Below are 114,208 nucleotides of genomic sequence, written 5' to 3'. Positions count from 1 at the left end.
CTGCCGAAGATCAGGTCCAAAAACCTAGATCGGCCCGCGCTCTCCGCCAGAGACGCGGACTTCAAATTCATCAGCGATGAGATGACCGGAAAGCCTGTGACAACCTACCTTGTCAGCGCCCTCGAGAACGCATAGGCGCACGGTCCTTGCCATGAATGGCAAGCAAATGGCGCCAAAGAGATCGGTGACAAGCTCCGGCGGGAGACTGTCACAGCAAAGATAAACAAGCGCTAGACTTACGAATCCGTAAGTCGCCGGTCCGGTCAAAGCCAGCTAACCATCACTGGGGCAGCGAACGGCGCTTTGCTGCCCGGTTGGCCTCCACCAACCGCTGCCAATGGCCCGCCATGGATTGACACGTGTGCATCACCAGCCAGCATCGCCTGTTGGCATCGGATTGACCGCTTCAGATAAGCTCCCGCGCTGGATGGGCCGCCAGCGCCAGGGAAATGGCGACGTGTCCAATGTGCTCCTCGCTCAAGAGGCTGGTCGCTAACCGATCGTGGTCGTTGGCGATCCGGCGGGCGGCGGTCTGACGTTGGCGCTGCTGTCGGTTCTCGCCTCTGACAAGACTAAGGGCACGGTGCGACCGGTCGGGGCTCCGGCGATGTCGCCTTGGACCGACCTCGCGCTCACCGGCGATAGCTTCGAGACCAGGGCAGAGGCGGGCCGATCTTCACGCGCGGCGGTGCTTCATCGCTTCACGGATATGTATCTTCAGGACAGGATGCCTCTCAGCCAAGGGCCTGGGTGTGGTTACAGGCTCAGTGCGTGCCGCATCGTCTCCAGACGTTCCATGGCGATGACGCCATCGGCAATGGTTGGTGCTGCAGTCTGCGCGCCGGCAAGGGCGGGGACGACGTCGGCGAGCAAGGAGTAATAACCTTTGGGGTCCTCGTTGGCGGCGGCCGTGAAGTTGGGTTTCCAGGTCAGCGTATCGACGTTGTCGGACAGCGTCGCGGCAGGATCGTCGATCTTAAAGGGCGGGTTGCGATGCCAGCGAACCTCGATGACATCCTCCACCTCGATGCGCTGATGGTCGCCCATCAGTTCGATACGCTCGACCGGGGTGCCCCGCGACTGGATGGTGCCCATGGCAATATTGCCGATGGCGCCGCATTCGAATTCGAAGCCGACATGAAAGAGAACGCGGCCCGGAGTCTTTTCCACCTTGCGCGCGGAAATCGAGCGCACCGGGGAGACGAGGAAGGAGACGAGGTCCATGTAGTGCACGCAATGATGCAGGAAGAAGCCGGTATAATCGACATTGCCGACAAAATAGCCGGGTGCCGTCATGTAATAGCCGGTCAGGCCGAGCACATCGCCGAAGCGGCCGGACCTGACGATGTTGGCGACGATTTTGTTGCCGACCGAGTAGCGCTTCATGAACCCTACGAGGAGCGGCTTTTGCGCCTTTTCGGAAGCAGCGAGAAGCTCGCGTGCGCCGGCGGCCGTGCCTGACGGAGGCTTCTCCATGAAGACCCCGAGGCCGCGTTCGAGCGCCGCCTTGCCAAACGCCAAATGTTGGTCGGGCCCGACCGCCATGCCGACCGCATCGATGCCGGGGGTGCGGAGCAGGGTTTCGGCATCACCGGTCAGGGTGCGGACGCCAAACTGGCGGCCCGCATCGGCAAGCCGCTTGCCGTCGATATCGCAGAGTGCGGCGATCTGGACGTCATGGCGAACGAGTTGGGGAAGCAGCATCTGGGTGGCGTGAATGCCGCACCCGATCCAACCAATTTTCAATGTCATCGGCGATATTCCGTCAGTGTGAGGTGGGACTTGATGAAGACGCTGGAGGCGCTGAGGCGATCGCTTTCGTCCTCATGCGGCGGGCGCCATTGCGCGAAGGGAACACCGAAACGATCGTCGCTACGGCGGAAGGGTTCGAGCGAAATGGGACCCTTGTAGCCGACCGCATGCAAGGCTCGGCAGACGGAGACCCAATCGGTAGCACCGGTTCCGGGAAAGCCGCGATGGTTCTCGTTGGCCTGGAAATGCACGATCCGGCTGCCGCCGAGAAGAATGGCCTCGGCAATCGAGCTTTCCTCCATGTGCATATGGAAGGTATCGAGCATAAGCTGGACTGCCGGATGGTCGACCGCATCCAGCAGTTCGATTGCCTGCTGCGTCGTGCACAGCACGTCGCTTTCGAAGCGGTTGAGCGGTTCGACGGCAAGCAGGATGCCGGCGGCTCTCGCATAGTCGCCGGCCTCGCGCAGGCCGGCCACGCAGCGCGCCTTGCGGGCAAGGCGCTCTTCTTCCGTTACGGGCTGGGGCGGACGGCCGGCAAAGACCAGCGGATTGCCGGTCAACGGGCCCCCGACGATCTGCGCGCCAAGCGCCCTGGCACAGTCGACCGTGTATTTCAGGTAGTCAATGCCGGCCCGGTGGGCGTCGTCGTCCGCCGAGGAAAGATTGCGCTGCAGGTTGACGCGGGCGGCCAGAACGACGCCGAGCCCGGCATCATCCAAGGCCTTGCGCGCCTGCTTTGTGTCGATCTCGCCGACTTCGGGAACCAGGAGCTCGACGAAATCGTAGCCATGCTCGCGCATGCGTGCAAAGAGCGGGTAATGCTCGGCCACGAAAGGCCTTGCATATTGCATGGAGATCAACCCGATCGGGTTCATGTGTCGGTCCTCTTTCACGGTCGGCCCGGCATCGTTGCCGACGCCAGCATTGCGGTCAGCCTTTTACGGCACCCTGGGTCAGCCCGCCGATCAGGCGGCGTTGCACGAGAAGGAACAGCAGCGTGGCGGGCAGGGCACCCACGACGGCGCCCGCGGCTAGCAGGCCCCATTCGATCTGATATTCACCGATCAGCGTCTGGATCGCGACGGTCACCGGGCGAACGTTTCGGCCGCCGAGGGTGAGCGCGTAGAGATATTCGTTCCAGGCCGTGATGAAGATGTAGATGCCGGTGGAAATGATGCCGGGCATCATCAGCGGCAGCACGATGCGGCGCAATGCCGTCAGCCGCGAGCAGCCGTCCGTCATTGCCGCCTCGTCGAGGCTCTTCGGGATCGCGCCGACATAGCTCGTCAGCATCCAGACAGCGAAGGGAATGGCCGCCGTCGCATTGGCCAGGATCAGCGCGAAATGCGTGTCGAGAATATTCAGCTTTCGAAACAGCACAAAGAGCGGCAAGATCAAAAGCACGATCGGGAACATGTTGATCAGCAGAAACTGCAGCATGATCGCCTTGCGTCCGGCAAACCGGAAGCGCGAGAAGGCATAGGCTGCGGTGACCGATACCAGCAGGCCGACGATGACGGTGCCCACCGCGATGATCAGGCTGTCCAGCATGTTCTTCAGAAACGACGTCTGCTCGACCAGGCGGACGTAGTTGTCGAAACTCCAGCCGGAGGGCGAAATCGAGACGCCGGTGGCACTGAGAACGGCCGTGGGCGTCAGCGATGTCAGGATCATCCAGGCAAAGGGGGCCATGGCGAAAAACACGATCAGGAGGACGGGCAGGTCCGTCGTCAGGATGCGGCGCAGGGTGCTGGGTTTGTTCATCGTTCAACCTCGCGCATGGTGCGGGCCAGATAGACGGCGACGAAGACGCCGAGGAAAAGGGTGAAGGTGACGGCGATGGTGGTGCCGTAGCCGAAATCGAGATTCTGTCGCGCCTTGATGAAGGCATAGAGGGGCAACGTATGGGTGGCATAGCCCGGCCCGCCGCCGGTCATGACGAAGATCACATCCATCGAATTGGCGACCCAGATCACGCGCAGCAGACCGGCAGTGGCCAGGACCGGGCCGATGCCGGGCAGGGTGATATGCACGAACTGCCGCCATGCCGACGCGCCATCGATGGACGCCGCCTCGTACTGGCTTTTCGGAATGCCCTGAAGGCCAGCAAGGATCATCACCGCAAAGAAGGGAAAGCCCTGCCAGGTGAGTGTCGCGATGATCGCGTAGAGCGCGACGCCCGGATCGGCAAGCCACGGAACGGCCGTCTGGAGCACATGGAGATAGAGAAGAATATCGTTGAGAACGCCGGTGTTCGGATCGTAGATCCAGCGCCACATCAGCGCGATGACGACGCTCGGCAGCGCCCAGGGAATGATAACCAGCGCCCGCGCAAGTCCGCGCCATGGGAACTCCCGGTTGAGAAGCAGTGCGGTGAGCAGCCCGAGCCCCATCTGCAGAGGGACCGTCAGGCCGATCCAGATCACCGTGTTCCACAACGCCGTCCAGAACACCGGATCGTTGAACAGCCTGATATAATTGCCGAAGCCGACGAAACGACTGGCGTTCGGCTTGAACAGGACGAGATCGTAGAAGCTGGTGAAGAAAGCCTGGATCATCGGCAGGAAAACGATCACGGCGGTGACCAAAACAGCCGGCGCCAGCAGCCAGTAAGGCATGAAATGCTGGCTTTGCCAGAAGGGCTTTGCCTTGTGGACGTCGGGCGTTGAAACGATCGTCGACATGCGGGCGTTCCTGATTTTCAGGCTGTTGCGACGGGACGGTTCCGCCGGGCAGGCCGCCGAAACCGCGAGAGCCTCATTGCGCAAAGAGCGTGTTGAGCTGTTCCATCATCTGCTGCGACGTGATCTGACCGGTCAGCGCCTGCTGCATGGCCGTCTGCCAGGCGGTATTGACGAACTCGGACGTGCCTGAACTTTGCGGCAGAACATGCGCGAACGGCAAGGACTGAACCGTGGCATCGACAAAGCGGCGTTCATGCAGCTTCCAGTTCGCTGCCCCGCTTTTCGTGACGGTCATCTGGCCGGTCGCCGTGTTGAAGGCGACGTTGTTTTCGCCCTCCGCCAGGAACGAGATCCATTTCCAGGCGGCATCCTTGACCGAGGACGACGAGAAGATCGCCAGCGATTCATCGCCATAGGAGGTCCACTGTTTGCCGCCGCATTTCGGTACCGGCACGGCGGAAACCTTGTCGCCGAGCCCGGCCACGAGATCCTTGGATGAGCCGATATGATGAATGGTCATCGCCGTCTTGCCGGTTTTGAAGGCGGCGATGATTTCCTGGAAACCGTCATTCGGCGCGGATGGCGGAATGACCTTGTCCTTCTGGAAGAGTTCGAGCAACCACTGGTTGGCGGCAATTGCTTGCGGTGTCGTCAGGCCGCCGGGCTTCAGTTCGGCACCCTTTGAGAATACGAAGGCGCCCCACTGGTCCCAGCCGCCCTTGCCGCCGCGCAGGCCGAAGCCGTAGGTGTCGGGCGCTTTGGTAAGCTTGATCGCCGCCTCGCGGAAATCCTCGCAGGTCGTCGGCGGCTTGAGGCCGGCCGCCTCGAACAGATCGGTGCGGTAATAGAGGTAGAGCACGACATACTGGATCGGCAGGTAATACTGCTGACCGTCCGCGCTCTTGTTCAGTTCAAGCAGGTTGTCGAGAAGGTCGGCCTTGCCCGGCCAGGCGTCGATCCGCTCGCCAAGCGGTTCCAGAGCGCCCATCTCCGCCAGGCGCGGCTGGGCGAACAGCTTGACCATGGCCGCGTCCGGCGCGTTGCCGCCGACGAGGGCGGTATAGAGATTGTCGTAGTAGCTGTTCCACGGAACGTTTTCAGCCTCGATCTTGATGTCGGGATTGGCCTTCTCGAACTTGGCCACCAGGTCCGACATCGGATTTGCCGGATTGTCGAAATGGTACCAGAAGCGGACTGTTTCGGCAGCCCGAGTCGGGCTGAACGCCAGCGACGCGGCTGTTGCCACTGCGAGTGCGAGTGCGAGTTTCCTGAAAAGTTTCATTGCCGTTGTCTCCTCCGTTTTTCAGCAATTCAGTCTCAAGTAGGGATTACATCCTTCTTGCTGCCGCGCCTGCGGATCGCAGCGCCTCCCGTGCGGCTTCGAGCTCGTTGGTGTTCTGCAGGAACCCGTGGGTCACGCCGGGGACGATCTCCATATCGTCCGCGCGCCCCAGGTCTTTCAGTCGAGCGTGCAACGTCACAGTGTCTGAAAACAGCGGATCGACTCCGGCCGCCATCAGGTATAGGGGCGGCAGCCGCAACAGCGCCTCGTCACTCGCCGCGAGCGGACAGGCGAGCGGATCGGCGCTGATCGCGCGACCACCGGCATACCAGTCCCAGTAGCGTTGCATTCTCGAGGTCGTCAGGCCGGGCCCGTTGGCGAAACGCGCATAGGAATGAGCGCTGAAATCGTCGGCATAGTTTCCGTAGAAGAGCAGGCCACCATCCGGGAGCGCTCGCTCCGCCGCCTGCTCGTGCAGCATCGCCGCCAGCGCGAGATTGGCGCCGGCCGAATCTCCTGACACGAAAAAGGGACGAGCGATCGTTCCGTCGACCCGGCCGTCCAGAAGCGCGCGCAGACAGGCGACGACATCAAGCAGTCCAGCGGGAAACGGGTTTTCCGGTGCAAGCCTGTAATCCGGCATGGCCACCGGCATGCGGGTTTCGTTTGCGAGCACCCGGCCACAGCGCTCATGTGTTTCAGGGCTGCAAAAGGCGAAACCTCCGCCGTGAACGAAAAAAACGATGCCGTTGTCGGCATTGTCCGGTGTCAAGATGCGTATTCGGCACCGCTCGGATCCGAGCGCCGGATCGGCAGGGATCCACACCTCCGTTTCTGCTGCCATTTCCGGCAGGTTGACATTCCAGCGCCGGCTATTGCGCGCCGACACAGACCGCCCTTCCGCGGCCGGCAAAAGGGTCGGATCTGGTTGAGGGCCGGTTTCCGCCGCCACCTTCTCCATCAGCGCTTGCATCTGCGGCGAGATGATGCCCGGATCTGGCTGATGCGCGCTCACCTGTTGCCATCCGGGAAAACCTCGGGACCGAAGTCGACGATGGTTGCGATATGGTGGCGCATGGCCGTGATGGCGTTGGCGACGTCGCCGCTTTCGATGGCTTCGATGAGGCTGCGATGACGCAAGGCCGTTGCCCGCAGATCGCGTGCCATTTTGCTTCGCGAAATCTTGAAGCGGTGATTGTGCACGAGACAGCGGTGCAGGATCGGGTCCAGGGCGGACAGGTTGGCGCTTTCGAGAATACGACGATGAAAATCCCGATCGATGGAGGCAAGTCGAAGTTCATCGTCGGAATCGGCCGCCGCAAGCATGTCGTCCAGCATGGCATTCAGTTCCGGGATCAATTTCCGGTCTGGCGAACTCATCGTGCGAGACAGGCCGCTGCATTCGATCTGGGTGCGCAGGCGAAACATCTCGATGGCTTCGTCCGCCGTGCATTCACACACCTGCGTTCCGCGATGGCCTTGGCGGCGAACGAGACCTTCCTCCTGCAATTGCAGGAGAGCCTCACGCACCGTCCCCTGGCTGCACTGGAAATGCGCCGCCAGTTCCAGCTCTGTCAGGCTAGTGCCGGCCGCCAGATTTCCCAACATGATATCTCGCTTCAAGGCGTTGAAGGCGGTTGCCGCCTTGGGTGGCCTGCTCACCGAGGGGCGCGCTGAAAAATAAGTCATCGATCCGGCCTGCTGCGGTTGCACTTTTGACACCTTATCATTATCGATATTGATATCGATAATGGCCGTCAAGGCCGAAACGCTTCGGGAGGAAAAATACCATGGCGGCGATTACGCTGAAGAAAATCCGTAAGTCCTATGGCGAGGTTCCGGTGATCCACGACATCGACCTCGAGATTGCCAGCGGCGAATTTCTTGTGCTGGTTGGCCCGTCCGGCTGCGGGAAGTCGACGCTTCTGCGCATGATCGCCGGGCTTGAGGACATATCGGGCGGTGATCTGGCGATTGCGGGCAGCAAGGTCAACACCCTGTCGCCGTCCGAGCGCAACATCGCGATGGTGTTTCAGGATTACGCGCTGTACCCGCATATGACTGTGGAGGATAATTTGTCCTTCGGGCTGAAGATGCGTGGCGCGTCTCAAGACGAAATCGGCAGGCGCGTGGGAGACGCCGCCAATGTTCTCAAGATCAAGGATTTTCTCAAGCGGCGGCCTGCGCAATTGTCCGGCGGCCAGCGCCAGCGGGTCGCCATGGGACGCGCGATCGTTCGCGAACCGGCGGCATTTCTCTTCGACGAACCTCTCTCCAATCTCGATGCCGCCCTGCGCGTCGAAATGCGCCTGGAGATCGCCAAGCTTCACAACCGCATGAAAGCGACGACGATCTACGTCACCCATGACCAGGTCGAAGCCATGACATTGGCCGACAGGATCGCAGTCATGAATGCGGGTGTGGTCGAGCAGATCGGCAAGCCGCTGGACCTCTACCACAGGCCCGCAAGCCTGTTCGTGGCACGCTTCATTGGCAGCCCGACGATGAACACCATCGATGCGTCGTTCGGTGATGGCAATACGATCACCGTTCTCGGGCGCTCGATCGATGCCATGGGACTTGCCGGCGAACGCCGCATTCCCTCCGCCGTGTTTGGCATTCGCCCGGAAGATCTCACCAGCTGTTTGCCCGAGCAGGCTTGGTTTTCGGGAGAGGTGGTCGTGGCGGAGCGCCTTGGGAGCCAAACATATGCGTATGTGGAGATCGGCGATACCCGCATGTTGACGGTGGAACTGCCCCGCGACGCCGAGATCACGGTCGGAGAAGAGATCCATCTGACTGGTCAGCCCCGGTCGATTCATCTTTTCGACAAATCGACCGGCCGACGGTTGAACTGAGGCGATGCTGGGAACGTCGATGGAACCGTTGTCCGGTTTCTGCCGTCAGTCGAAGGTGTTCGACGATCAGACGTGAGCCGTATGGGACTGTGTCCAATGGCGATTTCGAAATTTCTGTTGCCATAGAGGGTGCCCGGCACAAGATTCGGCTGCATCGTCTGCCGGCGCGTATCGTCAAGATATACCAGCCTATGAACCTACAGGTATTTCGTATTGGCCGACCGTCGCATCGTCATCGTCGATCCGGACACCTGAAGATCGTCCTTATCCTGACCTGACCTGACCTGACCTGACCTGACCTGATCTGACCTGACCTGAAGTGCGCGTCAGCGCCGTTGCGTTGGCACCGCCTCAAGTTGAAAATCCCCCCGATGGAGACAATCCGATTTCCCCAGCTCACGACACCAAGGCTCGTGCTTCGGGCGCCGATCGAACGGGATATCCCAGCATGGTTTGCGCGCGCGACAGATGTCGAAGCGGCCTCTGTTGCCGGCGATCCCGTTCCCGACGACATAAGCGCAGGGGAGCGATGGGTTGCCCGATCGCGTCAGCGGTTCGCTGACGGCAAGGCGATCCAGTGGTCCATCGACCAAGCAGGAGGATCAGACGCGATCGGGACGATCACCCTGACCTTCAGCGCAACTGACGACAAGGCGGCCGCCTTGGGATTTGTGCTGGCGCGGGCGCATTGGGGCTGCGGACTGGGCAGCGAGGCGGCGCGCGAAGTCCTGCGCTACGCCTTTGAAACTCTGGCGCTTGAACGGGTGACCGCCGAGGCGGCTGCGCGCAATGTGGCGTCGCGGCGGATATTGGCGAAGCTCGGCTTCAGACATTTAGAGAGCTTCATTGATGAGTCCGACGGCGAGCGCTGCGAGCGACTGGCGCTCGACGCGGACAACGGATCGTCACTGTCGCCGAGCTACGCGATGCCAGGCTGTTAGGTTTGGGCCATCCTCCAAAAGTGATTGCTCGTAGTATCTAGGTCCGCAATCAGGTGCCTGCGGAACGTCCGCTTCGCTGATGTCTTCCGCCTGACAACTGACCGTCAGCTCGGCCTTGATGATCACGGTCAGACTTTGGCGCTCGGCTGACCAATGATCCACTTAGCTCCTCTATGCTGCGCGAGTGTGTCCGCGAAGCGTCCAAAACAATCCATAAACCGTGGCGCTTCGCGCCTTCACGTTTAATCGGCTTAATAACAGCTACGCGCCGCTGCAAGCGCTTCGCCGCGGTGAGCTTTGTCCTGTGCGCCAATTCGTCGAACCAACGCATAAAACCGTGCATAGTCGCCTGAACACAAGTCGAACAGGTGGAGAAACGCGGGCACCCGATCACTATAGACGGAAGTCGCGGCGAGCTTTGCGTTGTTGATCGGGGAAGCGAACCAGGCATCGTAGCCCCGGTATCGACCCCAGCGGCTGTCGCGCATATGTCGGTAACGCAATCGTAGCCGTTCAAACGCGGCCATCTTGGCCGCCCGCTTCTGCTCCGAGGTGGCGGCGCTGTGATAGACTTGCGCCAGCTCCTTCCGGGTTTGCGAGACGAGCGAAAGAAATTCAGCTTTGCGCCTCAAGACAGCTTCGTAGCGGCGCAACTCGGCAGCATTGCCAGCCGCGCGCAGCCATTTTTTCACGCCCGTTGTTTCGACGGCGACAGCGAACGCCTCGTTGAATGCGGAATCGTCGTGCACATAGACGCGCTGGTGGGCCAGTTCATGGAAAACCAGCCCTGCAAGATACGTTTCATCCTGGCTGAGCATCGTGCTGAGCAGCGGGTCACTTGACCAGCCAAGCGTGGAATATGCGGTAATGCCGCTCACATAGACGTCCATGCCCTGGCCTTGAAGTTCGACAGCGGTTTCAGTCGCGGCCTTCCTGGAGAAATATCCGCGATAAGGGACGCAGCCGAAAACGGGAAAGCACCAGCTTCGAGGCGTCAGCGAAAATTCCGGCGCGGCAAAGACGGCCCATGTCACCGCGTCCCGGCCGACATCGACATAGCTGCGATAGCTTTTGTTGTCGGGAAGGGCCAGTTCATCTGTTGCAAACTGTCGTATGGCGCTCGCCGAGGCCAGTCGGGCGCGCAACGCCTTCGGCGTCGACGGATCCTCGATCAGTTTTTCGACATCCTTGCGCGCCGTCATGATCTGCAGATGCCCCTCCACGGATTGCGCGTAGTAGGGAATACTGATGCAGCCAGTCAGGCCGGACACCACCATCACAACGGCAACCAATCGAAAGAATGCGCGCATCATGATCTGCCCATAGCACTAATCATACCTTCCGATGGCGGCGATTGTCGCGTTTGCCCCAGGTCTCAATTTTGACAAGGAGGGGACCCGCAAACCGTCATCGCCGAGCTGCCGGAAGACGCCCGCCGAGCTGGTCGGCCACACGAGACAGCCGTCCCTCTGACCCTTTATAGGCGCCGGCTGCGCATAGGCCCCCCAATGACGATCCTACGGCTGCGCAAGCGGTGTGACATAACGTAGGCACGATGCACCACCTCAAAGTCAGTGTCCCCGATCTCCTGGAAATTGAGACGCGCCTTTGGCGGTTGAACTCGCCGCTTTGGAATCGGTTCGTGCGTTAGAGCATAAAGCTAGGTTCGACGGCCACCGCTCGCAGCTGATCGTCGCACCCGCGCAGGAGTAGGTTGCCGCACTTGCATTCAACTTTGACAAGGATGTTGTGTCGGCTCGGTGTATCGATTGGTTCGCGCACTATAAGAGGCGAGGAGGACGCGCCACGTCAGAACGGTGAGCAGGCCTTTTCGTCGAACAAAACCGAGCAGCCTCGCGCAAGCGCTACCGTTGAGAGGGCGTTTGCCATCAAATCGTCTGAAGATACGAAATCCCCGGTCAGTACCCGCAACTCTTCCACGCTTTCGGCCATCGACACGAAGCTCCCGACCACTCGATCGCGCTTGCAAGCCTCGACCACACAGAGCAAGTCAATCATTTCGAAGCTGCCCATATTCTGGCTCCAAAAAATCGTCCCTGGCAAGGTTACATTGCCGTCTGAGGCCAACCACAAGGGTCCGCCGCCCCATTCGCGAAGCGGCGGCACCTTGCCCCAGCCCTTAAGCGGCCTTTCGGCCAGCAGAGACGCGAGGATACGGTCATCGGCGGCAGTCCAGCCGATTCAATTGAGGGCTCGCGTGCCACCGTACGGCCCGCGAACCCTCATCCACACAGGAAGGGACGTAGCTGCGTGGATCTGCAGGATTGTCAGCCAAGAACTATTCCGATCATGAGAAACGTAACGGCTGTCGCAAATAGCGGTGCGAGCAACCAGCGCGCTTGGCTGACACTTCTATCCATGTGAACTCTCCGAACTTCCTGAGAACAACAATCTTGGGATTAAGCTGTTCCACCTGACCTGATGGGGCAGACCTTTGCGTTTTTACGATCAGACGAAAGTCCTACGTCTGGCCACCGACCCACAGCCAGGAACCTTTAAGGCTTTTCCCGAGATCGGATTCTAGGCCGGCTTGAGCAGTCGGCCGCAAAGCAAAAGGTCATGAGTACGCATTTACGGGCGCCGTTGCGGCGCTGCTGCTCTTCGCTGGCGTCGGCCCGGTCGCGGCACAGCATTTCATGGTCGCGCCTCAGCAGGAAACGGTCATTCGCGAATATAGGAAAAAGCAGCCTTTGACGTCGGTCAAGGTTCCAGGCGTAGAACTCAATATGGGCACTCACGCCCGGCGTCCATAAAGTGGCGAGCTCGCCAATGGAAAGCGCGGAAGCAAGTCCCATCGCCGGCAGGAGGCGCTTAGCGCGGGCAGCGGGTGCGGCGCCTGGCCCGGGATTGCAATCCACCTCTCCCAAGGTCGTCGGCTTGGAAAGTCTGAAGTGTCCGGCGTTGCCGTGTCTCGCCCGTGAAGGCTCGGGTTTGCCTTCCCCGGGTCAGGGTAGCCGCATCTTTTCCCCTGCCGCGCGCGGTTTGTGAACCAATTTCGAGGCCTCGGTAGTACGGGAATCGCCTTGCCGAAATGATGACCCGGTCTCATCTCGCAGCCGGTCTCATTTCAAGCACTGAACGGCTAATGTTTCGACGACCGCCATTGCCGATACGTCCAGCCAGGTTCGCCAAACAAGGGTCCTTGCCGCTGTCTGCGGCGGCACCAAATGCCCTCGGAATTGAGGATTCTACGAGCGGAACCATTCTTGGTGTTTCACGTTCTTCCGCTTGCGGCGGGATGCACCTTTCGCCGCATGGGGCGATGGACTTATCGGGCAGATCTTACTTCACAAACCGCTAGCTGGGGGAGTGGCACTGTGAGCGTGCAGGCATCAAGAACGCAACTCGACCGCCGACAAATTCTCAATTCTCTCAAAGCTTTTAGGCGAGGCGACTTCTCGGTCCGCATCGACAACGTCTACGAGGGCACAGACTCCGACATTGCCGACACCTTCAATCAAATAGTCGAACTGAACGATCAGGTGACACGTGAATTCGAACGGCTGAGCAGGGTCGTCGGCAAGGATGGCAGGATTGGCGAGCGGGGCCATGTCCGCAACGCCACGGGCAGCTGGGAATCGAGCGTCAGATCGGTCAACGATCTCATTGAAGACATGGTTCAGCCCACGGCGGAAGTGGCGCGCGTCATCGGCGCTGTTGCCAAGGGGGACCTGTCGCAGACGATGATGGTTGAAATCGACGGCCGACCGCTGCGTGGCGAGTTCCTGCGCATCGGCAAGATCGTCAACACCATGGTCGGGCAACTGGCCTCGTTTGCCTCTGAGGTGACGCGTGTCGCCCGCGAGGTCGGTACGGAAGGAAAGCTGGGTGGGCAGGCGCGCGTGAAAGGCGTGGCTGGTACCTGGAAAGATCTGACCGACAACGTCAATGCCATGGCCACCAATCTAACCGGCCAGGTGCGAAACATCGCGGAAGTGACCACCGCGGTCGCTTCCGGCGACTTGTCGAAAAAAATCACGGTCGATGTGAAAGGCGAAATTCTCGAACTCAAGAACACCATCAACACGATGGTCGATCAGCTCAATTCCTTCGCCTCGGAAGTGACGCGTGTGGCGCGCGAGGTCGGCACCGAAGGCAAGCTCGGTGGGCAAGCCCGTGTCGAAGGCGTTGGAGGCACGTGGAAGGACCTGACCGACAATGTGAACTCCATGGCGGAGAACCTGACGGGTCAGGTGCGCAACATCGCAGAGGTGACGACAGCCGTGGCACTGGGCGACCTGTCCAAGAAAATCACGGTCGATGTGAAAGGCGAAATCCTGGAGTTGAAGAACACCATCAACACGATGGTCGATCAGCTCAATTCCTTCGCTTCGGAAGTGACGCGCGTGGCGCGCGAAGTCGGCACCGAGGGCAAGCTCGGCGGACAGGCGCAGGTGCGTGGCGTCGCGGGCACTTGGAAGGACCTCACCGACAACGTCAATTCCATGGCTGAAAACCTGACCGGCCAGGTGCGCAACATCGCCGAAGTCACCACCGCCGTCGCCTCCGGCGACTTGTCGAAAAAGATCACGGTTGCTGTCCAGGGAGAGATTCTGGAGCTGAAGGACACCATCAACACGATGGTGGATCAGCTCAATTCTTTCGCCTCCGAGGTGACGCGCGTGGCGCGTGAAGTGGGAACGGAAGGCAAGCTGGGCGGCCAGGCGGAAGTGAGGGGTGTCGGCGGTACCTGGAAGGATCTGACCGACAACGTCAACCTGATGGCTGCAAACCTGACCGGCCAGGTCCGCAACATCGCCGAGGTGACCACGGCCGTCGCCCGCGGTGATCTGTCGAAAAAGATCACCGTGGATGTCAAAGGCGAAATCCTGGAGCTCAAGGATACCGTCAACACGATGGTCGACCAGCTCAACTCTTTTGCATCCGAGGTCACGCGGGTGGCGCGCGAGGTCGGCTCGGAAGGCAAGCTCGGCGGCCAGGCGCATGTGGAAGGCGTCGGCGGCACATGGAAAGATCTGACCGACAACGTCAACGCCATGGCGGGCAACCTGACGGTGCAGCTGCGCGACGTCTCCAAGGTCGCAACGGCCATCGCGACAGGGGACCTTACACAGAAGATCACCGTCGACGCATTGGGCGAGATCCTGCAGATCAAGGATGTCATCAACACGATGGTGGATCAGTTGAACTCCTTTGCCTCGGAAGTGACGCGCGTTGCGCGTGAGGTTGGCTCGGACGGCAAGCTCGGCGGCCAGGCACAGGTGCGAGGCGTGGCCGGCACCTGGAAAGACCTGACTGACAATGTGAATGCCATGGCCGCCAACCTGACTGGTCAGGTGCGCAACATCGCCGAAGTGACGACCGCGGTGGCGCTCGGCGACCTCTCCAAGAAGATTACAGTTGACGTGAAGGGGGAGATTCTTGAGCTCAAATCCACCATCAACACGATGGTCGACCAGCTGAATTCATTTGCGGGCGAGGTGACGCGTGTCGCACGCGAAGTCGGCACCGAAGGAAAACTGGGCGGGCAGGCGCAGGTGCGCGGTGTCGCCGGGACCTGGAAGGACCTGACGGACAATGTGAATTCCATGGCGGAGAATCTCACCGGACAGGTTCGCAACATCGCCGAAGTGACGACCGCGGTGGCGCGCGGCGATCTCTCGAAGAAGATCACCGTGGACGTAAAAGGCGAAATCCTCGAACTGAAGTCGACCATAAACACCATGGTCGACCAGTTGAATTCCTTCGCCGGCGAGGTGACGCGTGTGGCGCGCGAAGTGGGCACCGAAGGCAAGCTCGGCGGGCAGGCGCAAGTGCGAGGCGTCGCCGGCACCTGGAAAGATCTCACCGACAACGTCAATCTGATGGCAACCAACCTGACCAATCAGGTGCGCGGCATTGCCGAAGTCGTCACGGCGGTTGCACAAGGCAACCTCAAGCGGAAACTGACGGTGGATGCGAAAGGCGAGATCGCGTCGCTGGCTGACACGATCAACGGCATGATCGAGACGCTGGCGACCTTCGCCGACCAGGTGACCAATGTGGCACGGGAGGTTGGCATCGAGGGCAAACTCGGTGGTCAGGCACGCGTGCCCGGCGCCGCGGGCCTGTGGCGAGATCTCACTGACAACGTCAACCAGCTGGCAGCCAATCTGACCACCCAGGTGCGCGCCATTGCGGAGGTTTCGACCGCTGTCACCAAGGGCGATCTCACCCGCTCGATCAGTGTCGAGGCCTCCGGCGAAGTCGCAGCGCTGAAGGACAACATCAACGAGATGATCCGCAACCTCAAGGATCAGACGCTGAAGAACGCGGAGCAGGACTGGCTGAAAACCAACCTCGCTCGTTTCTCACGCATGCTGCAGGGCGAGCGCGATCTTGCGACCGTGTCGCGCCTGATCATGTCCGAGCTCGCTCCTTTGGTGAACGCGCAGTACGGCGTTTTCTACGTGACCAATCGCGACGAGGAGGAATCCTATCTTGAACTCGCGGCCTCCTACGGGGCCGAGAGCAAGGCGGCCATCAAGCAACGCCTCGACCTGCGCGAAGGGCTTGTCGGCCAAAGCGCGGCCGACAAGCGGGCCATCATGCTTGACAACGTGCCGCCGGACTTCCTGCGCGTCACCTCAGGTCTTGGCGGCGCATCGCCGGCGAACATCATCATTCTTCCGGCTTTGTTCGAAGATGAGGTGAAGGCCGTCATCGAGCTCGCCTCGTTCAGCGAGTTTCGCGACACGCATCAGTCGTTTCTCAATCAGCTGATGGAGTCGGTCGGCATCGTTCTCAACACCATCGCGGCGACGATGCGCACCGAAGGTCTGCTCAAGCAATCCCAGTTGCTGACCTCCGAGCTGCAGGCGCGCCAGACGGAGCTGACCAAGAAGCAGGAGGAGTTGCACGCCACGAATGAAGAGCTGCAGGAAAAGGCTCAGCTTCTGGAGAATGAGAAGAAGCAGGTCGAAAACAAGAATCTCGAAATCGAGATGGCACGCCGGGCGCTCGAGGAAAAGGCCGAGCAGCTGGCGCTTACCTCCAAATACAAGTCCGAATTTCTTGCAAACATGAGCCATGAGCTGCGGACGCCCCTCAATTCGCTGCTCATCCTTTCGAACCTGCTTGCCACCAACCAGCATGGCAATCTCAACGAGAAACAGGTCGAATTTGCGCGCACGATCAATTCGGCCGGAACGGATCTGCTCAGTCTCATCAATGACATTCTCGATCTGTCCAAGATCGAGTCCGGAACGGTTTCGGTCGACATTAACGATATGCCCGTGGCGCATCTCAGGCAGCATATGGAGCGGACATTCCGTCAGCTTGCAGCCGACAAAGGACTTGGCTTCACGATCCATGTCGATCCCGCGCTTCCCGAGGCGGTTCGCACCGACGAGAAGCGCTTGCAGCAGATCGTTCTCAATCTGCTTTCGAATGCATTCAAGTTTACCTCCGAGGGTGAGGTAAGCCTGAGTTTTCGTCTCGAACGGTCCGGCCGTCGCACCACCGACAAACACCCCGCCAAAGCACTGGCCATTGCGGTCGCCGACACCGGCATCGGCATCCCGCAAGACAAGCAGAAGCTGATCTTCGAGGCCTTCCAGCAGGCTGACGGCACCACCAGCCGCAAGTACGGAGGCACCGGCCTTGGCCTCTCGATCAGCCGCGAGATCGCCCGTCTGCTTGGCGGTGAACTGAGGGTGGAAAGCACGCCGGGCAAGGGATCGACATTTACCCTGGTCATTCCCTTGGACGGCCCTCGCGGCGCCATGACCGCTCAACCGGAATTGCATGCGCCAATCGAGGCGGTCGGCGCCGCACTGCCCGCCAGCGCGCCCTCAGAGCTGATCGACGACCGCGATGCCATATCCCCCGAGGATCGCATCGTGCTGATCGTCGAGGACGATCCGACCTTTGGCGGCTTGCTGCTTGGCATGGCGCGATCGGCCGGACTGAAAGGCGTGTTGTCGACCGCCGGCTCAGGCACATTGGCGCTGGCGCGAAAGCTGGTTCCCGACGCGATCACCCTGGATTTGGGCCTTTCGGACATTGACGGCTGGGTGCTCTTTGATCTGCTCCGCCACGATCCAAAGACGAGAGGCATTCCGGTTCATGTGATTTCAGGCGCGGACGATACCGAAGATCTTGCGCGCAAGGGTGTATCGAGCATCTCCACCAAGCCCGTGTCGTCCGATGAGTTGTTAAAGGTGTTTCAGGACATCCATTCGAGGAAGCTGCGCATTCAGCGCCGGGTCCTGGTGGCCGATCCAGATCCGGAACGCCGGTTGTCGCTGGTTGAAGCAATACGCGACGGTGTCACGTCGGTGACGGCAATCGCCAGGGTTGTCGCCAACGCCGATGATATCGATATCGCGTCATATGATGCGGTTGTGCTCGGCCTCGGACGGTCGGGCAAGGAGAACGCGCAGCTGCTCGACGACCTTGCCAGCCAATTCGCTGGTGCCTTGCCGCCGCTTTTGTTCTTCGCCCCGCACTCGGACGCGGTCGAACAGGTGCTGGCCTTGAACCCGGCCTGGAAGGATGTTCCGCGGGCCGAGAATTTGGCTCAACTGGCCCTGCATATTTCCGCAACGCTGCCGGGCGGGGCGCGCGATGACGGTGAGATGCAAGCCGCCCAGGCCGGCAACAGGTCCAGTCTTGCCGGCGCGAAGGTTCTCATCGTCGATGATGATATTCGCAACATCTATTCGCTCACCAGCGTTCTTGAGACCTATGACATTGTCGTCATGCATGCCGAACGTGGCCGCGACGGCATCGCGCTCCTGCAGCAATCGCCGGACGTCGATGCCGCCTTGATCGACATCATGATGCCGGAGATGGATGGCTATGAGACAATGCGGCGGATACGCAGCACGCCTGAAATAGCCCACATCCCGCTGATTTCGGTAACCGCCAAGGCCATGAAAGGCGATCGGCAGAAGTGCCTCGACGCGGGCGCGTCCGACTACATCGCCAAGCCTGTCGATCTCGACCTCTTGCTGGCATTGCTTCGGGTCTGGATCGGCCGCTCACGCGCACGGGTCGAGAATCCGGAGAAAATCCTCCAGGCAGTTAGCTGACGGGTGTTCGATGCAAAAGCTCCCGCGAACCCGGTCGAAGAAGTTCGAGATCGTCCCGCTTGTTGATCGCCCGGCCAAGGCACGCATCCTTGCCGTCGATGATGACGAACGCAATCTCTTGGCGATCCAGGAAGTCCTGTCCCCAATCGGGGAGGTGGTCGCCGTGCAATCTGGCGAAGAGGCGCTTCGCAGCCTGCTGAAAGAAGAGTTTGCCGTCATTCTGCTTGATGTGCTGATGCCGGGCCTCGACGGTTATCAGACCGCCGCGCTGATCCGCCAGCGCGAACAATCCAAACGCACGCCCTTGATCTTCCTGACGGCCATCAACAAGGAGGATGCTCATATGCTGCGTGGCTACGATGCAGGGGCGGTGGATTATGTCTTCAAGCCCTTTGATCCGGTGATGCTGCGCTCCAAGGTGGCGGTGTTCGTCGAACTTCATGAAAAGACTCTTGAAGTCCAGCGCAAGGCGGTCGCCGAGCAGGTGTTGCTGGCCAAGGCCCTGCATGCCGAGCAGGCGAAACTGGAGGCCGAGCGCTCGTTGCGCGGCGTGGAGGAGCGCCAAGAAGCAATTCTTGGCTCGTTGCCGGTTTGCTTCCACGCAAGAGCGGCAGAACCGCCCTTCGCCACCCGGTTTGTCACCGGAGGAATCGAGCGCCTGACAGGGTTTGCACCGGAAAAGCTGACGTCCGATCCATGCTTCGGGCTGAGTCGGGTTCATGCTGATGATCTGCCAAGGGTGAGGCAGGCGCTGCTCGGCGCGAAGGTGACGGGCTCCTACACATGCGAGTTCCGCTGGCAGTGCGCAGATGGTCAATACCGGATCTTTCTGGATCAGGGTATTCTTTCGAAGGGCGCCGATGGGCGTCCGCCCGAGATCCTGGGCACCTTGCTTGACGTGACGGAGCGGCGCGCGCTGGAGGATCAGCTTGTTCAAGCGCAACGCCTCGATGCAATCGGCAAGCTCACGGGTGGGTTGGCGCACGACTTCAACAATCTGCTCGCCGCAGTTCTGGGCGGGCTCGGTTTGCTCGAGCGGCGTACAACGCTGGACGAGCAGACGAAGCAAATCCTCGATCTGACCCGGCGTTCGGCAAAACAAGGCGTCGAACTCATTACCCGCATGCTCGCCTTTTCGCGGCGCCAAAATCTGAAGCCTGCAGCCGTTCGTCTCGCCACGCTTGGCGACACGATGAACGGGTTGGTCGCCCCGGTTCTAGGTGGCCTGATCCGCTTCGAGTGGATGGTTGACGACAGCGTTTGGCCCGCGCATGTCGATGCCAGCCAACTCGAACTGGCCCTGATGAACCTGGTCTTCAATGCCCGTGACGCCATGCCATCAGGAGGAACAATTCGCGTGCAGGCGCAGAATCGAACGACCAAGAAGGCATCAGAAGACCTGAAGCCGGGCGACTATGTGGTTATCACGGTCCTGGATACCGGCGCGGGCATCGCGCCGGATATCCTGGTCAAGGTTATCGAACCATTCTTCACCACCAAGCCTGTCGGAAAGGGCACGGGCCTGGGTCTGAGCACGGTGTATGGGTTCATGAAGCAGTCTGGCGGTGCGCTGCGCATAGACAGCGTCCTTGGCCGCGGAACTGCAATGGAACTCTGGCTGCCACGTTCCATCGAACAGCCCACAGGCGATCATGCTGCCGAGCCTGGCGTCGAGCAAATCCTGAACGACGCGGGCAAGGCGCGCCCGTCCATTCTCCTGGTCGATGACAGCGGTGCGTTGCGGCAACTCACCGCAGAGTCACTGCGGTTGCGGGGTTTTGCAGTGACTTGCGCATCAGGGGGCACCGAGGCGCTGGCCATGATCGAAAAGGCGCCACGTGATTTTGACGTCATTGTCACGGATTTCGCCATGCCCCTTGTGTCCGGCGTAGACGTAATCCGGTTTGCGCGCAATCTGCGCCCGGATTGGCCGGCGGTGATCATATCTGGCTATGCTGACGCGGACGCGATTGCTGATCGACCGCCCAATGTTCCCCTGCTTGGCAAGCCGTTCAGTGAGAAGGATCTCATCGAAAGCATCCTCCAGACGATCAATCACGCTCGCCTCGTGCACTGACCATTGAGCGGCTCGTCTTGGCTTTTCTGCCGCGACGAGTGAGACGGAGGTCTCCGCCTTGCGCCGAGCCCAGATGACTTCGCCAAGGCGGAGCGGGGGGCCGCGTAGTTCGTGCCACCATGTATTGACGTCGCTTCCGACCCTGAGGAAACCAGGTTCACGGTCGTGCTGCCGATTGCCTAGCTGCGGGCACGGGGTCCGGACGAATATCCCCCGCGGTTTATTCGTCAGCGGCAGGAACCGCATGATGATGGCGAAGTTCCATTCCTAGCAACAGGAGTGAAATATCGTGAACACGCCAACAACAGATGACTTTACGGGCTCAGGCATCGCCAACGAGAATGGCTGGCGGGGCAACGCTGACAGCGACCGTGCCGAGACCAGCAAGGAAGCTCTCGGCAAGTTGAAGACGAGTGCGGCGGAGACCGCGTCGCATCTCAAAAATGCAGCGGCCTCCGTGTCGAGCGACGCGAAGGAGTATGCCGGGTCTGTCGCCTCCGATGCCGCCGGCGCCTTCAAGGACGCGGTCGAGTCCAACAAAACCGCGGGCGCCGACGCCATTGCCAACATTGCCCATTCCGTGAAGGACGCGGCCGACGGCATCGAAAAGCAATCGCCGCAGGTCGCAAGCATGGTCCGCAGTGCTGCCGAAGGGGTCGAGCGCATCTCCACCGATATCAGGGACCGCAACGTCGGCGAGTTGCTCGATTCCGTAACGAAATTCGCGCAGCGCCAGCCAGCCGCCTTTTTCGGCGTCGGCATCCTCGCCGGCGTGGTCCTGACGCGGATCATGCGAAGCTCCGATCGGTCCTGAGAAAGATCATTCGCATGGATGACGGGATGGATCGCCGGCCCTTCGGGAGCGTGCTCGGCGAAGCAGTAAGCCAATTTGCTTCGCTGATGCGTCTCGATCTGCGTCTGCTCAAGGCGGAAATGCGAGCCAAGTCCACGACGCTCGTGTCGGTTGGCGCATGTGGCGTGGCAGCGGTCGGGTTCTTTGTCCTAGCAGCGTTCGCGCTGGTTCAGTTCCTCATCCTGGCGCTGATCTTCTTCGGGGCTGGCTCGATGCTCGCCTGTTTGATTGTCGGCCTTGTGTTGATGGCGGCAGGCTTGATGTCCCTCTATCTGGCCAAGCGGGCGCTGATCGGATGGACCATCACGCCCGTTGAGACCGTCAATCAGGTGCGGACAGACTTCGCAACGTTGAAGCAGGGGATACGCTATGGCTCAACCCAACAATGAGATCCGGGATATCCTGGTGCAGAGCCGCGCAGAACGGCAGGCGCTGTTTGCCCCGGTGAGCGAGTTGAGCCGCCGGCTACAACCCCGGCACCTGGTGGAGGTTTCCACGCATTATGCCAAACAGAAAGTCGCCGGGGTGCTGGGTGGTGTCTCCGATGCCGTCAAGGAGAATGGTGGCACGGCGGCCGCCGTGGCCTTGGGCGCCGTTGCTGTGTTCGATGCGGGAAGAAGGAGTGCTGAGGGCAATGTGCCTGCGCGGGGAACCGAGGCGAATATTGCAGCGTCGACCAGCGACGGGCATGCAGACGCAGGCGCAAGTCGTTATCAAGGCGCTAAGCATCGGGCCGTTACAAATTTCGATCGGGCCAAGATGATCGCTGGATCCGCGGGAGGGTTGTTGCTCGGCCATGTCATCGGCCAGGCATTCCGGCCAACTGCCAGGGAGCGCGCGCTGTTCGGTAAGGCTGCCGACGAGGCTCGGGACGTGGCGGCCCATTTTGTCAGGGAGCACAAGCGCGGGGCCAAGATTGCCGCGGCGGAGGCCTTCGGGTTCGCGCGATATGGCGCCGCCTTCCTGGCGGTCCTCGCGGCGGCGAGTGACTATTTCGTCTGCAATGAAGAGACCCGCAATACGCCCCAGAAGTGACCGTCAGCCAGTTTCAGGCGCACTTCTTGCGTTCCACCACTTCGACGCCAAGCCGGAACGCCTGGCCATCGGCATAGGACCGTGCGTGACTTTGGGCCTCGAATGGGACAGTTTGCGTATTGCCGTAGGCGGTAACGCGGACAGTCCATTTCTTGTCGCGAATGATTTCGACGACGTGCTCGGGCGATCCCATGTGTTCCTCCGCGATCAGGGCGAGAGGGCACAACATACCGGCGGTAAAAGTCGTTTGAATGCGAACAATTCCACACAGCCGTGCCGCAGTGTTTTGAATCCCTTCTCAGGGCCGTTGCAAAGGCACGGTTGTCTTGGCGGGCATGGTTCGAGACCTACCTGGAGGAGGGTCGGGTTGACCTCTACATTCACTAACCGTCGGCTTCAGTCGTCGCGGCTGCTCAGCGTGTTGATCTCGGCCCACCATAGAACGCCCGCCAAAGACGGCCGACCCCAAGCAGGATTACGAGAAGCGGGGCCAGAGGCCACCGCAGGTTGAAGATTTCCCAGATGCCTGCGATAAGAAATACAGCACCGCCAATGAGCCGAAGGCCGTCGTTCTTTTCGCTTGCTATCCGCAAGGCCGCCTGAGCTACAAGAACGATGATGCCAAGGCCGGCGAGAAACCATCCCCATCCGACATTGGCCAGGATCGAGGCTCCGAACCAGATTAGGAATGCTGCCCACGCCGCAGTATCGATCCGGCGGCCTCGTTCAGTTCTCGGCGAGACGTCACGTCCTTCGCTCCGATAAGAGGTATCGCTGCCCAGGACTTCCTCCTTCCAACTGTTCTTGCCCGAGAGAGGCGGTTCCGAGCCGTAACCATGGACAAAGATGTGGAATGGGACCCTGATGCTCGTCAAATGCGTGGCCAGGGCGCTCGCGCTCGCCATTGAAGCAGCGTGGGCAGCAGCGGAGTGGATGACCGCTCAAACAGCATCAGGCAACTTCCGACTCTGAGCTTGCCACCCGTTCCCAGGGCCCCCTCCGATGGGCGACCCGCGAGCCGGTGCCTCGCTTCCCTAAGACGAAGCCTTCCTTGCTTGCGTGACGATCGCAGCACGGAGTCTCTCTGGGCAATTTGTTTCGTGGTCTCCGGGCGGGGGACTATCCGCTGTAGACGCTCGCCAGCTATCCGTGAGACGCAGGAGCGACGGTTCTTTCCGTCCATCAACCGTAAAGCCGCTGGAACCAAAATGCTTCCCGGCAGTTGACCCGGGCTGGTACAAATGTTCCGCGGTACATTTCCACCCGATGGCGTGCTCGACACACGAAGTCAAAGCAAGAAGCCGCCTGTGGGGACCTACTATGAAATCGATCCGGATCGCAGCGCCTTTGGCGTTGTTCTGCGCGCTTGGTGTTGGACCAGCGTTCGCTGTCTGCAACATCTCCGATGCAAAACTCGAGGAGGCCGTGCTCAAGAGCCCGGAGTTGCGCAAGCCAGAAAACCGATACCTCGTTCGTGACCTGAGAACCCTCAGGGATGCCGCGTTCGTTTTGTGGACATATGGCTTGCACGACGATTGCGAGCGCGTGCTCGCCAACGTCCGTCAAGTGATCGCGGCGCCATCCATGGCGAAGCTGGGGGGTAACGATGAGGACCTGGCCGATGAACAGTTGGCCGCCGGCGAACCACAGCAGCATGAGGGCGGTGAAGTCCAGGGCAACCGAGATGCCCCAGACGCACGGCCTCTCATCAATCTCGACGATCTTGGACCCGGCCTGCGTGTGGACGAGATTGTCGGCTCCGAGGTGCGCAGTTCGGACGACAAGATCGTCGGTGAAGTCCGAAATGTTGTGATCGGTACCAAGGACCGATGGGATTACGCAGTCGTTGCCGCCGGCGGGTTTTTCATCGCGGGCAAGGACAGCATCGTTGTCCCGCTGCGCTATCTGCAGGTCAATCAGGAGCGGACCAGCTTCTACCTGCGCATCTCCAGCGCCGACGTCAAAGCCGTTCCGTTGATGCCGGACCAGAAATATCTGTGGCTTGCGGATGAAGCATGGCGAGCGAAGAACGATGCGATCTTCCAGAAGCTGATTCCAGACCCGGCCCGCTACGGCTCTCCGACGGCTCCGCACGTGAAGACCGACGACAACTGACCGATCGAGCCAAGGCCCGCGGTTTTGTTTTTCGAGAGCACGTGTTCGCCGATGACCATCCAAGATGAGAACGCCATCGCCTGGTTCATGCGCAAGTCTCGAAGCTTCAGGACGGCAGAGCAACAGGCATTCTCGCAAAGAACGTCATTTGCGTCCCGGCAGACCGCCGGCAACGCCGCCGCCGGTCGTATCTATCGGCATCGCTTCCCTAACCTGGCTGCAAGAGGGTCAAAGCCGTGAGCGCCGACGCACGCTAGGGCACCGGTGGCAGCTCCGACCAGGGCACGAAGCCCAAGGACCTTCCGGAGATTTCCATTTCGTCATTGTACGGTCCGATGACCGCAATCTGAACGCGAACCGCTCCGGCGCTACCAGATGGCCGCGACAATGGCTGCTTGCGTCCGGGAGTCAAAAAGTCTGCAGATTGTAGGCATGGTCGGCTCAAGGCGTCTGCCGGTACGACAGAGCATCCTTGACGAACGACGTCGCAATCAGGTCGTCGCCATCAATGTGGCCCTGACCGTCCTCCATAATGGCCGCGATCTTCTGGAAGATCCTCATTTCGCCCTCGGTAATGCAGGCTCTCTGCAATTTGGTCTTGAGCTCGTCAACGCGCGCCTCCAAGACGTGGGATTTTAGGACCTCGGGCTCGGACATCGTAACGCTCATCCATTTCATTGCCAGCCCGTCGCCCTCAGGGCGACGGGCTCTTCAGGCTGAAGGTAGTCAGTCGTAGACCTTGACGATTTTGTGGGTGCCCGGGTCCACAAGAACCGTGCGGTTGTCGATCACGACGTAGCGGTACTTGACATTCGGAACTTCATGAAGCTCGACAGTGTCGGGCAGGGGTGAGCCGACATTGAGCTCCACACCGGGAAGCTTTATCGAGGCTAGCGGCTGCTTCTTCACATATTCACGGATGACCGTATCCTGTTCGGGCTGGATAATGACGTCTTCGGCGGCGGCGGCGCCGATACCTGCAAGGAGCAGGAACCCGGCGGCAGCTCCGCTAAGATGCATTTTCATGACTTCCTCCTGTTCTAGACCTGGCACCGACAGGATCGTCAGGCGCCCGGTCAAACGAACCTAAGAAACTTGAAAATGTTCCAGGCGTGGGCTTTTGTCTGAGGTCATGTCAGACCAAAGGCTGATGGCTAAAACGCAGTGGTGCTACCCAAAGCGCTGCGCGGATGAGGGAGCTTTGCATCGTTGTTCGCGGATAGCGGGGGGCAGCTGATAGGCCGGGGTGTTGGTCAAGCGCGCTGGTTGCTTGCTTCGATGCTAGCGGTGGCGATCAAGTTCTATCGCACTTGTTTTACGGTGCAAGATATGACCGGCAGCTGCTCACCACATCGGCGCAGCCACCTCCCTTCCTGCGCCGATAGGGCTTGTTCACCGCTCCCTTGCGGCAAGCAAACCCTCTCCTTTCGACCAGGGGCGACAGGTGAAAAAGGTCCAGCGACAAAGAAGCTCGGTGCTGTCTCATCTTCAAATCTAGGGCTTCAATCGTACGATCATGGCGGCGTCGCTGAGGCCCTACCCGAATCTCGAGGTATGGAAGCTGGATGGTTGCTGGGCCACTTTCGGGCTTGGTCACGGCCGTCACGAGCAGCATCTGCTCAAACGCTTCGCAGGCCAAGGTGTTCGGAGGGTGATGCCTACTCGCAGAGCCGTTTTCAAGGAAGGGCGAGGCGCCAGGCACGCACTGCATCGGCACCCTGATGGCATTGGCTGCTTCTGGTATTCGCCGATTGCTGCGACGCGTTGTTCGCGCACGTCGAATATGCTCGCCAACCAACCCACCCTGGGGGCCGGCGATCGCCAGATACCAGACAAACACTGCCGCATGAGCCGTCGGAATCCCTGATGCGCCGCCGGGACTCGCTTTGACGCCATCACGGGGCGAGGCGGGGAATTCGCCACGAACCCAGTCCGGGTCGTGGTGGTGGTACCCGATCAGTTCAGTTTGAAGGTCCTTCGGAGCAAGCGCGGTTTATATGCCCGTGGCGGTCAACGAGACGCAACCTCAGGTCAATACCGGGTGGGCTCCTTGCTGGTTGATCAGCCTACACTGGCCGGGGCGCTCAGCCCTAAACGAGGCCCAACGGCAACAGCGATGCCGCGATCACTTTGCGTCGAATGGTGCCATGTTTGAACATGGCGCTGTAAGACAAAAAAACGAAACTCTGCCTGAATCCCCCATCAACGCCCGAGAAACCATGATTCACTTCGTGAGAAAGAACGCCGCCGTTCCGCCGCAATGCAACCGCACTTGGCTGGGTATCGGCCCGCGTGGCCTCAAAAGGAGGTTCTTCAGATGATCATCAAGAAAGCGATTTTGGCCGTCCTCATGACCGCGGCCCTTGCAGGCTGCGAGACGCAGACCGAAGGCCAGCAGCGTGCCACCACTGGCGCGCTGATCGGCGGCGCCGGCGGCGCCCTCGTCGGCCAGGCGATCGGCGGCAACACCAAGAGCACGGTCATCGGCGCGGCCAGCGGCGCCCTGCTCGGCGCCGTCGTCGGCTCAGCCACCACCCCGCAGCGCCGCGGCCAACAGATGTGCCGCTACCAGGACCGCTACGGCCGCATCTACACCGCGCCTTGCGACGACCGCTACTACAACGGCAACTATTAGGCAGAGGCGGTACATCGTCCCTTTCTCCCGTCGCTGGAGGAGGGGACGTAGCCGGATGGCGTCGCCTGTCGCGGCATCGTCGCACTGACGCAGGCGCCGACGCAAAGCATCGCAACGATGTCATCTTTTGCGCATCTCTCAACGCTACAAAGATGACGCGGTGGGCCTCGCAGGAGGTCGATGTTATGATGACACGCCTTGCCGGCACCCTGAGAAACCGCGGCAAACAGGTGGCCAAGCGCCTGCTTGGCTACGATTCCCGCAACTGGCTGCGCATTCGCCAGATCGAGGCGTTCACGCTCTTTCTCGAAGCGGCGAACCGCAAAGGCTCCGATGTGATCGAAATCTCTCCCGGCTGGAACCGCTCTTGGCGGGCGCTGTGCCCCAATTACAGATCGGTCGACTTCCCCGATTTCGACATCTGCAAGGACCGCACCGAAGAGCAATATTCCATCGTCATCGCCGACCAGGTATTGGAACATGTGCAGCGGCCGATCGCGGCGGCACAGAATATTCATGCAATGACCAGGCCCGGAGGCTGGGCGATGGTGGCGACGCCCTTCCTGTTTCGGGTGCATGCCAGGCCGCACGACTACAACAGATGGACGCCCGCCGGCCTCAAACAGCTGATGGTCGAGGGCGGCTTTCCCGAAGCCAAAGTCAAGGTCCATGGCTGGGGCAACAAGGCCTGCGCCAGGGCCCATATCGGCGGACCCGTGCGTGCCTACGGCCTGTGGCGCGACTTGAGCAATGACGAAGAATACCCGCTCATGGTCTGGGCGTTCGCCCGTAAGACGGAATGATGGCTGCCCGGCAGCAATCACGTTTTCGAGCAGCCGCTGTCGGAACGCGGGTTGCGACCGACACCGCGCCGACGGTTATGTCGAAGCGAAGGAATGAATCGAACGACGGCGCGAAAGGCCGAACCGCTTCTCACATCGGTGCAACTCGGACGCCGCAGCGTTGGTCCGATCTGAAGGGTCGCGGACAAGGGCGACTCGGTCACTGTCGAGCCCACCGAACCCCATGGGATGTGGCATCGGCGTGAGGCGCCAAATCGCACGCTGACACGCCCAAGGCATCGCTCAATTGGTCTTCAAAAACCGTCTTATCCGTGACGCCGCGGCTTGGGAGAACGGCAACAGCGTTCTCGACTCAAGACTCGGCGGCGTCTTTGTACCGATCCGCCAAATGGGCAACAACTGCGGTTGAAAGCCAGAAGCCGGCTGCCCGATGCAGTGCCAACTGCTAACCGAGAACTGGTGCCCCCTCCCCGGGCTGAGCCATTAAAGGAACTGGTCGCCGATAACAGCGTTAGGCCTCCAGCCAGTTGGAGGAATGTCATGGACGATGATCTGCGCCAAAAATTGAGGGAACTCAGCGTCAGCATGCAAACCAGGGCTGCCGAGCTCGCGCTGCCCGGCGGCAATACCGATATTTCCGCGCTGATGTCGGGTATCGCGGTAACGCTTGAGGCATTGCTGGTGATGGCTGAAGAGAGCAAGACGCCACGATCCGGACCGTCGGTCGAGTCTGTCACGTCCCTCTCTTGATTGAAGCTTGGTTTGCGAGAGCATGGAGCGCGCAATTGCGCGCAGGGTGGCTCCTTGTTCCAGCGACGTATGAAGTCCTCAACCAATCGCACGATCCATCCTGACGGCGGCGATCATAGAGACTATGCAAGCGTCAGGATTCTAGGAAGCGGGATTGTGCTCAACGATCGAGCCCGGTGATCGCATCGGCCTTGCTTGCTAAAAGCAAAAGGAAGGCCGCGCCACGATTGCGGAGCATCAGACGAGAGGCGCCAGACAGAGATCACGCCGAAGGCCAAGCGCTGATGGGAGCGTTTTTCGGAACGGCCCAGCGGCTTGGGTCGTGTAGGGGACTAGCAGCGATGGCCGCTGGGCCTGACCAGCATGGCTCGGGGGACGCGCGCTGTGCTGGCTGACCCGAAGCATGCGCTCACCCTGAAGCAAGAGCCACAGCGCATCCGCATGAAGGACCATCGCCGAAAGGTGTAGGGTCGATTGCAAGCGCGCTTGATGAATTTCCGCGCCACTGCCGGCGAATCCACTCCGGCGCCTAATTGCTGCAATCGGCGACATGGCGTCGTGAGTTCCCATATCATGAAGACGCTGACGCCGACTTGAGACACACAGGTTGTTGTTACGCCGTAAAGGCGCCAATTTCATCACCGTCCGATCGCCAAAGCAGGGGCGAAGCGAATGAAAATGGCTGTGTGATTTACTCGAAATGCCCCTGGGCCACTCGATGCCCGGAACAAGGCAATGGGTTCGAGCAGAGTTTTCCGACGCTGGTATCAAGGGTCAGCGCCTACACCGCTCTTTTTGCCGGCTCGGCTTAAAGCAGGCCTAACTTTCGGCGTCTGTCTCGTGATGGATTTCGCTGGCAAAAGCCGATGGCTGTTTGTCCAGAAACTCACCTTCTCATCCAGGCTGTCGGCTGCAAAACACCTTGTCTTTCCCATACCACGGTGAAATGGTTCGGCTTGGCGTGGAAACATGTCGGCGTGCGCCTCCTGGATTTCTGCCGTTGGACGACAACAGAATTGTCAAATTACGCGCCATATCTTTGGCCCGGTGCTGGCAGTGGTTCCATATTCCACCAGAAGGAGGCGTCGCAGATCGCCAGTCCCGAGGACCATGGTGCTACATATTCGGTCGTGATCGCAAGAAGGGCTAAATTGCGTGCAGGGCGGATCTCCTCAACGGCGCGTCGACCGTTTCGGCGACGCACATGGGCAGGTACAAGCAGTCCGATATTGATCGTTCGATGGGGAAACTCGGGCTTGACGAAGCCCTGGAGGTGAGATCGGTCTACGGTTTCGAGGAAGAGGCGGCCTCTATACCCAAGGTCGAATACAGGGCGAGGTGATGCGAAGATACGCGATTGCCGCCATCGCAGCCGATGGCATTGGGCCGGAAGTCATCGATGTAGGGCTCGAGGTTCTCATTGCGTTGAGCCAGCGGGCAGGCGACTTTCGCCTCGACGTTACACGCTATGAGTGGGGGTCGGACCATTACAAGGCCCACGGGGAGATGATGCCCGACGACGGGCTTGAACAGCTCAAAGCCTATGATGCGATTTATTTCGGCGCCGTCGGCGCACCGGATGTTCCTGACCATATCACTCTTTGGGGCCTTCGCCTGGCGATCTGCCAGGGTTTTGACCAGTACGCGAATGTTCGCCCGACGCGAATTCTACCCGGCATCTCCGCTCCATTGTCGGGGAAGGGGCCTGGAGATCTCGACTGGGTGATCGTCCGCGAGAATTCCGAGGGTGAATATTCGGGCCATGGCGGACGCGTCCACCGGGGTATGCCGGAGGAGGTGGCAACCGAGGTCGCCATCTTCACCCGCGTGGGCGTTACGCGCATTATGCGCCACGCATTCCGACTGGCGCAATCTCGTTACCGCAAACTGCTCACTGTCGTAACCAAGTCGAATGCCCAGCGGTACGGCATGGTGATGTGGGACGAGATCGCGGCAGAGGTCGCCCTGGAGTTTCCGGATGTGGCCTGGGACAAGATGCTGGTCGACGCCATGACCGTCCGCATGACGCTGCATCCCGAAAGTCTGGATACCATCGTAGCGACAAACCTGCATGCGGACATACTCTCCGATTTGGCCGGAGCCCTCGCAGGCAGCATTGGCATTGCCCCGACCGCGAACATCAACCCGGAACGCCGGTTTCCCTCCATGTTCGAACCAATCCATGGCTCCGCCTTTGATATCGCAGGGAAGGGGATCGCCAATCCGATCGCCACGTTCTGGTCAGCCTGCCTCATGCTGGAGCATCTCGGCGAAATGGACGCTGCCTCTCTGCTGATGAGAGCCATCGAGGACGTTTGTGCGGCAGGATTGGCCACGCCAGACGCTGGCGGGAAAGCGACGACCCGTGACGTCACCGACGCAGTGATCGCGGCGATCCGTGGGTCCAACATTTCACCAATCGACAACGAAGCAGGTCACCGGCTATGAAAATCGGCGTAATTGGGCTCGGCTCGATGGGGTACGGCATTGCCATGTCACTGCTTCGCTCGGGCCACGATGTTTATGGGGCCGATGTCAATACTGACGCGGTGAAGCGTCTGCGTGCCGAAGGCGGGTCGAATATGGACGTCCTGTCCGCCGCGCCTGAACTGAATGCGGTCGTCGTCGTGGTTTTGAACGCAGCACAAACCGAGACGGTGCTGTTCGGCGACCAGGGACTGGCTCCTCGGCTCGTCCCAGGCGCAGTCGTGATCATGTGCGTGACGGTTGCACCAGATTATGCGCGCAGTGCTGCCGACCGGTGCGCGGCACGCGGGGTGTTATTCCTCGACGCTCCCATTTCGGGTGGATCGGTCAAGGCGGCCGAGGGCAAGCTCTCTGTTATGGGCTCTGGCGCACCGGAAGCTTTCGCGGCGGCTCGCCCGGCACTGGACGCCATGGCCGAAAAGGTTTTCGAACTTGGGAACAATGCTGGTGCCGGATCGGCGATGAAAGCGGTCAACCAGATGCTGGCTGGCATCCACATCGCGGCGATGGCGGAAGCGATCACCTTCGGCATGACCCAGGGGATCACCCCGGACACCTTTCTCGAAGTGATCCCCATTTGCGCGGGAACCAGCTGGATGCTGGAAAACCGGGCACCGCATGTAGTTGATGGCGATTATACCCCACGCTCCGCCATCGATATCTGGCCCAAGGATCTTGGCATCGTGCTCGACGTCGCGCGGAATTCAAAGTTCGCCGCGCCTATAACCGCGGCTGCCTTGCAGCAGTTCGTCGCCGCATCAGGCATGGGCCTGGGACGCGAAGACGATGCTGCCGTTGCCAAAGTCTACGCCCGCAACGCGGGTCTGAAGCTGCCAGACGCACACTGAACTAATCAGCCTCAGGCTGGAACGACGGACGACGGCATGACCACATTCTTTGGCGCAATAGCAGACGATTTCACTGGCGCGACCGATTTGGCAGGCCTCCTCGCGCGCTCCGGCGCGCCCGTCTCTTTGCGCATGGGCGTGCCGGCAGATCAGCCTGCCGACACCGCGGCGATCGAGATCATTGCTCTCAAAAGCAGGACCGCTCCCGTCAACGAAGCCGTGGCTGACAGCCTTGCCGCGCTGGCCTGGCTTCGTCGGGCTGGGGCCAAGCGGTTTTTCTGGAAGTACTGCTCCACATTCGATTCCACGAGGCAAGGCAATATCGGCCCCGTTGCCGAAGCGCTCATGAAGGCGCTAGGCGTAAGCCAGACCATCTATTGCCCTGCCTTCCCCGAAAACGGCCGCTCGATTTTCATGGGCAATCTGTTCGTCGGCGAACAACCTCTCGCCGAAAGTCCGATGAAGGATCATCCGCTGACGCCGATGAATGATTCAAACCTCATGCGTCTGCTGCAGCCGCAGGTCACCGCGGCCGTCGGGCTGGTGAATCGGCTTATCGTCGCGAAAGGGCCGCAAGCGATACGCGAGAAGCTTGCCCAGCTCGATTCCGATGGCATCGCCCACGTGGTTGTCGACGCGGTAGCCAATGACGATCTTCACGCTATCGACCTAGCCTGTCACGACATGACGCTCCTGACTGGCGGCAGCGCGGTGGCAATGTTCCTGCCCCAGATTTGGCTGAACGAGGGTCTCCTGCCGCGGGACCATGCGGGCGAAAAACTGAGAGCCGACAAGGGCGCTGCGATCGTGCTGTCGGGTAGCTGTTCGGCTATGACCAACCGCCAAGTGTCGGCCTACGTGGCAAGCGGACAGCCCAGCCTTCGACTGGATCCTCTCGATCTTGATGAACATGGCCCCGACAAGCTGCTCGACTGGCTGTCAAGACAGGCGCCGGCTGCGAGCCCCATCATCTATGCAACGGCCGCGCCGGACGTTGTCCGGACGGCGCAGGAAAGGCTTGGCGTTGAACGCGCCAGCATGCTGGTCGAGCAGGCGCTTGCCGCCTGTGCTGTGAAGGCTCGCGACCTCGGGACGCGTCGCTTTGTCGTCGCTGGCGGCGAGACATCCGGGGCAATTACCAAGGCGCTTGGCATAGCCAAGCTCGATATCGGCAAGGAGATCGCCCCTGGCGTACCGTGGTGCTTTGCGCGATCGGGTGGACATCCGGTTGCCATCACGCTGAAGTCGGGAAATTTCGGCGGCGAAACCTTTTTTAGCCATGCGCTGGAGACCCTGGAATCATGACCGAGGAAGCCCGCCTTCGGGAACAGATGTGCGCGTTGGCGAAGTCGATGTTCGATCGTGGGCTAACCCACGGCTCGACAGGAAACATCTCCGCCCGTACGACCGAAGGTAGATTGTTGGTATCCCCCACCGGCACCAGTTTCGGCCGGCTCGATCCGGCCCGTCTGAGCTGTTTTGACGCGGCAGGTCGACATATCGACGGGGACCCGCCCACCAAGGAAATGCCGCTCCACAGCGCCTTCTACGATACCCGGACCCAAACGCGCGCGGTCGTTCATTTGCACAGCTGTCACGCGGTCGCTTTGTCGATGATCTCGAACCCCGATGAGGACGATTTCTTGCCACCGCTCACGCCGTATGCCGTGATGCAGCTCGGCCGCGTCAAGCTCCTCCCGTTCTTCCGCCCCGGCGACCCGGCCATGGGAGCCGCGGTGCGCGGGCTCGCCGGCAAGCGTTCGGCCGTCATGCTTGCCAGCCACGGGCCAGTCGTGGCGGGAAAAGACGTCGAGGCGGCCTGTAATGCGATTGAGGAACTGGAAGCTACAGCCCGCCTGGCGATGCTGACACGCGGTCTTTATCCGCGTCTGCTCACGACAGCGCAACTTCGCGATGTCGTGAGCACGTTCAACGTCGAGTGGGATGCATGAGGTTCTCGGCCAACCTGGGCTTCCTGTGGGCCGACCGTCCGCTTCCAGATGCCATTCGGGCTGCCAAGGCGGCCGGGTTCGACGCCGTCGAATGCCATTGGCCCTTCGACGTGCCCGCCGCCGTCACGAAAGCGGCTCTGGAGGAGACTGGCCTCTCGATGCTCGGGCTCAACACGCGGCGTGGTGACGTCGCCCGCGGAGAGAATGGCTTGGCGGCCCTGCCGGGTCGGCAGACGGCGGCACGCAGCGCCATTGACGAAGCACTTGCCTATGCGTCCGACATTTCGGCGTCGGCCGTCCATGTCATGGCCGGGAACTCGAGCGGGCCGCGCGCCCGTGCCGCGTTCTGCGAAAACCTTGTCTATGCCTGTGAAGCGGCAGGTGATGCCGTCACGGTCCTGATCGAGCCACTGAACCACTACAATGCACCGGGTTATTTCCTGAGCACGACGGCGCAGGCCCTGGACGTCATCCGTGAAGTCGACAAGCCGAACTTGAGGCTGATGTTCGATTGCTATCACGTCCAGATCATGGAGGGCGACGTGACGCGGCGCCTCGAGGCTTTGCTGCCGCTTATAGGCCATATCCAGATCGCATCGGTACCTGATCGCAGTACGCCGGATCATGGCGAACTCGACTACGACTATGTCCTGGCGCGCATTGCAGAACTGGGCTGGGCACGCCCGATAGGGGCTGAATATTTGCCCGGGAACGGTGCGAACCCCGACCTAGCCTGGTTAGCCCGACGTCAGTGACGCGGGCGGGACCATACGGTCGGAGTCGAGCCCCAGAGGGCGACAGGCAATGAATGCGTCCCGGGAGATACATGAGGTAGAGGCAGCCTTGTGACCCGGACGAGTATGCTCCCCGAAGCGGGCGAACCCAATCCTCAGCGTGAGGAGGAATGTCCAAAATGGCTCCTGTGGATCGCGCCGATCAGCTCGACCTTCGAAGATAACTATTTTTTGCAGCTTGGCATTTTCTTCATCGCGTCATTCGCCTCCGCCTCGGTTTTGTAAGTGATTTTCGAAAGGTCGATGACCAGGGTTCCGTCGGGCTTCTTCGTGACGACCTCGCACTGCTTGGAGACCGCGTCTTTCGCCACCCAATATTCCGTGGCGGCAAACGCCGAGGTGGGCAACTGACTGAACAGGGCTATAGCAATAGCGCATTTTCGCATCATTTCGTTGCTCCGTTGTTCAATCGAAAACGCACAATTTTCTCCATTGTTCCGTTGATCCGCCGAGGCGCGAGCCACGCCAAACAGGATTTCGCGCTGCAAGAACGCTGAAGCATTGGAAATGAACGACGCGAGGCTGCCGGTGATGGTTTGCCCCCGTCGGTCACTCTGGCGATCTCGGGAGCGCCATTGCCACAGCTAGCGCCCTGCGAATGAGAGCAATCTCGCATTGGCCTTGGTTCAGAGCGTACAGTCCGGACGTCGATTGGCCCGACCGAACGCCTCCACCGGCCGAGTCGTCACGCCCGGAGCAAGCCGAGTTGTCTCGCAAGAGAGTAGCCGCGCCAGGCCTTTGGGTGAGGCTGCTTCGGTCGTTGGCATGAGTGGTCTTCGTTTTTGATTGCCTCGAATGAGGACCCAAAGAACTTCGATCAAGACACAAGATAACGGTCTTGCTGCGCTGACAGTGCCGCAATCACCTTCATTCGGATCGCTAGCACCCCAGGTGCGACGAGCAGCGGCTTGAATGAGCGAGGGGGCACGGCTTAGAGTGACCAAATCGGCGGCTGAAAGCGGCCGCGCTTCTTAGGCCATTACGATCGCCATCGGCTACTCAGGCAAACCGGGCGAGTCTACAGTCCACGCGAAAGCGTGCGGTAGGGGCCTTCCGCCCCTTCATCGATTTCAGCCAGCGCAACCTGCCGCTAGCGGTTCGGATTGTATCTCAATACCAAATTGAAAAAGACGAGGCACACGAGCAGCGGGACAATCCCTGCAACAAAATCTTCGACTGAAAAGCCGAAAAAATAGACCAGTGCGAATCCTACTGATGACATTTTGGCTCACCTCGGGAGGAGAGAAGCTGCCGCGCGAAAGTAAGCTCCAAGCGACCACAATGTTCCAACCGCTCTTAACCGTACGCGGCATGCGTCCGGCGCTGCTTGGGAGACCCCTTTAGGAATGCAGGGCGGCGCATCTGGGTTATACTTTTCAGTCGGCTTCACCTGCGCGGCGATCCGCAAACTCGCTGGTCACTGCTGAAATCACGAGGCGGCCAGGAAGCCTGCAGCGTCCTACTTAGCTCCATCGTCAAGTGCCTCCTCGGTTTCGTCCTTGAAAATGACCTTTGTGCCTTTTTGCACCTCGGAGGCGAGATCTTCGGCATCCCAATTGGTCAGTCTGATACATCCATGGGAGAAGCTCTTTCCAATCTTGCCTGGGTCAGCAGTCCCGTGAATGCCGTAACCGTTGATGGACAAATCGATCCAGACCGATCCCACCGGATTGTTCGGTCCGGCAGCGATTGTGAAGGGCCGGTTTGTTCTAACCCCTTTGAAGTGGAAATCTGGATTGTAATGATAGGTCGGGTTGTGGACCACCCGATTCACCACAGCCTGCCCGCTCGGCGCCGGCTTTTCCTGGCTCCCGATCGACGCGGGATATGCCGCAAGCACTTTGCCGTCCGAGTTAAGCACACGAACCAGACGAGCGCTCTTGTCAACCTCGACGTTCGCAATACCTCCGGGCGGATCGCCTCGGCCGACGTCAGGCACCAGCAATTTCTGGCCGGCCTTCCTGAAGCCGATGCCGGGATTGAGCCTTTCAAGCAGTTGCTCGCTGGTATGGAAGCGCTCCGCCATCTTTTCCACTGCATTTTGATAACCGAGCCTATGCAGTTGGGCCATCCGTTCCATGCGCGCCGGAATTCGCTTGGCAAACGGCCCCTGCACATCCTCGCGAGTCAGGTCGTAGGGAACCAGGGCGGGGCGCGAGGAGGTTGCTACTAGCTTGTCCCAAGTCTCTCGGGTCAGCGTGCCATCGGCACTGAGTCCGTTAGCAGCCTGAAATGCACGGAGCGCCTTGTTAAAATTCTCTCCTCCGCGCCCATCGATCAAGCCCGGCGAGAAACGTGAGCGATCCAAAAGGATCTGCGCTTTTACCACCGTGGCGTCGATGCCTTTCGGCTCGCGTTCGCCAAATTGAGCATTATTGATGGCGACCATGTCCAGTCTCGCCGTCTCGGCGCCGCCCATGATAATGAACAAAGCGGCTAGGCCAAGAACGATCCTGATCATCGATGTTACTCCGGCATCACAGACGGGAAGCTGCTTCTATGACGTTGCGCGGCAGATCTGGTTCCATTTGCCAAGACGACGATGCCTTCGTTTTGGACGAAGCTTCGGCTTTGGCCCCAAGGTGGGATAGTCGCGGGCCGGGCGCAGACTGGCGTTCGACATGATCGCTGGCCATCAAGGATGGTGGTGTCACTCCAGTGGCGCTCCGGCCGGCCTCGAGCAATACGACGCTTGACAAGCGCATAGGCTGCCATCGCAAACGGGGACGAGCGCGCCAGTCTGGCCAGTCCAGGTTACCCAAATGGACCTGAGCCTGCTTCGTTTTCAGGCGCATCGGCAAGCAAGTGCCCCCTTCCAGGGGAAGGGAGGTCAGTTCGCTCCGCGAAGCCGCCTGTCTGAAAGACTGCCAAGCGGGCGTCGATCTGGCAACCTGCCAAGGGGCGTTGCCGTGTCGTGGCCGCCGATTGCGGTGGTGCCTATGATGGGAACGAGGGGCAGCTCAGGCTTCGTTGCTGAACGCCGAGATTTGAGTTCTCCAATTTCGTCATCGCGACGCGCGATGCGGCTCTCGAGATTAGCGATGCGCTCGGTCAAGAAGTAGCGCCCTACGATGAAACCGCCGCTCCCGAAAAGGACCGCGATCGTCGCGAAGGCGACCGGATTGGCCAGCACCAGCGCCGAGTTCGCTTGGAAGAAATCGATGAGATCCTGCATTCCTAGAACTCCACTCAATTGCGGGGCAGCTTGTGAATTTCCAGCCTGACGGGGCCGCCCCTGTCACAACTCGTGCAGAACATCACGCGCTCGACCGAACTGAACAGAGCGTCTTTTCCGTAGCGCTTGATGAGCACGGCAGGCCTTACCGGTGCATGGTGCGAGCAGGATCTGCACCAGGCCCGCAGACCATGCCACTCGCGAAGATCTCCGAGCGCCACATCCAGGCTGGCGTGAACACTGCCGTCAACGATCGTCTGCGGCGGGATCTTCACCTCGCCTGGTGTCAGGATTTTCTCCATCACATGCCGACTGTTGTAGTGGATCAGCAACATGCCTGGCCGGCGCCGAATGGCAGCCTGCCAGGCTGCCTGGCTCACTGTGGAATCGGGGGACCGCGAGATGGTTTCGCACAGGGCCTGCTCGTCGCGATCCCAGACCTCGATCCGAAAATTGTCTTCCGCCGTTATTGCCATAGCTTCGCCGGCCAGCGCGATCGACGCCGAGCCATGGTCCCTTGCTGCTCCAGATCACGTGAAATAAGGAACATATTCCTCTCTCGTCAAGGGGTGCGCTTGACTCTTTGTTCCTATTTTGTTCCCATAAGAGGATCAATCAGGAGGCGAATGATGGAACTTCGCTTGAACATTGGGAACGCAACACCCCAAGAGCTCGCACGCGGCATCGCGGCGGCCGAGGCGGTGTTTGCACGCTCCGGCATAACGGCCTTGCAAGGCGCGGAAGGCCTGTTTGCGTTGGAAGGCTGGGATATCAAGGGCTTTCCCGACGACGACAAGCCTACCGAGGACGAGAACCAAGCTGCGGCCGTCTGGATCGAAGCCGACAAGGCTGCGGCGGCAGCCTGTTGTGCGGGCTGGCCGGAGGCCAAGATTCCGCGCCATCAAATCATGGAACTGATCAACGTCGACCGAACGAAGTTGCAGGCCGAGGCAATTCCAGACACCTGGCCGCAGCGGAGGCAGCTCTATCCTGACGTCGTCAGGCGGCTGGAGATCACGACCGGCCCGGACCGCCAGATCGATTTCGATATTGCCTTCGTTCTGGGTTGGGTTCCCGAGCGGCCGACGCTGGATCGGGTCGAGCCGCTTTCGGAAGATGGAGACCGTATCCCCTTCTTCACCAGCGACCTCGCCCAGGTCGAAGAGATGGCCCGCAAGGCACTCAAGGACTGGACGATCGAGATTGACCGAAATCCTTGTGATGCCCGCGTTTTCGACCCGGCGGCCAGCGATGACGATGATGCATTGCGCATGGCGGCGTGGCGTGATTTCGACGGTTCGTTGCACATGGAGAAGCCGCCGGCAAATCCCGCAATCGCGCTGACGCTGGCCATGATGCGCGGCCAGTCGGTGCATTTCGAATAGTGGTCAAACGCAGTCGAGCCTCACCAACGCCATCAGTCATCGACCGCGACTGGCCACATCAGGTTGCGCTGCCCGACGACCTGTGCACCGCCCGGAACTTCACCACAATCGCGACCTTCTGCCAGGAAAGAGGGCTCAAGCACCAGACGCGGCATGTGCAGGCGATATGGCCCAACGGCAAATACGAATCCTATCGGCTCCATTGCTTCAGCGATGCCGCATCGGCGGACGCGTTCCGTGATCACTTTGAGGGGCTGACGTTCGATCCAAGGCGGGATCGGGAGAATGGAAAGGTGCGGGGCGCTTGGCGCCGAACGGGCGAATACACGCCAGTTCTCGACCTCGGGCCGCTAAGCGTGCCAGAGATCCTGCGCAGCTAGGTCATGAGCTTTCGGGGCGAACTGTCTCGACCGAGAGCGACCCGGCCGGAAGTGGCCGCAACAGCTCGGCCTCAGGCTTTGTTAAATTAATCCAGGCCTCCCAGTCCACCGGCTGAAGGACCACTACCTGCCGATTGTGATACGGCGCGACATCTGGTCCCGGATCGGTCGTCAGCATGGTGAAGGTGGGGGGCGTGTTGCCGACAGCCTCACGCCAAAGTCCTGCGATGGCCATGAACGGCGAGCCGTTGAGCGTGAAGCGATGCTTCGCCTTCGGGTATTTCGTGCCGGTGAATTCGAAGAACGCGGACGCCGGGACGAGGCAGCGTTTGCTGTTTCCGAATTGCCGGCCTTCGGAGCGGAAGTTGAACACCGGCCCGCCCTTTGGTCCGGCAGGCGGAAATCCGAACGTCATCGAGGCCAGTTCGATTGCATACCCGGCGGAGCGCATTATTGGCGCGGCGTCCTTGATGCGAATGTCGTCCGCCTGGGGCAGATCCAATTCGGTTTGATGGGTGGGGATTTTGAGCGCCAGGGACGCCATGATCCGGCAATATTCGGCCCAAGCGACATGCTGCTCGTAGTCGTTACACATGGATGTCTCCTTACCAAAGGGATCCATTCACACTATCGTATGGTTGAGACATGATGGAAATCCCGCGGCACTTAGCAAGGGATCAGCACATTATCCGCTGGCCTTCGCACCGGCATTGGCAGGTGGCCGGCTCGTTACCATTCTGCCGACGCTAGAATCAGGTAGGCTAGCGCACCCGCCGATCTCGCGCCGAATCGAGCGCGGCGCTTACAGGGCCGAGCCGCGCCATCGGCCGATAAAACCCTATCGGGGCACTTGCCTTCCCCTAAACCTCGTTGGCGTAAATCGCCCCGGTCGTTTACGGATGGCCGGTGTTCCGGCGTCAGATTTGGCCGAGGTCGCAGCCAATACGCCAACTCTCATCGCGCGCCCTCCCGCAACCTGATCCAGGTTGGACCCGACGCGTAAACCTACTCGACAGGAATTTTTAGCGCCGCATTCTTGACGGGAGAAATGTCCATCCCCAAATCGTCGGCCGTCGAGGCCTGAATGGCTCGACAGGCGGCGCCGCAAAGGCGGCGCACCTTGTATCCATGTTGCTTCAAGGAGGATGTGGCTATGAGAACCTTTGACTCCCTTTACCGCTCGACGGTCGGTTTTGACCGCCTCTTCGACATGCTTGACAGTGGCAACCGCCCTGACTGGCCTCCCTACAACATTGAGAAAAGGGGCGACAATGATTATCGCATCGTCATGGCGATCGCGGGCTTCAGCACTGATGAAGTTGAGCTGAGCCAAAACGGTCACGAACTTGTTGTGACCGGCCAGAAAGCCGCCGAACCCCAGAGCCACCAGTTGCTTCATCAGGGTCTGGCACTGGGCAACTTCCGACAGGCATTCAAGCTGGCAGACCACATGAAGGTAACCGGGGCAACCCTGGACGGCGGCTTGCTTCTGATCGACATCGTGCGCGAAATCCCCGAGGAGCTGAAGCCGCGGCGGATCCAGATCGCCACGACAACAGGCCCTGCCGCTCCCAGCAGATCGCCCAGGACGTCGAGCCGGAACGCAAGGTCGCCTGATACCCTGAACGCCAACCTGCGGTCCCTCCCGGCCATTTGGCCGGGAGGCCTTGGATTGCGGAGAAACGGAGATGCTTCAACAAGACATTGCACTGAACAGCGCCCCAAAGGGCGCTTCTTGTTCTTCTCTGGACCCCATCGTGGGAATCCTGACCGACCCCCACCTCGATCGAGACGCCAAACGGGCCAAACTCGCGGCTTGGGCGTCTGATGCCTTCACGGTCCCCGACCGACCGACGTTGCGACGGCTGGAAAATGGCACGGTCGTAATGCTCCGAGACGTCCTGCGAGCCTTGCAGTCGCTGGACGACGTGCCGCAGCAACCTCCGAAGGCACAGCAACGCGTGTTGATGTGGCGGGCCATGGATCGCCGGCGGAAAAGGGAGCGGGGGCGCTGGCGTTGGCCGCGCCGCTTTCCGGACCATGATGATGACGATCCACCGCCTTGCCCCGCAACTATCAAGCCACGCCCGGTCGACCGCGGCGGACCTGCTTTCGCGGCTACAGCCGAGCTGGCGTGCGCTTGAATTGTTGTGGCCGCACAGACCGAGAATAGCGGATCGCCGCCAGAAACCAGCGCCTGGTGGCAAATAACCAACCGTCCCGAGCCCGCCGCTGCCTCTGGCGTCGCGGCGGGCGCCTGACCGGCAATGGAGGAACAAATGGATGCCGACAACATCGCGTGCCGCCGCCTGAAAATGTTGATCGAGCAATATGTCGAGGTGAGAAAGAAACGTCATGACATCGTGTACGTCCAGCAAGCGGGCAAGGCGATCAGGACGGTGCTGCGGGAGTGCCCGGTTACAGGAAGGGCACTCGATGACATGATCGCGGCAAGTGCAGTAGCCCACGGGCTGGGTGTCGCATTCGACGGCCAGTCTGCCTAAGAATGCCTGGCCCACCGCCGGCGGATAGGCGGGGACGCGTGCTGGGGGACCGCGCTCAAGCGCCCGCAGTCATCGAAGAACTTGATGCTGCCGACGCCGGAAACGCCTCGCGCCGCATATCGGGATTTTGGCGCACCACTTGGCCGCGGAACATTCCCCGGTGTTGGAGGTTGGCCCGCATGGTTTGTGTTTCGGGTACAGGCGTGGTTGATGTCGCCATCGTCGGCGGGGGGCCGGCGGGCCTTGCAGCCGCCGTCTATCTTGCCAGATTTCTACGGTAAGTGATGGTTTTCGATGCTGACGACGGGAGGGCCAAACTGATCCCGCGTACCCGAAACTGCCCTGGTTTTCCGGAGGGCCTGCAGGGGGAGGCCTTGCTTTCGCGCTTGAGAATCCAAGCTGTGGCGCACGGCGCTCCACTGGTCAAAGCCGCCGTTGAAAAGGTCGTAACAACCGACGGCGCTTTCTTGCTCGAGACTGACGTTGGCCATTTTTCGGCAATATGCGTCATTCTCGCAACCGGGATCGTGGACAGGGCACCGGCCATCCCCCGACTGCGCCAGGCAATTGACAGCGGATCGATCCGCCTATGTCCCGTTTGCGATGCTTACGAGGCGAGGGGACAGCGGATCGGGGTTGTTGGCGCCGATCAATCGGCATTACGGGAAGCGCTTTTCTTGAAGGACTACAGTCCTCACGTCACAATGCTTTTTAATCATCCGCAAGATGTGTCAAAGGCCACCCGAGAGATGGCGGCACAGGCCCATATAGAAATTTGGGATTCGGTCGATGACTTAGTCCCCCGTGGCGAGGGTTTCACGGTTGCCATGGCCAACGGCGCCTCCAACGCCGAGATCGACGTCATTTATCCGTCCATGGGTTGCGACGTACGCGCGGAACTGGCGATTCAACTTGGCGCCCACTGCGATGACGAGGGTTATATCGTCGTCAACGAGGCCTTGGAAACCTCGGTTCCGGGCCTCTACGCCATCGGCGACGTCGCCAAGGGTCTCAACCAGATCGCGGTAGCATTTGGGCAAGCAGCCACGGCTGCGTCACATATCCACAATGTGCTTCGAACCATGTGACCACGGCATCTAGCAGGTATTTTCGTCAGTGCACGTGACGGAGGACGGCTGTGCTTGGCGACGGTGCGCCCTACCCGGATCCTCGCGGAACGGCCCTGGCCGGCAAATCTGACGATGGGGACGAAGCTCGGTCCATTGCCCGCCCAAGAGCGGCATGACTCAACGCCATCTGTCCAATCACGATGCCTTGCGCAGCGCAGGTGCCGGGCGCCATGCCCGGCACGGTGCTATTTCTTCGCCGTTCTATCGATTGGCTCGCGTCCCAGTGACGCGAGCCACCAGGCAGCTAATGCTTAGGGGTTAACGATGACGCGCTGCTTGTCACGATTCTGCGCATAAGTGCCCTTGTCGTAGGCGATCTGCGCCTCGAGCTGCGCTTTCGTTAGGTTGGTGTAAAGGTAGCGGTTGCCGTTGTTGTCGGTCATGAACTTAAGCTTTTCCATTCCGACTGCGACGGACTTTTCGCCGATTCCAAGAAAGCCGCCGACGTCGACAACGATGGCATCTACCTTTTTATCGGTGGTTAAGACGACGTCGCTAATCTCTCCAACCTTGGCATCATCGGCGCCATATACAGTGGTTCCGATTAGATTCTGCGCACTGATCTTGTCGACCGGCAGTTCTGACAGAGTGGACTTGTCGATGGCGGCGGTGGCTGTCTTGTCAGTGGCAGCTGCTGCCGGGACACCGGGCGCGGCGGCGACCCTATCATAAGCCTTTGTATCGAAGTTAGGCTGGGCCTTGAGATCTTCCTTGGTCGTCTTGGCGACCAGCCAGCGGCTGCCGTTCTTTTCGGCCCATTCAGCCTTGCTGAAGTCATAAGCGACATTCTTTTCACCAATGCCCAGGAAGCCCCCCACGCCTATGATGATGAACTGGGCCTTGCCGTCCTTTGTCAGGACAATGTCTTTTACGTCGCCGATCTTCTCAGCGTCATCTGCGGCACTGTTGTAGACCGCAGCGCCCATGATCTTGCTCACCAAGTTGCCGTCAGGGACTGCCACCGGCGCGGTTGTCGCTGTCTTGGTTGCGTTAGCCGGCTTGGTCGCATCTTCAGAATGAGCGCCGGATACCAGCAGGCCAGATGACAGCAGCGTGACCACGGCGCAGGTAGTCAAAAGTTTGCGGATCATGATATGTTTTCCTTGTGCGTTTCGTTGATGCACGCCGCGCTCGGCTTGACCCGTTGCAAGGGGCCGGGCGCGGCACCCGTTACAACCTCACAACGAGCCTCCTCTGGACAAGTTCCGCCTTGGTCCGTTCCGGTTCGCAAGTGTTGCGCGTTGTTATCTGCGGCCGCGATGCGAAGGGCGGCGGACACGGCCGCCGGTATTAGCCAAGCCAGGTCGTCGTCGCTTAAGCGACAGACTGGCCAGACCGGATGTGCTGACTTCTACCTGCAATTGCCGCAGCTGTTTTGGTGGGTTTTGGCTAGATGGCGTTCAGGGAGTTGAAGCTTCATTTAGGGCCAGGGCAGGCTCCTACGTCGACGTCCCCGAGGACGTCAATGCGAGGCTTGGCATGGCCTCAATTCAACGTCTGACCATAACCGAGTTCCTTCAGTTGGCCAGCGGCCAAGGCCATCAGGGCGAGGCCGACCTCGCAAGGCTCCCAGCCAGCTTCTAGGGCAACGCGTGTAATCTCTTCGATATGAGGAGAAAGGGCATTTTTGCAATCAATGCCCCGGCGCGAGGTCTCGGCTGGTCGCAACCATCTCAATACTTCCTTGTCGATCTCCAATGAGTTTCATCGTTCTGCTCTCAAGCTGTGCATACCTCCGAAAATCTTCTCGTGGCATGGAGGTTCCAGCGGCAATGGCGAGGTTATCGCGCGTTAAATTCTTTGGCCCGAATGTTTGTAGCCACCATCGCCGCACTACGTTAGTCAAGAGCGATCGGTCATCGCGGTTACCCGCTTGCACGAGGTCATGGGCGCTGGCGTCGTCCGCACACCCGGCCAAGCCGGGGTCCGGACAAGACAGGTCCGCCTCGGCCGGTCTGCCGCCAAGGAGAGCAAAAACATCGGCCTTGGTGCACCCCGTCGCGTGCCCTCCAAGGCGGGGTCCGCCATGGAAGGAACCAATGCGATCGGCGGCGGTTTATCTTTTGAAGGGACCGTAACATCCAAGGACGGACCATGATTGAGATCCATAGCTTCGAAGCGGCCAACGCCAGATTGCGCGTAAAGCGCGCTGAGACCTCCTTAAAGCGCGCGAATGACTTGCTGGATGAGGAAGGTGGCGTCGCACTTAATCTGGCACTGTGCGGACGGATCCGGGCCGAGCAAAGGCGCTTGGTCGCAGCCAAAGAACGCTTGATGACGATAGATCCGACCAAGGGCCATTAATCTCCTTCCAAATCACTAGCAGTACCGGCCAGCTGCTTATGCCTGCGGCGCTTTATCTGCGACTGAGCCTATAGTTCCGTTTAAGGCGGAACATCAAACGGGCGGGTCGACCTTGGATCGTCAGACGTTCCTGATCACCTTGAGTAACCGTCATGGATCTGCCGTGTACGCCACGCAGTTGCGAATGCTCCTGAGCCGCCGGTGTCTGGGGTACGGAATAACCGCCCATAAAGTGTTCCCTGAAGGCGGATTCGTACCAGGCACATTGGCATGTCTTTTTTAAATGACGACAAGCGGGGCCCGGTGTCATGTTTGACGCTCATTTCGTTCAACCCTGTTGCCCGCGTGGAGGACAAGATGATTGACCGCCTAAACATTGACCCAGCCCTCTATCCGACCGACTTGAACTCCTTGAAGGCCGTTTTCATTCAGCTGTGCGAAGAAGGCCATTTGCACCCAGGATCGCCAGAAGCTGGGAAGGTAGCAGCAGACCTGGTGCGGCTTTTCCAGAGTGGTATGACCGACGAGACGATGTTGCTCATCGCCATGCGGGCACGCCACCAGGGCCTCAAGCAGGCCAGTTGACCCTCCACTGCTCGATCCATCAACTGAGCAAAGGGCCCGTCGCTGCTTGCTCCAGCGGGCGGGGGTTGGCATGATCAAGTCGTTGGTTCGTCCTTACGATCAAAACGAACAGTAAGCCCGTGCTCAACCGCGCATCTTGCGACCATGTTATCGAGAGTTACTTGCCCGACCGGGGGGGGTAATAATCTGGCGGATCGCTTTGCAGGCAAGTTCTGTAGATACGAAATCGTGGTTCTTTTTTCGGGCTTCGACGTACTGCTCGATAAGGATTTTCAGTCGCCGTTGCGTTATATCGCCTGCGTACATAGCGGGTCCTTTCGAAGTGCGTAGCCAATCAAGTTCACTTTTGGCGTTCCGTTCCATGAAAATGTCCAACGTCCTGCGGCCCCCGGTGGGCGCCGTGCAACGACCGGCGAGTCCTCGATGGCAGCGGCTGATTCGTTGAAGTTCCCTAAGAAACAAAAGGCCCGCTCTTCGATCTGTGGTCGCGCGGCCGAGATCAGGCGGATAGTCGCCGACGCGAAGGGGCGCGTAGGCCAGTTTGAAATTGGGGTACGTGGTTTTCCCCGCGATGACGGCCGCCGCAGAGGCAGGCGGCGAACGGTTGGTTGCCTACCCATGGTACCGCCCTCGGTCTAAGAACAACCACGGTTGCCTCGAGCGACTGATCGGACATTTGCGTACCTAAAGCAGCTCTGATTGCGGACCCGCTCTCAAGCGTTCGTTTCGCCAGCAACGCGTCGAAGCACTGTAAGCGCTCATTTCCATGCGCGTTGACGCGGCCCGTTTGACGGGGTCGCTGTCAGACGGCTGCATCGGATCATGCAGCGGCGGTTTTGGCGAAGTTGAAGGGCAGCAGGTCGGTGATGTCGGCGTCTGTGGCGCGCTGCGGCAATTCGCTGAGGACGTGGCGCAAGTAGGCCAAGGGCTCGACGCCACAGGCGCGGCAGGTCAGCATCAGGCTGTATATGACGGCGCTGGCCCTGGCTCCATCCACGGTATCGCTGAACAGCCAGGATTTTCTGCCGGTGGCAAAGATTCTGATATCGCGTTCGAGGAGGTTGTTGTCGATCGGCATCCTGCCGTCTTCTGTGTATCGCGTCAGGTACTCCCACTGGTTCAGAGTGTAGGACACGGCGTCGCCGATCTTGCTATCGGGCAAGACCTTCGGCGCGATGTCGTCGAGCCATATCTTGAGAGCATTGAGGATGGGAACGCTGTGTTGCTGGCGAAAGCGGCGAATGCAATCGGCTTGTGTTTCGCCCTTGTCCGGCTTTTCGTTCCGCGCTTGGCCTTCAACCCGGTAGAGCTGCTCGAAGAACTTGAGCGCCTGCTCCGGCGGACCGCCCCCCTTCTTTCTTGCCTTGAGGGCATCGACGAAGCGACGTCTGGAATGGGCCATGCATCCCACATGGGTGGCCCCTGCCAGCGTGCGCCATGCGGTATAGCCATCGCTCATCAGTATGCCGCGGTAATCGCCGAGGAAGGCCTGCGGATAAATCTGGCCGCGACCCGGTTGATAATCGAGCAGCACGATCGGCTCGTTACTCTCTTCGCCGCTCCGGTATGCCCACATAAATGATGTGCTGGTGGCCTCCCTGTCCTTTTCCTTCAGGACCTGGACGGTGGTCTCGTCGCCATGGATGAGTGCTTGAGACCTGAGCCGCAGCTTCAGTGCGTCATAGATGCGGGAGAGATGCTTCTCGCTCGATCCGATCACCCAATGCCCCAGAGCGCCGCGGCTGACGGGCACGCCGACTCGCTCGAATGCCTGGCTCAAGCGGTAGAGCGGCGTGCCGTCGACGTACTTGTGAACAAGAGCAAATGCCAGTGTCGAGGCCGTGGCGATGCTGCCCGGCAAGGGCTGCGCGGGCATCGGCGCGATCACGACCGGCGTATTGATGCCGGTGCGGTCGCAATGGCGGCAGGCATACTTGAAGCGCACATTCTGCAGGACCTTCGCCTTCACCTCGATATGAAGCTGCTCGGTAATGGCCTCGCCCATGTGGTGCATCCGGTGACGACAGCAAGGACAGGCCTTCTGATCTTCGGGAAGGTCATACTCGACGCGCTCGCGCGGCAGGTGTTCCGGCAGGGCCTTGCGGCCACGCTTCTTTGCCTCCGGCTTTTCGGTGGACGGAAAGCCGGTGTCCGGCAGGTCGATGACATTGCCATCTTCGCTGCCCGCGTCGTCTTCATCGGCAACCTGTTCGGCTTCATTGAAGAGGCGATCAACGTGCTTTTCGCTCTTGGGCGCAAAACGATGTGAGCGCGCCAGCGCCAACTCTTCCTCGAGCTTAACCACGCGTTCTGCGAGCTGACGGTTCTCCGCCTGCAGCACAGCAATGCGCGCCATCAACTCCTCAACAGTCGGTTCGCCAGGTCGATTCATCGTAGTTTTGAATCTGAACCGCACCGACGCGTCAACCGCACAATTCGGGAGCCGTCAGCCCGCAACCTGATATTGCCGCACCGGATGGCGCACCATTGCATCGATGTCGATGCCGTCGAGAATCCAATGGAGCTGCTCGGTCGTCAGCGTAACCACCGCCGTCTCCCGGCGTGGCCATCGGAACCTGTCTTCGGTCAGCCGCTTCAGAACCAGCACGAAGCCGGACCGGTCGAAGAACAAGAGTTTCATCCGGTCGCGGCGGCGATTGCAAAATGCAAAGACCGCAGGCGCAAATGGGTCAAGCTCCATCACCTCCTGAACCAGGACCGCAAGGCTGTTGATGCCGGCCCTAAAATCGATCGGCTCGCGGTGCAGGTAGACGTTGAGATCAGCGCCCAGTCTGAACATGGCCCAGAGCTCCAATGATCGCCGTCAACGCGTCTACATCACCGCATTCCAGCACCAGCTTCACGCCGTTCGGCAAAGACGCGCTCACCTTGGCTGGGAGTGGCGATGAGCCCATGCTTTCCGACTTCGACAGCCGCTCTTCACCACGCGCAGCAGGCCTGTCCACCGAATTGCTCTGCATAGGCAGGCTGTGGTCCGCAGCGGTGACTTGAACTGGAATGAACGCAGACGGTGCAGGTGGCGGCAAAGCACCGGCGTCTTTGGTCGTCTTTATCCATTTCCGAAGAAGGTTGGCATTGATCCCATGTTCAAGCGCAAGTCGCGATACCGACACGCCAGGCTCAAGGCAGGCCGCAACTAGCCGCTCTTTCGACGCCGGGTCGTACCGCCGGCGGCCGTTGCGCAAAATCCGCCTCACCAGCAGTTTCTGTTCATCGTCCTCAATCACTTGGTGTCCACCTCCGTTAAGTGGACACTTCATGCCAAAACACGCTCAATGGAAAAAGGTGCGGAGAAATTCGCGCTTACGAAGCACTTGCCAGACTCGTTGGCCCATGTCGTGCAGCGGAGCCGCGCCGTTCCGAGGAACTTTGCATGTTGTCCTAAGTTGTGGCCTAACATCGCAGCTTGGATTCATTGGCGTCATGACGAGTGGCCAAAGTCGTTTGGTACCCATGCCAGGAACGGTCGAGTTTGGGGATTTCGCCCAGATTGAGCCATTCAGCCGGGCATTTGGCGGCGATCGCGGCACGCCGCTTGACCGCTACTACATTGAGAGCTTCCTGGGCCGTCATGCCAGGGATGTCAGGGGGCGTGTCGCAGAGATCGGGGACCGTGAGTACACACACCGATTCGGCGGCGAACGGGTGGTGCGCTCTGACATCATCGATGCCCCTGAATCCGCCAATCCAAACGCGACCGTACGGGTCGATCTCCAAAATGATGAGGCTATCGAGGCTTGCTGCTTCGATTGCATGATCGTTACCCAGACACTGCACATGATCTACAATCTTCGCGGGGCCCTTGCGACGATCCATCGTGCGCTGGCCCCGGGAGGAGTAGTGCTGGCGACGGTGCCAGGCATCACGTCCATCGACGCTCATGACGGACCGGAAAAATGGTTCTGGGCGATGACCCAGAGCGCTGCGCGACGCCTGTTCTCGGAAAGGTTCGGCCCTTCCTGCGTCGAGGTTCAGCAATATGGCAATGTGCTGGCTGCCACGGCGTTCCTGCATGGACTCGCCTTCGAGGAGGTAGACCGGGCCAGCCTCGACGTGGTTGACCCTCTCTACCCTGTCATCACAGGCATCCGGGCCACGAAATCTTGGGGGCCTTCATCTCCTGCGTAGTCGATTTGCAACTCGCGCCGGTGCTGTGCTCAGGGCACCGAGTGCAAACGGGCCTTGTCCTGACGCGACCGGAGGAGCTGACGGAAAATCTGACTGGTCAGGACGGCCGACTGACGGATGTCAAAGCAAGCCTGCGCCCGCTTGACGCTCGCGACGGCCATCGCCTTCAGCCGCTCTGGCTGGGCGAGGACGGCGAGCGCCGCCTCTGCCACGCCTTCCCAGCCTCCCGGGTACTCCGAGACGATACCTGGCCATTCGGCTGTACCGATCAGGATGCCGGTCTCCCCCGTAGCGACGATCTCGGGAATACCGCCAACGCCGATCGCCACCACCGGAACGCCAGACGCCATCGCCTCGAGGATCGTGAGCGGCATCGCATCCGCGCGTGACGTGTGCAACAGCAGGTTCAGCGCCGGATAGATCCGGTGCGGCTCGCGGGCGAGGCCGACCATGTGGATGTGCGACTCAAGCCCGCCACGCCGCACGGCTGCGGCAAGGTCCTTTTCCATGGATCCGGTGCCGACCATTGCGAAATGCACGTCAGGGCGCCTTTCCAAGATGAACTCGGCCGCCTTCAGAAACTTGTCCGGGCCTTTTTCCCACGCCAGCCTGCCAACGAAGCCGATCAGCATATCGGAGGGGCCTACATGAATGGTTTGTCGAAACTCGGCCGGATCGGCCGACAGGGGATGGTAGACTGTGAGGTCGACGCCGTTTGGAACAAGGCTCACGAGATCGGACGGCAATCCGACTGCGAGCGCCTGTGACCAGGCTTGCCGACAGACGACGATGGTATGGCTCCCGGTCGTGCGTGCCACGCTGATTTCCTGTGACTGCAAGCTCATGCCATGCAGCGTGGCTACAGTCGGTATCCCACTCAACCTGCCGGCGATGGCGGCGACGGTGTGGGCGTTCATCAGGTGGGCGTGCAGCAGGTCGACGCCGATCTCACGGACCAATGTGCAGATCAGTTCAACCGACCTCCAGGGCGGATCGTCGTGCAGCGGTGCGATGTACACCTCGTATCCTGCGGCGCGTAACGCTTCCGTCATGGCACTCTCGAAAGGACACAGCAGCGAGATCTTGAATTCCGCCGCTGGAAGGTTGGCGGTAAGGTTGCGCACATAGTTTTCCATTCCGCCGACGATCGCGTTCCCCAGGACTTCAAGGATATGTGTGCGCTCGTCAGCCTGGCCGCCGGGAAGCAATCGGGGTGTGCGTGCCATCAGTGGGCTTCCTGTGATGGATTGAGCCTGAGCCAGTCTGATGCGGTACTCCACATGATGGCCTGCCGTCCGGCTGCCGCGACGTCGAGCTGGTCAAGAATGGCGGTCACTTCATCGATTGCGGCGCGGATATGAGCGCCGCTGCAAGGCAGAAACCGGTCGCTGCCGAATTGCAACGAACGGGGACCGATGACGTCAATGGCCTTGCGGAACACCTCTTCGCGATAAATGGGCGGTGGCCCGAACGAAAGATCGAACCGGAACTGGCTTTCGGCCGGATCGATGCCGTTGATCCGGTCGATCACGCCTACGGCGTTGGCTTCATCACACCATGGCCATCCCAGGTGCGCCAGCGTCACACGCAGGCCGGGATGATCCCGCACCGCCTCGTAGAAAGAAGGTCGGCAGAAGCGGCCAGAGCGTCCATCAATGAAGATACCGCTGTGAAACAGGATCGGTAGGTCGAGTCTCGCCGCCACCGCATACACGCGATGCGCACAGTCATCATAGGGATACCAGCCGGTCGGCACCATTTTCAGAGCGCGGATGCCCGGGAGTGCAGCCGCTTCCTCGAGATCCTCGGCCGCTTCCGGATGCTGCGGATTCACAACGGCGAATCCCACGAGACGATCCGGGTGCCTCCTGACCAAGTCGGAAAGGTAGCGATTGCCGGCACGCAGAGAGGCCCTGTCATCGAGACAATACGGCGCTGTAAGAAACGGAGCCAAAAGGAATGCGATGTCGACCCCGGCATCGTCGAGGGACCTAAGCACGTCCGCCGTCGTTTCCTGGCCAGAAGTATGAAGGTGTGCATCGATGATCATTGCCGCGCTCCGCTCGCCACAACTTGCGTCTGCGCCCGTCGTTCCACAGCAAGGCCGAAATCGCGCACATCTGTCTTCCACCGACCAAGGGCTGGTGGCACCCCGCATACCGGCACGAGGAAGCTGTGCCTTTGGCCGGCTGGCTGTCCATAGCGGGCGGCGCGTTGCCGCATTGATCACCAAGGTCAGAAACGCGGCCAACCAAGGGTGACGCAAGCCGGGTTGCGAACCGCACGTGAACTCGATGCTTCATTGCGCATTGGGCTCCTTCAACGCCGCAATCGATACAAACCGCCATCGTCGCTGGCTTCATTGCCGGCTGCAGTGCGTCGACTGTTGGAACAGTTAAGCGCTTCGTAGGTTTCGGGAGTCTCATCCACCAGGAAATCAGGAAATCGAGTTATGGACCACACCAACCATGTTCGGCTCGCGAGCAATGAATTGACCCCCGAAATTGTTGACGGCGCGATCCTGTACGGTGCCGGTGGCGAGAAGGTCGGCAAAGTCTCACATCTCCACGGAAGCCAGGTTGTGATTTATGTCGGCGGCTTCCTCGGCATCGGCGCCAAGCCTGTCGCTGTACCAGCCAATCAGGTGGACTTCATGCGCGACGAGGACGGTGACATTCACGCTGTCGCTAGCTGGACGAAGAACCAACTTGAGAACATGCCAGAGCATCAGGACTGAGAAGTCCCGAGGCTCAGCCTAGGTCGGGGCCGAATACGATGAGACGGAAAGGAGCCGGCTAATGCAGATCGTTCGTACCGAAGTTGTGACTGCCACCGCGCCAAACGGCCAAGCGATCCTTCGGGTCATGTTTCGCGGTGAGGGGAGCGAATGTGTGACCGTGGATATGGCCAGGGTCGATGGTGATGGCGGAGCGGCATTGGCCCGCGCGCTAACTATCCTGATCCAGACCGCGGCTAATTTCGGTTTCGCTGTCAAGGACGACGGCGCTACCAGCAAGGGCGATCTTGATAAAGTTGCAGTTCCGTCGGCACGCGACACGGCTGGCGAGGTTTATGTCTTTGAATATCGCGACGGCGAAACCGCCCGAAGGATACCGCCATCCCGCATGCCGAGCTTTGACGCCGCCCGCGCGGAAGCCATTCGCTGTGCTGTTGATCTCTTGGTCGACTTGCGACCGGGCGCGGACGCGCTATCCGGATGGTTGGTTCGGGTCTCCGATGAAAACGGCAAACGGCTTTATACAGTTGATGTCGCTGAGGCCGAGGCTGCGAGATGGGCAAACAAGTAGGACCCACACAGGATCTGGCATGTAAGCTGTCCCGCCGTCCTCGAAGTCCCGTGCCAACCAAATGCAACCGGCACAAGATCATGAAGGTGATGCTCAGCGTCACTGGCGGGACTCGACAAGGCTCGCGACCAGCAGGATTCAACGCACTTTTCAGGTGCTAGTAGATGCCAATTCTTGCAGAACTGGGGACACCTGACACGCTCACAGATTGGCGATGGGTAGCCGCATTTTCACTCGGTTTTAACGTAGCCGCTCCGCCTAAGCTTTGAGAGCACGTAGCCCACACGCACCGGCCGCAGACAGCGGTCAACCAGACCGCATCACTCCCGGCTCCTCTGTCGTGGAGCCGACCGAGGATGGTTCGCAGCGCTCACGAAGCACGTCTGAAAAATTGACCGTCGCGACAAGATATCCAGCTTCATCGTAGACCCTCGTGCTCGAGCCAGAGTGGTCGACGCCGGCGGGCCGGCCCGCAGTGAGCGCGGCGTGGGCCATCTCTAATGCTCTGGGACTGGCGAGTTCGGCACTTGCCAGTTCCTCCTCGCATGTCGTGGTGCGTCCGAATTCAATGGTCTCAAATCGAAATTTGGGCATGGACACCTCCTGTCTTCAGCAATGAACCTGGCGACGTTGCGTTCCAACCAATGCACCGGAGCGTCGGTAGTCTTGGAGGAAGAAAATTCAAGGCGGCGAGGAACCACTGCGAAACGCCACCGAGACCGCGTGGAAGCACTTTGCCCCGCTTCACCGACTTGTCCTTTAGCCGTCCTGCGATGGACGCACGCCCGATCCTCCCGCGTTCACACGCCAGCTACTACGAACTCCACCCGATCGCCGAGTCCGTCTTGGGTTTTCCTAGGTGGCGGGGAAGGCTGATTGTTGGCGTGGCGCTCGGAACGATCCTGCTGAGGGCCAGCAAGCTTGGCGGGCTCGGGTGGAGGCGGCCGCAACCAACACGTCCACCGCTCGTTGAACTTAGCTGGGTCGATCCCTAGCACTCCAGACCCTGCCCGCCCGTGCTCCCATACGGGCGGGCCTTTTTGCATATGAGCGGAACCTCACATTTGCCGGCTGGTTTGTGTGATGGCAGCCCCTCGCTGCTGGCCAAGGGCGCTTTGCCGGGCCCGCTTCTCCCGCTATCGAGGCGGGTGACCCCCGCTGCCGATAACTGGTCTTGGCGCAGGGTCAATCAGATCTGCCGTGTTGCCTCCGGTTACTACCCGGACGGCGGAATGGCTCCGCGAGAGCGCAGCTCGTGACAGCACAGGCTCGACTGCGGCTGGATGGCAAGGTTCGGGTCAACTGCTCGTTCGGCCAGCCCAACGCAAAGAATTCGGGGAGGGGGTTGTCCTTGCGCCCACTTCTTGCCTTAGGCGCTGTAGCTTGATCGCCGATAGGCTAGTCATTTCGAGAAATCACGTGTCTCCTCAGCATCGGCAATGCTGAATTCGTGGACGACGGCTGCCTCTTCATCGACGACGCGGAACCAGTGTTCCTGCCGCGCTCTTGGTGAGACCGGGCAGCCCGCAACCCGTTCCACCGCCTTCATGGGATTGCCCTCCACGACGGTTTCGGAGGCGACGACTGTATCGCCGGACAGTTCTTCTACCTGGTAAGTTGGCATTGCTCGTCACCGGTCCTTAAGCGCTGTTGCTACCCGTTCCAACGTCGCTCAGTCGTTGCCGTGCTTTTGGATCAATTCCTTCGCCTGCTGTGTTGTGATTCCTGCCTTTCGGGCGAAATATTCCACTTCATAGGCTTCATCAGCCGACACCCGGTCGCGATCGCGAAAGTCGCGTTTGCTTTTATCGTCTGCCATGGCTCTTCCTCCTATGCACAGAACAACTGGGCACAGAACAACGCAGGCCAGCCGAGGTTCCACGCATTTCACCGTTCGCGCACGGTGACCCACCATTTCGCTGACCTGTCGGGCAGCGTTCCCGGGCAGGCCGGTAGGCGCCCACTCGCCAATAGATTTCCGTACGGCCCGCTCCTTCGTCAGCGGGCCTTTTTTGGCGGCGGACTGGAGGCAAGGGACGGCGCCAAGTCGTATCCGCCGAGGAGGACAAATATCATCCGTGGGAGCTGGGCGAGGCCGGGATAGAGAGAACGCGAGTGGCCAGTCAAAACTCCGTTGAGGTGCTTGGTCAAAGGGTCGTCCGCGTGCTTGAAAACGGCAATGTCCAGTGTCGATCGTTCCATATCGAACGCTGTGCGAACGAGTTCGCCGAAACACAGCGGAAGCGCTTTAACTCGACAGGTCGCGGCGCGAGCGCTCAACGTAAGCGCTGCGCGCCTCTTGACGCGCCTGAACAAGCCAAATCAGCTATGGTGTGGTCGCGAGCCTCGCAGCTTCGGACTGGTTGGCGCGGCAGCTGCCGCGAAGGGATAAGGGCCTGGGGAAGCGATGACGCAGATTCGGGATCTCGGGCCAAAGATTGTAGGCAAGCGCCACGGCAGCGACCTCGCCGACGAACGCAGGTATTTCTACAAGTGCCCGACTTGCGGCAAACCGGTCGACATGCGTGACCCCCACCAAGTTACGCTGCACGAGACGCCCGGGCACGGGCAGTGGCGCCGGCGACGGGCGCGCAGCCCAGCGTCGGGACCCTAGCAGAATGCGCGAGGCAGCCTTTAGCCGACCCGCTCTTTGGGTTGCTGAGGAACAAAGCTGGCGGAAGTGAGTTACTGAGGCCTTGCCGAGGACAAATCACAATGCTCCTTGCCATGGAGAACGCGACCTCGATGACTGTCTTGGCTGGCAGGAACGGGAACGCTGAAATTCTCGGCGTGGTAGACCTGACCAACAAATCCGAAGCCCATATCGGCGCGATCAGCCTGGGCAGGGCCATCCACTTCGTGGCCAATGCATCAGTGCTCGGTTACGATGTTCGCTCCGCGATGGTCTTCTATGGCGAACCGGGCACGGCAAGTCTCAGGGCGTGGGACTGCGAGCGATTGTGGGCGCAATTCGGTGGCGCGCTTCTTCGACCGTAGGCCGTACCAGCCTCGCGGTCGAGGCGCCCCTTTTGTTCACTTGTGCGCAAGCGCGTCCAGAAACAAGCCTGGCGGCCGCAGAAAAACGCATTGGGTCAAATCCGGCGCAGATCATGTCTATGAATCTTTTATGAGCCGGTAGCGGAAACGTTCTCGGATGTAATCATTGAAGAAGCGGCCTTTCGCGAAGGCCTGGCGAAACGCCGCGTAGGTCGCTGGCGGCACCGCCTCGTAATCGTAACGCTTGCCACTGGCAACGAACCAGACGGAGAGGACCCCGGTTTCCGGATTGTATTCGGTCTTACGGATCGACGTCGAAGGCATGGTCGGCCTAGATCAGTGCCACGGTATATAACGAATGATCACCCTATTCTGCCTGAAACGTCGTTCAACGCGGCGCCTCGCCTGCAAATAGGCTGGAGCCGAACGGCGTTCTCAGCGCGGGGGGCATAGGATCTGGACGAAACGCATTGCGACGACTCGCTCAAAAGCATTCAACGATCACCAGAACCACAACGTTCCCACTCGAATTCGGCCGCTGATTGACGCCGACATTCCGTTTTGGGCGGTAGCGGCATCGGCCTCGCCTGTAGCGGCATCTGCAACGGCATCATGGTTGCACCCTGCCTTGGCATTCTCTGCCTCGAGGTCCAGGCTCTCAAGGCCTTAAAGAGGGTCGAGTGACCTCAACATTCACCGTTCACGATGCCAGCGGCTATGAGAAGCTCACGGGCAGATGGAGCCATACTTGCCCCCTGTTCATAGACTTCGCCCTGTCCGCTCTCCCAGCGGCCGTTACGGATCACATATTGCGCAGGCGCGTATATCAGCGCGATTGAGTTGAGCGGCTTTTGCGAATGCAGCGTCTCGGTCAAACGGGCCGTGCCAGCGACCGTTCCTATCCCCCCCGTTGACCTGCGTGCCTTGGCCATCATTGCAGAAGCCACAATCGGATCGATGGATCCTTCCCCGATCACGGGTCCAACTCTCATAAACGTAAAAATCCATCCCACCCTCAAAATGTCACGCGAGCCACGATCTTCGCCGGCTTTGCCGGCGGAACCGCAAGCAAGATCGATTCTGGAACCCGGAAGGTTCTCAGGTTCTGCGCCTTGGTGGTCGATCCCGGAATGGCAGCCTCCGCGGCAGCGATATCCCTTGCGCTGACCTGCAGGGACTTACATGCTCCTTTCTCATCCCACAGGTTCTTGGCTACAGCGCTCCCAACGGCCGATGTTATGGCCCCTGGCGCCACATCGTTTGAAGCCACTTGGCGCGCCTTGATCAAGGTTTTGATCGCTTCCCCAAGGATCGCGGCCGAATCGTCAAACCCGATTCCGCGAACTTGGTCGAACCGGCTCTCGGCACTGCCGTCCACTATGCAGTGATGGGCAACAAAGACCCAATCGTGGATCATGTAGGCCGGCGCGTACCCCCAAGGCGACAGCCCCTTGAAGACTTGCGCGATCTTCGGGATCGAACCGCCGTCCGTGTACATGAGACCCGGCTGGATCTTGCCCCCCGGAGAAGACGGATCTGCTCGATGAAAGATCAACGGATCGCGTGGATCGGGCACGAATAGGAAATTTCCATCGCCAGAAGTGTTGCCCTCGGAAACCCACATGACAAAAAGGCTTCCAGACAGATGGCCTGCGGCCAGCTTGTGATAGTCGATCGAACTGCACCCAGCCGTCATAGCGGCGACCAGTCCCAGGAGGCACCGGGCCATCTTTTTCCGAACACGAGCTCTGTCGATCCTCACGAGGTCCCCCTAGCACAGGCTTTCACATGGAACCCCGTCCTTGTCGCGGTCGAGCTTGCCTCCCCAGGGGCAGTTGTCCAGATACCAGTTTGCCTCATCGCAGGAACTGATCTGCGAACAGGTTCGCCGCGGCTGGCATGCGTAGCTCTGCGCAACCAGCCGTCGGTCCATGATGCCGAGCGATTGGCTGATAGAAGGTCCTTGCGAGTGCTTTGCCCGCCAATCCCACGGCGCCCGGAACGTCCCGACCCAAAGACCTGCCCTGGCGGCCTCAGCCTTCGCCTGCTGCTCGGCGTAGGCGCCATGGCTGTAGCGGGGCCAGTCAAGCGCCTGGCCATGCTCCACCATCCACGCGGAGACGCTGGCGCCATCGGCGCGCAGGCAGTTCCCGACAAAGCGATGGTAGTGGTCCCAACCGACGAAAGTGCAGCGGACTGGCCATGATGCGGCCAGGAACCCGTCGAGTGCTGCCGCGGCCTTCGCGCCGCACCGGTAGCGTATGCCGTTGGCATCGTCGCATAGCTGGGCGGACTCGGGCGCATCGATGCCGTTGAATCGGATTCGCATGCCGTGGATTTCGATCGTGTCGCCGTCAATGATCGAGGCGGCGCCGGCAATCGGCGCCGGCGTAGGTCCAATCCTATGGGTGACGTCCAAACCGGCGCCTTCACTGTGCTGCACGACGAACTGCGTCCCAAAGGCCGCGACCGCGGCTAACGTCACGAAGACGAGTGGCGTTGGAACGCTTGCCAGCAGACGCGCAGGCTGAGCGCCTCTCCGTTTGCGCCTGTGAACCGAGCGCTTGTCGTATCGGTAATTGTCCACGCCCTCACTCCCCGAACGCAGGATGCGATTGTTTCTGCTTGGTGTCCACAGATACGAGGCAGACCGGGCGAGCGGGAACATCTTGGTGCGGCGAAGTTCTGACTTCGCCTTGGTTTTAACTCCCCGTGGCCAAGGCCTCGGAAGCTGCCTCTACAGTTTCCACAGCCCGTCTCGGGTGGGGCAGACAGTCCGAGACGGGCTTCTCGTCTACGGGCTTCTCGTCAGCAACTCTCGCAATTCGTCCAAATTCTCGCCGGCAAGCCTCCCGCGGACGACGGCTGGATTCACGAAGTCAAATTCGACCGCTACCGCTCGCCGCTCAAATGGACGAAGACGAAACCCGGATCTACACCGGCAACGGCCGTGACTGGACAGCTAAGTATCGCGATCTAACCTTGAAAAGAGGCGAGGCCCCTGGCTAGGCATATCAAAGCAGTCGCTTTCGTACCAATCGATTCCGGCAGGAACGTCCTGTTGATGGTCCGCATTAAGGCTGCCATCGATAGTGGGTTTCACATCCCAGAGTGGCCAAAGACAACGACCGAATTGAACGTTCGACGCGTGAAGCTTTGTCAACCATCGCTTTGGAACCCGCTACCCGTGACTAACCGCCAACGGGAGCAGAGGCTTTCACTTCAAACTTTGGAGCCATCGCCGGCAGCTTCCCTGAAAAGCGCACGCAGCTTGAAATGACGACGCGCGCAGCGAACCTCCTGCGCCAAAGGCTGAGAGTCGTGTTCCAGGATCAATGCAACAGGGCATGAGCTGCCCCACACGAAGCCGCCCCCCAACTTGGCGTGGGCCAGTGAGGCGGCTATCCGGCCCTGACGATCCGGAATCCTCCAATCTCGGCGATGACCGGCAGGCCATTCCATCGCTCTATGTCATGGAGGACGATTAATCGCCCAAGATCGCCGCCGATCTCGGTGTTAATGCGGTCGATGGTTTTCAGCTGCTCCCAGACGCTGCCAACAGCATTGTTCAGCGGCGCGTACACGCCGTCGTGCCTGTGTCCGGTGATCTGGCGGGTGGAATAGACACAGTCGCCGGAGATCACCAATCTGCCCCGCGCGGACTGGACGATGACGAATTGTTGTCCGATCGTGTGGCCGCTGCCCAGTCGCACATGGATGCCTGGCAGTACGTCGTCCTTGTCGCCGTCGATCAAGGAGACGCGGTGCTCCACCGACGCATCAAGAGCGGCGCGCAAGGTGTCGGGATCAATGATGGCGGTCAGGTAGCCGAAACGGCGTGGCAAGGCGATGGCCTCGTACCAGGACAGCAGCTCGCTTTTCTGGATATGGAGGACTGCATTGGGAAACTCGGCGATCGACCCCATGTGATCGAAATGCGCATGGGTCACGAAGATGTCGGTGATCGCGTCGGGGCCAACGCCAAGCTCGGCCAGCATGCGAACCGGCGAGATCCAGTAGGGAATGCCAAATTTCAGCGAGAAAGCCGTGGTCGATTCCTGAATGAAGCCGGTGTCGACTAGGACGTTGCGGTCGCCACGCTTCAGCAGGACAAAGGAAAAGGGCAGATCAACCTTGCCGTCGTCATACATGCCGGCGACGAGATCCACCCAAGGCTGCTGCTTGGATCGGGCGAATTCGACGACGTAGACCTCCCAAGACATGGTTTCGCTTGTCATCGCTCTCTCCTTCAGCGTTCCGCCAGTGAGCGGCCCAGGCTCGCCATGCCCACCGCGATGATCAGAATGGCGCCCTGCAGGACATATTGCGAGAATGTCGGGGCGCCGAAAATGTTGAGCCCATTGAAGCCGAAGGCGATGATGAGCGCCCCGACCAGCGTGCCGAGCACGTGGAATTCACCGTCACGCAGCGTTGCCGAGCCAAGGAACACCGCCGCGAATGCGGTGAGGAGATAGGAATCGGCGGCACTTGCCGTTCCGCTGCCAAGGCGGGAGGCGAGCAGGATCCCGGTTAACGCAGCGCACATTCCTGAAATGACAAAACCGAGAATCTTGATGCGGTCGACATTCACCCCGGCAAGGCGGGCGGCCACGGCGTTGCCGCCGACGGCCTGAATCTCCTGGCCAAGGGGTGTCCGCTCGACCAGAACCCAAAGCCCGCCGAGAACGACGATCATGACGATGATGTTGTTCGGGATACCGAACAGCCAACGGCCAAGGGAAAGCTGGAGAAAAGCCTCCGGCACGCCTGCCACGATGGGGACGCCGGCGGAATAGGCGAAGGCCAGGCCGGTAAGGATGGTCCCCACTCCCAGCGTGGCAATAACGGAATTGACCCTGACCTTGGTGACGATGAAGCCATTGACGAGACCGATCACCGCGCCCAATGCGATGACGATAAGCACCGCAAGCGGGATGGGCAGCTTGTCGTGGACGACAAGGCCGGTGATCAGAATGCCGTGCAGGCTGGCGGCGAAGCCGATCGACAGGTCGAGTTCGCCAACAACCACGGCAAGCGTCAGTCCGCCGGCAATGATCATGGCCAACGAGGCCTGGTTCAGCACATTGGTAAAGTTGCCCACGGTGGGAAAGGCCCTGGGCGACAGGATCGAAAATGTGACGATCATCGCCAGAAGTCCGATGATTGTGCCGTAGCGGGCAAATATACCAAGCGCCGCCTTGGTCGCAGGCGAAAGACGCCGGGCGGTTATCGCAACATCGCTCATGCCAGGTGACCCTCCATCAGTGCTTCCGGCTCGACATAGCTTGCCTCGACGATCGACCGTCGCGACACCGCCGGCCCCCTGAGCTCACGAACAATGCGGCCTTCCGCCATCACCAGAACCCGGTCGCACAGTTCGGGCAGTTCGTCCGGCTCCGACGAGATCACCAGCACCGCCATTCCGGATTCAGCTTGCTGCCGGATCAGTCGGTGAATCTCCGCGCGCGCTCCGATATCGACGCCTCGCGTCGGCTCATCCAGGATCAGCACCTTCGGGATGCGCTGGAGCCAGCGGCCGATCGCAACTTTCTGCTGATTGCCGCCACTGAGACTGCCAACGGGCGTGCTTGCGCTGCGCGCTTTTATCGATAGCGACCGCATCACCTCGCCGGCCAGGGACGTCCGAGCGCGGCGGTTCATCAGCGGCAGGTATCGGCCGACAACAACTTTGTCGAGATTGGCGATGCCTAAATTGAAGGCGATGCTCTTGGAGAGAAAGAGCGCTTCCGCACGTCGCTCCTCAGGGACAAGTCCAAGCCCGGCCCGGACTGCCGCCGCGGGGGAGGCGGGGGCGTAGGGCCGGCCGGCAAGTGTCATCTCGCCACTGTCGGGCCGATCCGCCCCGAACAGCAGTCGGGCGAGTTCGGTTCGCCCGGCGCCGACAAGGCCGCCGATTCCCAGCACTTCGCCGGCGTGGAGTTGCAGACTGACACCGCGGACTTTCGGCGCCCGCGTCAGCTTCTTGGCTTCCATCACGATATCGCCGCGCGGCCCTACGGGGGCTATCCGTTGAGCGTCCCGAATGGCACCGCCAACAATTGCCTCGACCAGCGCGGGGCGGCGCAGCGCGTCCCCGGTGAGTTCGGTCACGGAGCGGCCGTCGCGAAAGACCGAGACGCGGGTGCACAGGCTCAGGATCTCGTCCAGCCGATGCGAAATGTAGAGAACCGCCACGCCCGACGCAGAAAGATCGCGCACGATCGCGAACAGCCGTTCTGCCTCACTTGCAGCAAGTGATGCCGTCGGCTCATCCATGACGATCAGCCGCGCCTTGCGCACCAGCGCGCGGCAAATGTTGATTAGCCATATCTCGGCCGTCGAAAGGCCCTTCACGCTCGCGTTGAGCGGCGCGGATATGCCCACACGCCTGGCGATCGGCGCAACGTCGCGCGTGATCGCCCGCCAATCAGTCAGCCCAAAGCGCGTTTTCTTCGGAACGCCCAGCATTATGTTTTGCAGCACGTTCATGCCTGGCACAAATGCAAGCTCCTGATGGATGAAGCTCATGCCGAGCTCGGTTGCCCGCTGCGGCGTGCCAATCTCCTGGCTGTGACCGTCGAGTTCGATACAACCGGCATCGGGATGGTTCAGTCCGGCCAGGATACGGATGAAGGTCGATTTGCCCGCGCCATTGGCACCGACAAGGCCATGGATTTCACCCGGCGCAATGTCGAGCGATACGCCCTTCAGCGCCTGCGTGCCGCCAAAGGCCTTTGCGATGTCGCGTGCAACCAGGAATGGACTTGTCATTTTCAGCGCCGCCTGGCTGCGGCGCACCCTTCATGTACGCCGCCTCCAAACCAGATTCTACTTTATGGCTTCCGGATGGTCCTTGAGAAAGGCATCGACAGTTTCCTTGGTCACCAGCACGGCTGGAACTTCAGCCGCCTTGGCTTGCCACGCGCCGCCGGCGTCCTTGATGTCCTTCAGCATTTTGACCATGTTGTAGCCTTCGGTGAAGCTGTCCTGCCAGGCCGTTGCCGTCATGAAGCCGTTCTTTATGTTTTCCAGCGCCTGGGCATTGCCATTGATTCCATAAACGAGGACGTCGTCACGCCCCTGGGCACGCAATGAGCCGATGGCGCCGATCGCCGGGTCGTCCCAGCAACCCCAGATCGCCAGCTTTTCCTTGCCGGCCGGATGCGAGGCCAACCAAGCATTGGCGTATTGGGCTCCGTCCTCGAAGTAGCCGGGAATGCGCACCTCGTTTTTGGTGACGGTGATCTCTGGATGTTTGGCGACGATCTCGTCCATGACGACTTCGCGGTTTCGGCAAACTTCCCCGGTCCTGTAGGTGAGGGCCAGGATCGAGCCCTTGCCGTCCATTTTCTTGACCATGAGATCCACCACCGGAATCGCCATCGGGCCACCCGAGCCGTTTGTTGCAGCAACGGTAGAGCCAAGCCCACCGCCCCAGGTAACGACGGGTATTCCAGCGTCGCCTGCAGCGGCCAGACCCGCGCCGATCGACGAATAGGGAAACACCATGTCGATGATCGCATGCGCCTTGAGCTGCGCAAAATTCTGGATGGCAGCGTTCGCCTGATCGGCACTGCCGGCGGCATCGACGACGTTGGTCGCCCAGCCAAGTTCATCGGCGGCTTTCGTGGCGCCCTGGATGTAGCGGACATTGTTGGCTTCCGTGGCGCTGATGGACACGATGCCAAGAAGCGGCTTGTCCTGCGCCGCGGCACCGGCCGCCATGAGCGAGAGCGTCCCAGCGGCGATCATGCAAGCTAGATTCTTCATATACTCCTCCCTTCGCCTCATTTGCCGTCCAATGCCTCCTGACAGCAAACCGTTTCGCTAAAGTCCCGCAAATTGCGGTCCAATGCAAGTATGAATCCGCTAGACAGCGCCACAAATCTAAACGAAACTTCAGCGAAACGATTAGCTATCAGGGCACAATGGCCACCATCAAGGACGTTGCCAGAAGGGCTGGCGTATCGACCGCAACGGTTTCCGCCGTCATGAACGATACCGCGTTTGTCAGCCCCGAGCTGAGGGCTCGCGTCGTCACCGCCATTCGCGAGTTGCGCTATGAACCCTCGCTGGCTGCCCGCAACCTGCGCCGCAACCGCAGCCAGTTGATCGCCCTGGCGGTGGCCGATCTCTCCAACCCGTTCTACGCGCGCATTGTCTGGTCGGCGGAGGCCGCCGTGGCCGCGTGGGGCTATTCACTCGTCCTCTTCAACAGCGATGAAAAGCCTGACACCGAGCGGCGCATCCTGTCACGAATTCGTACTCTTGGGTGCGACGGAATGGTTCTGGTTCCGGTAGGCGCGGCCAATCAATACCAACCGCATGAGTTCGATGGGATGGCGACCGTTCTTCTGGGGCGATCGATCGAAGGCAACGGCGCCGATACGGTGACGATAGACAATCGTGCGGCGGGACGTCAGGCCGTCGATTACCTGCTCGACCTTGGTCATCGGCGTATCGGCTCGATCACCGGTCCGATGCAACTGTCGACGAGCAGGGGCAGGCTCGACGGCATGATCGAGGCGATGGCGGCACGCGGGCTTGCACCGCAGCCCGGCCACGTCCGGTCCGGCGAATTTCGCGAAGAAGCCGCTTATTCGGTCGCGCGGGACATGATGGGTTCGCCAAACCGCCCAAGTGCGATCTACGTTGCCAATGGCGTCATGGCAATCGGCGTGATGCGCGCCATTGCCGATCTTGGCTTGCGCTGTCCACAGGACGTCTCGATTGTCTCGACGGATACTGTCGCAGGCGCCGGTGGCTTGAAGCCACGGCTGACGAGAACCGAGCACCCCATTGCCGACATGACCAACGAAGCGCTGCGCCTGCTTGTGGATCGGATCGAGGAAAGGGGATCCGAGCCCACGCGCAACATCGTCTTTCAGCCGGCATTGATCGTCGGGGAAAGCTGCACACCGCTGCGCGGGGACCTCGATTGACAGAGTTCCTGCTGCGGACCGCAGCAACGTTTGCCAGGCGGAAGCCGCGCGCTCGTGATGTTTCCCGGGCCATCTGTTTCGCGTCTCGGGGATTTTGACGTGTTGCAACAGGTGCGCCGCGCTGGTTTCTGCCGCGCACATGGCGATGCCTAACGTCCCGGACTTCGATTGCGGCTGCGGACGTGGCGACCAAAATCGAGCACGCAGGCGAAAGCGTTCTGGGGTTCCTGAATAACAAGCCGTCCTGCGTCGATACCGTCTCGCTCAGATGGTCTCCGACATGGCCCTTGCGGCCGCCACGGTCAGCTCGTTGGTGCGGATCCCCGCCTGAAGCCCCTTAATCAGGTTCACACATCGGCTTCACATCAGGCAGATGAGCGGCCAGCGGCGTGCGGCGCTTAGGCAAGGCCACGGCATCAGAAAAGTGATCGAGTAGTCGGCGCATGCGGACCTTGTCGGGCCCCTGAAGCGCCATAATTCCCCTCGCGAAGGGATGAAGAGCTCACCTGTTGAGTAAGAGGCGGCTATGAAGCACCAAACACTTGACCAACTCTCTATCGTTGCCGACGTTCACGCCGAACCAACGGACCTCATTGCCACTCGGAGCCAGCGTCTCGAACGTTGGGCGAAACTCCTGGAGCAAAATCCCGGTCGGCGTCTCGAGGCGCTTACTGGCACCGAACACGAGCCCCCGGAACTACGCAAAAAAATGCGTCACGACAACTCGCCGCTGACCGTTGCCTTCGAGGATGCGATTCTTCGCGCGCAAGGCTTGCGAGACGACACTTACGGTGAAGCCAAGCGCTTCTTCGAATTGACCGATCCGCAGTTGCACGAAATCGTCTGCCATTGCCATCTAGGGGCAACGATACGAGCGAGATGGGCGGCCTCTCGCGTGCATGCGGCAATATCGGCGAGGCTCGGTTTCTTCGCTTGGCTGCGCGCAACATTCGCGCCTTGAGGCTGCACGGTTTGGCCTCGGCCACCGCCCAGCCGGGCCGTGGCTCACACATTCAAAATGGTGGCCATGACCTCGGTGGTTCGCTGGCGCGGAGTTCGGCTTGGCTTGTTCGGAAGACGAGGCGGTGAAGCGATTTTGCCGCCCCCATGACCAAGGTCTACCGCCCCACATGCGGTATGAATGCTGGACTTTAATTGACGCAAGGTCCAAACCACGATGCCGATTTCGGAGCAAGCAGGCGCCCCCCGATCTGGCAATCCAGCGTCCACGAATCGAACACCTGCGCTTTTTGCAGCGAACCCAGCCAACCTTTTCCTTAGACGCACGTTGTCCTCAGCAACCCAGGAGACAGCGATGCCGAGCGATAGGAAAACCGCGACCTCGACGACCGTGCAAAAGCAGCAGCGCATACAGCGCAAGGTCGATGCCGACGATCGAGCAAAACCGAAATCAAAACCCATCGGGGCGATGCAGGCGGGTGCGCGAAAATACCCGGTGCCGCCATTTCCAAAGCAGCATCATCTCAAACCCGGCCATGAAGCAGAGATCAAACCAGCTCCGCTCTACGATGCTCCATTTTGGCGCGGCTCTGGCAAGCTCGAGGGCAAGGTGGCGCTAGTCACCGGAGGGGATTCCGGCATTGGGCGGGCCGTCGCCGTTCTTTTTGCACGCGAAGGCGCCGATGTGGCGATTCTGTATCTGTCCGAGGATGCCGACGCCGAGGTGACCAAGCAGGCGGTGGAAAGCGAAGGCCGCCGCTGCATGATTCTGCGCGGAGATGTGGCGGACCGAACCTTCTGCCGCAAGGCCGTGGCGAATACGGTCAAGCAATTGGGAAGGCTCGACGTGCTCGTCAACAACGCAGCATTCCAGGTGCATTCGACCGATTTCGCCGACCTGACCGAGGATCATTTCGACGCCACCTTGAAGACCAACCTCTATGGATATTTTCATATGGCGCAGGAGGCTGTCGCGCATATGCAGCCCGGCTCGGCAATCGTCAACACCGGGTCGATAACGGGCATAGATGGGTCAAAGGAACTGATCGATTACTCGATGACCAAGGGTGGTATCCACGCTTTCACAAGGGCGCTATCGGGCAACCTCATCGACAAGGGAATTCGCGTGAATGCAGTCGCGCCCGGTCCGGTGTGGACACCGCTGAACCCTTCTGAAAAGCGGGCAGGCGACGTTTCGAAATTCGGCGCGAAAACACCGATGAAACGCCCGGCACAACCGGAAGAGATTGCACCCGCTTATGTGTTTTTGGCATCACCGCAATGTTCCAGCTACATCACCGGCGAGATCCTGCCAGTAATTGGTGGCTATTGATCGTCGCGGCCTCAAGCGCGTTAATCCGCAATCTTGCCTAACGTGTCAGCGACCACGGCCCCGCGCTCTCCCATCGGCCGCGCCGGGCCCGTGGTGGAGTCGACGGCCGTCTGCTGCTCCATTTCCGCGTTGATGGCGGCGGCGGCGATCAGGACGATGACTGAAATCCACGTCCACATCATCAAACCGACGACCGCGCCAAGCGATCCGTATGTCGCATTGTAGTTGGCAAAATGCTGCAGATAGAAGGAGAAGAGCCATGAAGCTGAGATCCACACCGCTGTCGCGATGAGAGCGCCCCAGCTCAGCCATCGCCACTGAAGGCTCAAGGCGAAGGCCTGCTTCCCTGGCGGCCAGGACAAAGGCGTCGAGTGGGTCTTCCGCGATTCGATTGCCGCCCAGCGCGTCGTCCGCGACTTCGCAAGCGTCACGATGAAGCCGCGTCCGGTCTCCAGGCCGATCCGCACTTTCAAGTAGAATGAATGCTTCCTGCACGGTACCAATCCACCGGTCTTGGCGCCTTCACGCAGGCCCACCTTGGCCGATGTTTGAACGCCAGGTCTTTCATCGCCCGCCTCCTAAAATTCATCGAACCTGGTTCGAGTCGCGCCCAACAACGTGGGCGCGCGCTCCCTGTTCCTTCACTGCCGAAGCGCATATGCGGCTTCGATTATTATCGCCAGGCACGTGCATCTTTTTGGGGGCGGATGGGCGTTTGGAGATAAATCCCAAACGGTGAGTTCCATGAAGGCGTTGACCAAAGATGACGTGGAAGGTGAGGCCGAACTGTCCGAAGATGCCGATCTCATTGTCAATCGAACGGCCCATTTTGTCGCAGACTGGATTGACGAGCATGTGGTCGAGAAGCCAACCCTCGTCGCGGACCGCGTCGACGTTGTTTCAGAACTCGCCAGCCAGTGCATCGCGGATGCCCGAGAGGAAGGCATTGCGGCCGAGGACATCCAGGACGAGGTTGGTGACCTGAAGGAGTACATTGCTGAGGCGATTATCGAGGAAGGCGGATCGTCGGATCGCAAGGGTAGCAAACGGGACCAAGGGTAGTGCTGCGCTTCGAGGTACATGCCCGCGACGGCGAGGTTGTGTTTCAACCTTCTTGTGGCTGCCGACTAACCCTCCGCCTTGAAAATTCTTTGCCTTGTCCGTAGCCTTTTTTAGTCGCCGCCGGTACTCGCGCAACAAATACTTCGCCTGCTTCGGCGATACGTCGGGTTACTCGGCCAGATGGATCGCCTCACGCTCCTCGTCGTGCGATCTTGTTTTGTCCTGAGCCATAATGGCGCCTCCTATCCAGGTTGTAACCTCGGGCCTGAAGCGCACGAGGCACGGCTGCCTAGAGCGGCCGTTGAGCGCTTGGCGAGACCCTCATTGCCATCTGTTGTCAGTTCTGGGTTTTTCTTTCCTTGCTGCCTGTGGATTTTGACCGGGGGCCCATGCGCTTCGCATCTGTGGAGTGAGCCGCCAGCGCTGGCCCAGCGCCGGTGTCCTTGCGCATATCGCCTGAGTGTTTCCTCCCGGGCGATTGCCTGCTCGCAACATTTGAAAATAGTTTGCTGAAGAAGCCCATCTCATTGTCCTTGATTCAAGCGCGCGCGTGGATGTTTTCCCATCCGGCACAGTCGCGGCGATACCCCAGTCAAAACCGGTCGGCGGGCAACAGGGCAATCATCAACGGGCCTTGCCGTGCGGGAACCATTGAAAATCCACGGCGTTACGCAATCCCTAGGGGTGTCAAAACGTGAACAGCGACGATGCATCACCGGTGGCTTCGGGCGTAACAGGTCTCGACTATGTGCTGAGAGGGGGCTACGCGAAATATCGCTCCCATCTCATCGAAGGCAGGCCTGGTTCCGGCAAGACGACGGTCGGTCTTCAGTTCTTGATCGAGGGCGCCCGCAATCAAGAGCGGTGTCTCTACATCACGCTCTCAGAGAGCAAGCGGGAATTGATTTCGGCAGCCAACCGGCATGGCTGGGGTCTTGAGGGGATAAAAATCCTGGAGTTGGTTCCCCCGGAATTGAGCCTCGATCCGTCGCAACTGCAGACCCTCGTCCATTCCTCCGATCTCGAGCTTGGCGAAACGGTCCAGGCAGCACTGGCCGAGATTGAACGAATGAAACCTGACAGGGTTGTCTTCGACTCCCTCTCGGAAATTCGGCTGTTGTCACAGGGCTCTCTTCGCTATCGCCGCCAGGTCCTGGCGCTGAAGAGCTTCTTTCTTCTCAACAACGCCACCGTGCTGCTGCTGGACGACCTGACAGCCGAACATGATGACCTCAATCTGCATTCCATAAGTCATGGCGTTATCCGCATGGAACAACTATCGCCCATTTACGGTGGCGAGCGACGCCGCCTGCGTGTCATCAAGATGCGGGGCGTGGAGATCCGCGGCGGGTTCCACGATTTCGTCATCCGGCAGGGCGGCGTCACTGTGTTCCCCCGGCTCGTGGCGGGCGAGCATGAAGAAGCCAAGCACGGAACGCCGGCACTCAGTGAAAGCTCCGTTGACACGCTTGTCGGAGGGGGCCTTGACCGCGGCACGAGCACGCTGCTGATGGGACCGTCAGGAGTGGGCAAGTCGACGATCGCCTGCACCTATTGTCACGCCGCGTTGCTTCGGGGCGAACGCGTGCAAGTGTTTCTGTTCGACGAGACCGAGCGTATCTTTCTGACCCGAGCGGCTGGTCTTGGCATGGATTTCAAGAGGTTCGTCAACGACGGCACCCTCCTGCTCGAACAGATCGATCCAGCGGCGATTTCGCCGGGTGAGCTGTCAGCGCGCGTCCAGTCCGGCGTGGATGAATCCAACGTCCGGATTGTCGTCATCGACAGCCTCACCGGCTATCTCAATGCGATGTCGGAAGAGCAGCATCTCGTGCTGCAGATGCATGAGATCCTGACCTATTTGAACCAGAAGGGCGTGGTCACCATCCTGTTGCTGGCAAACCATGGGCTGATCGGCCAGATGGCAACACCGGTGGACATGACCTACCTGTGCGATGCCGTGATGCTATTGCGCTTCTTCGAGAGCGGTGGACGTCTTCGAAGGGCAATATCGGTGGTTAAAAAGCGTGTTGGTTCGCATGAGGATACGATCCGGGAATTCAGGATCAGCAGCCAGGGCCTTTCTGTCGGCGAGCCACTTGATCAGTTCAGAGGCATTCTGACCGGAGTTCCCTTCTTCGAAGGCAAACAATCCGATCTGCTGAGTGACAAGGCATCATGATGCCGATGAAAGCTGAAGTTCTGATCCTGGCTCCATTGGGGCGGGATGCCCAGATCGCCGCATCGATCCTGGCGACCAGCCAGATTTGCACACGCATTTGTGCGTCGCTTGAAGAGACCGTGCCGTTGCTGGCGGAAGCGCAGTGCCTGGTCGTTGCCGAGGAAGCCTTGATCAGTTCTGATCGTGCCGCATTCGCATCATGGCTGGACAACCAACCGGCATGGTCCGATTTTCCGATCGTGCTCCTCGTGATGCGCGGAACCGAATTCGACAAGCGGCTGGCGTTTCTCGATCGCTACCTGATCGTGCTTGAGCGGCCCTTCCTGGCTTCCAGCCTTGCCAACTCGGTGCGGTCGGCGCTGCGCGCCAGGGCACGTCAATTGGAGGTCAGATCCTACATCGAGCAGAGGCAAGAGGTTGCCGATCGGCAGAAGCTGTTGATCCGGGAGTTGCATCACCGCGTCAAGAATACGCTGGCCAATGTGAGGGCGATGATGGGCGCGACGGTACGGTCTAGCGGCAGCATCGAGGATTTCGTGCGCGACTTTTCGGCCAGGATCGTGTCGCTCGCCGATACCCACTCAATGCTGACTGACGATTACTGGCAGACCGCTTCGCTGAAGAAGTTGCTAGAGGGCGAGCTTAGGCACTACGAGACGCGCGACAGGCCGCGTATCCTGCTCGAAGGCCCTGACGTGGCGTTGGTCGCCGACATTGCGATACCGGTTGGCATGGCGTTCCATGAACTTGCCTCCAACTCGTCCAAGTTCGGCGCGCTCTCGCGCCCGCACGGACGGCTCGACGTGCGTTGGTCGGTGGGCAGCGTCAGCAACGTTCAGATCGTCAATCTCGACTGGCGCGAGCACGATGGCCCGAAGGTGGAGCCGCCCAAGCGGCGAGGGTTCGGCACGACGTTGCTGGAGAAGGTGGTGGCAGTCCAGTGTGATGCCAAGGTCGAGCTGAACTACGACCGTGATGGCCTGCATTTCACTATGGCGTTGCCGCTTCGCGATACTCGACTCGTGCCAGCCTACTCCTGAGAGGCCTATTGCGATCTCCGCTTCGAGCTTTGGCATGCGGGGTGCTGGTATCGCCGATACTGGTAGCTACCGAATAGAACGCAGGCCTTCGGCTGGCGGCGCTGGTCGACGTTTCTGGCCATGCGAGACCGAGGATACCCGATCGAGGAACGCGTGCGTGAGAAGGATACGCTGCTGCGCGAACTGCAGCACCGGGAGAAAAACAATCTGCAAAGGATCGCCAGAGGATCACCGCGCTGATCCGCCTGGAGACGCTTAACGAAACCGAGCTGACGCCCTAGTTGCCCAACAGCGAGGCTTCTCCAGCATTGGAGTTAGACAATCGCCGTATCACCGTGACTCCTCCGACACTGGGCGCAAGATGTCTAATTTACAGGCGTCGAGCAGCGCCGTGCGGACGGCCGAGACCTCCGCTTCCAGGCCCGCCAGTGGCTTTTTTTATTCTTGGAAACCATATCGACGCCCGCAAATTGGAATTGTGATGGAGGTAACGGACGAGGACCAGAATGTATCGGCAAAGCGTAGAGGATTTGTGTGATTGGGCGAGTGCTCGGGGCATCACAATCTATCAACGTTCAAAGACAGTGTGGATCGCTGCAGGAAACTATCGAGGCCGCAAGTGTGAAGTGAAGGGGCGTTCCGCAGCAATTGCTCTCGCATTGTGGATGGAAGGCGCACGATACGAAGGGCCACGGCCGGGTTAAGGCAAGTGCCTGTCTTTATGGGCGATGCCAGCGCAGGTCTGCAAGAACGGCAAGGAGCAGCCATGCATGCCTCAACGGCCTCGATGGCGAGCCGCTTGCCTGCGGCAAGAACAAGCCCGTCGGCTGCGACAAACCTAATGGCGACCGGCAGATTAAGGCGACGGGAGCGCGCGCGGAGCAAGTTCCTCATCAATGATGGCGAACAACGGCTCTGAGAAGATGAAGGCGGACATTGCCGAGAAATACCGCCACGCTGTCCACCGGGACTGGCTTTCAAGCCGCGACGTCCCCGCCCATAAACGCGGGAGGTTGATGTGGCCTAAGCTCATTGGCTCAATTCAATCGTGTTCTGCCTTCGACTTCCTGGTGCCGCCGCGGCCCTCGGCGTCTAGCGAGTTTGCCCGCTGCCAGGCGCGGTGATCAGCGGCGCGCTCATCAACAGCTGGCACCGCTAAGACAACGGTCACCCTTGATGATGCTACCGTTCGACCTAAGGTTCGCCATCGAATTTCTGCTTGGTTCTCGGGAACAAAATCTTTGATCGTGGATTTAGGGCGCGTCCAAAGTTGGGGAGCAAATTATGCGATTTGTCGTGGTGCAGAAGCCGTTTGAGACTTGGGCGGTTTTTGATCAGATTTTCGATCTGCCGGCCGAATTTGCGGGCCAGGCCCTGGTCGGGTTGACGCGCGATGAAGCCGATAGCTTCGCAGCAATGGCCAACAACGAAACATTGAGATGGAGACCGACATCGCGATCAACTTCGACGGATGTGAGTTCATAACGTTATGTCGGACGGACAAACCGCGGGCGGCAAGCGAGGGCGGGGTATCCGAGCACAGGTGCCTGATGGAGCTCTGCCCAAGCATGAATTGGCATTCATTATGAAACTTGGACTTCTCGACCGCGAACAGGCCCTTGCCCTGGTCAAGAAGCATCAGGGTGATCGAGAGAAAATCTTTGCCGATCTAGCGGCTCGCAGGAAGTAGAGATTGATCGTCTGGACGAAAATGCAAGGCCTACTCGCCTCGCACGGATCGCCCTTGGAGCCGCAGAGGCACTGCGGCTCGATCCCACGCATCACCACAGCAGGCCTTGTTTGGCTCGGCCGCGCTGCGGGATTGTCCGGTCGGCTCCAGAAATTGCAGCATAGGCCAATGACTTCTCAGCATCCACGCCTACAGCGGGATGCCCTTCCTAAAGAGCAAGTGGCAGGCCGTGCGCATGTTTGACCTGGCCCAAGGCAAAACTCGACTCAATGGATGCGACGCCGTCCAACCTTGTCAGCTTCTGCTTTAAGAACATTTCGTACGCATCAAGGTCCTTGACCACGACACGCAACAAAAAATCCATCCTGCCGGTCATCAAATAGCACTCCACCACTTCCGGCCAGCGCAGAACGGCACTTGAAAACCGGTCCAGTTCCTCTTCTCTTTGTCGTTCCAGCTTGACGGAAGCAAATGCGCTAACTGGCAGACCAACTTTCACCTGGTCCACGATCGCCACATAGGCCTTGATCACTCCCGATTTCTCAAGCCCCCGAACCCGGCGTGCGCAGGGGGAGGGGGAGAGGGCCACTATTTCACTGAGGTTCTCCATCGTCGCGTGCGCATCAGCCTGAAGCGCTGCGAGCAGCTTACGGTCAACTTCGTCGATCTCATGATTTGGCACAAATTCGCGCTTTCGTCGTTCCAGCTGGCTGAGATTGGCTAATTCATCCCTACAAGATAGCAATTTTAGCCGCAATCCTTGGCTGCGGGCGTTATCCTCATGCTGTCGTATGTGGGAGCCGAGAAATGAACAAACACGAACTGGCGTGCCTGGAAGATCTTGAGCGAAAAATACTGTGGCTATCGACCTGGATGATCCACCACGCCAATCACCTTAGATCGAGTGATGACGGGCTCAAGGTGGGTGGCCATCAGGCCTCATCGGCCTCGCTTGCGACCATCATGACCGCACTTTACTTCCGTGTGTTGCATCCAGAAGACCGGGTCGCGGTCAAACCGCACGCCAGCCCCATCTTTCATGCCATACAATATCTCTTCGGCAATCAGACGCGCGACAAGTTGGAAGCGTTTCGCGCCTATGGGGGGGCGCAGTCCTATCCTTCACGAACCAAGGACACGGACGATGTCGACTTCTCGACTGGCTCGGTCGGCCTCGGTGTCGCCCAGACGCTATTTTGTTCGCTTGTGCAGGACTATCTCCGAGCAAAAGGCATGGCCGCGGATCATTCGGAGGGCCACATGGTTGCCCTTGTTGGCGATGCCGAGATGGATGAGGGCAACATTTTCGAAGCCTTGCTCGAAGGCTGGAAGCACGGCCTGCGCAATACCTGGTGGATCGTAGACTACAACCGCCAGAGCCTGGATGCCGTCGTAAGGGAAGGGCTGTGGGAGCGCTTTGTTTCGTTGTTCCAGAATTTCGGTTGGGACGTCGTCATCCTCAAATACGGAACTCTTCTGGACGAAGCCTTCGCCGAACCAGGCGGGAAGGCCTTGCGCGAATGGATCGAGCATTGTCCCAACCAGCTCTATTCAGCGCTGACCTTTCAGGGCGGGGCGGCATGGCGCAAGCGACTGCTGGATGACCTTGGGGACCAGGGCCCGGTTTCAAAGCTCATCGAGAGCCGTTCTGACCAAGATTTGGCCCGGCTGATGATGAACCTCGGGGGGCATGACATGCCTTCGTTGCTGGGGGCATTTGAACACGCTCGCACTCATGACCGGCCGGTTTGTTTCCTCGCCTATACAATCAAAGGATTTGGCCTGCCGCTGGCCGGGCACAAGGACAATCACGCCGGCTTGATGACCTCGACCCAAATCGAAGACATGCGAGCCAGGTCCGGCGTGCGGTCCGGACGCGAGTGGGAGCCATTCGAAGGTCTTTCGCATCCCGAAGGGCAGCTGAGGGAATTCATCGATGCGGCGCCTTTCAATCGCAAGGGACGGCGCCGCTTCGAGGCTTCCAGAATTGCAGTGCCTGCGGCCCTCACTGTTTCCGCGCAATCCTCCATGTCGACCCAGCAAGGTTTCGGGGTTCTCATGCACGAGATCGCGAAGCAGGACACCGATCTGGCGAGAAGGATCGTCACAGCTTCGCCCGATGTCACCGTCTCGACCAATCTCGGCGCATGGGTCAACCGCCGCGGGCTCTTCGCCCGCAAGGAGTTGGTCGACGTTTTCAAGCGAGAGCGCATTCCATCGACTTTCAACTGGGAATTCTCTCCGAACGGTCAGCACATCGAACTAGGCATTGCCGAGATGAACCTGTTCCTCCTGCTTTCGGCCTTGGGATTGTCCCATTCGATTTTCGGCGAACGCCTGTTGCCAATTGGGACACTGTACGACCCGTTCATCGAACGCGGCCTCGATGCGTTGAACTATGCCTGCTATCAGGACGCTCGCTTCATAGTTGTCGCAACACCCTCGGGGGTGACGCTTGCGCCTGAGGGTGGCGCTCACCAATCGATTGCGACGCCGCTGATAGGAATGGCACAGGATGGGCTTGCCAGTTTCGAACCGGCTTTCGTCGACGAGCTCGCAACAATCCTGCGATTTTCGTTCGACTACCTGCAGCGCTCCGGCGATACCCAACCCGATCCCGTGACGTGGCTCAGGGACGCCGTCGGCGGCTCGGTCTATCTCAGGCTTTCGACCCGTTCGATCGAGCAACCGAAACGCGTGCTTGATGACACGCTTGCCGACGACATTCTCAATGGCGGCTATTGGATGCGCAAACCAGGACCCAACGCCCAGGTCGTGGTCGCCTACAGTGGCGCGGTTGCCCCGGAGGCAATCGAAGCGACCGGATTAATCGGCGAGGATCGGCGTGACGTCGGGCTTCTGGCCGTCACGTCTGCGGATCGGCTCAATGCCGGCTGGACCGCCGCGCAGCGATCCAGAGAGCGCGGCTTGGTTCACGCCCGCAGCCACGTCGAGCGATTGCTTGGGGACGTTCCATCCACCTGTGGGTTGATCACGGTCATCGACGGCCACCCTGCTACGCTGGCGTGGCTTGGCTCCGTCAAAGGCCATCGAACGCGTTCGTTAGGCGTCGAGCATTTCGGCCAGGCCGGCACCATCGCTGATCTTTATCGGCACCATGGACTTGACGCCCAGAGCATCGCCCAGGCCGCGCAAGGTATTGCGCCGGGAAAGCCAATACGGCACTTGAGGACGGTCTTTTAAGCGGGCACCAAATTGGAGGCGCTGCGGTCCCGGTCCGTTGAAGGAGCTGTTTCCCTGTCGTTGTGTCGCTGAGGGTCGCCTTTTTCTCCGGCAGGATGAGCCACCCGCGATTGCCTAGGGCGACCGGTCTGGCGGCTCAAGAGCCCTCATCAGGCGTTATTCAGCGCTGACCGAACCAAAACCCCTCCACGGCGTTGAATCGCGCGTTGCGTCAACAGCTGGGACATTACCGTGAAAAAGGGCGAGCTTTCCACCTATCGAGCCAAACGGGATTTCACGAAGACGAAAGAACCGAGTGGCGAGAGCTCGATTGCGAGTTCGAACCGACTGAGGTTTGTCGTTCAAAAACATGCGGCCACGCGGCTACACTATGATCTTCGCCTTGAGCTTGGTGGCGTCTTCAAGTCATGGGCCGTTACCAAGGGGCCGTCCCTGGATCCACACGACAAACGCCTCGCAGTAGAGGTGGAAGACCATCCGCTAGACTACGGCGACTTCGAGGGCACCATCCCCAAGGGTCAATATGGCGGTGGTACGGTGCTGCTGTGGGATCGTGGATATTGGGAGCCGGAAGGCTCCATGTCTCCGGAAGAAGCTTTGGAGAAAGGCGATCTGAAGTTCACGCTCGAAGGCAAGCGGCTGCACGGAAGCTTTGTCCTGGTGCGCATGAAGCGCAACCGCGATGGCGGGAAACGAACCAATTGGTTGTTGATCAAACACCGCGACAAATACGCAACGGACGGCAACGGCGACGCGGTTCTGAAGCAGGCCCGGTCCGTCGCCTCCGGGCGCAGTATGGAAGCGATTGCCGCGGGAAAGGGAGCCGGACCCAAGCCGTTCATTATGCAAGGTGAATCGGCGGCCGACGCCGTGTGGGACAGCAATCGCGGTCGTGATGGTAACGAGCGCGTCGCCACCACTGCAAAGTCATCTCCGCACGCCAGAAAGATCGCTCGCTCTTCCGGGGCAAAAATGCCCGACTTCATCGCACCACAGCTCTGCGCAACGCTTTCTCGTCCGCCGGCAGGCACCGACTGGGTCCACGAAATCAAGTTCGATGGCTATCGCGTCCAGTTGCGCGTCGAACAGAGCGTCGCCACGTTGAAGACCCGGAAAGGCCTGGACTGGACGGAGAAGTTTGGCGCCATCGCAAAGGAGGCCGTCCATCTTCCCGATGTCGTCATCGATGGCGAGATCGTTGCACTTGGCGAAAATGGGGCTCCCGACTTTGCCGCCCTGCAAGCCGCGTTGTCGGAGCGCAGAACGAAAAACCTAATCTTCTTCGCCTTTGATCTCTTGTTTGCCGACGGCATCGATCTGCGAAAGCTGGCTCTTTGTGAACGTAAGGAACGGCTGAGCGAGATCCTTGGCGAGGTCGAACGCGGCGAGGCCAATCTTATCCGCTACGTCGAGCACTTCACCAATGGCGGCGATGCCGTGCTGCGCTCCGCCTGTCGTCTTTCACTTGAGGGAATCGTCTCGAAAAAGGCTGATGCAGCCTATGTGTCGGGCAGAACCGATACCTGGGCAAAATCCAAATGTCGCGCCGGACATGAGGTCGTGATCGGCGGCTGGTCGACAACCAACGGCAAGTTCCGGTCGCTGCTGGTCGGTGTGAACCGCGGCGACCATTTCGCCTATATAGGCCGTGTCGGGACAGGATACAGCGAGGCGAAGGTCAGACAGCTGCTCCCAAGGCTAAAGCAGAAGAAGGTGGCCACATCCCCGTTTACAGGCGATGGCGCGCCGAAAAAGGATTCTACTGTCTTTTGGACGAAGCCGGAATTGGTTGCGGAGATCGAATTCGCCGGCTGGACTGCCGGTGGCAATGTGCGGCAAGCCGCTTTCAAGGGCTTGCGCGAGGACAAGCCGGCGAAGGATGTCGAGGCCGAGCGACCCGCCGATCCTCAAGAGACCCAGATAGTCGAACCCGCCAAGTTAACCGCCCGGACGGGGAAAAGCCCGATCGTAATGGGCGTCATCATTTCCAAGCCTGACAAGCCGCTCTGGCCAGATGCCGGCGATGGTGGCCAGCCGGTCACCAAACTCGACCTGGCGGAGTATTTTGAGGCCGTTGGCCCCTGGATGATCAAACATCTCAAGGGCCGCCCCTGTTCGCTTGTGCGAGCCCCGGATGGCTACGCCGGCGAGCAGTTCTTCCAGCGCCACGCAATGCCAGGTACGTCCAATCTGCTGGAACTGGTGAAAGTCTTCGGCGACCACAAGCCATACTTGCAGATTGACCGTGTGGAAGGCTTGGCGGCGATTGCCCAAATCGGTGGCTTGGAGCTGCACCCTTGGAATTGCCAGCCTGGTCATCCTGAAATTCCCGGCCGACTGGTGTTCGATCTCGATCCTGGACCTGAGGTTACATTTGCGGAGGTGGTGATAGCGGCCAAGGAAATGCGCGAGCGCCTCGACGATCTGGGCTTGGTGAGCTTTTGCAAGACCACGGGGGGCAAGGGTCTTCACGTGGTTACACCCCTGGCCGGACAGCGCAGCAACACAACTTGGCCGGAGGCAAAGGCCTTCGCCAAAGCGCTGTGCGCGCAAATGGCGGCAGACCGTCCGGAACGCTACCTCATCAACATGGCCAAGAAGCTGCGGACATCGCGAATCTTTCTCGACTACCTTCGAAACGATCGCATGGCGACGGCGGTCGCCCCCTTATCACCGCGCGCCAGGGAGGGTGCCACTGTATCCATGCCGCTGACCTGGGGGCAGGTAAGAGCCGACCTCGACCCGAAGAAATACACCGTTCGAACAGTGCCGAGCCTCATGAAAAAGACCGCCGCGTGGGCCGATTACCACGATGGCGAGCGATCGATCAGCATTGCCATCAAACGGATGGGTTCAGCGAAGCTCGCCGCATGACATCGAACACAACGATACCGTCTTTTCCCCTTCCACTGGACACCGCGCCGATGGAAGCAAAGGCCGCCGACGCGTTGCCGAGCGGCACCGACCAATGGCAATACGAACCCAAATGGGACGGCTTTCGCTGCCTGGCCTTCAAAACTGGCGACGCCGTGGACCTGAGAGCAAAATCGGGAAAGCCGCTTGGCCGATATTTCCCGGAAGTCGTAGCGCTGCTGCGTGGACTGGAAGCGACGGAATTCGTCGTCGATGGCGAGATCGTCATCGAAATTGATGGCTCGCTTTCTTTCGATGCCCTTCAGATGCGGCTGCACCCGGCTGAAAGCAGAATTCAGAAGTTGTCCGTTGCAACGCCGGCCAAGTTTATTCTGTTCGATATGTTGGCAGGCTCGGAGGGTGACCTGAGGCAGCGGCCTCTTACGGCGCGACGCGCGGAGCTGGAACGGTTTGTAAAGTCGGCGGGACGCATCGATCTCGAGCTATCGCGCTGTACACGGGATGTGGCGATCGCAAGTCTGTGGCTTCGCGAATCCGGCCACGGTTCGACCGACGGAGTCGTTGCGAAGCTACTTGAGGATGAGTATCGGCCCGGCGAGCGCGCCATGGTAAAAGTCAAACGGCTACGCACGGCGGATTGCGTCGTCGGAGGCTTCCGCTACCTTGCCAAATCACACGAGGTCGGCTCGCTATTGCTCGGCCTCTACAACGATCAGGGGCAACTTGACCATGTGGGGTTTACATCGACAATCGCGCAGGAACACCGCGCAAACCTCACGCGTCAACTTGAGGCTTTACGGTCGCCTCCCGGCTTTACCGGCAAAGCGCCGGGAGGCCCCAGCCGGTGGAGCACGGAAAGAAGCGGCCAGTGGGAGCCATTGCGGCCGGAACTGGTGGCGGAAGTTCGCTTCGATCACATCACCGGCGATCGCTTCCGGCATGGCACCAAATTTTTGCGATGGCGCCCCGACAAAAGTCCCCGACAGTGCACGTTCGAGCAGATTGTGAATCAGTGAGCGAACCTGTCGGGGGTTGGATGTTCTCGGGGGCAAAACTTCAGGAGTTGATAAGCCACACGCAAAGCCGCACTTCAGGACAGAATGCGCCTTCTTGCAACTAAAAGTTGCATAACAAACATTATGGAACAAACGATATTTGTTTTAAAAACAAATAGTTAGCACATAGCTTTTTGTGATCGACTGGCCAGGACATGCACTGGCCAGTCGATATGAGTGCCTTATTCGGCTGCCTGCATATTGATCTTGCTTTCCGCCATTTCGGTAAGCTTGCGATCGGTTGCCTGCTCTTCCTTCAAGTTCTTGGCCAGCACATTTGCGCAGTCGCTGCGGCCAAGCTGTTTGGCCCAGGCAATGAGAGTGCCATAGCGGGTCATCTCGTAATGTTCGACGGCTTGAGCCGAGGCTATCAACGCCGCATCGAGGACCTCCTTGTCGTCGACATCGGCGCTGACATCGTCGGCCTCCTCAAGAATGCCGTCAATTGCCGGGCAGTTGACCTGCTTTGCCTTGACGCCATGCAATTCAAACACCTGTTCCACACGGGCGATGTGGCCCTTGGTCTGCTCCAGGTGCTTTTCAAACCCTGCTTTCAATTGCGCATCGGTCGCCTTGTCGATCATCTTCGGCAGCGCCTTTTCGATCTGCTTTTCGGCGTAGTAGATGTCGCGCAGCGTGTGCACGAAAAGATCGTCGAGTGTTTTGATGTCCTTCGAGAAGAAACCCATGATCTTGCCTTTCCCAGTTCTGATGATGAAACCGGCGGCGCGTTGGCTACCACCGTATGACGCCGAGGAAGGGGCTCGGCCTGCTTGATCAACGTGCCGACGGCGGCGCGGTTCCTAATTTTTCACTGGTGGGGGTGGTTGATACGGAAGGGAGAAATCCATTCGCCGGACGCTAGCTGGCCGCTCTGCCCTACCGCCCATATCCGTCGCGAGAATGGTCGCCAATCTCTCAAACCGAGCGGGCCATCGCAAGTAGAACCCGGCCTGGAGCCTTTGCCTCAATAAGCGTTCTGCCCAGATGCCAGGCGAAAAATGGTCACTGGGAAGGTGGGCCGAATATACTTCATTGCATTGGCAACGGAGAGGGACCTTGACCCACGACGGAGACGCTTGCCGCGCTTGAACGGCTCCGCCACCCAAGGTTCGTCCATGGCCCAAGCAACGCGGCAGGCCATCCGCTGGCCAGGTCAGTGATCCCGCGCCAAGCTCTGCTCGCCTATATCGATGCGCGGTCGCATCGACGCTGCTCTCCCCCTCGCCCTCCTGCTGCGCTCTTCCCAGCCCGCGAACCTCAGGAAGCAGTTCCTGGCGTCGGCGGGAACTCACCTGCCGGCTTGACGTTCAAAACCAATCCAACATCCAACAGGAGATATGGTTATGCCACGAGGCGACAAATCGAAATACACCGACAAGCAGGAGCGCAAAGCCGACCACATTGCCGAAGGCTATGAAAAACGTGGGGTTTCTGACAAAGAGGCCGAACGCCGCGCCTGGGCGACCGTCAACAAGGATGATGGTGGTGGCAAGAAGGAAGGCGGCTCCGGGCGCGGCAAGCGCACCGGTCACCCGGCGGCGCACAAGGGCGGTGAAAGCGGCGGCAAGGCATCGGCTTCGCGCTCCGCGGCAAGCCGCTCGGAATCGGCAAAGAAAGCCGCCGCAACCCGCAAGCGAAATGCCGAGCACCGTGCTCGTTGAGTTCGTGATTACGGCCACCCTGATGAGATCGAGGGCATGAAATCACGGGTCATCCGCGAGGTCGGCAGCTTTCAACGCACCTTCGTCGTGATCCTTGATCCCGGCGAAGAAGCGTTCGCTTCGCTGACGGCTTTCACGGTCGACGACAGGATCGGCAATGCGTCCTTGACCGCGATCGGAGGTTCGAAAGAGCGACCGTAGGCTGGTTTGATTCGAATGCGAAAATGTGGCGCTGGGCGACGACGGCACAGCCTCCACGTCCATTCAGCATTAGGATTGAGGGACGGCACGACCAGGGGCGGGCATCTGCTTGAGGGCCCCGTGCGGCCGACGCCCGAAGTGACCTTGGCGCCTGGTCACCTGCGCCGCAGCAAATGCCCGGAATTTGTGACCTCCGAGCCGCGGCGGCGCAGTCAACTCGATCCCGCCACGCCCTTCTTGCTCTGCTCCGGGGCGGAGCTGTCAGGCGCCTGTTCCCAACCGAAGACACTGCGGCCGCCGAGCAGATGCGATTGGTCGAATTCTCCAGCGACGATCTCCTTCAGGCTGGGGCCGGTGGCGTATCGCTCGACTTGGCGTGACTGCTCGTCAAGGCGCTTCAACGCGCCAATTTCCTCTTCGCGCCCAAGCTTGGCCTTCCGAACGGCCGACTTCAATACGCTTATTGTCTCGTCATAGACCTTGAGCGGAACCGGGAACGGGTGCCTGTCCTTGCCGCCATGCGCCAGCGAGAAACGGCCAGGGTCTGAAAATCGGCACGGCGCGCCATGCACCACTTCGGCGACGAGGGCCAGCGCCCGCACCGTGCGCTGGCCCACTCCCGGGACCAGGAGAAGCTCGGAAAAATCCGCAGGGCCACGTTCGGCGGCCGCCGCCATATTTCCATGAAGTCGGCGCATCACGACGTCGCTTTCGCGCACATCATGGTGAGCCGGCATGACAAGATGCGGCAGCAGCGGCTGCGCCGGCGTCGACGCCGTGGCCGGGCTCAAGGCAGCGAATTCCCGCAGGATGCGGTCGGGCCCTAGGCTTTGAAGCAGGTCCAGCTGGCCCTGGCGCGAGGCCTCGGCACGGTGATCGGTCAGGTTAACGATCTTGCCCTGATTGGCGCCCTCGATGGCGGCGTGCGGCTGATCGACGAAACTCTTCAAACCTTCGGACAGCCAATGGTAGCGGCGCGCAACCTTGCTGTCGCCGTTCATGCCTTGCTGTACCACCACCCAGTCGCCGTCATTGGTGACGATGAAGCTGTGCAGATAGAGGTCGAACCCATCCTGAACGGCAGCGCTGTCCACCTTCGCGACAAGCCGGCTGGCGGTTGCCAGGCGAGTGCCGTCGAAGCCAATACGCTCACCAATGGCGGCCAGTTCATGCGGGGTTTTGCGCGAATGCGCGCCCCGGCCGCCGCAGACATGAATGCCGAGTTCGTCCGACAAGGGCGTGAGACCGCGCTTCAATGCGCCGACGACGCTGGTTGTGATCCCGGACGAGTGCCAGTCCATACCCATTACGGCGCCGAATGACTGGAACCAGAACGGATGCGCCAGACGCCGCAGCAATTCTTTACGGCCATAGTGATGAACGATCGCCTCGCACATGACGGCGCCAAGGCGCGTCATGCGGTCGCCTAGCCATTTTGGCACGCGTCCGCCGTGAAGTGGAAGATCAGCACTGCCCGATCGTTGCGCCACGCCTGTTTGCCTGTTGCGATGTCTGTCCTGTGTTGACAGATAGGTATCCGAGCCGCCGCGAAGAAGCCTCTTTTGTTTTTGCTCCCTCGGCGCCGAACGATATCAAGTCTAGTCCCGATTGCCTTGTGCCAGTCCGTTCGTGCAGCAGTCAATCTGGCTGGCCATAGTCCTTGCTGCTATCGGCGCGAACCTCTTCCTTGGTCGGCTAGGCATCAAATCAAAAGCATCTATCGAGCATTGACCGTCATACACCCGGGAAGTTGTCGGCTTTCAACAGACCAGCGAGGTGCGCGGCATTTGCAGCAGCCATTTCAATAGCTTCGCCCACCCCTTGCGGCGTCGTTGGCAAGTCGACGTAGTTGACATTGCCCATGGCCTCGCCGACCCAGTAGATTCCGCCATTGGCGGGTATCGTGAAGCCAACATCGTTCAATGCCTGAAAGCATTCGGCGTGGCAGTGATGGGCACCGTCCTCGTTTCCGACGATCGCCACCAAGGCAACCTTTCCTGCCGCCGGCATCCGCCCATGGGTATCGGTCTCGTCCAGAAACGCATCCATCCTCTCCAAAACCCGCTTAGCGACGCTCGAGGGCTGGCCGAGCCAGATTGGCAGTCCCAGCACGAAGATGTCGGCTGCCAGTATTTGCTTCCTAGGCTTCGGCCAATCGTCCCCCTTGCCCATATCTGAAAGTACGCCCGGCTTGATGTCGTGGTCGAGCGCCCGTACGATTTTGCCTTTCACATCGTAGGGCGCCAATGCCGCAAGAACATCGGCGAGCAAACGGTCGGTGGACGATCTTTCCTTGTCGCCCGAGGCTTTAAGTGAGCAGTTGAGGGCGAAGGCTGTAAGCTGCATTTGGCCATCCAGTGCGTTCGCGAAGGCCCATCAGCGGTAGCTTCTTTCGCGGGGCTTCGCATGGCGCCAACGTCGTCTCGAGAGAGTTGTTCCCCGGTGATCGCGGTGAGGAACGCCGTCGGCCTCGATAGCTTGGAATGCCTTTCTCATAGTGCTCTCGCCATGCCTAAAAGAAACCCGTAGCTGCATGCGTCTTTGAATAGCCGGCGGACCGGCAGGATGAACCCGGCTACTTTGAAGCGACGTTTGCGAAGGGTCGTCCAGAGCTGCGAAATACAATACGCAAGGGAACTCCCGCCTTCTCACCAAGTTTGGAAACACCCGCAACGGGTCATTTCCAAACAAGGAGGATACAGTGATGGCAAGCACAAACCAGTCGACCGCCAAGGCCAAGGGCCTTGAGGATTTGCTCCTCGACGGTCTCAGGGATATCTACTACGCGGAGAAGAAAATTCTGAAGGCCTTGCCGAAGATGGCCAAGGGCGCAGATGACGAGCAGGTCACCGCAGCCTTCGAAAAGCATCGTGCCGAAACCGAAGGCCAGGTCGAACGGCTCGAGGAGGTCTTCGAACTTCTCGGCGCGACCGCGCGTGGCAAAACCTGCCCCGCCATCGACGGCATTCTCGAGGAAGGATCCGAAATTCTCGATGAGTATAACGGATCGACGTCGCTGGACGCCGGGCTCGTAGGCGCCGCGCAGGCTGTCGAGCACTACGAGATCGCGCGCTACGGCACTCTGATTGCCTGGGCCACTTCCCTAGGCAAGGGTGATGTCGTTGAGCTTCTCAACGCGACCCTGGAAGAGGAAAAAGCCACCGACGAGGCTCTAACGTCACTGGGCGAGGGTGGCGTGAACGACCGGGCGGCCGAGCGGCAAGCAGCCTGAGCTGAAGCCGGTTTTTCAATGGTCCCGGCGGCAGCGCCGGGGCCATTCTATTCCACCGGTGAGAGCCCTTCCTCCAATAGCGCAACACCGGCGGCGATCTATTGACGGATGAAATGCATGGCATTGCTGATGATCCTCACGCGGAACCATTGTAGGGTGTCGACGTTTCTCAAGGCTGTCGGGAACCCAGATTACGGAAAGCGCAGGTATGACGGAATGCATGTCCGGGCCGGGGCTTCCATCAATTGACTATGAGGACTTTTTCGAAAACGGCGGCATTGGTTTGCATATCGTCGACGGTGCTGGCCGTGTGCTCCATGCCAACAAGGCCGAGTTGAACCTTTTGGGCTATGAAGCCCCTGATTACATCGGTCGCGACATCGCCAGCTTTCACGTCGATGAGCACGCCATCAACGATATCCTCGCCCGTCTCACGCGAGGAGAGGCAGTCGAACGATATCCTGCCAGGCTGCGGGCACGCGATGGTTCCATCAAGCACGTGGAGATCAGTTCCAGCGGCCAGTTGGAAAACGGTCAACTCGTGCATTCGCGCTGTTTCACCGTCGACGTGACCAAGCTCAAGTCCGCCGAATTGGAAATAGATCGGAAGGATGCCCGCTTTCACCAAATCCTGGATGCATTGCCGGTCGCGGTCTACACGACCGATGCCCGAGGTGTCCTTACCTACTGTAACCAGGCGGCGGCGGACCTTGCCGGCCGGGAGCCGAAAATCGGCGAGGATCAGTGGTGCGTCACCTTTCGCCTGTTCACGGTCGACGGCCAGGAATTGCCGCACGACGAATGCCCCATGGCAATCACGCTCAAGCAAAACCGCCCGGTTCGTAATGTCGAAGCCATCGCTCAGCGGCCCGATGGCAGCTTTTTTCCGTTCCTGCCATTTCCCACCCCGCTCAGGGACGAGCACGGAAATCTGATTGGCGCTGTCAATATGCTGTTGGATCTGACGGAACGCAAAAGAGGTGAGGACGCCGCCCTGCACCTATCCGCGATTGTCGAATCGTCCTTCGATGCGATTGTGAGCAAGGATCTGGACGGGTTCATCAAGAGCTGGAACAAAGGCGCCGAGCGACTTTTTGGCTATACCTCCTCCGAAGCCGTCGGGCAGCATGTAACCATGTTGATCCCGTCTGACCGCCATGATGAAGAGCCGCGAATCCTTGATCGTCTCCGGCGTGGCGAGCGGGTCGAGAGCTACGAGACGATACGCCAGCGCAAAAACGGGGAACAGGTGCCGGTCTCACTCACCATTTCGCCGATTCGCAATGCCGCCGGCCGCATTGTCGGCGCTTCGAAGATTGCGCGCGACATAACCGCGACCAAGGAGAACGAACACCGTATTCGCATGCTGATGCGCGAAGTCAATCACCGCGTGAAGAACCAGTACTCGGTCATTCTTTCGATGATCCGGGAAACAAAAAAGAATTCCCAGAACTCCGACGAATTTCAAGAACAGGTGCGGGAGCGTATTATGGCGCTGTCGAGGTCGCACGACCTACTGGTGTCGGCCGACTGGAAAGGCGCCTCCATTTCTGATCTGCTCTCGGCCCAAGCAAAACCGTTCGGCGGGGAAGACGCGATCACCATTGCCGGTCCTCCTGTCACTCTCACTTCCAATGCGGTGCAGTACCTTGGAATTGCCTTCCATGAATTATGCACAAATTCCGCCAAGTACGGGGTGTTGTCCGGTCATCAGGGCACCATCGCTGTCACCTGGAGCATTGCCGGCAAACACTGCAATCGAACGCTCAAGCTGAAATGGGTGGAGAAGGACGGACCCGATATCAAGTCGATCGGGAAAAAGGGCTTTGGCAGCATCGTGCTGAAGCGCGTTACGCCCCAGGCGTTGAGCGGGACCGGAGACCTACAGTACGGCGCCAATGATGTGGTCTGGACCCTCGAGGCGCCGCTATCGTTCGTCGAGGCTTCGTTGCGCGAAGAGCGCGACACCGAAAATCGCTAAACCCAATCCGCTGCAGGTGAATGGCGTCAATCGCCGTCGCGCTGCCTTACAGCTCGCGAGGCGTTTGGCTAGGATGTGAAAGCTTCATCGCGCATAAGGAAATGGCCCGCGTCCCCAACACGAACGCGGGCCGGCCAAGCGGCCAGCATGGCCAGCAGCGCTACCCCAGGGAGGAAAACGCCGCCAAGCTGACAACTTCAGCCCTCCATTGAGGTTCCGGCGGGTACCTCAAAACGGGAGGCGTAGTGCTTACCCCCGCCGCTACCCTCCCGTGGTCGACTCGGCTGTGGGGTTTTTTTCGACTTTGGGGTTCTGATCGACCGGCTCGCCGTTTATGTTGTCCGTTTTGGAGTTCACGGGGTCCCCTGCCGGCGACTGCGGCGGCGAGGAGCTCTGCGATCCCCCCTGCTCCGTCGCTGGTGTCTTTGCCTGCTCGCCGTACAGCTCCGCGGCGCCCCAGGCTATTGCGGTCAGAAGCAGTGCTGCGATCAAGATTATCAGCCCGTGGCGACCCCACCCGCCTTGACGCGCCTTCTTTTCCAGAACGATCTTTGTCATGTCCAGACCCTGTCATATAGCCGCGACGACCAAGCGCCTCGGCCTGCCCAACTGCAATTGAAGAACGCTACCGTGGCTTAACCTCGCGCGAGTATCGAGGTTCCGAATGAGTTGAAAAAGCCCTCGCACTGCTGCGGCGATACGGGCAACTGGCTTCTGGCCCTGCTATCACTGCAATTCTTGGAAAAAGTTTCGGCTGATGCTGGGCCGACTCCAAAAAAGGACTCAGACAGCTGAATTTCGGGGGACGTCACGCCACTTGAACCGGAATCCCCCGATCCAGGTCGCATCTCGCCACTCCAAAACGCCACCGGTGGTTCGTCGCTGCGCGGCGGCATTGATAGAACAACAAAAGCTGGCGACCTTGTATCACCACTGTCGAGTGCCCGTTTTCGCCCGGCTCTCCGGGATCGAGTACTGGCCCAAAGGTCGCGTATGGACCCTCGACCCTATCTGCGATGGCGAAGAAGACGCGCTGCCGGCTCCCGCGGGGCTGATCGGGAAGAAAGCACGTCGCGTTGAGGAGAATCCGGCCGTCCGGAAGCTCTACCAACTGCGCTCCCTCGATGCCCCATTCATAGTCCGGGTGATGCCGCGAATTGTGGTGAGGCAAGTCACCATGGTCCAGTATCTTGCCCACTCGCTTCCAGGGCCCAAACCATGAGTCCGATTGGCTGCGTGCCAGATAGATGTCCGGCTGCGGCACCGTCGTGAATTTGGGCATGCCCGAATAGACGATGTAGCGCTTCTCGCCGATTATGGCGGGGTGCGGATCGTAAATCCCGTCTTCGTCTGTATCCGGCAGAGCGAGGAGCGCGGAATTCAAAACAACCCACCGGAACCCGTCGTTCGAAACGACGTGCTCGCAACGGCCGCCTGATTTCATGTATTCCGTCTGGATAAACATGTGAAAGACGCCTGCATCATAAATCACGCCAGGCGCCGCCACTCCCGATCCCCCAACCGGCAGGGCAATTGGGTCATGTTCTGTCCAAGGCCCGAAATGGTTGGGGGCCGTGGCATGGAGGAGGCTCCAGGTTTCGCTAGTGACTGTGCCGCTCGATCCGAACATATGCCAGAGCTGTCCGTCGAACACCGGACATGGATCCTTCACGTCATCTACGGTCGTGGGATCAAACAGCGGGAAGACGTTCGTTTCAAACTTGATCGCCATTGATTCGTCCAATCAAGGTCCGGCACAAATTCGCGGGCCAACCCTGCGTGGCGCCGAATCGTATCACCGATCGTTAACTTTGTCGTATTGCGAATTAACGCAGCATTAACGATCGGCGGCCGGCGCTCCGAAGGCCGCGCCGCTGAAATGCATACGCTCCTTGTCTCGTCCGTTGACCGGCAAAGCCAATTCCGCGTTGGCGAATGAAATCTCTTTTCTTCGAGGAACGAGTCCGACCGAGGCAAGTTAGATTCACAGAAAATAATCACGTCTCAATGCCTCGATTAACATTTGTTGTACGCGCGCATCCGGGATTGAACTAAAGGATCTCCTCATGGAAAACGTAACTGGAAAGTCAATCCTGCGATACCAGGCAGAAGAAACCTCTATGCTACTATGCTTTTCCCATCTTCGTTGGAATTTTGTGTACCAACGCCCCCAGCATATCCTTACGTTGGCCTCGAAGACAAAGCAGGTAATCTATTTCGAGGAGCCTCTTTTCGAAGAGGTACCGCAAGCGTTCATGCGCTCCAGCGATGTCTCAGCGTCGATCAAGGTGATCACGCCGATCCTTCCGGTTGAAACCAGCCCTGCCGACGCGGACGCAGCTCAACGTCGGTTTCTGGACCTGTTGGTCGCTTCAACACCCCAGCACCTGCTGACCACCTGGTACTACACGCCGATGGCTTTGCGGTTCAGCGACCACATTCTTTGTGATGTCTGCGTTTACGATTGCATGGACGAGCTTTCAGCGTTCAAGAACGCGCCAGCCGAACTCGTCGAGATGGAGAGACGGTTACTGGAACGGGCGGACGTCGTGTTCACAGGCGGGCAGAGCCTGTACGAGGCCAAACGGGGTATGCATGGCTCCATCTTTCCGTTCCCCAGCAGCATCGACTTTACGCACTTCCATCAAGCCAGGGGACCCGGAAAGGACCCGGTCGATCAGGAGCAGATACCACACCCCAGAGTGGGCTATTTCGGCGTCATCGACGAAAGGCTGGACGTGGGTCTGGTGGCGCGTACCGCACGAGACATGCCAGACGTTCAATTCGTCATGATCGGACCAGTTGTGAAGATCGACCCCAAGGACCTCCCCCAGGCAGACAATCTTCATTGGCTGGGTGGAAAGGACTACGCGGAGCTTCCATCCTATCTCAGGCACTGGAATGCCGGATGGATGCCATTCGCCCTCAATGCGGCTACCCGCTATATCAGCCCCACAAAGACACCAGAATTCCTTGCGGCCGGCGTCCCTCTCGTTTCCACGGCAATTGTGGACGTCGTCCGCACCTATGGGGCGGAGGGTCTAGTCGACATCGTCGATGCCGAGGATGTCGAAGCCAAGCTTCGATCCCTTCTGGCGCGGCCTCGCGACTCCGCGCTGGCACAAGTCGACGCCTTTCTCATTGACATGTCTTGGGAAAATACCTGGATCGCCATGGCGGGTCATATCCAGCGCGCCCGTGCCGCCAAGAATGTTCTGCCGTTCCGGCGGAGTGCTTAGACATGTTCGATTGGCTGATTGTCGGGGCCGGCTTTGCCGGTAGCGTGCTTGCGGAACGCATCGCCTCGCAACGCAACGAGAGCGTCTTGCTCATTGACAGGCGCGGTCATATCGGCGGCAACGCCTATGACTGCTACAACGAGGCTGGCATACTGATCCACAAGTATGGCCCTCACATCTTCCATACGAATGCCCAGTCGATCGTGGACTACCTTTCCCAGTTCACGGCGTGGCGCCCTTACGAGCATCGAGTGCTCTCCAAGGTCGACGGCCAGCTGCTGCCGATCCCCATCAATCTCGACACGATCAACAGGCTTTACGATCTCGATTTGACATCAGATCAGTTGGAGGAGTTTTTCATTTCTCGTCGCGAAGCGGTGGAAGAAATCCGGACGGCCGAGGATGTGGTGGTAAGCACGGTCGGTCGTGAGCTGTATGAAAAATTCTTTCGCGGTTACACGCGCAAGCAGTGGGGCGTCGATCCGTCCCAGTTGAACAAATCGGTGACGGCGCGGGTCCCGACCCGCACGGACCGCGACGATCGGTATTTCGGCGATACGTTTCAGAAGATGCCGGCTGGCGGCTACACAGCGATGTTCCAGCGCATGCTCGACAGTCCTAAAATCAAGATCATGCTGCAAACAGACTACCGGGCCATCCAAGGCAAGATTCCGTACCGCCGAATGATCTACACAGGGCCGGTCGACGAATACTTCGACTGGTCGCTGGGCCGCCTCCCCTACCGATCTTTGAGATTCGAGCATGTGACGCTTGATTGCGAGCAGTTCCAGCCGGTGGCTGTCGTCAACTACCCACAGACGGAAGAATACACCCGCATCACAGAGTACAAACATCTCACTGGCCAGCAGAGCCCTCGAACCAGCCTTACCTACGAGTATCCTACTGATGTCGGCGACCCGTACTATCCCGTGCCGCGGGCCGACAACGAGGCGCTGTACAAACGATACGAAGCGCTGGTGGCGAACCTTTCGAATGTCTGGTTTGTCGGCAGGCTGGCAACATATCGCTACTACAACATGGATCAGGTCGTGGGGCAGGCGCTCGCGACGTTTGCTCGAATTCAAAAAAGCCTGCCAGCCTCGATTTCGACGCGTGTCGAGGCTGCCGAATGAACGATGCGCTCGAGATGTGGGGAGGCGTGGAATGTAGCCATGTCCGCGTTCGGATGACGGTGCGTGACCAATTGGAGGAAACCGGTCACCTGCACCGCATCGACGATCTCGATCGGATAGCCGGTCTCGGCATCCGTACCCTTCGCTATCCTGTGCTGTGGGAGAGCATCGAAGGTGAGCCAGGCTGTTATGATTGGCGTTGGCCCGACGCGCGATTGCGACGAATTCGCGATCTGGACATGCAACCGGTTGCCGGCCTGATGCATCACGGCAGCGGGCCGCCATGGGCAAACGTTCTCGCCCCCGACTTCCCGGAAGTGTTTGCCCGCTATGCGGCGTTGGTCGCGCAGCGCTATCCATGGATAGAGTTGTACACGCCCATCAACGAGCCACTCACGACTGCTCGCATCAACGGGCTCTATGGGCTCTGGCATCCGCATGGGACCAGCGAGGCGATGTGTCTGCGCATTGCAATGGCTCAATGCCGAGCGACAGCGCAGGCGATGAAAGCGATACGCGCGCATGTCCCGTCGGCTCGACTGGTGCAGACCGAGGATGTCGGACGCGTCTTTGCTACTGAGCGGCTCGCCTACCAGGCGGATCATGAAAACGAACGCCGCTGGCTGGCACTGGATCTCCTGGCGGGGCGCGTCACCATTCAACACCCCTTCTACGATCGGCTGTTGGATGCCGGAATTGCAGAAGAGCAGCTCTCAGCTTTGGCAGCGGAACCCTGCCCGCCAGATATCGTTGGGATCGACTACTACTTGACCAGCGACCGAATGCTCGACGAACACATCGATCGGTATCCTGGCCAACAAGTCGGGGGAAATGGCATCCACACTTATGTCGATAGCGCGGCCGTTCGGTCTGCTGGTCATCGGGATTCAGGTCTAGGTCACAGAATCGACGAGGTCTGGAACCGCTATCAACTGCCGATCGTCGTGACGGAGCTGCACAATGGGTCGACCCGCGACGAACAGGTACGCTGGCTGGTCGAAGGTTGGCAGGCCGCGCAAGCAGCGAAGGACAACGGCACTGATATCCGCGCTGTCACAGCTTGGTCTCTGTTCGGCGCCGTCGACTGGAATTCGATGCTCCGCGCGCAGGATGGGTTTTACGAAAGCGGTGCATTTGACATACGCGCCGCAAGACCCCGGCCAACAGCACTCGCCGGCGTCATTCGGGATCTTGCCACGCATGGGTGTGCCGACCATCCCGTATTGGACCGGCCCGGGTGGTGGCGAGAAGATCGCGCTTCCGAGACAACGGTCCGGCGGCATCTCCTTTTGCTTGGATTTGGGGGGATGATCGCGGTCATTCAGGAATGCTGTGCCGCCCGTAGGCTGGCGGTATGTACTGCGAGGCCAACCGCACATCGCATAGCTGAACAAGATCATGCTTGGGCTGAAATTCACGTCGACGAACGCAGCCCAATTCGCCTTGTTCCACCTGCCATGCCGAGCAGAATTTTCTGCCGGTTTCCGGACGGAAGTGATCTGCAGCTACAATACGCTGCCGGAAATGCGACCGTGCAAGTAGCCAATGCAATTCTCGATCTGGTCATTGACGGCCAGCGGGGCGCGTTCGAGCTGCTCGACCTACGGCCCGGCAATCAATACGAACTGGCTCCGTTAACCGCAGCGGCCCGTTCCGATGAGCGCTATGGTCTCGAACTGACCAATGTTGCCCAGCGACTTTTCGCATCTGGTTGAGGGCACTCTGACCGGCTCGTTGGTTTCCCGGTCGTAAGCCCGTTTGCGGCGGACAGCCGAGGAACAATTCGAACGGAATTTCGTTTGCCTTGACGGGAATTACAGGATTGCCAAAAATGGTCGCTCCACGCGCTGTCTGGAAGGGCTTTTTGAAGATTGGCTCGGTCGCCTGCGGCGTCAAGATTGTCGGGGCCACCAGCGAGGCCTCAAAGATTCATTTCAAGATATTGAACCGCAAGGACGGTCTCCCGGTCAAAAGTGTTTATGCTGACGAAAAGACCGGAGAGCCGGTCGGCGCCGAAGACCAGGTCAAGGGTTTCGAAATTGCAAAGGACGAGTTCGTTCAGATCGAGCCCGAGGCCATCAAGGCGCTCAAGCTCACCTCGGAGCACACGCTTGAAGTCGGTGAGTTCGTGTCGCTTGACGACATCGACACACGTTATCTTGACAAGCCCTATTACCTCGTTCCAGCTGATGGCGCCGCCGTCGAGGCTTACGCCGTGATCCGCGATGCCATGAAAAACAGGCGCGTGGCCGCCCGCTCCTGTGTGGTTCTCTATCAGCGTGGCCGAGAGGTTCTGATCCAGCCCTATGACAAAGGTATGGTGATGACTGAGTTGCGGACCCACAACGAAATGATCTCGCAGGACAGCATCTTCGACAGCCTGAAGAAACAGAAATACGACCCGGAGCTGCTCGAAATCGCCGGCATGCTCATCGACAAGAAGGTAACAACCTTCGATCCTTCGAAATTCGAGGACACTTATGAGGATGCGTTGATCGCCATGATCGACGCGAAACGCAAGGGCAAGCAGCCGCCAAAGCCGGCGCCCAAGCCGAAAGAAAACGTCATCAATCTGGCCGAGGTCCTGAAAAAGAGCCTCAAGCAGGAAGGCTTGGCGACGCCAACGAAGGTCGGCTCCTCGAAACGCAAGACAGCCTAGCTTAGCCGATCAGCCGAGGAGACATCAAACACCTCAGCCAAGGAGAAATTTGTGATCCTACTGACTCCCGAGCTGTGCCGTGCGGCAAGAGGTCTATTGAATTGGCCACAAGCCAGACTTGGGGCGAAGTCAGGTGTGAGCGAGGCGACGGTTCGCGATTTTGAAAAGGGGAAGCGTGTTCCCGCCGCCAACAAGCTCATGGCGATACAATTGGCATTGCAGCAGGCCGGCGTCGCTTTTCTGGGCGATGGGGCAACTGCCCAGGGCGGACCTGGAGTTCGTCTCAGGGCGCCCCTGGCACCGCGCACGCTGGTTCGAGACGGCGAAGCTGGCATTGTCGAGAACAGCGAAATGTAGGTCACCGCTGCAGGGACCGTCATCCCATCTGATCGTGGTGAGCCTCTTTCGTTTGTCCAACCATTTTCGCCAGTTCCGAAAATGACGGGATGTCCGCTTCGCCTTGTGCCTTGTTTTCGATCTGTAAGAGCCGTATCGGGAAGCAGATCGCGTCGCGATTGGCTGGCGACATATCTTCATAGGTCCGCTCGTCGCCCCTGACGGAGGCCTGCGCCTTTTGCAGGGCGGCGTCGATATCGTCGATCGAAAGCAGGCCTTTGTGGACCAGCAAATTGTTGATCGAGGCGAGTGCCATCATGGCCGAGCACTTTTTCCGCTGCTCGAGGTTCCCCGACTCGCTGAATCTTGCCCATCTGACTGATGCGTCTTGTCGTTCACTTCATCGGCGGGCCGCGTCAGTCCAATCCCGCTCCTGGGCTTCTTGTTGCCAGCCGCATCCTGGGAGAATGCATCCGACGGGTCGGCACCGGTCTTGGCCGGATATTTCGTTGCTCCAGTTTCGCGACGGTTTTCATTGCCAGACATTTTCGGTTCTCCAGTGTGATGACCGATAACAGCCCCGCGTGCTGCGAGTTCCCGTCCATGGAACATTCCTGGCTGCCGGTCGTTGGCCAGCAAAGACACCCGGAGGTTGAAATGCTGCCCAAACCAGTGCCCGGCGAAGCACCTCCCGGTGGGATGCGGATTGGCGAGGGGTATCTTGCGCTTGGCCACTCCATCTTCCCCCCGACCTCAAGCTCCCATCGGCCATTGGGATGACCCGCGATCAGGTCCGGAAAGCCTTCACACGCATAGGCACGATGACATCGCGCCCTGAGGCGTTCCTGATTCTGGTCGCCTATGCCGCGCTATGGTTGGTTTTCGATAGGCGAAGTTTCGATTGGCATGGCGTTGCCACTTTGGCGACTTGGGCCATGACGCTGTTTATCCAGCGCGCCGAACACCGAGATACGCAAGCGATGCATGCCAAGTTGGACGAACTGGTTCGCGCAGCTGGCAAGGCCGATAATGACGTGGTCACGATCGACGATGAAGAACCGGAAGAGATCGAAGACCATCGCGAGCGAGAGCAGAACGTCGGCCGAGACATCAGGTGAGCCGGTTAAACGGTATCGCCGCCCTACTCCCGCTTCTGCGGATGCGGATGGTACGTTCCTGCCTTGGGAAGCAGATGTGAGTCTACCGCACTGGGGCTGCCATGCGGTGCAACGGACAATTCGCCCTCCCTGGTGCGCGAACCGCCTCTTCCAGAAAGAACCGTACCAGAATCTCAGCCTGACGATCGGGAAACCTTGCGGCCAGCAACCCAATCGACGCTTTGGCGTTAATTAAGCAATCTTGAATTTAGCCCCTAGGTGGCAAGGATGAGCTCCGACACTGAACCGCGCCATCCTCGTGACAGCGATCTCCTGTGAGGATGTGAGCCCTATGTGATTGAGTGTTTTGCGCGGCAAAACGGCATTACCCCCGCTCTGGTGCATGAACTTATGAGGCGCTATGGAAGCCGCCGCAAGGTGCTCGAAGCCGTGGTTAAGGAATTGGACCGCCCAAAACCGTAAGCACGAGCTAACCGGACGGAATGCCGCGAATGGTGGTTTTTAAAAAATCTCCTGACGGGAGCCATGATCGGACCCCTGTGGTGGCGAATTTAAAGCCGTCCTTGGCAGCTCATAGGCAACAGGCTCATCGCTGTTAGGCGACAGCCAGGAGGGAGCAGACGACAAGGTCAAGCTGATGCTTCGGATCCTGAAGATGCCGGCTCCGACCACGCAGCCTCTCCTGCGGCTTATCGAGGGCCTTTCTCCGACCGATGAAGACAAGATGGCGCAACGCTGAAGGTTTTGCCGCCAGTGGTCCCATAACCGGCGTGAATCGATGACAACTCATTGATTCAAAACATGCGTTGGACGGCGTGGCTGATGGCCCGGATAATCCGGGACATGCCCAATGGTCCCGTCCCCAAATTTCTGCGCCGAGTGGATCCGACCCGCAACATGGCGCGCTATTACACTCTGTCGCTTCAGCCGACGCTTTTCGGCGAGGTGTCGCTGGTGCGCCAATGGGGGCGCATCGGCACACGCGGAAGACAGAAAATCGAGTCCTTCACGAGAGATGGCGAAGCGGCTTTGGCGTTGTTGAAGCTTGCCGCGAAAAAAATAGGACGCGGATATACCGGCGACGATCGTTCGTCGCCGGCATCGCGGTCGTCACACGGTGATTGAGCCCGCCGCATTCGCGAGATCGGCATATTCGGAGATCGGGCGCTCGGCCCTGAAAAAACTGTCCCGCTCGACGGACAGACCGAGGGGGCCACGCAGTGCCGCGAGCTCCGACAGCCTGACCGTGCCGAGCTCCGGAGAGCCGACGCCGAGGTCGCACAGCCCGAAGAGAATGTCGCTCATCCGGGTCGGCTTCGCTGATAAGCCACGTCGCGTCCGCGTCGGGGGTGAACAGTTTCAAAACCGGATAGGGATCGTGGTTCGGGTTGGCTGCCACACGCCTGCCGTTTTCCAGCAGCGGTCCCATGTCTTCCTCTGTGATGATGCGCATGATCTGATGTCCTTGTTCGCAGAGGCCGACCCGGAAGTCGGCGGCGGGTCTGGGAGAAGCCGGCCCCGCATCGCGCAGGGCCGGCGCCTTTGGCTCAGGCCGCGCGTTCCAGAGGATCACCTTCTTGGCGGGATCGTTGCCAGGGGCGGGAGCGACGTTGCCGTAGATGACGCCGATCTCGGGAGCCGACAGCTTGACCGAAGTGTACTCCTCACCCGTCTGCCGCGAGACCCTGTTCCAAGCCGCACCGAGCTCGAAGCCGTTGCGTCGCGCGATGATGCGGAAGTCCGGGGCATCCTCACTCGCCTTGGACGCGTTGGGGACGATGGCGACCGGGACGTTGACGTTGTGGGTGGCAAGCGTGCCTTCCAGGGTGCCATCCTGCTTGGCGGTGAGGTTTGCAATTGTGGTGGCCATGGTATGTCTCCTTCGGTTGATCGGGACCATTCCCGATGGCGCCACAGGAGAGGACCGGTCGCCGGCGTCACCGAGCGAAGCGAGGGAAACCCCTTGCGGGGTTGGCGGCATGAGGCGGGCGGTCTTCTACAAAGGCGACACAGATCGGGGACGGTCCTCGAGGCGACCGATCGGGGGAGGCACTCCACGGCCCCCCTTGCAAGCCGCATCCCCAAGCGGGAGCAAAACACGCGCCGTTGCTGATCTCCGCTTCCTTCGCCATCGCTTGTGTGCCGGCCGAAGGCCCGAAGCGCGAGCCTCCGCCTTCGCACGCGCAGCGGCTCACGGCTCGGGGCGGTGTGGACCGTGTCTCGCAGCGGATCAGCGCTGCAGATGAGCCAGCCGTCCAGGGTCGCCTGGAGCGGCCGTGATTGCGGGGAATGGCGCGCCCGGCACGGAAACGTGTTGGAAGGATGCTCGCAAACCCGTCGGCTAATCAGCAGGAACCCGGCCCTGTACCTGCGGGGTCAGCGTCACCAACGATCGAAGGAGGAAGGGCAGCGGGGGACGGAAGCACATGCCAAGGTCGGGCATCGACAGGGAATGTCAAGTGTCAGACAGCTCTCAGCCAACACCGATTGAACGCATCAGGCCCGACGGAGGCGTACGCCGGCAATCGGCCGAAATCCTTGTTTCCCTATTGCGAGGATGTTCTCGTTGACGTCTGCTTCTGGGTTTTGCAGGGCGCAGTGCTTGCTTAAGACGCCGGACCCGTTTCAGGTTGTCGGCGCGCGATTTTGAAGCGATTGTCTCGAAAGTCTAGCAATTTCTGGAACAGCTCTAGTTGCCCGCCGAAATTGCGCGCTAGATATCGCACCATCTTGGGGCCGTTCAGCAGTCGGTCAAAATAACTTGTAGCGGCGATCAGGTTGAGCATTGTTATACCGTGGGTGCTGGCAGCGCTCAGATAGTTATGGCTGATCTTGGCAAGTTCGGTTTCCATGGAAGCCATTTGCGAAGGGGAAATACCGTCGAATTGCTTTCTGTCAGCCGAGGGATTGGTGAGGCGCGTCCGTGGTGTAAGCGCGATCAGGACCCTGGCGCTTCGAAATTGCACGCTGTCCAACGCGATCATGAGCCGTACAATTTCGATCTGCCGGCTCGGTACTACCTCTCGTAACAAGGCGAAGATCTTCAAGGGCGCGCCAAGATCCCTCAAAAGTTCCAGAACTTCGACGCAGACGCCTCCGATAAGATGGGGCTCGGTGGTGGCGCGAAACGGGCTCGGCTGTTCCTCAGCAGCAGGGGTTTTCGCCTCGCCGCCTGGCGATCTTTGCGTCAAGATCGAAGGTAGCGTTGCCAAACCATCCGCCTGAAGCAACGCTCGAAATGCAGCGCTGTGTAAGAGCTGGCGAAAGGCAATGACGGCGCCTTCCAATTGGTGACGAGCTGCGCCGGCTTCTTTAATGAAATCCTGCATATTGTCGAATTTGCGCTTATAGGTTTGCAAGAAAGCGGGGCCAAGCAGCGGGTTCAGCGGCCCCTGCAAATCGTCTGTCAGTCGAATGGCATGCCGGTTGTTTTTGACGAGGCGACGAAGCTCAGCCTTTGTCATCTTCAGGCGCCTGCCGAAATCGGCTCTCGTCTTGCCATCTCCACCACAGGATCAAGCGAAGCGAAGAGGAAGGCATTGAGGCGCACGCCATTCTCAGCCTTCAGCGCACTGAAAGCAGACTGAGCTTCATGTGCGGGCGCGATCAGGAAGTCACGAACGGTCAGATGATCAGGCTCCATTCTGATTAGAATCGTCACGTCCGGCCCAACCAGGCCACGATTCCTGAACTGCCACCGTGGATACCCGGTGACTATAATTCGATGGCGCGCAATCCATATCGCGATGGTGAATTCTTCATTGACACGCATGAGCTTGGTCTGGGGCTCGTAGAATGCCGAGCCGCCGACCCTGCCCATTGCTGCAATCAAGGCCGCAATCATTTGCTGTCGGATCTGATTGAGCTGGTTGCTAATTTCGAGTTTCCGAAAATTCGCCGACCCGTCGTATCCGATCAGTTGGTAGGCGGCCTTGATGCTTCCAAATCGATGCATGTAAATGTTGGCTGAACGACAGCTGGGGGAGGCGTCAATGATTGGGGACGACAGCTTCCCTCGCTCCTTTAGGAGCTTGGTAAGATCGGCCAGCAACTGCTCATCAGGGGTAAGATAAGCGCGCGCCCGCTTGATCGCTTGCGCACGATCAAATATCGCCCGAGGTACGATAGGCTCAATGACATTGTCGGCGCGAACAACAGCGCTCGGCGGATTTCTTACCCTGTTGTGCAGAAGGCGATGGGATATCCGGTTCCATACACTGTTGCCGATGTATTTCTCGCTGGTCAGGATCGTGTTTACGCACGCTCGCGTCCATGGTCGGCCGAGTTCCGTGACGAGGCCTCGCGCGTTTAAAGCAGAAGCAATTTCGACTTCCGTTTTTCCCATTTTCACGAACTGATTGAACATCCATCGGACGGTTGAAATCTCGCTCTTGGGCCCAGGGATGAGAATGACGCGGTCACTGGCCAGACCTTTTCGCTCATCGCGATGAAGGACTGCCCTGGGATTTCCTGAGCCATCGACAAGAAGGCGTCTGAAGCCATAGCCCGCAAGGCCACCACCGCTGAAACCTAGTTTGATTATGCGGCTTTGACCGGCAAAGACCCTATTCGACAGCATGCGGCTGTATTCCGCGGCCATGCTACGCTTGATTGCCTTCAGCACGTCGGAGCCGATGCTCCCATCATTAACGAACAGCTCAGCGCAGAACTCGATCCGCACTCCAGCTATTTGGCACCTGTATTCATAAGAGGCGCTTTCATCGGTATTTTGAAAGCGCCCCCAACGGCTGACGTCATAGACAACGACTGTTTCGAAATCGGCCCGCCGGCTTTCGATGTCTTCGAGCAGTCGCAGCAAGCCGGGACGTCCCCAGATGTTGAGCCCGCTTCGGCCCGCGTCTTCATAAGTGGCAACGATGTCGTAACCCATGACCTCGGCATAGCTACGGATCGCGTCCCTCTGATTATCGATGGAGTAGACTTGCCTCTCTGTCGACATACGCAAATACTCGGCAGCACGAGCTCTTCGCCTGTCAGAGTCCGGGGCCTCCGCTGCTTTGTCCATCGCCTCGCACCAGGGTAGTGACCCCACCAGTAAAGGCCGGCGCCGCCTGCGATTTGGTTAGGGAAACCTGTCTAGTTGTCTCGAATGACCGCTGCCAAATGTGGACACGGCGGTCTTCAACGGGCGAGAAATCTTGATTCATTTAGTGAGAAGTCACGCCGCGATCTCTCCCCCACAAGGTCCGCTTTCAAGAACCGGCAAAGCTTGTCTCTACGGCCGACATCAGGCGCATTGATGACAAACGAACTCCGCATGAATTTCGATCCATGGCCGAAATGTTCCGACCACCGCATACCGCCGATCGATCCCGTAAAAGCAAACGCAGCGGTCGTCCGTCGTCAACGCGCGGTCATTCGCTCGACTCGTCTCCAACGTCCTCTTGGCCGGCCGCAAAGTTGGGCATGATTTCACCGCCCAGCACCCTCGCCTTCGACAGCAGTCCGGCATCCTCGAGCGCCTCGAAGTCGGGCAGGTCACGCAGCGTGTCGAGCCCGAACTCCAGCAGGAATTCCTTTGTCGTCACGTAGGTGTAGGGGGCGCCCGGCGTTGGGCTACGCGGACCGGAAGCGATCAGGCCGGCACCGCGCAGATGACCAATAAAATCGCGACTGATCTCCTTGCCGAAGAAAGACGACAACTCGGCGCGGGTGATGGGCTGGAAATAGGCAACGCACATCAGCACCAGCACCTCTGACTGCGTGAGGTCTGTCGCGCCCTCATTGCCGCCGACCGCACTGCGGATGGCGTCTGCATAGGCAGGCCGGGTCAGGTGCTTCCAGCCACCGGCGACGGCGACGAGGTCATAGGGTCGACCGCGCAGTTCTTCACGGATGTCGTCGATGAGGAGGTCGATGCTGCAACTTCTGCCGACGATGCGGGCGAGCGTCTCGCGCGTGACGGGCTCGCTGGCAGCAAAAATTGTCGCCTCGACGCGGAGCATCCATTCCCGCCAACGCACCTCCGGCGGCAGATGATCCAGTTCGCGATCGAACAGATGGTCATCAGGCCGATCCTTTCCTCGTCTGCGCACCGCTTCCGCCATGGTCCTCAGAGCCCGTAGATGCGGAACGCGGTGCGGCCTGAAAGTTCGCGGACGGCGCCGAGTTCGACCAGCCGGTCGAACAGGCGGCGCAGCCCACGGTCACTCATGCCGGCGATCTTTTCCGAGGCAACGATCGCATCGTCGGACAGGAGCCTGTTGACAACGGCGTCCGCTGCCTTGGCCCTGAGTTTCGGCGCAATGGCAAGCAGCCGGTTGGCGCGGCGCTCGAGCTCCGCGGAAAGATCGATGGCGCGCAGCGCAGCGCGTGCCTGGGCGGCAAGCAGACCTTTCGCACGCTGACGATCTGTCGAAATGCTTGTCGCCACCGAGCTGGCCGCCGATCGACGCTGGCGGGGGCCTGTGCCCGAGTTCGCTTCAGCGCCCAGCAGCGGCACCGCGTGTGCCCAACCCAGTCGTTGCGCCAGCAGGGCGTCGGCGAGCCAGGCTCCCAGGGCGCGTGCAAAGCCGTGGCGTTCGGCGATCGCGATGGCGCCTGTCATCATTTCCACCGTCCCGTCACTGGCGGCGAGCCGCCGAAGATCGTCCGTCAGGTCGCTCACGCCCGCATCACTACGCAAGAGACCGAGGTCATCCAGCACCGCGCCGATGCCCGCCTCGGTGAGCAGTTTTTCCGCAGGCGTTGCGGCCAGCCTGCGCCAGGCCACAAGCATCCTGCCGGCGGGCCCGGCATTGTCGCCCGGTCGTGTGTGAAGCACGGCGTCACGCAGCGCGCTTTCATCCTCGACGCGGCCGGCCTGCTTCGCCGTTGCCGCGGCCGCCGAAAGCGCCAGCCGCTGCCGCCAGGCGCCAGCCCACCGCTCCTGCCGTCGCACCATCGCATCGAGCGCGCCAATGGTAGCGCCGGCGGCGAGCGCGACCTCCTCAACATCTTTTCCCGCAAGGTTTTGCGCATCCGGGATGGCCCGGCGCAACCAAGCCGGCACCGCTATGATCGGCGCGACCGCCGTGGCACCGGGAAGGGCCCCGTGGCGTAAAGAGGATTTGGGACGCAGAATCATCTCAGCCACGATGAATCATGGCGGCGCTTTTGGCAACGGAAATGGGGAGAAAGCGCTGTACCTGTCGTGCCGGCAAAACGAATGATAATCTTGCATTATCGATCATTCTCGTCTGTCCAGAAGAAATGTATTTCTCGTCGAGCAAAATCCCGAAAACGTGCCGGGGACGCTTCCGCGCCGTCCCACAGCACGGCCGTGTGGGCGACAATTCTCGTCGCGCGATCGCCAAGCGTGTGCGGCATCGGTGTGGCCATTGTAGCTTCCCCCAAAAGCGTCACCGCGCCTCTGCTCCCGCCCCTCCGTCAACTCGCCAGGTCAAGATTTCCTTGCCGGAGGATAGGCGGAGGATCTATATAGGATCGTATAGCAGTATAGAACACGGAGTATGGGGATGGCGTTTTCCGTCAAGGACGACCGCACCGATGCGGCGGTTCGCAGACTGGCCAAGCTCAAGAACATGAGCCTTACCGAAACGATCCGCGACGCCGTGGAACAGGAGTATCAGCGCAGCCGCGGCGCAATCCCCCTGCCCCAGCGGCTGAAGGCGCTTGCCGAGCGCTATCGCGCCTTTCCCGAAACCGGCGCCCAAGCCGACAAAGCTTTTTTCGACGACCTGTCGGGAGATAGCTGATGTTTGTCGACGCCTCGGCCATCATTGCCATCATCGGCGACGAAGACGATGGCTTGGCGCTTGCGGCCCGCCTCGGTCAGGCCGGAAGTGTCCGTGTCTCGCCGATCGTTGTGTATGAGGCCGTGGCCGGCCTGGCGCGCAAACGTGCCTGCCCGGTCAAAGAGGCGGAGGAACTTGTCACCCTGATGCTGGACGAGATTCCTGCGCAAATGATCGAGATCAATGGCGCGATCGGGGGCGAAGCCATCCGGGCGTTCCATCGGTTCGGCAAGGGCCGGCACAAGGCGGATCTGAATATGGGCGATTGCTTCGCCTACGCTTGTGCCAAGCTCTATGACATCCCGCTGCTGTTCAAGGGCAATGATTTCGTGCACACCGACATCGAGGTGGCATGATGGACCCCAAATCCGAGGAGCGACCTATCGCCCGAGAAGACGAGGCAAGCGTCGACGACCTGCCGGATATCATCGGCGTGGTGATGGAAATGAGCCAGGCACCGGTTGATCCCCCCTCGCCTGCTCCGCAGACGGCGTATGGGCCGCGGCCGACGTCCGGTTTGGAGCCAGCGTTTGGCGTTCCGCCTTATCTGGAAGGGCTCGCCGCGCGCGCTCGCGATTACGTTGAGGCAGCAAGCTCGGCCAACACCCGTCGCGCCTACGCCGCGGACTGGAAGCATTTCCGTGCCTGGGCGCGCAGGCAAAATCTCGAGGTGTTGCCGCCAGATCCGCAGGTCGTCGGCCTCTACATCACGGCTTGCGCGTCCGGTAAGGGAACGGGAAACACCAAACCGAACGCCGTCTCGACGATCGAGCGACGTCTCTCTTCCCTGACCTGGAATTTTTCTCAGCGTGGCCAGCCGCTGGACAGAAGGGATCGACACATCGCCACCGTCATGGCCGGCATTTGCAACAGCCACGCCTCCCCTCCCCGGCAGAAAGAAGCCATTCTTCCGGAGGATCTGATTGCCATGCTCGAGACGCTTGACCGCGGCACGCTGCGTGGCCTGCGCGACCGCGCCATGCTGCTGTTGGGTTTCGCCGGAGGCCTGCGCCGCTCCGAAATCGTCGGCCTCGACGTTGCCAGGGATCAAACCGAGGACGGCCGCGGCTGGATCGAGGTCTTGGACAAAGGCGTTCTCGTCACATTGCGCGGAAAGACCGGCTGGCGCGAGGTCGAGATCGGCCGCGGCTCATCCGATACCACCTGCCCGGTTGTCGCCGTGCAGACCTGGCTGAAACTGGCCAGGATCGGCCATGGCCCCCTGTTCCGGCGCGTCACCGGGCAAGGCAAGGCGGTTGGCTCGGAGCGGCTGAACGACCAGGAGGTGGCACGGCTGGTCAAACGCGCTGCACTTTCCGCTGGTGTCCGAGGCGACCTGCCGGAAGGCGAACGGAAGGAAAAGTTCGCCGGCCATTCATTGCGCGCGGGCTTGGCCTCGTCAGCCGAGGTCGACGAGCGCTATGTGCAAAGGCAGCTCGGCCATGCCTCGGCCGAAATGACCCGCCGGTATCAGCGCCGAAGAGATCGGTTCGGCGTCAATCTCACCAAGGCGAGTGGCCTGTAGCCGATCGCGAAAAACCCCCTCCCCTGCCCTGTTTGAACGCAACGCAAGTTCTTTTCCATCAAGTGACGGGCGTGATCGGTTTCAACGACGGACATGGGTTTCGAGATCGGCCGATCTCGCCGGCGGGACCCCAAGAGATCGCCGGGCCTCGGCCCACCCATCAACGCCATGACAATTGGTCTTTTGGCAATCGGCCGCTTGGGTCGAACACAACCACCTGGTGAGGCAGGTCAGGTCCCCATTTCCAAAGTACGAGATTGCGATCGTCCGCCTCGGCGCCTGGAGCAAAGCTCGGCACCAGGATTCCGGCAACGCCCTGTGCGGCAAGGCGATCGTGAATGCTCCACGACGGCGGCCGTTCGCCCTTTGCCAGTGCCATTGCCCAGGCACAACTCATGTCTTCCGTCGTGATCGAGACCTTGGCCCGCTCTGCCTCGGACGTCAGATCGACGACATCCGCACAATCGACCTCATAAGAGCACAGGACGCACGGATCGATGCGATGCGCAAAGCCCTGATTGGCCTCCTTGACCGCGGTCATGACGCTTAAAGCGAGGTAAAGCGCAGGCACGCCTTTGGGATTGAAGCGTGCGCCCCTGATCGCTGCCCCATCGCCCGATGTCGGTTTGAATGCCCAGCGTGGATCGTGTGCCCGGTAGCAGGTCCCCACGAACCTCAAGCAAAGCCCCCGAGGGCCATATGGTCGAGATAATCCCGAACGGAACCCGCCTTGCCATCCTTGACGAGCGCTTCGGCGGTGCGTCCTCCAAAGGCCGGCAGGGGTTGGGCGCGATACCAGGCCATTGCCTGTTCCTTGCCCCCCGACCATTCGGTAACCCGGCTGATGATCTCGAGCATCTCGCGCAGGCGACCCTGCGTCCTCGCGGCGCCACTGCGTTCGGCACGGTAGACGGTTTCGCGAGCCAATCCCGCAGTCTCCGCGAGCTGGCCCTTGGACATGCCAAATCCGGCCGCCACCTGGTCGATCGCAATCTTTCCGCCCCTGTCCATATAGGACAGGACCAGTGGCTGGCCCGCTGGCGAGAGTTTCAGAGCTTGAGTCATTCAGGCCACCTTGCCATATCCACGGACATATTTCTTGTACACAAGATATGGCACATTCGAGTCCCTTACAAGGATGCACCGCGCCGCGTTCAGCTGCCCGACCAAAAAACCCGGCTAGCGCACGAGGCGGATAGCGGCGTCGGGCCGCCCGCCGGCGTCATCAACCCTGCTTCCTCTTCTCGAGTTTTGCCCGCAGCAGCGCCATGATCATCGGCCAGACCGAGAACTTCCCATCCCGGGCCCGTGTTGTCAGGCTTCGCAGGTACCCGCCAGGGCTGGAGATATGTTCGAACCGCTGCTGGATCGCGGCAATCACGGTCGCTGCCTGATCCTCGCCCATCACCTCGCATGCTTCCTGGTAGGCACTGGGGCTGATCCCGAGATACGCCCTGCCCGTGGCGGCCGCGGCCATCAGATCCCGCCATGTCCGGATTTCACCGCTCTTGGCCAGGGTCACAATATCCGGGCAGGCATCCAACACGATCCCCAGGGGCAGCTCGCGTTTGGGCAAGTGCCGCACGTTGTCAGTTTCCGCGGCGTTGGCGCTTGCTTCTTTCTGTTCTCCAAAGCCTCGTTCAATTTCAGTATTAGAGTCTGGATTTGAATTCTGTATGTGGCGCTCAGAATGAGACTCATTGGCGTTCTTATTGTGTGAATTGACGAACGTTTCCAGCGTGTTCTGCACCTCCAGCCACAACGCCTCGAGCTCTCCCGCTATGGCGTCGTACGACTGGCGCGGTGCCGTGCGCGGAATCCGGCCGGCGATCCCCTCATACGCGCGCTGGAACCCTCTCCAGTCGGCCGGGATTGCTTCGTCGATGCCTGTCGCGATCATCTTGACGATATCGCGTCGGCACAGAGTGATCCGCTCCTTGGCCAGCTTGAGAGCCCGCCGTTCGGCCACGACGGCCTCGGCGAGATCCTTGAACTCCTGTGCCCGCACCACGATTGGCGCCAGGTCGAAGCCATAAGCCTGCTCGATCTCCCCGCTCGGACCCTTGCGCGCGAAACGCTTGCCGTTGGGACTGTCCCTGCGAATGACCAGTCCGCACTGCACCAGGACGGCAAGATGCCGCCGCAGCGTCGCCGGCGACATGCCGTTGGCCCGACTGATGAGCTGCTCGTTTGACGGAAAGACGATCAGGTCGCTGTCGCCGTTGAATGCCGTGTCCGGATGGAACGACAAAAGTGCATTAAGGATCGCCAGCGCGCGATCGGTTGCGCCGACCGCGTCACGGGCCTCGCGGACGTGCTGGAATACATGCCACTTGTGCACCGTGGCATCCTTGTCCACCGCCCTCGCCGCGACCTGGGCTGCCATCATGCCAAGCGTCATTGGCCGCCGCCCAAAGGGCGTCGTCGTGTAGTGCCTCTCCATTTCCCTCGCCTTTCAATCAGGCAAAAGAAAACTGCTCGTCGAAACGACGCCAACGACTCTTGACAGTGATTCGGGGAAGTGCGATTCTCAGCTTGCTACAGACATGAGAAGGGCTTCCGCGACGGTTTCGTTCGGGGGCCTTTTTCTTTTGCGGTTTCAGTCTCCTGTTTTCTTCGCCGCTTCCGATGCCCGGAACGCCTCGAAAAGCTCGTCCAGCCTGTCGGAAATGAATGCACCAAAGGGTGACGCTTCCCGGGATTTCAGGGCGAGCGTAAACACCTTTCCCGTGTCCGTGATCTTGGCTTGCACCGACTTGTCCTGCGGCGCCCAAGCCCTCTCCCTGGGCTTTGATTTCACCCCCGGGCTTTTCACCGGAGCGCTCACACAGTCAAAGAGGCGGGCAAAGCGGCCGTCGCTGCCCAGTTGGGCGAACTCGGCGCTCGTCACACACTCGGTTGCCCGCGCCACGGCTCGCGGATGCTCCATCAGCTTGGCAAGCTGCCACCAGCGATCCCTGCCAATGGTCTTGGCGGCGCCGACCGCCACAATCACCTGCTCGGGAATGTTGCTGGTGACGCTTCGCATCTTCGAATAGGTCGTATCGTCGAGGGCAAGGGCTGACTTGACCGTCTCCGGCGAATGCCCCCGTTTGAGAATGCGGTCGGCAAACAGCGTCCGTTCGATGAAGGACAGGTTCGCCCGCGCGGCATTCTCCTGGCCCTGGGCGATGACATGGTCCTCATCGTCCATTTTCTTGACGACAGCGCGGACGGGCCTCTCCAGCTGCCGGGCGACCCTGACGCGCCGGTGGCCAAACACGGTTTGAAACCGTCCCGGAACCTCCGGGTGAGGTCTGACCAGAACCGGAGAGTCCTGCCCTCGCGCGCGGATCGCCGCCAGCAACTCCTGAAAGGCGGCGTCGTCGTCGTCCATGCGGTCCGAGACGAAGGACGTATCGACCAAGGCCGGATCGAGATCGACGACCGAACTTTTGGACAGCTCCTCGAATGACTGCATGATCGATCGCGACGCGCCGCGAACCGCATACCCCGACACATCGCGATTGTCAGCGACTGGCGTCGCCGGGCTCATAACACTGCCGAATATGTCCCTGCGCGCCATTCAACCACTCCGATTTTCGGTTAGTCGACTGATTTCACGAGGGAAATGTCCACTTTTTACTGCCGTAAAACACCCCGTCATGACCGCCCCCATGCGCGATGGATGAGCGCTGCGATCTCCGAGTTCACAGCATCCAGCGATTCAAGCGCGCGGTCGTAGGTCGAACGGGTAAAAGCCGATTTCTCCACCTCATAGAGCGTCTGTTTCGTCAGCCCCGCGTCCGAGATTGCCGTCGACTTGAGCATCGGATTGTCGAGGATCTGGCCCGCGAGCATCGATTGCATGAAGCCGACCATCTGCGCCTGCGGAATGTCCGTCGGCTCATAGCGCGTGATCAGATAGCGAAACCAGTCGAGCTCGATGGACGCGCCGGCAGCCTTGATGGTCTTCAGGATGCCGCCGAGCATCAGCAGGAACTGGCTCATCGACATCAGGTCGAGCATCTGCGGGTGGACGGTGATGAGCACGGAGGTCGCCGCCGACATCGCCGTCAAGGTGAGATAGCCGAGTTGCGGCGGGCAATCGACAACCACGACGTCGTAGCGCTCGTCCACCTCGGTCAGCGCCCGGGCGATCCTGGTGAAGAACTGGCGGCCGGCGCTGGAGGATTTGTCCTGCATGGCCAGCGGCGTGTCGTATTCGTACTCCTGCAGCTCGAGATTGGCTGGAATGATATCAAGCCCCGGAAAATTCGTCGGCACGATCACGTCGGCTATCGGCTTGCGCTCGTCGTCGTAGCGGATCGCCTCGTAGAGCGAGAGGTTGCGGTCGAGTTCGGGCTGGAAGCCATGCAGGGCAGACAGCGACGCCTGCGGGTCGAGATCGATCGCAAGCACGCGGTGCCCGGTCAGCGCAAGGTGCTGGGCGAGGTGGGCTGCGGTCGTTGTCTTGCCGCTGCCGCCCTTGAAGTTCACGACCGCGACCACCTGAAGCTTGTCTCCTGGTTTGCGGTGCGGGACGTACTTCTTGACCTCGGTCCGGCCATGCCGATCCAGGAAGTGGCGAAGCTCGAGCATCTGCTCGGCGGTGTAGGACCGGCGCCCCGAGGGGATTTGCTCGGGCATTGGTCCCTTGCCTTCGAGATGCAGGCGCTTCAGATTGTTCTGCGAGACGCCGAGGTAATGGGCGACTTCCGCCATCGAAAATGACCGAAGGGTCTTTGTCGCATTGGGGGGGAACTTCTCCATACGGAGCTGATTAAGGCGCCGCGATATCTCCGCGCCCTGCTCGAGGATCTTGTCGTCGAACTCGAAGCGTGGCAATCGCATGGCAATGTTCATTTTCCGTCCGACCCGAATTGGCGCTTTTTGTGAGCAATCCCCTCAACAAGCGCCATTAAGCTCCGATTCGGACAGACCGGCAAGAAGTTTTAGGTTAACAGAAGGTTAACGAGACCGGCTGCTCCTTTTATCAGGCTCCTGAAAGTCAGCGGGGCGTGCGCAAAGACCAGGACGTGTCCTACTTCAAAGCTAAGCGCATGTTTTCACAGGTGTAAGGGGCCTTTTTTACTGCGGTAAATTTCCCTAGGAGAGGCAGCTTCGGGGCAGGGGCCTCAATGCTGGCTTGGGACGCGACGAGGAACCGGCGCCCATCCCCCTCCAGAGCTGCGATGATGCCTCCAGGCTGTGTTTCGCAATTTCTATTACGCGCGCCCATATGTGCCACGCGGCCGATCCCACGCTTGCGTTCTTGCGCGACCGTAGGATCATTAACGGCGCAGAGGCGCCATGCTCACTGTCGGCTGTGCCGAACCGGAACCGCCCCATCAATGCTCGAGTGCCCAGCCGGTCTGGTCGCAGGCCCAGATCGGCCCCCATCCACGCGCATCCAACGTGTCACGGATTTACCTGTCCAAGCTCGGCCGACGACGACCTCCGCTGCCTCGGCTGCTGTCACCTCCGCCCCTCATAGGGCGCCGAACTGCTTTGACAGGTGCATTGCGGCCTTGGCAAAACGGTCGCCCCAGGAAATGTCCCGGCCGATCGGTGTGTGCGTCGATCCGGTATATCTGTGGTGAAGGCTGAGCACCGGCCACGGTACGACGCGAGGCGCGTGCGCCGTTGCCGAAAAGAGCGCGGTGACCGTTCCGCCCAGCATTTTCCTGACAGGCGGCGAAACGGCGCCTAACAAAACATGGCGCCGCTGTGCAGATCCAAGGCCTATTTTTTATGACCATCCGCAGAGCCTTCCCCGGATCCATCTCGTGGAAGGCTTCTGCTGGACAGTCTCAGCAAAGTGAGCTGACTTTCCTCGCGTACGCAGACCGCGGAGGGGAGGGCGCGCCGGTTACGGATGATATGCAACGGTGGCTCTACGAAGCGCTACGATGGCCAGCGGGCTGCTCTTGAAACGTGACCGGTGCTGACCCACATGCACACCGCGTTGGATGTCTCCTCCCATTGCGTCCGACGCGTTCCCCTTTGGAGGTTTTGAACCTTCATACCTGGCCGGGCTTAAACAGTCCGGCCATTTTCTATGGTCACAACGCAACTGCGGGCACAACAATCAGCTCGCGATTGCCTGGCGCCTTCGCGTTGAGATAGAGGGGCATGCCGCCAAAAGGGCTGCGCCAGATCCTCGACGGGGATTTCGAACAGCATTCGAGGAGCACACCGCTTGACGCTGTTTTGACCTGTCGGTGGCTTGCGAGGTGTCGGGCTACCCACCAGCCCTTCGAGCATCCGGCTTGGCTTTCTCGTATCGCAGCGCTCTCCTGCCTGCACCATGGGCCGATGTCGACTTGGCCGAAACTCCTGGACGATCGCCCACGTTGAACGGCGGGTACGGTAACAGTTGATTCAACCATTGCTGGTATTCTAGGGAAGTGTGGTAGCGGCTCCGACACTGCGACGGGGGTGGGTTGCCGGAGCCGCCTGCGCAGTCAGGGTTGGGGTCGACCGCGCTGTCCCAGAATAGGACGGCGCGGTCAACGATTCGTTAAAATGCCTCGGAACTAATTAAGCATACGCTAATTGAGTCGCGATCGTGCGAGTCAGTTCATGCGCTTGAAGTTCATTCCGCCGTTGATGCCGACGCTCGTCGAGCAGCCTCCCGAGGGCGACGACTGGATTCACGAGGTCAAGTTCGACGGCTATCGCTCGCAGCTGATCATCGACGGCGCCGGCACCAGGATCTATACGCGCAACGGCCACGACTGGACGGCCAAGTATCGCGACCTGGTAAACGAATCCGCCAGCCTCGGCGCCGAAAGCGCCATTGTCGACGGCGAGATCATCGTGCTCAACAAAGCCGGCCTGTCCGACTTCGGAGAGCTGCGCCAGGCAATCACGCGCCGGCAGCATGATCTCTATTTCGTTGCCTTCGACCTGCTTTACCTCAATGGTCACGATCTGCGCGACATGACGCTGGAAGAGCGGCGCGAGATCCTGGCCGGCATGATCGAGCCGGGCGGGCGCATCCAGTTCAGCGAGCCGCTGCCGGGCGACGCCAAGGCCATCTATCATCTGCTCGACGAGGCCGGACTCGAGGGCATGGTGTCGAAGCGCCGCGACAGCAAGTACCGCGGCGGCCCGTCGACAAATTGGCTGAAGACGAAATGCTACGCCATCGACGAATACCAATTGCTTGGCGTCGAGCGCGAGGCCGGCAAGCCGGCCTTCGCGCTCATGGCCGATCAGGTGACAGGCAAGTATGTCGGCTCGGCCTTCATCAATTCCAGTCGTGCGATCCGTGAGCGGCTGTGGAAGCGTGTCCAGGACCATGCCGGGCCGGCGCCCAAGGGAATGAAACGGCCGGCGACGCAATGGGTCAAGCCCGGCCTGATCGGTCGCGTCAAGCACTTGCGCGGCGAAGAGGATTTACGGCACGCTTCGCTGCAGGATTTCTGGGAGGAGAGGGGGGACGTCTAGCCATGCCGATCAAGAGAAAAGCGACGGAAGCAGGTATTTTTGACCCATCTGAATTGGCGATGTTGGCGCGAGTCTACGAGCGGCTAAAGCTCGATAATCAATCCACCGATGCACGTGACGGGCTCGCGTCTCGCATCATCGCCAACTACATGGCCGGGGTCAACGACGAGAACGAACTGGTTTCGCTTTCAAAACAGCCTTTAGGTCGCTAGCCGACTGTCAACTCTCGGCTTGGCGGACAGGAACAAATCATGGGTTCGCAGCTTTAGGAGACAACGAAGAAATCCCCAGGGCGCGTCCAATATGTTCAGTGACAAAGAAACACGAGTTTTGGAAGCGGGGCTGTTCGCGGCAGTGCCTCTATCGATCCTGATATCGATCATGATGGTCAGCCTTACGTTCGGCTGGTTTGGATGAGCGCGGCGGCGCCAACTTCCTGGATTTGCGAGGATCACAATTCCTTACGAATATGTAAGGCGTGAACCTTGGCCAAGCGATTATAAGTGAGAGCGAGCAGCAGAGATTCAGCCCCGCTGCTCATTGGGTGCACCACATCCAGCGGCCCGCTGTCTCGTCCCAATCAACCTTGGCAGCGGGCTGTCGGCTTTAGCAGATCCGGTTTCATCGTGTGGCGAGGAGTCAGGAATGCGGATGTCCGGCGAGTGTGTTCATCTCGGTCGCGATTCTGCTTTTTTCGCAGGGCCCGCAATTTGGATGACGGTTGAGTCGATTGTTTCAAGCCGTC

The 114,208-nt window shown here is 60.0% G+C and carries 106 protein-coding genes and 5 pseudogenes (1 of these 111 only partly in view); 57 read left to right on the top strand and 54 right to left on the bottom strand.

Annotation, left to right across the window (positions count from 1 at the left end):
- Positions 1-135, top strand: the 3' portion of a protein-coding gene (locus tag AC56QP_RS36270; protein ID WP_489863850.1) for a hypothetical protein. The gene continues 330 nt to the left of window position 1, outside the view; 135 of the gene's 465 nt are visible here — the last part of the coding sequence; its start codon lies beyond the left edge, outside the window; its stop codon occupies positions 133-135.
- 367 nt (positions 136-502) lie between these two features.
- Positions 503-778: pseudogene (locus AC56QP_RS36265) on the top strand (steryl acetyl hydrolase); the annotation flags it as partial.
- On the opposite strand, the gene AC56QP_RS36260 reads toward AC56QP_RS36265, so the two are convergent.
- From AC56QP_RS36260 to AC56QP_RS36230, 7 genes are all read right to left on the bottom strand, one after another.
- Positions 757-1,752, bottom strand: a complete 996-nt coding sequence (locus AC56QP_RS36260) for a Gfo/Idh/MocA family protein (protein WP_489863851.1) — start codon at positions 1,750-1,752, stop codon at positions 757-759. The pseudogene AC56QP_RS36265 and the gene AC56QP_RS36260 sit on opposite strands and share 22 nt — an antisense overlap.
- Positions 1,749-2,630 (bottom strand): sugar phosphate isomerase/epimerase family protein, encoded by an 882-nt coding sequence (locus AC56QP_RS36255; protein ID WP_489863852.1) that lies wholly within the window; start codon positions 2,628-2,630, stop codon positions 1,749-1,751. The genes AC56QP_RS36260 and AC56QP_RS36255 overlap by 4 nt, the downstream gene beginning before the upstream one ends.
- Before the next feature lie 55 nt (positions 2,631-2,685).
- Positions 2,686-3,519: a carbohydrate ABC transporter permease gene (locus AC56QP_RS36250; RefSeq protein ID WP_489863853.1), complete on the bottom strand. Its 834-nt coding sequence runs from the start codon at positions 3,517-3,519 to the stop codon at positions 2,686-2,688.
- Positions 3,516-4,439 carry a carbohydrate ABC transporter permease gene (locus AC56QP_RS36245; RefSeq protein ID WP_489863854.1) on the bottom strand — a complete coding sequence of 308 codons (924 nt, stop codon included), beginning with the start codon at positions 4,437-4,439 and terminating at the stop codon, positions 3,516-3,518. Before AC56QP_RS36245 ends, AC56QP_RS36250 begins: the two co-directional genes overlap by 4 nt.
- Positions 4,440-4,512: 73 nt before the next feature.
- Positions 4,513-5,721, bottom strand: a complete 1,209-nt coding sequence (locus AC56QP_RS36240; protein ID WP_489863855.1) for an ABC transporter substrate-binding protein — start codon at positions 5,719-5,721, stop codon at positions 4,513-4,515.
- A gap of 46 nt (positions 5,722-5,767) precedes the next feature.
- Positions 5,768-6,736, bottom strand: coding sequence for an alpha/beta hydrolase (locus tag AC56QP_RS36235; protein WP_489863856.1), 969 nt, complete (start codon positions 6,734-6,736; stop codon positions 5,768-5,770).
- Entirely contained in the window at positions 6,733-7,482 is a 750-nt protein-coding gene (locus AC56QP_RS36230) for a GntR family transcriptional regulator (protein ID WP_489863857.1), read from the bottom strand. Before AC56QP_RS36230 ends, AC56QP_RS36235 begins: the two co-directional genes overlap by 4 nt.
- Before the next feature lie 29 nt (positions 7,483-7,511).
- Here AC56QP_RS36230 and AC56QP_RS36225 point away from each other — a divergent pair, with 29 nt between their 5' ends.
- Positions 7,512-8,579 carry an ABC transporter ATP-binding protein gene (locus tag AC56QP_RS36225; protein WP_489863858.1) on the top strand — a complete coding sequence of 356 codons (1,068 nt, stop codon included), beginning with the start codon at positions 7,512-7,514 and terminating at the stop codon, positions 8,577-8,579.
- A 371-nt stretch (positions 8,580-8,950) separates the two neighbouring features.
- Positions 8,951-9,520 carry a GNAT family N-acetyltransferase gene (locus tag AC56QP_RS36220; protein ID WP_489863859.1) on the top strand — a complete coding sequence of 190 codons (570 nt, stop codon included), beginning with the start codon at positions 8,951-8,953 and terminating at the stop codon, positions 9,518-9,520.
- A 251-nt stretch (positions 9,521-9,771) separates the two neighbouring features.
- On the opposite strand, the gene AC56QP_RS36215 is transcribed toward AC56QP_RS36220, so the two are convergent.
- Both AC56QP_RS36215 and AC56QP_RS36210 read right to left on the bottom strand, forming a co-directional pair.
- Positions 9,772-10,830, bottom strand: a complete 1,059-nt coding sequence (locus AC56QP_RS36215; RefSeq protein WP_489863914.1) for an aminopeptidase — start codon at positions 10,828-10,830, stop codon at positions 9,772-9,774.
- Between the two features lie 499 nt (positions 10,831-11,329).
- Positions 11,330-11,554: a hypothetical protein gene (locus AC56QP_RS36210; RefSeq protein ID WP_489863860.1), complete on the bottom strand. Its 225-nt coding sequence runs from the start codon at positions 11,552-11,554 to the stop codon at positions 11,330-11,332.
- A gap of 578 nt (positions 11,555-12,132) precedes the next feature.
- Between AC56QP_RS36210 and AC56QP_RS36205 the strand changes: the two are divergent.
- The 6 genes and pseudogenes from AC56QP_RS36205 to AC56QP_RS36180 all read left to right on the top strand — a co-directional run.
- Positions 12,133-12,276: pseudogene (locus tag AC56QP_RS36205) on the top strand (DUF1236 domain-containing protein); the annotation flags it as partial.
- A 588-nt stretch (positions 12,277-12,864) separates the two neighbouring features.
- Positions 12,865-18,576 carry a HAMP domain-containing protein gene (locus AC56QP_RS36200; RefSeq protein ID WP_489863915.1) on the top strand — a complete coding sequence of 1,904 codons (5,712 nt, stop codon included), beginning with the start codon at positions 12,865-12,867 and terminating at the stop codon, positions 18,574-18,576.
- A gap of 10 nt (positions 18,577-18,586) precedes the next feature.
- Positions 18,587-20,653, top strand: a complete 2,067-nt coding sequence (locus tag AC56QP_RS36195; RefSeq protein ID WP_489863861.1) for a PAS domain-containing hybrid sensor histidine kinase/response regulator — start codon at positions 18,587-18,589, stop codon at positions 20,651-20,653.
- Between the two features lie 289 nt (positions 20,654-20,942).
- The gene (locus tag AC56QP_RS36190; RefSeq protein WP_489863862.1) at positions 20,943-21,467 is read left to right on the top strand and encodes a hypothetical protein; all 525 of its coding nucleotides are present in this window, start codon (positions 20,943-20,945) and stop codon (positions 21,465-21,467) included.
- A 14-nt stretch (positions 21,468-21,481) separates the two neighbouring features.
- Entirely contained in the window at positions 21,482-21,895 is a 414-nt protein-coding gene (locus tag AC56QP_RS36185) for a phage holin family protein (RefSeq protein ID WP_489863863.1), read from the top strand.
- Positions 21,876-22,541: a hypothetical protein gene (locus AC56QP_RS36180; RefSeq protein ID WP_489863864.1), complete on the top strand. Its 666-nt coding sequence runs from the start codon at positions 21,876-21,878 to the stop codon at positions 22,539-22,541. Before AC56QP_RS36185 ends, AC56QP_RS36180 begins: the two co-directional genes overlap by 20 nt.
- A 13-nt stretch (positions 22,542-22,554) precedes the next feature.
- Here the strand turns inward: AC56QP_RS36180 and AC56QP_RS36175 are convergent, their stop codons facing one another.
- Positions 22,555-22,734 carry a hypothetical protein gene (locus AC56QP_RS36175; RefSeq protein WP_489863865.1) on the bottom strand — a complete coding sequence of 60 codons (180 nt, stop codon included), beginning with the start codon at positions 22,732-22,734 and terminating at the stop codon, positions 22,555-22,557.
- 1,127 nt (positions 22,735-23,861) lie between these two features.
- Here AC56QP_RS36175 and AC56QP_RS36170 point away from each other — a divergent pair.
- Positions 23,862-24,656, top strand: coding sequence for a PRC-barrel domain-containing protein (locus AC56QP_RS36170; protein ID WP_497101090.1), 795 nt, complete (start codon positions 23,862-23,864; stop codon positions 24,654-24,656).
- 441 nt (positions 24,657-25,097) lie between these two features.
- Here AC56QP_RS36170 and AC56QP_RS36165 read toward each other — a convergent pair whose 3' ends face one another.
- Positions 25,098-25,313 (bottom strand): hypothetical protein, encoded by a 216-nt coding sequence (locus tag AC56QP_RS36165; protein WP_489863868.1) that lies wholly within the window; start codon positions 25,311-25,313, stop codon positions 25,098-25,100.
- Between the two features lie 69 nt (positions 25,314-25,382).
- Positions 25,383-25,682, bottom strand: coding sequence for a DUF1236 domain-containing protein (locus AC56QP_RS36160; protein WP_489863869.1), 300 nt, complete (start codon positions 25,680-25,682; stop codon positions 25,383-25,385).
- A gap of 1,291 nt (positions 25,683-26,973) precedes the next feature.
- Between AC56QP_RS36160 and AC56QP_RS36155 the strand changes: the two genes are divergently transcribed.
- The 9 genes from AC56QP_RS36155 to AC56QP_RS36115 all read left to right on the top strand — a co-directional run bounded on the left by AC56QP_RS36155 (position 26,974) and on the right by AC56QP_RS36115 (position 34,886).
- Positions 26,974-27,291 carry a YMGG-like glycine zipper-containing protein gene (locus AC56QP_RS36155; protein ID WP_489863870.1) on the top strand — a complete coding sequence of 106 codons (318 nt, stop codon included), beginning with the start codon at positions 26,974-26,976 and terminating at the stop codon, positions 27,289-27,291.
- A gap of 185 nt (positions 27,292-27,476) precedes the next feature.
- Positions 27,477-28,094, top strand: coding sequence for a class I SAM-dependent methyltransferase (locus AC56QP_RS36150; RefSeq protein ID WP_489863871.1), 618 nt, complete (start codon positions 27,477-27,479; stop codon positions 28,092-28,094).
- Between the two features lie 540 nt (positions 28,095-28,634).
- Positions 28,635-28,844, top strand: coding sequence for a hypothetical protein (locus AC56QP_RS36145; protein WP_489863872.1), 210 nt, complete (start codon positions 28,635-28,637; stop codon positions 28,842-28,844).
- A 1,204-nt stretch (positions 28,845-30,048) separates the two neighbouring features.
- Positions 30,049-30,186 carry a hypothetical protein gene (locus tag AC56QP_RS36140; protein WP_489863873.1) on the top strand — a complete coding sequence of 46 codons (138 nt, stop codon included), beginning with the start codon at positions 30,049-30,051 and terminating at the stop codon, positions 30,184-30,186.
- Positions 30,186-31,292: a tartrate dehydrogenase gene (locus AC56QP_RS36135; protein WP_489863874.1), complete on the top strand. Its 1,107-nt coding sequence runs from the start codon at positions 30,186-30,188 to the stop codon at positions 31,290-31,292. The genes AC56QP_RS36140 and AC56QP_RS36135 overlap by 1 nt, the downstream gene beginning before the upstream one ends.
- Positions 31,289-32,179, top strand: coding sequence for an L-threonate dehydrogenase (ltnD, locus tag AC56QP_RS36130; RefSeq protein WP_489863875.1), 891 nt, complete (start codon positions 31,289-31,291; stop codon positions 32,177-32,179). Before AC56QP_RS36135 ends, ltnD begins: the two co-directional genes overlap by 4 nt.
- Before the next feature lie 36 nt (positions 32,180-32,215).
- The gene (otnK, locus tag AC56QP_RS36125) at positions 32,216-33,484 is read left to right on the top strand and encodes a 3-oxo-tetronate kinase (protein ID WP_489863876.1); all 1,269 of its coding nucleotides are present in this window, start codon (positions 32,216-32,218) and stop codon (positions 33,482-33,484) included.
- Positions 33,481-34,131: a 3-oxo-tetronate 4-phosphate decarboxylase gene (gene otnC, locus AC56QP_RS36120; protein WP_489863877.1), complete on the top strand. Its 651-nt coding sequence runs from the start codon at positions 33,481-33,483 to the stop codon at positions 34,129-34,131. The genes otnK and otnC overlap by 4 nt, the downstream gene beginning before the upstream one ends.
- The gene (locus AC56QP_RS36115; protein ID WP_489863878.1) at positions 34,128-34,886 is read left to right on the top strand and encodes a hydroxypyruvate isomerase family protein; all 759 of its coding nucleotides are present in this window, start codon (positions 34,128-34,130) and stop codon (positions 34,884-34,886) included. The genes otnC and AC56QP_RS36115 overlap by 4 nt, the downstream gene beginning before the upstream one ends.
- 203 nt (positions 34,887-35,089) lie before the next feature.
- On the opposite strand, the gene AC56QP_RS36110 is transcribed toward AC56QP_RS36115, so the two are convergent.
- The 3 genes from AC56QP_RS36110 to AC56QP_RS36100 all read right to left on the bottom strand — a co-directional run bounded on the left by AC56QP_RS36110 (position 35,090) and on the right by AC56QP_RS36100 (position 38,100).
- On the bottom strand, positions 35,090-35,413 hold the full coding sequence (locus AC56QP_RS36110; protein ID WP_489863879.1) for a hypothetical protein: 324 nt from the start codon (positions 35,411-35,413) through the stop codon (positions 35,090-35,092).
- A gap of 971 nt (positions 35,414-36,384) precedes the next feature.
- A complete protein-coding gene (locus AC56QP_RS36105; protein ID WP_489863880.1) occupies positions 36,385-37,386 on the bottom strand; it encodes a L,D-transpeptidase family protein in 1,002 nt (333 codons plus the stop codon).
- Positions 37,387-37,755: 369 nt separating this feature from the next.
- Positions 37,756-38,100 (bottom strand): hypothetical protein, encoded by a 345-nt coding sequence (locus tag AC56QP_RS36100; protein WP_489863881.1) that lies wholly within the window; start codon positions 38,098-38,100, stop codon positions 37,756-37,758.
- A 191-nt stretch (positions 38,101-38,291) separates the two neighbouring features.
- On the opposite strand from AC56QP_RS36100, the gene AC56QP_RS36095 reads away from it, so the two are divergent.
- Positions 38,292-39,485: a hypothetical protein gene (locus AC56QP_RS36095; protein WP_489863882.1), complete on the top strand. Its 1,194-nt coding sequence runs from the start codon at positions 38,292-38,294 to the stop codon at positions 39,483-39,485.
- A complete protein-coding gene (locus AC56QP_RS36090; RefSeq protein WP_489863883.1) occupies positions 39,485-39,865 on the top strand; it encodes a hypothetical protein in 381 nt (126 codons plus the stop codon). The genes AC56QP_RS36095 and AC56QP_RS36090 overlap by 1 nt, the downstream gene beginning before the upstream one ends.
- Before the next feature lies 1 nt (position 39,866).
- On the opposite strand, the gene AC56QP_RS36085 is transcribed toward AC56QP_RS36090, so the two are convergent.
- Entirely contained in the window at positions 39,867-40,460 is a 594-nt protein-coding gene (locus tag AC56QP_RS36085; RefSeq protein ID WP_497101089.1) for an SOS response-associated peptidase, read from the bottom strand.
- 558 nt (positions 40,461-41,018) lie between these two features.
- On the opposite strand from AC56QP_RS36085, the gene AC56QP_RS36080 reads away from it, so the two are divergent.
- From AC56QP_RS36080 to AC56QP_RS36070, 3 genes are all read left to right on the top strand, one after another.
- On the top strand, positions 41,019-41,693 hold the full coding sequence (locus AC56QP_RS36080; protein WP_489863884.1) for an Hsp20 family protein: 675 nt from the start codon (positions 41,019-41,021) through the stop codon (positions 41,691-41,693).
- A 451-nt stretch (positions 41,694-42,144) separates the two neighbouring features.
- Positions 42,145-42,369: a hypothetical protein gene (locus AC56QP_RS36075; RefSeq protein ID WP_489863885.1), complete on the top strand. Its 225-nt coding sequence runs from the start codon at positions 42,145-42,147 to the stop codon at positions 42,367-42,369.
- A gap of 284 nt (positions 42,370-42,653) precedes the next feature.
- The gene (locus tag AC56QP_RS36070; RefSeq protein WP_489863886.1) at positions 42,654-43,457 is read left to right on the top strand and encodes an NAD(P)/FAD-dependent oxidoreductase; all 804 of its coding nucleotides are present in this window, start codon (positions 42,654-42,656) and stop codon (positions 43,455-43,457) included.
- A gap of 293 nt (positions 43,458-43,750) precedes the next feature.
- On the opposite strand, the gene AC56QP_RS36065 is transcribed toward AC56QP_RS36070, so the two are convergent.
- Together AC56QP_RS36065 and AC56QP_RS36060 are read right to left on the bottom strand one after the other, a co-directional pair.
- Positions 43,751-44,590, bottom strand: a complete 840-nt coding sequence (locus AC56QP_RS36065) for a PRC-barrel domain-containing protein (protein WP_489863887.1) — start codon at positions 44,588-44,590, stop codon at positions 43,751-43,753.
- Between the two features lie 394 nt (positions 44,591-44,984).
- Positions 44,985-45,197, bottom strand: a complete 213-nt coding sequence (locus AC56QP_RS36060; protein ID WP_489863888.1) for a hypothetical protein — start codon at positions 45,195-45,197, stop codon at positions 44,985-44,987.
- Positions 45,198-45,593: 396 nt separating this feature from the next.
- On the opposite strand from AC56QP_RS36060, the gene AC56QP_RS36055 reads away from it, so the two are divergent.
- Positions 45,594-45,803, top strand: coding sequence for a hypothetical protein (locus AC56QP_RS36055; protein ID WP_489863889.1), 210 nt, complete (start codon positions 45,594-45,596; stop codon positions 45,801-45,803).
- A gap of 270 nt (positions 45,804-46,073) precedes the next feature.
- Complete coding sequence (locus AC56QP_RS36050) at positions 46,074-46,388, top strand: hypothetical protein (RefSeq protein WP_489863890.1); 315 nt, start codon at positions 46,074-46,076, stop codon at positions 46,386-46,388.
- 820 nt (positions 46,389-47,208) lie between these two features.
- Here AC56QP_RS36050 and tnpC read toward each other — a convergent pair.
- From tnpC to tnpA, 3 genes are read right to left on the bottom strand one after another with little or no spacing between them, the layout of a single operon-like run.
- On the bottom strand, positions 47,209-48,780 hold the full coding sequence (tnpC, locus tag AC56QP_RS36045; protein WP_489863891.1) for an IS66 family transposase: 1,572 nt from the start codon (positions 48,778-48,780) through the stop codon (positions 47,209-47,211).
- Between the two features lie 54 nt (positions 48,781-48,834).
- Positions 48,835-49,188, bottom strand: coding sequence for an IS66 family insertion sequence element accessory protein TnpB (gene tnpB, locus AC56QP_RS36040; protein ID WP_258580693.1), 354 nt, complete (start codon positions 49,186-49,188; stop codon positions 48,835-48,837).
- Entirely contained in the window at positions 49,169-49,633 is a 465-nt protein-coding gene (tnpA, locus tag AC56QP_RS36035) for an IS66-like element accessory protein TnpA (RefSeq protein ID WP_258599064.1), read from the bottom strand. The genes tnpB and tnpA overlap by 20 nt, the downstream gene beginning before the upstream one ends.
- Before the next feature lie 199 nt (positions 49,634-49,832).
- On the opposite strand from tnpA, the gene AC56QP_RS36030 reads away from it, so the two are divergent.
- Positions 49,833-50,537, top strand: a complete 705-nt coding sequence (locus tag AC56QP_RS36030; RefSeq protein ID WP_497101087.1) for a methyltransferase domain-containing protein — start codon at positions 49,833-49,835, stop codon at positions 50,535-50,537.
- Positions 50,538-50,566: 29 nt separating this feature from the next.
- Here the strand turns inward: AC56QP_RS36030 and AC56QP_RS36025 are convergent, their stop codons facing one another.
- A complete protein-coding gene (locus tag AC56QP_RS36025; RefSeq protein ID WP_489863893.1) occupies positions 50,567-51,763 on the bottom strand; it encodes a glycosyltransferase family 4 protein in 1,197 nt (398 codons plus the stop codon).
- Positions 51,763-52,587, bottom strand: a complete 825-nt coding sequence (locus AC56QP_RS36020) for an amidohydrolase family protein (RefSeq protein WP_489863894.1) — start codon at positions 52,585-52,587, stop codon at positions 51,763-51,765. The genes AC56QP_RS36025 and AC56QP_RS36020 overlap by 1 nt, the downstream gene beginning before the upstream one ends.
- Before the next feature lie 402 nt (positions 52,588-52,989).
- Between AC56QP_RS36020 and AC56QP_RS36015 the strand changes: the two genes are divergently transcribed.
- Complete coding sequence (locus AC56QP_RS36015) at positions 52,990-53,274, top strand: PRC-barrel domain containing protein (RefSeq protein ID WP_489863895.1); 285 nt, start codon at positions 52,990-52,992, stop codon at positions 53,272-53,274.
- 61 nt (positions 53,275-53,335) lie between these two features.
- Positions 53,336-53,845 (top strand): DUF6894 family protein, encoded by a 510-nt coding sequence (locus AC56QP_RS36010; RefSeq protein WP_489863896.1) that lies wholly within the window; start codon positions 53,336-53,338, stop codon positions 53,843-53,845.
- A 306-nt stretch (positions 53,846-54,151) separates the two neighbouring features.
- Here AC56QP_RS36010 and AC56QP_RS36005 read toward each other — a convergent pair whose 3' ends face one another.
- From AC56QP_RS36005 to AC56QP_RS35995, 3 genes are all read right to left on the bottom strand, one after another.
- Positions 54,152-54,439, bottom strand: coding sequence for a hypothetical protein (locus AC56QP_RS36005; protein WP_497101086.1), 288 nt, complete (start codon positions 54,437-54,439; stop codon positions 54,152-54,154).
- An 808-nt stretch (positions 54,440-55,247) separates the two neighbouring features.
- Entirely contained in the window at positions 55,248-55,469 is a 222-nt protein-coding gene (locus AC56QP_RS36000) for a hypothetical protein (protein ID WP_489863897.1), read from the bottom strand.
- Positions 55,470-55,517: 48 nt separating this feature from the next.
- On the bottom strand, positions 55,518-55,664 hold the full coding sequence (locus AC56QP_RS35995) for a DUF3606 domain-containing protein (RefSeq protein ID WP_489863898.1): 147 nt from the start codon (positions 55,662-55,664) through the stop codon (positions 55,518-55,520).
- Between the two features lie 896 nt (positions 55,665-56,560).
- Here AC56QP_RS35995 and AC56QP_RS35990 point away from each other — a divergent pair.
- The gene (locus AC56QP_RS35990; protein WP_489863899.1) at positions 56,561-56,842 is read left to right on the top strand and encodes a hypothetical protein; all 282 of its coding nucleotides are present in this window, start codon (positions 56,561-56,563) and stop codon (positions 56,840-56,842) included.
- Between the two features lie 117 nt (positions 56,843-56,959).
- Here the strand turns inward: AC56QP_RS35990 and AC56QP_RS35985 are convergent, their stop codons facing one another.
- The 8 genes from AC56QP_RS35985 to AC56QP_RS35950 all read right to left on the bottom strand — a co-directional run bounded on the left by AC56QP_RS35985 (position 56,960) and on the right by AC56QP_RS35950 (position 64,612).
- On the bottom strand, positions 56,960-57,166 hold the full coding sequence (locus AC56QP_RS35985; protein ID WP_489863900.1) for a KTSC domain-containing protein: 207 nt from the start codon (positions 57,164-57,166) through the stop codon (positions 56,960-56,962).
- Positions 57,167-57,528: 362 nt separating this feature from the next.
- The gene (locus AC56QP_RS35980; RefSeq protein WP_497101085.1) at positions 57,529-57,819 is read right to left on the bottom strand and encodes a hypothetical protein; all 291 of its coding nucleotides are present in this window, start codon (positions 57,817-57,819) and stop codon (positions 57,529-57,531) included.
- 38 nt (positions 57,820-57,857) lie between these two features.
- Positions 57,858-58,604, bottom strand: a complete 747-nt coding sequence (locus AC56QP_RS35975; RefSeq protein WP_497101084.1) for a hypothetical protein — start codon at positions 58,602-58,604, stop codon at positions 57,858-57,860.
- A 9-nt stretch (positions 58,605-58,613) separates the two neighbouring features.
- Complete coding sequence (locus tag AC56QP_RS35970; RefSeq protein ID WP_489863903.1) at positions 58,614-59,510, bottom strand: excalibur calcium-binding domain-containing protein; 897 nt, start codon at positions 59,508-59,510, stop codon at positions 58,614-58,616.
- Between the two features lie 733 nt (positions 59,511-60,243).
- Complete coding sequence (locus tag AC56QP_RS35965; RefSeq protein WP_489863904.1) at positions 60,244-61,080, bottom strand: N-acyl homoserine lactonase family protein; 837 nt, start codon at positions 61,078-61,080, stop codon at positions 60,244-60,246.
- Positions 61,081-61,091: 11 nt separating this feature from the next.
- Positions 61,092-62,087: an ABC transporter permease gene (locus tag AC56QP_RS35960; RefSeq protein ID WP_489863905.1), complete on the bottom strand. Its 996-nt coding sequence runs from the start codon at positions 62,085-62,087 to the stop codon at positions 61,092-61,094.
- Positions 62,084-63,613 (bottom strand): sugar ABC transporter ATP-binding protein, encoded by a 1,530-nt coding sequence (locus tag AC56QP_RS35955; RefSeq protein ID WP_489863906.1) that lies wholly within the window; start codon positions 63,611-63,613, stop codon positions 62,084-62,086. The genes AC56QP_RS35960 and AC56QP_RS35955 overlap by 4 nt, the downstream gene beginning before the upstream one ends.
- A 57-nt stretch (positions 63,614-63,670) precedes the next feature.
- The gene (locus AC56QP_RS35950; RefSeq protein ID WP_489863907.1) at positions 63,671-64,612 is read right to left on the bottom strand and encodes a sugar ABC transporter substrate-binding protein; all 942 of its coding nucleotides are present in this window, start codon (positions 64,610-64,612) and stop codon (positions 63,671-63,673) included.
- Between the two features lie 158 nt (positions 64,613-64,770).
- Here AC56QP_RS35950 and AC56QP_RS35945 point away from each other — a divergent pair, with 158 nt between their 5' ends.
- The 3 genes from AC56QP_RS35945 (at position 64,771) to AC56QP_RS35935 (ending at position 68,077) form a co-directional block, all read left to right on the top strand.
- The gene (locus AC56QP_RS35945) at positions 64,771-65,784 is read left to right on the top strand and encodes a LacI family DNA-binding transcriptional regulator (RefSeq protein ID WP_489863908.1); all 1,014 of its coding nucleotides are present in this window, start codon (positions 64,771-64,773) and stop codon (positions 65,782-65,784) included.
- A gap of 526 nt (positions 65,785-66,310) precedes the next feature.
- The gene (locus AC56QP_RS35940) at positions 66,311-66,745 is read left to right on the top strand and encodes a hypothetical protein (RefSeq protein WP_497101082.1); all 435 of its coding nucleotides are present in this window, start codon (positions 66,311-66,313) and stop codon (positions 66,743-66,745) included.
- A 354-nt stretch (positions 66,746-67,099) separates the two neighbouring features.
- Complete coding sequence (locus AC56QP_RS35935; RefSeq protein WP_489863909.1) at positions 67,100-68,077, top strand: SDR family oxidoreductase; 978 nt, start codon at positions 67,100-67,102, stop codon at positions 68,075-68,077.
- Positions 68,078-68,097: 20 nt separating this feature from the next.
- Here the strand turns inward: AC56QP_RS35935 and AC56QP_RS35930 are convergent.
- Positions 68,098-68,397, bottom strand: a pseudogene (locus AC56QP_RS35930) (YihY/virulence factor BrkB family protein); the annotation flags it as partial.
- A gap of 424 nt (positions 68,398-68,821) precedes the next feature.
- On the opposite strand from AC56QP_RS35930, the gene AC56QP_RS35925 reads away from it, so the two are divergent.
- The 4 genes from AC56QP_RS35925 (at position 68,822) to AC56QP_RS35910 (ending at position 73,846) form a co-directional block, all read left to right on the top strand.
- Entirely contained in the window at positions 68,822-69,139 is a 318-nt protein-coding gene (locus AC56QP_RS35925; RefSeq protein WP_489863910.1) for a hypothetical protein, read from the top strand.
- A 694-nt stretch (positions 69,140-69,833) separates the two neighbouring features.
- Positions 69,834-71,321 carry an ATPase domain-containing protein gene (locus tag AC56QP_RS35920; protein ID WP_489863911.1) on the top strand — a complete coding sequence of 496 codons (1,488 nt, stop codon included), beginning with the start codon at positions 69,834-69,836 and terminating at the stop codon, positions 71,319-71,321.
- Positions 71,318-72,361: a sensor histidine kinase gene (locus AC56QP_RS35915; protein ID WP_489863724.1), complete on the top strand. Its 1,044-nt coding sequence runs from the start codon at positions 71,318-71,320 to the stop codon at positions 72,359-72,361. The genes AC56QP_RS35920 and AC56QP_RS35915 overlap by 4 nt, the downstream gene beginning before the upstream one ends.
- A gap of 1,284 nt (positions 72,362-73,645) precedes the next feature.
- Positions 73,646-73,846 carry a hypothetical protein gene (locus AC56QP_RS35910; RefSeq protein ID WP_489863725.1) on the top strand — a complete coding sequence of 67 codons (201 nt, stop codon included), beginning with the start codon at positions 73,646-73,648 and terminating at the stop codon, positions 73,844-73,846.
- A gap of 413 nt (positions 73,847-74,259) precedes the next feature.
- Here the strand turns inward: AC56QP_RS35910 and AC56QP_RS35905 are convergent, their stop codons facing one another.
- Positions 74,260-74,733, bottom strand: a complete 474-nt coding sequence (locus AC56QP_RS35905) for an Lrp/AsnC family transcriptional regulator (RefSeq protein WP_497101103.1) — start codon at positions 74,731-74,733, stop codon at positions 74,260-74,262.
- 125 nt (positions 74,734-74,858) lie between these two features.
- Between AC56QP_RS35905 and AC56QP_RS35900 the strand changes: the two genes are divergently transcribed.
- The 3 genes from AC56QP_RS35900 (at position 74,859) to AC56QP_RS35890 (ending at position 81,145) form a co-directional block, all read left to right on the top strand.
- Positions 74,859-77,255 (top strand): thiamine pyrophosphate-binding protein, encoded by a 2,397-nt coding sequence (locus AC56QP_RS35900; RefSeq protein WP_497101081.1) that lies wholly within the window; start codon positions 74,859-74,861, stop codon positions 77,253-77,255.
- Positions 77,256-77,486: 231 nt separating this feature from the next.
- Positions 77,487-80,129, top strand: a complete 2,643-nt coding sequence (gene ligD / locus AC56QP_RS35895) for a DNA ligase D (protein ID WP_489863726.1) — start codon at positions 77,487-77,489, stop codon at positions 80,127-80,129.
- Positions 80,126-81,145 (top strand): ATP-dependent DNA ligase, encoded by a 1,020-nt coding sequence (locus AC56QP_RS35890; RefSeq protein ID WP_489863727.1) that lies wholly within the window; start codon positions 80,126-80,128, stop codon positions 81,143-81,145. The genes ligD and AC56QP_RS35890 overlap by 4 nt, the downstream gene beginning before the upstream one ends.
- A 221-nt stretch (positions 81,146-81,366) precedes the next feature.
- On the opposite strand, the gene AC56QP_RS35885 is transcribed toward AC56QP_RS35890, so the two are convergent.
- Positions 81,367-81,873 (bottom strand): YciE/YciF ferroxidase family protein, encoded by a 507-nt coding sequence (locus tag AC56QP_RS35885; protein ID WP_489863728.1) that lies wholly within the window; start codon positions 81,871-81,873, stop codon positions 81,367-81,369.
- Positions 81,874-82,530: 657 nt separating this feature from the next.
- Here AC56QP_RS35885 and AC56QP_RS35880 point away from each other — a divergent pair.
- Positions 82,531-82,848, top strand: coding sequence for a plasmid stabilization protein (locus AC56QP_RS35880; protein ID WP_489863729.1), 318 nt, complete (start codon positions 82,531-82,533; stop codon positions 82,846-82,848).
- Between the two features lie 36 nt (positions 82,849-82,884).
- The gene (locus AC56QP_RS35875; RefSeq protein ID WP_489863730.1) at positions 82,885-83,049 is read left to right on the top strand and encodes a PCC domain-containing protein; all 165 of its coding nucleotides are present in this window, start codon (positions 82,885-82,887) and stop codon (positions 83,047-83,049) included.
- Positions 83,050-83,261: 212 nt separating this feature from the next.
- Here AC56QP_RS35875 and AC56QP_RS35870 read toward each other — a convergent pair whose 3' ends face one another.
- Both AC56QP_RS35870 and AC56QP_RS35865 read right to left on the bottom strand, forming a co-directional pair.
- The gene (locus AC56QP_RS35870) at positions 83,262-84,539 is read right to left on the bottom strand and encodes a DUF763 domain-containing protein (protein ID WP_489863731.1); all 1,278 of its coding nucleotides are present in this window, start codon (positions 84,537-84,539) and stop codon (positions 83,262-83,264) included.
- Between the two features lie 244 nt (positions 84,540-84,783).
- Entirely contained in the window at positions 84,784-85,395 is a 612-nt protein-coding gene (locus tag AC56QP_RS35865; RefSeq protein ID WP_489863732.1) for a flavodoxin family protein, read from the bottom strand.
- 358 nt (positions 85,396-85,753) lie between these two features.
- On the opposite strand from AC56QP_RS35865, the gene AC56QP_RS35860 reads away from it, so the two are divergent.
- A complete protein-coding gene (locus AC56QP_RS35860) occupies positions 85,754-86,281 on the top strand; it encodes a YciE/YciF ferroxidase family protein (protein ID WP_489863733.1) in 528 nt (175 codons plus the stop codon).
- A gap of 208 nt (positions 86,282-86,489) precedes the next feature.
- Positions 86,490-88,262, top strand: coding sequence for a PAS domain S-box protein (locus tag AC56QP_RS35855; protein WP_489863734.1), 1,773 nt, complete (start codon positions 86,490-86,492; stop codon positions 88,260-88,262).
- 261 nt (positions 88,263-88,523) lie between these two features.
- Here the strand turns inward: AC56QP_RS35855 and AC56QP_RS35850 are convergent, their stop codons facing one another.
- Both AC56QP_RS35850 and AC56QP_RS35845 read right to left on the bottom strand, forming a co-directional pair.
- Positions 88,524-88,820: a hypothetical protein gene (locus AC56QP_RS35850; protein WP_489863735.1), complete on the bottom strand. Its 297-nt coding sequence runs from the start codon at positions 88,818-88,820 to the stop codon at positions 88,524-88,526.
- A 250-nt stretch (positions 88,821-89,070) separates the two neighbouring features.
- Positions 89,071-89,994, bottom strand: a complete 924-nt coding sequence (locus AC56QP_RS35845) for a glycoside hydrolase family protein (protein ID WP_489863736.1) — start codon at positions 89,992-89,994, stop codon at positions 89,071-89,073.
- 334 nt (positions 89,995-90,328) lie between these two features.
- Here AC56QP_RS35845 and AC56QP_RS35840 point away from each other — a divergent pair, with 334 nt between their 5' ends.
- From AC56QP_RS35840 to AC56QP_RS35820, 5 genes are all read left to right on the top strand, one after another.
- Positions 90,329-91,501 (top strand): glycosyltransferase family protein, encoded by a 1,173-nt coding sequence (locus AC56QP_RS35840; RefSeq protein ID WP_489863737.1) that lies wholly within the window; start codon positions 90,329-90,331, stop codon positions 91,499-91,501.
- A gap of 2 nt (positions 91,502-91,503) precedes the next feature.
- Complete coding sequence (gene glf / locus AC56QP_RS35835; RefSeq protein WP_489863738.1) at positions 91,504-92,634, top strand: UDP-galactopyranose mutase; 1,131 nt, start codon at positions 91,504-91,506, stop codon at positions 92,632-92,634.
- The gene (locus tag AC56QP_RS35830; RefSeq protein WP_497101080.1) at positions 92,631-94,349 is read left to right on the top strand and encodes a family 1 glycosylhydrolase; all 1,719 of its coding nucleotides are present in this window, start codon (positions 92,631-92,633) and stop codon (positions 94,347-94,349) included. Before glf ends, AC56QP_RS35830 begins: the two co-directional genes overlap by 4 nt.
- A gap of 116 nt (positions 94,350-94,465) precedes the next feature.
- A complete protein-coding gene (gene ku / locus AC56QP_RS35825; protein WP_489863741.1) occupies positions 94,466-95,293 on the top strand; it encodes a non-homologous end joining protein Ku in 828 nt (275 codons plus the stop codon).
- Between the two features lie 135 nt (positions 95,294-95,428).
- A complete protein-coding gene (locus tag AC56QP_RS35820; protein ID WP_497104129.1) occupies positions 95,429-95,650 on the top strand; it encodes a hypothetical protein in 222 nt (73 codons plus the stop codon).
- Between the two features lie 19 nt (positions 95,651-95,669).
- Here the strand turns inward: AC56QP_RS35820 and AC56QP_RS35815 are convergent, their stop codons facing one another.
- Positions 95,670-95,948, bottom strand: coding sequence for a hypothetical protein (locus AC56QP_RS35815; RefSeq protein ID WP_489863743.1), 279 nt, complete (start codon positions 95,946-95,948; stop codon positions 95,670-95,672).
- Positions 95,945-96,364 carry a hypothetical protein gene (locus tag AC56QP_RS35810; RefSeq protein ID WP_489863744.1) on the bottom strand — a complete coding sequence of 140 codons (420 nt, stop codon included), beginning with the start codon at positions 96,362-96,364 and terminating at the stop codon, positions 95,945-95,947. The genes AC56QP_RS35815 and AC56QP_RS35810 overlap by 4 nt, the downstream gene beginning before the upstream one ends.
- A gap of 41 nt (positions 96,365-96,405) precedes the next feature.
- Here AC56QP_RS35810 and AC56QP_RS35805 point away from each other — a divergent pair, with 41 nt between their 5' ends.
- Both AC56QP_RS35805 and AC56QP_RS35800 read left to right on the top strand, forming a co-directional pair.
- On the top strand, positions 96,406-96,747 hold the full coding sequence (locus tag AC56QP_RS35805; RefSeq protein ID WP_489863745.1) for a low affinity iron permease family protein: 342 nt from the start codon (positions 96,406-96,408) through the stop codon (positions 96,745-96,747).
- Positions 96,748-97,548: 801 nt separating this feature from the next.
- Positions 97,549-97,872 carry a WGR domain-containing protein gene (locus AC56QP_RS35800; protein ID WP_497101102.1) on the top strand — a complete coding sequence of 108 codons (324 nt, stop codon included), beginning with the start codon at positions 97,549-97,551 and terminating at the stop codon, positions 97,870-97,872.
- On the opposite strand, the pseudogene AC56QP_RS35795 reads toward AC56QP_RS35800, so the two are convergent.
- The 6 genes and pseudogenes from AC56QP_RS35795 to AC56QP_RS35770 all read right to left on the bottom strand — a co-directional run bounded on the left by AC56QP_RS35795 (position 97,858) and on the right by AC56QP_RS35770 (position 103,834).
- Positions 97,858-98,200 (bottom strand): annotated as a pseudogene (locus AC56QP_RS35795) (DUF2958 domain-containing protein). The gene AC56QP_RS35800 and the pseudogene AC56QP_RS35795 overlap by 15 nt on opposite strands.
- Positions 98,201-98,305: 105 nt before the next feature.
- Positions 98,306-98,617, bottom strand: a pseudogene (locus AC56QP_RS35790) (DUF736 domain-containing protein); the annotation flags it as partial.
- A 736-nt stretch (positions 98,618-99,353) separates the two neighbouring features.
- Positions 99,354-100,211, bottom strand: a complete 858-nt coding sequence (locus AC56QP_RS35785; RefSeq protein ID WP_489863747.1) for a plasmid partitioning protein RepB C-terminal domain-containing protein — start codon at positions 100,209-100,211, stop codon at positions 99,354-99,356.
- A gap of 2 nt (positions 100,212-100,213) precedes the next feature.
- Complete coding sequence (locus AC56QP_RS35780) at positions 100,214-101,707, bottom strand: recombinase family protein (RefSeq protein ID WP_497101101.1); 1,494 nt, start codon at positions 101,705-101,707, stop codon at positions 100,214-100,216.
- 415 nt (positions 101,708-102,122) lie between these two features.
- Entirely contained in the window at positions 102,123-102,815 is a 693-nt protein-coding gene (gene scpB, locus AC56QP_RS35775; protein WP_489863749.1) for an SMC-Scp complex subunit ScpB, read from the bottom strand.
- A gap of 5 nt (positions 102,816-102,820) precedes the next feature.
- Positions 102,821-103,834, bottom strand: coding sequence for a DUF1403 family protein (locus tag AC56QP_RS35770; RefSeq protein ID WP_489863916.1), 1,014 nt, complete (start codon positions 103,832-103,834; stop codon positions 102,821-102,823).
- A gap of 391 nt (positions 103,835-104,225) precedes the next feature.
- Here AC56QP_RS35770 and AC56QP_RS35765 point away from each other — a divergent pair, with 391 nt between their 5' ends.
- From AC56QP_RS35765 to AC56QP_RS35755, 3 genes are read left to right on the top strand one after another with little or no spacing between them, the layout of a single operon-like run.
- Positions 104,226-104,465 (top strand): type II toxin-antitoxin system VapB family antitoxin, encoded by a 240-nt coding sequence (locus AC56QP_RS35765; RefSeq protein WP_497101079.1) that lies wholly within the window; start codon positions 104,226-104,228, stop codon positions 104,463-104,465.
- Complete coding sequence (locus tag AC56QP_RS35760; protein WP_489863751.1) at positions 104,465-104,860, top strand: type II toxin-antitoxin system VapC family toxin; 396 nt, start codon at positions 104,465-104,467, stop codon at positions 104,858-104,860. The genes AC56QP_RS35765 and AC56QP_RS35760 overlap by 1 nt, the downstream gene beginning before the upstream one ends.
- Entirely contained in the window at positions 104,857-106,029 is a 1,173-nt protein-coding gene (locus AC56QP_RS35755) for a site-specific integrase (protein WP_489863752.1), read from the top strand. Before AC56QP_RS35760 ends, AC56QP_RS35755 begins: the two co-directional genes overlap by 4 nt.
- Positions 106,030-106,189: 160 nt before the next feature.
- On the opposite strand, the gene AC56QP_RS35750 is transcribed toward AC56QP_RS35755, so the two are convergent.
- The 5 genes from AC56QP_RS35750 to repA form a co-directional block, all read right to left on the bottom strand.
- Positions 106,190-106,708, bottom strand: coding sequence for an RES family NAD+ phosphorylase (locus AC56QP_RS35750; protein ID WP_489863753.1), 519 nt, complete (start codon positions 106,706-106,708; stop codon positions 106,190-106,192).
- Positions 106,705-107,094, bottom strand: coding sequence for an antitoxin Xre/MbcA/ParS toxin-binding domain-containing protein (locus tag AC56QP_RS35745; protein ID WP_489863754.1), 390 nt, complete (start codon positions 107,092-107,094; stop codon positions 106,705-106,707). The genes AC56QP_RS35750 and AC56QP_RS35745 overlap by 4 nt, the downstream gene beginning before the upstream one ends.
- Before the next feature lie 160 nt (positions 107,095-107,254).
- Positions 107,255-108,472 (bottom strand): plasmid replication protein RepC, encoded by a 1,218-nt coding sequence (gene repC / locus AC56QP_RS35740; RefSeq protein WP_489863755.1) that lies wholly within the window; start codon positions 108,470-108,472, stop codon positions 107,255-107,257.
- A 156-nt stretch (positions 108,473-108,628) separates the two neighbouring features.
- Positions 108,629-109,594, bottom strand: coding sequence for a plasmid partitioning protein RepB (gene repB / locus AC56QP_RS35735; protein WP_489863756.1), 966 nt, complete (start codon positions 109,592-109,594; stop codon positions 108,629-108,631).
- A 77-nt stretch (positions 109,595-109,671) separates the two neighbouring features.
- Complete coding sequence (repA, locus tag AC56QP_RS35730) at positions 109,672-110,874, bottom strand: plasmid partitioning protein RepA (protein WP_497101078.1); 1,203 nt, start codon at positions 110,872-110,874, stop codon at positions 109,672-109,674.
- A gap of 1,719 nt (positions 110,875-112,593) precedes the next feature.
- Between repA and AC56QP_RS35725 the strand changes: the two genes are divergently transcribed.
- Both AC56QP_RS35725 and AC56QP_RS35720 read left to right on the top strand, forming a co-directional pair.
- Complete coding sequence (locus AC56QP_RS35725; RefSeq protein ID WP_489863757.1) at positions 112,594-113,463, top strand: ATP-dependent DNA ligase; 870 nt, start codon at positions 112,594-112,596, stop codon at positions 113,461-113,463.
- Positions 113,464-113,465: 2 nt separating this feature from the next.
- Positions 113,466-113,675: a hypothetical protein gene (locus AC56QP_RS35720; RefSeq protein ID WP_489863758.1), complete on the top strand. Its 210-nt coding sequence runs from the start codon at positions 113,466-113,468 to the stop codon at positions 113,673-113,675.
- Positions 113,676-114,208: the final 533 nt, after the last annotated feature.

Source organism: Mesorhizobium sp. RCAM 05104 (assembly GCF_059683645.1).
The sequence above is the reverse complement of the archived record's forward strand: the minus strand, read 5'-3'. Positions and strand labels throughout refer to the sequence as shown.

Coding starts and splice junctions, on each gene's coding strand:
- AC56QP_RS36260 (WP_489863851.1), bottom strand. CDS start 1,752: ATGACATTGAAAATTGGTTGGATCGGGTGCGGCATTCACGCCACCCAG.
- AC56QP_RS36255 (WP_489863852.1), bottom strand. CDS start 2,630: ATGAACCCGATCGGGTTGATCTCCATGCAATATGCAAGGCCTTTCGTG.
- AC56QP_RS36250 (WP_489863853.1), bottom strand. CDS start 3,519: ATGAACAAACCCAGCACCCTGCGCCGCATCCTGACGACGGACCTGCCC.
- AC56QP_RS36245 (WP_489863854.1), bottom strand. CDS start 4,439: ATGTCGACGATCGTTTCAACGCCCGACGTCCACAAGGCAAAGCCCTTC.
- AC56QP_RS36240 (WP_489863855.1), bottom strand. CDS start 5,721: ATGAAACTTTTCAGGAAACTCGCACTCGCACTCGCAGTGGCAACAGCC.
- AC56QP_RS36225 (WP_489863858.1), top strand. CDS start 7,512: ATGGCGGCGATTACGCTGAAGAAAATCCGTAAGTCCTATGGCGAGGTT.
- AC56QP_RS36220 (WP_489863859.1), top strand. CDS start 8,951: ATGGAGACAATCCGATTTCCCCAGCTCACGACACCAAGGCTCGTGCTT.
- AC56QP_RS36215 (WP_489863914.1), bottom strand. CDS start 10,830: ATGCGCGCATTCTTTCGATTGGTTGCCGTTGTGATGGTGGTGTCCGGC.
- AC56QP_RS36210 (WP_489863860.1), bottom strand. CDS start 11,554: ATGGGCAGCTTCGAAATGATTGACTTGCTCTGTGTGGTCGAGGCTTGC.
- AC56QP_RS36195 (WP_489863861.1), top strand. CDS start 18,587: ATGCAAAAGCTCCCGCGAACCCGGTCGAAGAAGTTCGAGATCGTCCCG.
- AC56QP_RS36185 (WP_489863863.1), top strand. CDS start 21,482: ATGGATGACGGGATGGATCGCCGGCCCTTCGGGAGCGTGCTCGGCGAA.
- AC56QP_RS36180 (WP_489863864.1), top strand. CDS start 21,876: ATGGCTCAACCCAACAATGAGATCCGGGATATCCTGGTGCAGAGCCGC.
- AC56QP_RS36175 (WP_489863865.1), bottom strand. CDS start 22,734: ATGGGATCGCCCGAGCACGTCGTCGAAATCATTCGCGACAAGAAATGG.
- AC56QP_RS36170 (WP_497101090.1), top strand. CDS start 23,862: ATGAAATCGATCCGGATCGCAGCGCCTTTGGCGTTGTTCTGCGCGCTT.
- AC56QP_RS36165 (WP_489863868.1), bottom strand. CDS start 25,313: ATGTCCGAGCCCGAGGTCCTAAAATCCCACGTCTTGGAGGCGCGCGTT.
- AC56QP_RS36160 (WP_489863869.1), bottom strand. CDS start 25,682: ATGAAAATGCATCTTAGCGGAGCTGCCGCCGGGTTCCTGCTCCTTGCA.
- AC56QP_RS36155 (WP_489863870.1), top strand. CDS start 26,974: ATGATCATCAAGAAAGCGATTTTGGCCGTCCTCATGACCGCGGCCCTT.
- AC56QP_RS36150 (WP_489863871.1), top strand. CDS start 27,477: ATGATGACACGCCTTGCCGGCACCCTGAGAAACCGCGGCAAACAGGTG.
- AC56QP_RS36145 (WP_489863872.1), top strand. CDS start 28,635: ATGGACGATGATCTGCGCCAAAAATTGAGGGAACTCAGCGTCAGCATG.
- AC56QP_RS36140 (WP_489863873.1), top strand. CDS start 30,049: ATGGGCAGGTACAAGCAGTCCGATATTGATCGTTCGATGGGGAAACTC.
- AC56QP_RS36135 (WP_489863874.1), top strand. CDS start 30,186: ATGCGAAGATACGCGATTGCCGCCATCGCAGCCGATGGCATTGGGCCG.
- ltnD (WP_489863875.1), top strand. CDS start 31,289: ATGAAAATCGGCGTAATTGGGCTCGGCTCGATGGGGTACGGCATTGCC.
- otnK (WP_489863876.1), top strand. CDS start 32,216: ATGACCACATTCTTTGGCGCAATAGCAGACGATTTCACTGGCGCGACC.
- otnC (WP_489863877.1), top strand. CDS start 33,481: ATGACCGAGGAAGCCCGCCTTCGGGAACAGATGTGCGCGTTGGCGAAG.
- AC56QP_RS36115 (WP_489863878.1), top strand. CDS start 34,128: ATGAGGTTCTCGGCCAACCTGGGCTTCCTGTGGGCCGACCGTCCGCTT.
- AC56QP_RS36105 (WP_489863880.1), bottom strand. CDS start 37,386: ATGATCAGGATCGTTCTTGGCCTAGCCGCTTTGTTCATTATCATGGGC.
- AC56QP_RS36100 (WP_489863881.1), bottom strand. CDS start 38,100: ATGCAGGATCTCATCGATTTCTTCCAAGCGAACTCGGCGCTGGTGCTG.
- AC56QP_RS36095 (WP_489863882.1), top strand. CDS start 38,292: ATGCCACTCGCGAAGATCTCCGAGCGCCACATCCAGGCTGGCGTGAAC.
- AC56QP_RS36085 (WP_497101089.1), bottom strand. CDS start 40,460: ATGTGTAACGACTACGAGCAGCATGTCGCTTGGGCCGAATATTGCCGG.
- AC56QP_RS36080 (WP_489863884.1), top strand. CDS start 41,019: ATGAGAACCTTTGACTCCCTTTACCGCTCGACGGTCGGTTTTGACCGC.
- AC56QP_RS36075 (WP_489863885.1), top strand. CDS start 42,145: ATGGATGCCGACAACATCGCGTGCCGCCGCCTGAAAATGTTGATCGAG.
- AC56QP_RS36070 (WP_489863886.1), top strand. CDS start 42,654: ATGGTTTTCGATGCTGACGACGGGAGGGCCAAACTGATCCCGCGTACC.
- AC56QP_RS36065 (WP_489863887.1), bottom strand. CDS start 44,590: ATGATCCGCAAACTTTTGACTACCTGCGCCGTGGTCACGCTGCTGTCA.
- AC56QP_RS36055 (WP_489863889.1), top strand. CDS start 45,594: ATGATTGAGATCCATAGCTTCGAAGCGGCCAACGCCAGATTGCGCGTA.
- AC56QP_RS36050 (WP_489863890.1), top strand. CDS start 46,074: ATGTCTTTTTTAAATGACGACAAGCGGGGCCCGGTGTCATGTTTGACG.
- tnpC (WP_489863891.1), bottom strand. CDS start 48,780: ATGAATCGACCTGGCGAACCGACTGTTGAGGAGTTGATGGCGCGCATT.
- tnpB (WP_258580693.1), bottom strand. CDS start 49,188: ATGTTCAGACTGGGCGCTGATCTCAACGTCTACCTGCACCGCGAGCCG.
- AC56QP_RS36030 (WP_497101087.1), top strand. CDS start 49,833: ATGACGAGTGGCCAAAGTCGTTTGGTACCCATGCCAGGAACGGTCGAG.
- AC56QP_RS36025 (WP_489863893.1), bottom strand. CDS start 51,763: ATGGCACGCACACCCCGATTGCTTCCCGGCGGCCAGGCTGACGAGCGC.
- AC56QP_RS36020 (WP_489863894.1), bottom strand. CDS start 52,587: ATGATCATCGATGCACACCTTCATACTTCTGGCCAGGAAACGACGGCG.
- AC56QP_RS36015 (WP_489863895.1), top strand. CDS start 52,990: ATGGACCACACCAACCATGTTCGGCTCGCGAGCAATGAATTGACCCCC.
- AC56QP_RS36010 (WP_489863896.1), top strand. CDS start 53,336: ATGCAGATCGTTCGTACCGAAGTTGTGACTGCCACCGCGCCAAACGGC.
- AC56QP_RS36005 (WP_497101086.1), bottom strand. CDS start 54,439: ATGCCCAAATTTCGATTTGAGACCATTGAATTCGGACGCACCACGACA.
- AC56QP_RS36000 (WP_489863897.1), bottom strand. CDS start 55,469: ATGCCAACTTACCAGGTAGAAGAACTGTCCGGCGATACAGTCGTCGCC.
- AC56QP_RS35995 (WP_489863898.1), bottom strand. CDS start 55,664: ATGGCAGACGATAAAAGCAAACGCGACTTTCGCGATCGCGACCGGGTG.
- AC56QP_RS35990 (WP_489863899.1), top strand. CDS start 56,561: ATGCTCCTTGCCATGGAGAACGCGACCTCGATGACTGTCTTGGCTGGC.
- AC56QP_RS35985 (WP_489863900.1), bottom strand. CDS start 57,166: ATGCCTTCGACGTCGATCCGTAAGACCGAATACAATCCGGAAACCGGG.
- AC56QP_RS35970 (WP_489863903.1), bottom strand. CDS start 59,510: ATGTTCCCGCTCGCCCGGTCTGCCTCGTATCTGTGGACACCAAGCAGA.
- AC56QP_RS35965 (WP_489863904.1), bottom strand. CDS start 61,080: ATGACAAGCGAAACCATGTCTTGGGAGGTCTACGTCGTCGAATTCGCC.
- AC56QP_RS35960 (WP_489863905.1), bottom strand. CDS start 62,087: ATGAGCGATGTTGCGATAACCGCCCGGCGTCTTTCGCCTGCGACCAAG.
- AC56QP_RS35955 (WP_489863906.1), bottom strand. CDS start 63,613: ATGACAAGTCCATTCCTGGTTGCACGCGACATCGCAAAGGCCTTTGGC.
- AC56QP_RS35950 (WP_489863907.1), bottom strand. CDS start 64,612: ATGAAGAATCTAGCTTGCATGATCGCCGCTGGGACGCTCTCGCTCATG.
- AC56QP_RS35945 (WP_489863908.1), top strand. CDS start 64,771: ATGGCCACCATCAAGGACGTTGCCAGAAGGGCTGGCGTATCGACCGCA.
- AC56QP_RS35940 (WP_497101082.1), top strand. CDS start 66,311: ATGAAGCACCAAACACTTGACCAACTCTCTATCGTTGCCGACGTTCAC.
- AC56QP_RS35935 (WP_489863909.1), top strand. CDS start 67,100: ATGCCGAGCGATAGGAAAACCGCGACCTCGACGACCGTGCAAAAGCAG.
- AC56QP_RS35925 (WP_489863910.1), top strand. CDS start 68,822: ATGAAGGCGTTGACCAAAGATGACGTGGAAGGTGAGGCCGAACTGTCC.
- AC56QP_RS35915 (WP_489863724.1), top strand. CDS start 71,318: ATGATGCCGATGAAAGCTGAAGTTCTGATCCTGGCTCCATTGGGGCGG.
- AC56QP_RS35910 (WP_489863725.1), top strand. CDS start 73,646: ATGCGATTTGTCGTGGTGCAGAAGCCGTTTGAGACTTGGGCGGTTTTT.
- AC56QP_RS35900 (WP_497101081.1), top strand. CDS start 74,859: ATGAACAAACACGAACTGGCGTGCCTGGAAGATCTTGAGCGAAAAATA.
- AC56QP_RS35890 (WP_489863727.1), top strand. CDS start 80,126: ATGACATCGAACACAACGATACCGTCTTTTCCCCTTCCACTGGACACC.
- AC56QP_RS35885 (WP_489863728.1), bottom strand. CDS start 81,873: ATGGGTTTCTTCTCGAAGGACATCAAAACACTCGACGATCTTTTCGTG.
- AC56QP_RS35880 (WP_489863729.1), top strand. CDS start 82,531: ATGCCACGAGGCGACAAATCGAAATACACCGACAAGCAGGAGCGCAAA.
- AC56QP_RS35875 (WP_489863730.1), top strand. CDS start 82,885: ATGAAATCACGGGTCATCCGCGAGGTCGGCAGCTTTCAACGCACCTTC.
- AC56QP_RS35865 (WP_489863732.1), bottom strand. CDS start 85,395: ATGCAGCTTACAGCCTTCGCCCTCAACTGCTCACTTAAAGCCTCGGGC.
- AC56QP_RS35860 (WP_489863733.1), top strand. CDS start 85,754: ATGGCAAGCACAAACCAGTCGACCGCCAAGGCCAAGGGCCTTGAGGAT.
- AC56QP_RS35855 (WP_489863734.1), top strand. CDS start 86,490: ATGACGGAATGCATGTCCGGGCCGGGGCTTCCATCAATTGACTATGAG.
- AC56QP_RS35850 (WP_489863735.1), bottom strand. CDS start 88,820: ATGACAAAGATCGTTCTGGAAAAGAAGGCGCGTCAAGGCGGGTGGGGT.
- AC56QP_RS35845 (WP_489863736.1), bottom strand. CDS start 89,994: ATGGCGATCAAGTTTGAAACGAACGTCTTCCCGCTGTTTGATCCCACG.
- AC56QP_RS35840 (WP_489863737.1), top strand. CDS start 90,329: ATGGAAAACGTAACTGGAAAGTCAATCCTGCGATACCAGGCAGAAGAA.
- glf (WP_489863738.1), top strand. CDS start 91,504: ATGTTCGATTGGCTGATTGTCGGGGCCGGCTTTGCCGGTAGCGTGCTT.
- AC56QP_RS35830 (WP_497101080.1), top strand. CDS start 92,631: ATGAACGATGCGCTCGAGATGTGGGGAGGCGTGGAATGTAGCCATGTC.
- ku (WP_489863741.1), top strand. CDS start 94,466: ATGGTCGCTCCACGCGCTGTCTGGAAGGGCTTTTTGAAGATTGGCTCG.
- AC56QP_RS35815 (WP_489863743.1), bottom strand. CDS start 95,948: ATGATGGCACTCGCCTCGATCAACAATTTGCTGGTCCACAAAGGCCTG.
- AC56QP_RS35805 (WP_489863745.1), top strand. CDS start 96,406: ATGACCCGCGATCAGGTCCGGAAAGCCTTCACACGCATAGGCACGATG.
- AC56QP_RS35800 (WP_497101102.1), top strand. CDS start 97,549: ATGCGTTGGACGGCGTGGCTGATGGCCCGGATAATCCGGGACATGCCC.
- AC56QP_RS35785 (WP_489863747.1), bottom strand. CDS start 100,211: ATGACAAAGGCTGAGCTTCGTCGCCTCGTCAAAAACAACCGGCATGCC.
- AC56QP_RS35780 (WP_497101101.1), bottom strand. CDS start 101,707: ATGTCGACAGAGAGGCAAGTCTACTCCATCGATAATCAGAGGGACGCG.
- scpB (WP_489863749.1), bottom strand. CDS start 102,815: ATGGCGGAAGCGGTGCGCAGACGAGGAAAGGATCGGCCTGATGACCAT.
- AC56QP_RS35770 (WP_489863916.1), bottom strand. CDS start 103,834: ATGATTCTGCGTCCCAAATCCTCTTTACGCCACGGGGCCCTTCCCGGT.
- AC56QP_RS35765 (WP_497101079.1), top strand. CDS start 104,226: ATGGCGTTTTCCGTCAAGGACGACCGCACCGATGCGGCGGTTCGCAGA.
- AC56QP_RS35760 (WP_489863751.1), top strand. CDS start 104,465: ATGTTTGTCGACGCCTCGGCCATCATTGCCATCATCGGCGACGAAGAC.
- AC56QP_RS35755 (WP_489863752.1), top strand. CDS start 104,857: ATGATGGACCCCAAATCCGAGGAGCGACCTATCGCCCGAGAAGACGAG.
- AC56QP_RS35745 (WP_489863754.1), bottom strand. CDS start 107,094: ATGACTCAAGCTCTGAAACTCTCGCCAGCGGGCCAGCCACTGGTCCTG.
- repC (WP_489863755.1), bottom strand. CDS start 108,472: ATGGAGAGGCACTACACGACGACGCCCTTTGGGCGGCGGCCAATGACG.
- repB (WP_489863756.1), bottom strand. CDS start 109,594: ATGGCGCGCAGGGACATATTCGGCAGTGTTATGAGCCCGGCGACGCCA.
- repA (WP_497101078.1), bottom strand. CDS start 110,874: ATGAACATTGCCATGCGATTGCCACGCTTCGAGTTCGACGACAAGATC.
- AC56QP_RS35725 (WP_489863757.1), top strand. CDS start 112,594: ATGCGCTTGAAGTTCATTCCGCCGTTGATGCCGACGCTCGTCGAGCAG.
- AC56QP_RS35720 (WP_489863758.1), top strand. CDS start 113,466: ATGCCGATCAAGAGAAAAGCGACGGAAGCAGGTATTTTTGACCCATCT.